Origin of the sequence: Kitasatospora phosalacinea, assembly GCF_030268885.1 — a bacterium.
GTDB classification, from domain to species: domain Bacteria; phylum Actinomycetota; class Actinomycetes; order Streptomycetales; family Streptomycetaceae; genus Kitasatospora; species Kitasatospora phosalacinea_C.
The window spans coordinates 620,582-733,810 of the sequence record NZ_BSSA01000001.1 but is presented as its reverse complement, the minus strand read 5'-3'; the positions used below and the strand labels follow the sequence as shown (position 1 = coordinate 733,810).

At 75.6% G+C, this 113,229-nt stretch carries 101 protein-coding genes and 5 tRNA genes (2 of these 106 only partly in view); 57 read left to right on the top strand and 49 right to left on the bottom strand.

Translation table 11 applies throughout. The features are described 5' to 3' along the window. Positions 1–289: the 3' end of an aldo/keto reductase gene (locus tag QSK52_RS03220; protein WP_285733215.1), read on the top strand. 689 nt of this gene lie to the left of the window's left edge; the window shows 289 of its 978 coding nt (coding positions 690–978); its start codon lies off the left edge, out of view; the stop codon is at positions 287–289. A gap of 29 nt (positions 290–318) precedes the next feature. After that, the gene (locus QSK52_RS03215; RefSeq protein WP_285733213.1) at positions 319–2,466 is read left to right on the top strand and encodes a helix-hairpin-helix domain-containing protein; all 2,148 of its coding nucleotides are present in this window, start codon (positions 319–321) and stop codon (positions 2,464–2,466) included. 568 nt (positions 2,467–3,034) lie between these two features. On the opposite strand, the gene QSK52_RS03210 is transcribed toward QSK52_RS03215, so the two are convergent. Then, positions 3,035–5,944: an AfsR/SARP family transcriptional regulator gene (locus tag QSK52_RS03210; protein ID WP_285733211.1), complete on the bottom strand. Its 2,910-nt coding sequence runs from the start codon at positions 5,942–5,944 to the stop codon at positions 3,035–3,037. Positions 5,945–6,125: 181 nt separating this feature from the next. Further along, the gene (locus QSK52_RS03205) at positions 6,126–6,731 is read right to left on the bottom strand and encodes a hypothetical protein (protein WP_285733209.1); all 606 of its coding nucleotides are present in this window, start codon (positions 6,729–6,731) and stop codon (positions 6,126–6,128) included. A gap of 339 nt (positions 6,732–7,070) precedes the next feature. On the opposite strand from QSK52_RS03205, the gene QSK52_RS03200 reads away from it, so the two are divergent. Next, positions 7,071–7,280 carry a DUF5703 family protein gene (locus QSK52_RS03200; protein ID WP_033251932.1) on the top strand — a complete coding sequence of 70 codons (210 nt, stop codon included), beginning with the start codon at positions 7,071–7,073 and terminating at the stop codon, positions 7,278–7,280. A gap of 108 nt (positions 7,281–7,388) precedes the next feature. Here the strand turns inward: QSK52_RS03200 and QSK52_RS03195 are convergent, their stop codons facing one another. The 3 genes from QSK52_RS03195 to QSK52_RS03185 form a co-directional block, all read right to left on the bottom strand. After that, positions 7,389–8,171, bottom strand: coding sequence for a chaplin (locus QSK52_RS03195; RefSeq protein ID WP_352230257.1), 783 nt, complete (start codon positions 8,169–8,171; stop codon positions 7,389–7,391). 374 nt (positions 8,172–8,545) lie between these two features. After that, a complete protein-coding gene (locus tag QSK52_RS03190; RefSeq protein WP_033251881.1) occupies positions 8,546–8,788 on the bottom strand; it encodes a chaplin in 243 nt (80 codons plus the stop codon). 214 nt (positions 8,789–9,002) lie between these two features. Further along, a complete protein-coding gene (locus tag QSK52_RS03185; RefSeq protein WP_285733205.1) occupies positions 9,003–10,325 on the bottom strand; it encodes a M20/M25/M40 family metallo-hydrolase in 1,323 nt (440 codons plus the stop codon). Positions 10,326–10,592: 267 nt separating this feature from the next. Here QSK52_RS03185 and QSK52_RS03180 point away from each other — a divergent pair. The 6 genes from QSK52_RS03180 (at position 10,593) to QSK52_RS03155 (ending at position 19,296) form a co-directional block, all read left to right on the top strand. Continuing rightward, positions 10,593–10,680: transfer RNA gene (locus QSK52_RS03180), tRNA-Leu, on the top strand. A 67-nt stretch (positions 10,681–10,747) separates the two neighbouring features. Beyond that, a complete protein-coding gene (locus tag QSK52_RS03175) occupies positions 10,748–11,221 on the top strand; it encodes a DIP1984 family protein (protein WP_285733203.1) in 474 nt (157 codons plus the stop codon). Positions 11,222–11,620: 399 nt separating this feature from the next. Then, positions 11,621–15,253, top strand: coding sequence for a DUF4132 domain-containing protein (locus QSK52_RS03170; RefSeq protein WP_285733201.1), 3,633 nt, complete (start codon positions 11,621–11,623; stop codon positions 15,251–15,253). A gap of 98 nt (positions 15,254–15,351) precedes the next feature. Beyond that, entirely contained in the window at positions 15,352–16,893 is a 1,542-nt protein-coding gene (locus tag QSK52_RS03165) for a hypothetical protein (protein WP_285733199.1), read from the top strand. A 49-nt stretch (positions 16,894–16,942) separates the two neighbouring features. Next, positions 16,943–17,308: a hypothetical protein gene (locus QSK52_RS03160; protein WP_285733197.1), complete on the top strand. Its 366-nt coding sequence runs from the start codon at positions 16,943–16,945 to the stop codon at positions 17,306–17,308. A 116-nt stretch (positions 17,309–17,424) separates the two neighbouring features. Continuing rightward, complete coding sequence (locus QSK52_RS03155; protein WP_285733195.1) at positions 17,425–19,296, top strand: flavin monoamine oxidase family protein; 1,872 nt, start codon at positions 17,425–17,427, stop codon at positions 19,294–19,296. A 53-nt stretch (positions 19,297–19,349) separates the two neighbouring features. On the opposite strand, the gene QSK52_RS03150 is transcribed toward QSK52_RS03155, so the two are convergent. The 4 genes from QSK52_RS03150 to QSK52_RS03135 form a co-directional block, all read right to left on the bottom strand. Further along, positions 19,350–20,324, bottom strand: a complete 975-nt coding sequence (locus QSK52_RS03150) for a hypothetical protein (RefSeq protein WP_285733193.1) — start codon at positions 20,322–20,324, stop codon at positions 19,350–19,352. Positions 20,325–20,380: 56 nt separating this feature from the next. Further along, positions 20,381–20,899: a SigE family RNA polymerase sigma factor gene (locus tag QSK52_RS03145; protein WP_285733191.1), complete on the bottom strand. Its 519-nt coding sequence runs from the start codon at positions 20,897–20,899 to the stop codon at positions 20,381–20,383. A 181-nt stretch (positions 20,900–21,080) separates the two neighbouring features. Continuing rightward, positions 21,081–21,716, bottom strand: a complete 636-nt coding sequence (locus tag QSK52_RS03140) for an SMI1/KNR4 family protein (RefSeq protein ID WP_285733189.1) — start codon at positions 21,714–21,716, stop codon at positions 21,081–21,083. A gap of 154 nt (positions 21,717–21,870) precedes the next feature. Further along, positions 21,871–23,304 (bottom strand): MFS transporter, encoded by a 1,434-nt coding sequence (locus tag QSK52_RS03135; RefSeq protein ID WP_285733188.1) that lies wholly within the window; start codon positions 23,302–23,304, stop codon positions 21,871–21,873. 148 nt (positions 23,305–23,452) lie between these two features. On the opposite strand from QSK52_RS03135, the gene QSK52_RS03130 reads away from it, so the two are divergent. Beyond that, the gene (locus QSK52_RS03130) at positions 23,453–24,292 is read left to right on the top strand and encodes a TetR/AcrR family transcriptional regulator (RefSeq protein ID WP_285733186.1); all 840 of its coding nucleotides are present in this window, start codon (positions 23,453–23,455) and stop codon (positions 24,290–24,292) included. A 125-nt stretch (positions 24,293–24,417) separates the two neighbouring features. Here QSK52_RS03130 and QSK52_RS03125 read toward each other — a convergent pair whose 3' ends face one another. Then, entirely contained in the window at positions 24,418–25,833 is a 1,416-nt protein-coding gene (locus QSK52_RS03125; RefSeq protein ID WP_285733184.1) for a glycoside hydrolase family 16 protein, read from the bottom strand. A gap of 129 nt (positions 25,834–25,962) precedes the next feature. Next, on the bottom strand, positions 25,963–26,496 hold the full coding sequence (locus QSK52_RS03120; RefSeq protein WP_285733182.1) for a hypothetical protein: 534 nt from the start codon (positions 26,494–26,496) through the stop codon (positions 25,963–25,965). A 186-nt stretch (positions 26,497–26,682) separates the two neighbouring features. Here QSK52_RS03120 and QSK52_RS03115 point away from each other — a divergent pair, with 186 nt between their 5' ends. After that, entirely contained in the window at positions 26,683–26,835 is a 153-nt protein-coding gene (locus tag QSK52_RS03115; protein ID WP_285733179.1) for a hypothetical protein, read from the top strand. 13 nt (positions 26,836–26,848) lie between these two features. Here the strand turns inward: QSK52_RS03115 and QSK52_RS03110 are convergent, their stop codons facing one another. Continuing rightward, complete coding sequence (locus QSK52_RS03110; protein ID WP_285733177.1) at positions 26,849–27,445, bottom strand: TetR/AcrR family transcriptional regulator; 597 nt, start codon at positions 27,443–27,445, stop codon at positions 26,849–26,851. A 161-nt stretch (positions 27,446–27,606) separates the two neighbouring features. Here QSK52_RS03110 and QSK52_RS03105 point away from each other — a divergent pair, with 161 nt between their 5' ends. Together QSK52_RS03105 and QSK52_RS03100 are read left to right on the top strand one after the other, a co-directional pair. Next, a complete protein-coding gene (locus tag QSK52_RS03105; protein ID WP_285733175.1) occupies positions 27,607–28,749 on the top strand; it encodes an acyl-CoA dehydrogenase family protein in 1,143 nt (380 codons plus the stop codon). A gap of 32 nt (positions 28,750–28,781) precedes the next feature. Beyond that, complete coding sequence (locus QSK52_RS03100; RefSeq protein WP_285733173.1) at positions 28,782–29,543, top strand: SDR family NAD(P)-dependent oxidoreductase; 762 nt, start codon at positions 28,782–28,784, stop codon at positions 29,541–29,543. Positions 29,544–29,552: 9 nt separating this feature from the next. On the opposite strand, the gene QSK52_RS03095 is transcribed toward QSK52_RS03100, so the two are convergent. The 6 genes from QSK52_RS03095 to QSK52_RS03070 all read right to left on the bottom strand — a co-directional run bounded on the left by QSK52_RS03095 (position 29,553) and on the right by QSK52_RS03070 (position 32,642). After that, positions 29,553–30,743 carry a ribonuclease inhibitor gene (locus QSK52_RS03095; protein WP_285733170.1) on the bottom strand — a complete coding sequence of 397 codons (1,191 nt, stop codon included), beginning with the start codon at positions 30,741–30,743 and terminating at the stop codon, positions 29,553–29,555. A gap of 111 nt (positions 30,744–30,854) precedes the next feature. Then, positions 30,855–30,927 (bottom strand) — tRNA-Gly (locus QSK52_RS03090). A gap of 12 nt (positions 30,928–30,939) precedes the next feature. After that, positions 30,940–31,012: transfer RNA gene (locus QSK52_RS03085), tRNA-Trp, on the bottom strand. Positions 31,013–31,037: 25 nt separating this feature from the next. Next, positions 31,038–32,453: an SDR family NAD(P)-dependent oxidoreductase gene (locus tag QSK52_RS03080; RefSeq protein WP_285733168.1), complete on the bottom strand. Its 1,416-nt coding sequence runs from the start codon at positions 32,451–32,453 to the stop codon at positions 31,038–31,040. Positions 32,454–32,483: 30 nt separating this feature from the next. Then, positions 32,484–32,557: transfer RNA gene (locus QSK52_RS03075), tRNA-Ser, on the bottom strand. An 11-nt stretch (positions 32,558–32,568) separates the two neighbouring features. Further along, positions 32,569–32,642: transfer RNA gene (locus QSK52_RS03070), tRNA-Ala, on the bottom strand. A 309-nt stretch (positions 32,643–32,951) separates the two neighbouring features. On the opposite strand from QSK52_RS03070, the gene QSK52_RS03065 reads away from it, so the two are divergent. Continuing rightward, a complete protein-coding gene (locus QSK52_RS03065) occupies positions 32,952–34,733 on the top strand; it encodes an AMP-binding protein (RefSeq protein ID WP_285733166.1) in 1,782 nt (593 codons plus the stop codon). A 75-nt stretch (positions 34,734–34,808) separates the two neighbouring features. On the opposite strand, the gene QSK52_RS03060 is transcribed toward QSK52_RS03065, so the two are convergent. Next, positions 34,809–35,000 (bottom strand): hypothetical protein, encoded by a 192-nt coding sequence (locus QSK52_RS03060; protein ID WP_285733163.1) that lies wholly within the window; start codon positions 34,998–35,000, stop codon positions 34,809–34,811. 164 nt (positions 35,001–35,164) lie between these two features. Here QSK52_RS03060 and QSK52_RS03055 point away from each other — a divergent pair, with 164 nt between their 5' ends. From QSK52_RS03055 to QSK52_RS03025, 7 genes are all read left to right on the top strand, one after another. After that, positions 35,165–35,752, top strand: a complete 588-nt coding sequence (locus tag QSK52_RS03055; RefSeq protein ID WP_285733161.1) for a MauE/DoxX family redox-associated membrane protein — start codon at positions 35,165–35,167, stop codon at positions 35,750–35,752. After that, positions 35,752–36,282 (top strand): TlpA disulfide reductase family protein, encoded by a 531-nt coding sequence (locus QSK52_RS03050; protein ID WP_285733159.1) that lies wholly within the window; start codon positions 35,752–35,754, stop codon positions 36,280–36,282. Before QSK52_RS03055 ends, QSK52_RS03050 begins: the two co-directional genes overlap by 1 nt. Beyond that, positions 36,279–38,138 (top strand): ABC transporter ATP-binding protein, encoded by a 1,860-nt coding sequence (locus QSK52_RS03045; RefSeq protein ID WP_285733157.1) that lies wholly within the window; start codon positions 36,279–36,281, stop codon positions 38,136–38,138. The genes QSK52_RS03050 and QSK52_RS03045 overlap by 4 nt, the downstream gene beginning before the upstream one ends. Next, positions 38,135–38,629: a S26 family signal peptidase gene (locus tag QSK52_RS03040; protein WP_285733155.1), complete on the top strand. Its 495-nt coding sequence runs from the start codon at positions 38,135–38,137 to the stop codon at positions 38,627–38,629. Before QSK52_RS03045 ends, QSK52_RS03040 begins: the two co-directional genes overlap by 4 nt. Positions 38,630–38,769: 140 nt before the next feature. Next, positions 38,770–39,492: an AfsR/SARP family transcriptional regulator gene (locus tag QSK52_RS03035; RefSeq protein WP_285733152.1), complete on the top strand. Its 723-nt coding sequence runs from the start codon at positions 38,770–38,772 to the stop codon at positions 39,490–39,492. Between the two features lie 42 nt (positions 39,493–39,534). Further along, positions 39,535–42,918: an FtsX-like permease family protein gene (locus QSK52_RS03030; protein ID WP_285733150.1), complete on the top strand. Its 3,384-nt coding sequence runs from the start codon at positions 39,535–39,537 to the stop codon at positions 42,916–42,918. Between the two features lie 64 nt (positions 42,919–42,982). Then, positions 42,983–45,796 (top strand): hypothetical protein, encoded by a 2,814-nt coding sequence (locus QSK52_RS03025; RefSeq protein WP_285733148.1) that lies wholly within the window; start codon positions 42,983–42,985, stop codon positions 45,794–45,796. A gap of 21 nt (positions 45,797–45,817) precedes the next feature. On the opposite strand, the gene QSK52_RS03020 is transcribed toward QSK52_RS03025, so the two are convergent. After that, positions 45,818–46,249: a VOC family protein gene (locus tag QSK52_RS03020; RefSeq protein ID WP_285733146.1), complete on the bottom strand. Its 432-nt coding sequence runs from the start codon at positions 46,247–46,249 to the stop codon at positions 45,818–45,820. A 270-nt stretch (positions 46,250–46,519) separates the two neighbouring features. Here QSK52_RS03020 and QSK52_RS03015 point away from each other — a divergent pair, with 270 nt between their 5' ends. Further along, positions 46,520–48,616, top strand: coding sequence for a SpoIIE family protein phosphatase (locus QSK52_RS03015; protein WP_285733145.1), 2,097 nt, complete (start codon positions 46,520–46,522; stop codon positions 48,614–48,616). Between the two features lie 7 nt (positions 48,617–48,623). Here the strand turns inward: QSK52_RS03015 and murQ are convergent, their stop codons facing one another. Together murQ and QSK52_RS03005 are read right to left on the bottom strand one after the other, a co-directional pair. After that, positions 48,624–49,586 (bottom strand): N-acetylmuramic acid 6-phosphate etherase, encoded by a 963-nt coding sequence (murQ, locus tag QSK52_RS03010; RefSeq protein WP_435053148.1) that lies wholly within the window; start codon positions 49,584–49,586, stop codon positions 48,624–48,626. 80 nt (positions 49,587–49,666) lie between these two features. Then, positions 49,667–50,410, bottom strand: a complete 744-nt coding sequence (locus QSK52_RS03005) for a hypothetical protein (protein ID WP_285733143.1) — start codon at positions 50,408–50,410, stop codon at positions 49,667–49,669. A 214-nt stretch (positions 50,411–50,624) separates the two neighbouring features. On the opposite strand from QSK52_RS03005, the gene QSK52_RS03000 reads away from it, so the two are divergent. The 5 genes from QSK52_RS03000 (at position 50,625) to QSK52_RS02980 (ending at position 55,408) form a co-directional block, all read left to right on the top strand. Beyond that, positions 50,625–51,044, top strand: coding sequence for a phage holin family protein (locus QSK52_RS03000; RefSeq protein WP_285733141.1), 420 nt, complete (start codon positions 50,625–50,627; stop codon positions 51,042–51,044). Then, positions 51,041–51,520, top strand: a complete 480-nt coding sequence (locus tag QSK52_RS02995; RefSeq protein WP_285733139.1) for a DUF3618 domain-containing protein — start codon at positions 51,041–51,043, stop codon at positions 51,518–51,520. The genes QSK52_RS03000 and QSK52_RS02995 overlap by 4 nt, the downstream gene beginning before the upstream one ends. Further along, the gene (locus QSK52_RS02990; protein ID WP_285733137.1) at positions 51,517–51,783 is read left to right on the top strand and encodes a DUF4235 domain-containing protein; all 267 of its coding nucleotides are present in this window, start codon (positions 51,517–51,519) and stop codon (positions 51,781–51,783) included. The genes QSK52_RS02995 and QSK52_RS02990 overlap by 4 nt, the downstream gene beginning before the upstream one ends. A 953-nt stretch (positions 51,784–52,736) precedes the next feature. Next, the gene (locus QSK52_RS02985) at positions 52,737–53,714 is read left to right on the top strand and encodes an aldo/keto reductase (protein ID WP_285733135.1); all 978 of its coding nucleotides are present in this window, start codon (positions 52,737–52,739) and stop codon (positions 53,712–53,714) included. A gap of 128 nt (positions 53,715–53,842) precedes the next feature. Further along, positions 53,843–55,408: an ArnT family glycosyltransferase gene (locus tag QSK52_RS02980; protein WP_285733132.1), complete on the top strand. Its 1,566-nt coding sequence runs from the start codon at positions 53,843–53,845 to the stop codon at positions 55,406–55,408. Here QSK52_RS02980 and QSK52_RS02975 read toward each other — a convergent pair. From QSK52_RS02975 to QSK52_RS02945, 7 genes are all read right to left on the bottom strand, one after another. Then, positions 55,402–56,349 carry a DUF5996 family protein gene (locus QSK52_RS02975; RefSeq protein WP_285733130.1) on the bottom strand — a complete coding sequence of 316 codons (948 nt, stop codon included), beginning with the start codon at positions 56,347–56,349 and terminating at the stop codon, positions 55,402–55,404. The genes QSK52_RS02980 and QSK52_RS02975 overlap by 7 nt on opposite strands. Positions 56,350–56,477: 128 nt before the next feature. After that, a complete protein-coding gene (locus tag QSK52_RS02970; protein ID WP_285733128.1) occupies positions 56,478–57,239 on the bottom strand; it encodes a DUF6193 family natural product biosynthesis protein in 762 nt (253 codons plus the stop codon). A gap of 47 nt (positions 57,240–57,286) precedes the next feature. Then, positions 57,287–58,951, bottom strand: coding sequence for a condensation domain-containing protein (locus QSK52_RS02965; protein WP_285733126.1), 1,665 nt, complete (start codon positions 58,949–58,951; stop codon positions 57,287–57,289). 4 nt (positions 58,952–58,955) lie between these two features. Further along, on the bottom strand, positions 58,956–59,834 hold the full coding sequence (locus QSK52_RS02960; protein WP_285733124.1) for a hypothetical protein: 879 nt from the start codon (positions 59,832–59,834) through the stop codon (positions 58,956–58,958). A gap of 70 nt (positions 59,835–59,904) precedes the next feature. Then, a complete protein-coding gene (locus tag QSK52_RS02955; protein ID WP_285733122.1) occupies positions 59,905–60,777 on the bottom strand; it encodes a hypothetical protein in 873 nt (290 codons plus the stop codon). Positions 60,778–60,782: 5 nt separating this feature from the next. Beyond that, positions 60,783–61,103 carry an acyl carrier protein gene (locus QSK52_RS02950; protein WP_285733121.1) on the bottom strand — a complete coding sequence of 107 codons (321 nt, stop codon included), beginning with the start codon at positions 61,101–61,103 and terminating at the stop codon, positions 60,783–60,785. Between the two features lie 151 nt (positions 61,104–61,254). Continuing rightward, positions 61,255–62,187 carry a 3-oxoacyl-[acyl-carrier-protein] synthase III C-terminal domain-containing protein gene (locus QSK52_RS02945; RefSeq protein WP_285733119.1) on the bottom strand — a complete coding sequence of 311 codons (933 nt, stop codon included), beginning with the start codon at positions 62,185–62,187 and terminating at the stop codon, positions 61,255–61,257. 210 nt (positions 62,188–62,397) lie between these two features. On the opposite strand from QSK52_RS02945, the gene QSK52_RS02940 reads away from it, so the two are divergent. The 3 genes from QSK52_RS02940 (at position 62,398) to QSK52_RS02930 (ending at position 65,516) form a co-directional block, all read left to right on the top strand. Next, positions 62,398–63,579, top strand: coding sequence for a glycosyltransferase (locus tag QSK52_RS02940; protein ID WP_285733117.1), 1,182 nt, complete (start codon positions 62,398–62,400; stop codon positions 63,577–63,579). A gap of 168 nt (positions 63,580–63,747) precedes the next feature. Next, positions 63,748–64,704 carry an ATP-binding cassette domain-containing protein gene (locus QSK52_RS02935; RefSeq protein ID WP_285733445.1) on the top strand — a complete coding sequence of 319 codons (957 nt, stop codon included), beginning with the start codon at positions 63,748–63,750 and terminating at the stop codon, positions 64,702–64,704. Positions 64,705–64,751: 47 nt separating this feature from the next. Continuing rightward, positions 64,752–65,516: an ABC transporter permease gene (locus tag QSK52_RS02930; protein ID WP_285733115.1), complete on the top strand. Its 765-nt coding sequence runs from the start codon at positions 64,752–64,754 to the stop codon at positions 65,514–65,516. A gap of 75 nt (positions 65,517–65,591) precedes the next feature. Here the strand turns inward: QSK52_RS02930 and QSK52_RS02925 are convergent, their stop codons facing one another. From QSK52_RS02925 to QSK52_RS02910, 4 genes are read right to left on the bottom strand one after another with little or no spacing between them, the layout of a single operon-like run. Next, positions 65,592–66,911 (bottom strand): PLP-dependent aminotransferase family protein, encoded by a 1,320-nt coding sequence (locus tag QSK52_RS02925; protein WP_285733113.1) that lies wholly within the window; start codon positions 66,909–66,911, stop codon positions 65,592–65,594. Further along, entirely contained in the window at positions 66,908–67,882 is a 975-nt protein-coding gene (locus tag QSK52_RS02920; protein ID WP_285733111.1) for an alpha/beta hydrolase, read from the bottom strand. The genes QSK52_RS02925 and QSK52_RS02920 overlap by 4 nt, the downstream gene beginning before the upstream one ends. Then, positions 67,882–68,769, bottom strand: coding sequence for a class I SAM-dependent methyltransferase (locus tag QSK52_RS02915; RefSeq protein ID WP_285733109.1), 888 nt, complete (start codon positions 68,767–68,769; stop codon positions 67,882–67,884). The genes QSK52_RS02920 and QSK52_RS02915 overlap by 1 nt, the downstream gene beginning before the upstream one ends. 52 nt (positions 68,770–68,821) lie before the next feature. Then, positions 68,822–69,940, bottom strand: a complete 1,119-nt coding sequence (locus tag QSK52_RS02910) for an alpha-hydroxy acid oxidase (protein ID WP_285733107.1) — start codon at positions 69,938–69,940, stop codon at positions 68,822–68,824. A 188-nt stretch (positions 69,941–70,128) separates the two neighbouring features. On the opposite strand from QSK52_RS02910, the gene QSK52_RS02905 reads away from it, so the two are divergent. The 12 genes from QSK52_RS02905 (at position 70,129) to QSK52_RS02850 (ending at position 81,905) form a co-directional block, all read left to right on the top strand. After that, complete coding sequence (locus QSK52_RS02905) at positions 70,129–71,535, top strand: class I adenylate-forming enzyme family protein (protein WP_285733105.1); 1,407 nt, start codon at positions 70,129–70,131, stop codon at positions 71,533–71,535. 158 nt (positions 71,536–71,693) lie between these two features. Beyond that, complete coding sequence (locus QSK52_RS02900; protein ID WP_285733103.1) at positions 71,694–71,963, top strand: acyl carrier protein; 270 nt, start codon at positions 71,694–71,696, stop codon at positions 71,961–71,963. Further along, positions 71,960–72,274, top strand: a complete 315-nt coding sequence (locus QSK52_RS02895; RefSeq protein WP_285733101.1) for an acyl carrier protein — start codon at positions 71,960–71,962, stop codon at positions 72,272–72,274. Before QSK52_RS02900 ends, QSK52_RS02895 begins: the two co-directional genes overlap by 4 nt. Further along, entirely contained in the window at positions 72,271–73,383 is a 1,113-nt protein-coding gene (locus QSK52_RS02890; RefSeq protein WP_285733099.1) for a beta-ketoacyl synthase N-terminal-like domain-containing protein, read from the top strand. Before QSK52_RS02895 ends, QSK52_RS02890 begins: the two co-directional genes overlap by 4 nt. Positions 73,384–73,499: 116 nt before the next feature. Beyond that, entirely contained in the window at positions 73,500–74,084 is a 585-nt protein-coding gene (locus QSK52_RS02885) for a hypothetical protein (protein ID WP_285733097.1), read from the top strand. A gap of 112 nt (positions 74,085–74,196) precedes the next feature. Next, positions 74,197–75,837: a class I adenylate-forming enzyme family protein gene (locus QSK52_RS02880; protein WP_285733095.1), complete on the top strand. Its 1,641-nt coding sequence runs from the start codon at positions 74,197–74,199 to the stop codon at positions 75,835–75,837. Beyond that, complete coding sequence (locus QSK52_RS02875) at positions 75,834–77,102, top strand: beta-ketoacyl-[acyl-carrier-protein] synthase family protein (RefSeq protein ID WP_285733093.1); 1,269 nt, start codon at positions 75,834–75,836, stop codon at positions 77,100–77,102. The genes QSK52_RS02880 and QSK52_RS02875 overlap by 4 nt, the downstream gene beginning before the upstream one ends. Then, a complete protein-coding gene (locus QSK52_RS02870; protein ID WP_285733091.1) occupies positions 77,099–78,100 on the top strand; it encodes a VOC family protein in 1,002 nt (333 codons plus the stop codon). Before QSK52_RS02875 ends, QSK52_RS02870 begins: the two co-directional genes overlap by 4 nt. A gap of 17 nt (positions 78,101–78,117) precedes the next feature. Continuing rightward, positions 78,118–79,080, top strand: coding sequence for a phytanoyl-CoA dioxygenase family protein (locus QSK52_RS02865; protein WP_285733089.1), 963 nt, complete (start codon positions 78,118–78,120; stop codon positions 79,078–79,080). Beyond that, positions 79,077–80,057, top strand: a complete 981-nt coding sequence (locus tag QSK52_RS02860) for a thiamine pyrophosphate-dependent dehydrogenase E1 component subunit alpha (protein ID WP_285733088.1) — start codon at positions 79,077–79,079, stop codon at positions 80,055–80,057. The genes QSK52_RS02865 and QSK52_RS02860 overlap by 4 nt, the downstream gene beginning before the upstream one ends. Next, positions 80,054–81,016, top strand: a complete 963-nt coding sequence (locus QSK52_RS02855) for an alpha-ketoacid dehydrogenase subunit beta (RefSeq protein ID WP_285733085.1) — start codon at positions 80,054–80,056, stop codon at positions 81,014–81,016. The genes QSK52_RS02860 and QSK52_RS02855 overlap by 4 nt, the downstream gene beginning before the upstream one ends. Before the next feature lie 106 nt (positions 81,017–81,122). After that, the gene (locus tag QSK52_RS02850) at positions 81,123–81,905 is read left to right on the top strand and encodes a DUF3050 domain-containing protein (protein ID WP_285733083.1); all 783 of its coding nucleotides are present in this window, start codon (positions 81,123–81,125) and stop codon (positions 81,903–81,905) included. Positions 81,906–82,014: 109 nt separating this feature from the next. On the opposite strand, the gene QSK52_RS02845 is transcribed toward QSK52_RS02850, so the two are convergent. Then, positions 82,015–83,196, bottom strand: coding sequence for a globin domain-containing protein (locus QSK52_RS02845; RefSeq protein ID WP_285733081.1), 1,182 nt, complete (start codon positions 83,194–83,196; stop codon positions 82,015–82,017). A gap of 156 nt (positions 83,197–83,352) precedes the next feature. Continuing rightward, positions 83,353–83,865 carry an RrF2 family transcriptional regulator gene (locus QSK52_RS02840; RefSeq protein ID WP_285733079.1) on the bottom strand — a complete coding sequence of 171 codons (513 nt, stop codon included), beginning with the start codon at positions 83,863–83,865 and terminating at the stop codon, positions 83,353–83,355. Positions 83,866–84,072: 207 nt separating this feature from the next. Between QSK52_RS02840 and QSK52_RS02835 the strand changes: the two genes are divergently transcribed. Then, entirely contained in the window at positions 84,073–85,665 is a 1,593-nt protein-coding gene (locus QSK52_RS02835) for a carboxyl transferase domain-containing protein (RefSeq protein WP_285733077.1), read from the top strand. A 182-nt stretch (positions 85,666–85,847) separates the two neighbouring features. Here QSK52_RS02835 and QSK52_RS02830 read toward each other — a convergent pair whose 3' ends face one another. After that, positions 85,848–86,834, bottom strand: coding sequence for an aldo/keto reductase (locus QSK52_RS02830; protein ID WP_285733075.1), 987 nt, complete (start codon positions 86,832–86,834; stop codon positions 85,848–85,850). A gap of 235 nt (positions 86,835–87,069) precedes the next feature. On the opposite strand from QSK52_RS02830, the gene QSK52_RS02825 reads away from it, so the two are divergent. From QSK52_RS02825 to QSK52_RS02810, 3 genes are all read left to right on the top strand, one after another. Beyond that, positions 87,070–87,648, top strand: a complete 579-nt coding sequence (locus QSK52_RS02825) for a TetR/AcrR family transcriptional regulator (RefSeq protein WP_285733072.1) — start codon at positions 87,070–87,072, stop codon at positions 87,646–87,648. 320 nt (positions 87,649–87,968) lie between these two features. Then, positions 87,969–88,733: an SAM-dependent methyltransferase gene (locus tag QSK52_RS02820; protein WP_435053150.1), complete on the top strand. Its 765-nt coding sequence runs from the start codon at positions 87,969–87,971 to the stop codon at positions 88,731–88,733. A 595-nt stretch (positions 88,734–89,328) separates the two neighbouring features. Next, complete coding sequence (locus tag QSK52_RS02810; protein WP_285733068.1) at positions 89,329–90,132, top strand: alpha/beta fold hydrolase; 804 nt, start codon at positions 89,329–89,331, stop codon at positions 90,130–90,132. 683 nt (positions 90,133–90,815) lie between these two features. On the opposite strand, the gene QSK52_RS02805 is transcribed toward QSK52_RS02810, so the two are convergent. The 4 genes from QSK52_RS02805 to QSK52_RS02790 form a co-directional block, all read right to left on the bottom strand. Further along, positions 90,816–91,427 (bottom strand): SMI1/KNR4 family protein, encoded by a 612-nt coding sequence (locus QSK52_RS02805; RefSeq protein WP_285733066.1) that lies wholly within the window; start codon positions 91,425–91,427, stop codon positions 90,816–90,818. 225 nt (positions 91,428–91,652) lie between these two features. After that, on the bottom strand, positions 91,653–92,177 hold the full coding sequence (locus QSK52_RS02800) for an HAD domain-containing protein (RefSeq protein WP_285733063.1): 525 nt from the start codon (positions 92,175–92,177) through the stop codon (positions 91,653–91,655). Positions 92,178–92,254: 77 nt separating this feature from the next. Next, positions 92,255–92,965, bottom strand: coding sequence for a hypothetical protein (locus QSK52_RS02795; protein WP_285733061.1), 711 nt, complete (start codon positions 92,963–92,965; stop codon positions 92,255–92,257). A gap of 170 nt (positions 92,966–93,135) precedes the next feature. Next, the gene (locus QSK52_RS02790) at positions 93,136–94,251 is read right to left on the bottom strand and encodes an alpha/beta hydrolase family protein (protein ID WP_285733059.1); all 1,116 of its coding nucleotides are present in this window, start codon (positions 94,249–94,251) and stop codon (positions 93,136–93,138) included. 213 nt (positions 94,252–94,464) lie between these two features. Between QSK52_RS02790 and QSK52_RS02785 the strand changes: the two genes are divergently transcribed. From QSK52_RS02785 to QSK52_RS02770, 4 genes are all read left to right on the top strand, one after another. Then, positions 94,465–94,911 carry a MarR family winged helix-turn-helix transcriptional regulator gene (locus QSK52_RS02785; RefSeq protein WP_285733057.1) on the top strand — a complete coding sequence of 149 codons (447 nt, stop codon included), beginning with the start codon at positions 94,465–94,467 and terminating at the stop codon, positions 94,909–94,911. A gap of 219 nt (positions 94,912–95,130) precedes the next feature. Beyond that, complete coding sequence (gene cbiE, locus QSK52_RS02780; RefSeq protein ID WP_435053149.1) at positions 95,131–96,531, top strand: precorrin-6y C5,15-methyltransferase (decarboxylating) subunit CbiE; 1,401 nt, start codon at positions 95,131–95,133, stop codon at positions 96,529–96,531. Beyond that, entirely contained in the window at positions 96,528–97,268 is a 741-nt protein-coding gene (cobM, locus tag QSK52_RS02775) for a precorrin-4 C(11)-methyltransferase (RefSeq protein WP_285733053.1), read from the top strand. The genes cbiE and cobM overlap by 4 nt, the downstream gene beginning before the upstream one ends. Positions 97,269–97,342: 74 nt before the next feature. Next, positions 97,343–97,861, top strand: coding sequence for a DUF5959 family protein (locus tag QSK52_RS02770; protein WP_285733051.1), 519 nt, complete (start codon positions 97,343–97,345; stop codon positions 97,859–97,861). A 115-nt stretch (positions 97,862–97,976) separates the two neighbouring features. On the opposite strand, the gene QSK52_RS02765 is transcribed toward QSK52_RS02770, so the two are convergent. Further along, the gene (locus tag QSK52_RS02765) at positions 97,977–99,122 is read right to left on the bottom strand and encodes an FAD-dependent oxidoreductase (protein ID WP_285733049.1); all 1,146 of its coding nucleotides are present in this window, start codon (positions 99,120–99,122) and stop codon (positions 97,977–97,979) included. A gap of 257 nt (positions 99,123–99,379) precedes the next feature. On the opposite strand from QSK52_RS02765, the gene QSK52_RS02760 reads away from it, so the two are divergent. Next, a complete protein-coding gene (locus QSK52_RS02760) occupies positions 99,380–99,916 on the top strand; it encodes a TetR/AcrR family transcriptional regulator (RefSeq protein WP_285733443.1) in 537 nt (178 codons plus the stop codon). Positions 99,917–99,945: 29 nt separating this feature from the next. On the opposite strand, the gene QSK52_RS02755 is transcribed toward QSK52_RS02760, so the two are convergent. Continuing rightward, complete coding sequence (locus QSK52_RS02755) at positions 99,946–100,224, bottom strand: hypothetical protein (RefSeq protein WP_285733047.1); 279 nt, start codon at positions 100,222–100,224, stop codon at positions 99,946–99,948. Between the two features lie 350 nt (positions 100,225–100,574). Continuing rightward, positions 100,575–101,024, bottom strand: a complete 450-nt coding sequence (locus QSK52_RS02750; protein ID WP_285733045.1) for a carboxymuconolactone decarboxylase family protein — start codon at positions 101,022–101,024, stop codon at positions 100,575–100,577. Positions 101,025–101,107: 83 nt separating this feature from the next. Between QSK52_RS02750 and QSK52_RS02745 the strand changes: the two genes are divergently transcribed. Further along, positions 101,108–101,986, top strand: coding sequence for a sigma-70 family RNA polymerase sigma factor (locus QSK52_RS02745; RefSeq protein ID WP_285733043.1), 879 nt, complete (start codon positions 101,108–101,110; stop codon positions 101,984–101,986). 96 nt (positions 101,987–102,082) lie between these two features. Here the strand turns inward: QSK52_RS02745 and QSK52_RS02740 are convergent, their stop codons facing one another. Next, positions 102,083–102,739 carry a TetR/AcrR family transcriptional regulator gene (locus QSK52_RS02740; protein WP_285733041.1) on the bottom strand — a complete coding sequence of 219 codons (657 nt, stop codon included), beginning with the start codon at positions 102,737–102,739 and terminating at the stop codon, positions 102,083–102,085. 76 nt (positions 102,740–102,815) lie between these two features. Between QSK52_RS02740 and QSK52_RS02735 the strand changes: the two genes are divergently transcribed. Then, positions 102,816–103,400 (top strand): peroxiredoxin-like family protein, encoded by a 585-nt coding sequence (locus QSK52_RS02735; protein ID WP_352230256.1) that lies wholly within the window; start codon positions 102,816–102,818, stop codon positions 103,398–103,400. Between the two features lie 79 nt (positions 103,401–103,479). Here the strand turns inward: QSK52_RS02735 and QSK52_RS02730 are convergent, their stop codons facing one another. From QSK52_RS02730 to QSK52_RS02720, 3 genes are all read right to left on the bottom strand, one after another. Then, a complete protein-coding gene (locus QSK52_RS02730; protein ID WP_285733438.1) occupies positions 103,480–104,085 on the bottom strand; it encodes a bifunctional 4-hydroxy-2-oxoglutarate aldolase/2-dehydro-3-deoxy-phosphogluconate aldolase in 606 nt (201 codons plus the stop codon). A 189-nt stretch (positions 104,086–104,274) separates the two neighbouring features. Next, positions 104,275–105,945: an N-acyl-D-amino-acid deacylase family protein gene (locus QSK52_RS02725; protein WP_285733039.1), complete on the bottom strand. Its 1,671-nt coding sequence runs from the start codon at positions 105,943–105,945 to the stop codon at positions 104,275–104,277. After that, entirely contained in the window at positions 105,945–107,318 is a 1,374-nt protein-coding gene (locus tag QSK52_RS02720) for an alanine racemase (RefSeq protein ID WP_285733038.1), read from the bottom strand. The genes QSK52_RS02725 and QSK52_RS02720 overlap by 1 nt, the downstream gene beginning before the upstream one ends. 248 nt (positions 107,319–107,566) lie before the next feature. Between QSK52_RS02720 and QSK52_RS02715 the strand changes: the two genes are divergently transcribed. The 3 genes from QSK52_RS02715 (at position 107,567) to QSK52_RS02705 (ending at position 109,934) form a co-directional block, all read left to right on the top strand. Continuing rightward, complete coding sequence (locus QSK52_RS02715; protein WP_285733036.1) at positions 107,567–108,637, top strand: sugar kinase; 1,071 nt, start codon at positions 107,567–107,569, stop codon at positions 108,635–108,637. Between the two features lie 95 nt (positions 108,638–108,732). Next, positions 108,733–109,491: an IclR family transcriptional regulator gene (locus QSK52_RS02710; RefSeq protein WP_285733033.1), complete on the top strand. Its 759-nt coding sequence runs from the start codon at positions 108,733–108,735 to the stop codon at positions 109,489–109,491. A gap of 32 nt (positions 109,492–109,523) precedes the next feature. Continuing rightward, the gene (locus QSK52_RS02705; RefSeq protein WP_285733029.1) at positions 109,524–109,934 is read left to right on the top strand and encodes a RidA family protein; all 411 of its coding nucleotides are present in this window, start codon (positions 109,524–109,526) and stop codon (positions 109,932–109,934) included. Between the two features lie 71 nt (positions 109,935–110,005). On the opposite strand, the gene QSK52_RS02700 is transcribed toward QSK52_RS02705, so the two are convergent. Beyond that, positions 110,006–111,145 carry a cobalt-precorrin-5B (C(1))-methyltransferase gene (locus QSK52_RS02700; RefSeq protein ID WP_285733027.1) on the bottom strand — a complete coding sequence of 380 codons (1,140 nt, stop codon included), beginning with the start codon at positions 111,143–111,145 and terminating at the stop codon, positions 110,006–110,008. 123 nt (positions 111,146–111,268) lie between these two features. Here QSK52_RS02700 and QSK52_RS02695 point away from each other — a divergent pair, with 123 nt between their 5' ends. After that, positions 111,269–112,009: a cobalt-precorrin-6A reductase gene (locus tag QSK52_RS02695; protein WP_285733025.1), complete on the top strand. Its 741-nt coding sequence runs from the start codon at positions 111,269–111,271 to the stop codon at positions 112,007–112,009. 19 nt (positions 112,010–112,028) lie between these two features. Here QSK52_RS02695 and QSK52_RS02690 read toward each other — a convergent pair whose 3' ends face one another. Continuing rightward, positions 112,029–113,229 carry the 3' portion of a precorrin-2 C(20)-methyltransferase gene (locus tag QSK52_RS02690; protein WP_285733023.1) on the bottom strand. 359 nt of this gene lie beyond the right edge of the window, so only the last 1,201 of its 1,560 coding nucleotides appear in the window; the start codon falls outside the window, past its right edge — the gene reads right to left on this strand; it ends in the stop codon at positions 112,029–112,031.

The following is a 113,229-nucleotide window of genomic DNA, read 5'->3' as shown; positions in this document are numbered from 1 at the left end:
CCCCGCCGGCCCGGTGCAGCCGTACCTGGGCGAGGGCTCCCGGCGGATCGTGGACGCGCTGGCCACCGCCGCCGACGGGCTCGCCTCCACCCCGCTGAAGGTCGCCCTCGCCTGGGTCCGCGACCGCCCCGGCGTGTCGGCGACCCTGCTGGGCGCCCGCACCGCCGCCCAGCTGCAGTCCTCGCTGTCGGTCGAGGCCCTTACGCTTCCGGGTGAGATCCGCGCTGCACTGGACGACGTGTCGGCCCCGGTGCACCGCTACCCGGACCAGGGCTGGACGGAGCTGTAGCGCCCGCCCGTCGAAGGAGCCTTCCCGCGATGACCACCCCCGAGGAGAGCCCGGCCGAGAACCGGACCGAGAACCGGACCGAGGACCGGGCCGAGAGCCCGGCGGAGCCGACGGTCGCGCCGGAGCCGGCGGCGGGCCCCGGCGCGCCGCTCACCGGTGCGGAGCGCGCCGCCGCGGTGGCCGCGCTGGCCAAGGCGATCGGCGCGATCAACGCGAACGACATCGTCGCCCCACCCCGTCCGCGTGACGTCGACCTCCCGGCTGCTGACGAGGAGGTGACCGACGGGGCCGCGACCGACGGGGCCGTGGCGGACGGGGCCGTGACCGACGCGCCCGCCGCCGAGCCGTCCGCAGCCGAGCCCCCCGCCGCCCGTCCGGTCCGCCGCCCGTCCGCCCCGGCGGACCGGCCCGTCCCGCTCGACGACGCGCAGCGCCGGGCCGCGCTGGCGGCCGTCGGCGAGGTGCTGGCGGCCGGCGGGGCGCCCGCCGAGCTGGCGCCCACCGCGCTGGCCGAGCTCGGCGAGGGCGCGGCCGAGCTGCTGCGGGAGGACCCGTGGGCGGTGCTGTCGCTGCCCGGGGTGCGCCCCGAGCACGCGGACGGCTTCGCCAAGGGCCTGCTCGGCCCCGCCGCCCAGCCGGGCGACCCGCGGCGGGCCCAGGCCCTGGTCGCCTGGCTGCTGGAGCAGGCCGCGCTGCGCGGGCACTCGGCGCAGGAGCTCGGCGAGGTCGCGCAGGGGCTGCGCGCCCAGCGGGTGCCGGACCCGGAGGGCGCGCTGCAGGCGGTGCTGGAGGACGGGCGGGTGATGCCGTTCCAGGAGGAGCTGCCGGTGCCGCCGGGCAGCCACGACGAGGACGAGGAGCCGCCGGTCCGCACCGTGCTCGCCCTGGAGCGGCTGGCGCTGGCGGAGGAGAGCCTCGGCGAGGGCCTGGTCCGGCTGCTGTCCACCTTCGTGCCCGGCACCGACGGGGAGCCGGAGGAGGGCGGCGCGCCCGCGCAGCCCGGTCCGGCGGCCTGGGCGGAGGCCGCGGCGGCGGCGCCGCGCTCCGCGCAGGAGCTGGTGCGGGCCGCGGCCGACTCCGGCCTGGTGCTGCACACCGGCGGCGAGGCGGCCCGGGCCGAGCCCGCCGCGCTGCTGCACGCCGCGGCCGGGCTGGGCCTGCGGGCCTGGGCGGCCACCTGGACCGGCCAGGGGCGGGACGCACTGGCGGCGCTGCTGCCCGAGGACTCCCCCGCCGCCGGGCGGATCGGCACGCTGGACGGCCTGCTGTCCGGCGCCGACGTCCCGCGCGCGGTGGACGGCACCCTCGAACTGGACGTGCTGGTGGTGCTGGACGCCCCGCTGCTGGACGTGGAGACCGCGGCCACGCTGCTGGAGGCGGTGCCGGACGGCGCCCGGCTGGTGCTGTCCGGAGACCCGGAGGGCCTGTGGTCGGCCGGTCCGGGCCGCTTCTTCGCCGACCTGCGGGCCGCGCGGGCCTGCCCCGCGGTGGCGTCCCGGACGCCGGACTTCGGGCCGATCGGCGAGCTGGTGTCCGGCGTCGGCGTCGGCGAGCTGCTGCCGGTGGACGCTCCGGACAAGGAGGTGGTGATCCTCACCGCGCAGGACGGCGGGGAGGCCGTGCACCGGGCCGTCCAGCTGCTCACCGACTCGATCCCGCGGGCGCTGTCCGTGCCGCCGGAGCAGACGGTGCTGCTGACCCCGGGCCACGGCGGCCCGGCCGGGACGCGGGCGCTGAACGCGGCGGCCAAGGCCCGGCTCAACCCCGGCCCGGGCCGGTTCGGCGGCTTCGACCCGGGCGACCGGGTGGTGCACTCCCCCGCACTGGGCGTCAACCTGCCCGGGCGGGTGCTGGACGGCGACGCGAGCGGCCTGCACGTGGAGCTGGCCGACGGCGGCCGGATCACGCTGACCCCGGCCCAGGCCGGGAAGCTGCGCCACGGCTGGGCGGTGACGGCCCACCAGGCGGTCGGGCGGCGCTGGCCCGCGGTGGTCGTGGTGCTGCCGCCGGAGGCGGCCGGGCAGTTGACCAGGCAGTGGGTGTACGCGGCGTTCGGCCGCGCGGAGCGGCACCTGTCGGTGGTGCACGCGGTGGGCCCGGCGCTGGCCCAGGCGGTCGCGGAGCGGCCCGCGCCGGACCGCACGACCCGGCTGCGCTCCGTCCTCACCGCGCAGTAGCCCGGCCACCGCGGTGGCCCGCGGCCGCGCGGTGGCCGGGCCGCGGGCGCGCCGGTCGCAGGGGCCCGGAAACACCGCGGGTGCGGAGGTGGACGACGCCCACCTCCGCACCCGCGGAACACGTACACGCTGCTGCCGGGCCAGCCGTTCGACGGGCTCGGGTGGGGGAGAGCCGCCGCAATCCCCCGGGCGCCTCGACATCGAGCCGCCGTTCTCCTTCGCCCGCCGTGGATCGACAGCAGTCCCCCGTGCGACGTACGACCGCATCGGCGACCGCGTTCCGGTGTTCCGCTCCCCCGAGTCGGAGCACCGGAATGCAGGTCCGTTGCGGTTCGAACATTAGCCGAAATCCTTCCGGAGCGGGCTTGGATTGCGCGAAGTGATCCAGCTCACCCGCCCTTCGCCGAGCGAGTAGCGGGCGGAGAGAAAACGAGTAGCGAACTCTCGTAGAGTCCGTTCACGGCTGGTCGGGACGGTCCGGCCGGAGCGCTAATCAGGAGGGAATTCCGCCGGGTCCCCGGGGGGGGATCCGGCGGATCCGGCGGGGCGCCCAGGAAATCCGGCCGGGTCAGGAGAAGTGCTCGGCCATCCGCCGGCGCACCGTTTCCGCTTCCACGCTGCCGATCCCGGAGAAGACCCGGATCGCCTCCTCCCAGTGCTCCCGGGCCTCGGCCGAACGCCCCTGGGAGATCCGGGCCGTGCCCATCTGGTCGATCGCCCGGCCGACCATCAGCAGGTCGCCGAAGCGCCGGGCGACGGCGAGCGAGGCCTCGCAGAGCTCGAAGGCCCGCTGGTGCTCGCCGAGGCGCTGCAGCACCCAGGCGAGCTTCACCCGGGAGTCCGCGACGGCGTGCTCGGTGCCGATCCGCTCGCTGACGGCAACCGCCTCGACCAGCAGGTCGCGGGCGTCCGCGTGGCGGCCCTGCTCGTTGCGGACCAGGGCGAGGTTCTGCAGGGACGGGTACAGCAGCGCGTCGTCCCCGGTCGCCCGGGCGGTGGCGACGGCGCCCTCCTGGTAGTGCGCGGCCCGCTCCAGCTCGCGGAACTCGTAGTGCATGTTGCCCAGGTTGAGCCGGGCCCGGGCGGCGCCGCCGTGCTCGCCGATCTCCTCGTACCCGGCGATCGCCCGCTCCAGGTGCCCGGCGGCGGCCCGGTCGCGGCGGATCGCGTAGGCGATGCCCCGGTTGTTGGCCAGGGTCGCGGCCGCCAGTCGGTGCCCGAGCGCCAGCGCCGCCTCCTCGCCGAGCCGCTGCACCTCGGCCAGCAGGCCGAGCCGGTGGCTGCGCATCAGGTGGGTGAAGTGCAGCAGCGCCAGCTGCCACACCGCCCGGTGCCGCCCGTGCGCGACGCCCAGCCTGGTCAGCGCCAACAGGTTGTCCGACTCCTGGACGAACCACTGCTGCGCCCCGTCGCTGTCCGCGAACGGCTCGGGGCCGCTCCAGCCGAGCTGCAGCTCGGTGGGCGGGCGCAGCCGCTTCGGGTCGAGGATCCGGTACGCGGCGTCGGCGTGCGCGATGTACCACTCGGCGAGCCGGTCGAGGGCGACGGCGGCCTCCGCGCCCGCCTCGGTGCCGCAGTCCGTCCCGGCCGCCGCGGCGAGCTGGCGCCCGTACAGCCGGACCAGGTCGTGCATGGCGTAGTGGCCCGGCTCGGCGGCGGAGCGCTCCAGCAGGTGGACGTCCTCCAGGGTGCGCAGCAGGCGGCGGGCGGGGGCGGGGGCCCCGGCGCTCAGCGGGGTGCCCGCGGGCTCGAGCAACGCGGCGGCGGCCCCGGCCGGGACGCTGGCCCCCGGGTGCAGGCTGACCAGGCGGAACAGCCGGGCCTGCTCGGGGGCGAGGCGGCGGTAGCTGTGCGAGAGCGCCCCGGAGACGGTCAGGTCGTCGCCGAACAGGCCGAGTCCGGCCAGCCGGTCCTGCTCGGGGGCGAGTTCGCCCGCCAGCTCGCCGATCGGCAGCTCGGGCTCCTCGACCAGCCGGACCGCCGAGATCCGCAGCGCCAGCGGCAGTCCCCCGCACAGGTCGGCGAGTTCGGCGGCGGCCCCGGGCGCGGCCCGGACGAGTTCGGGCCCGGCGAGCTCGGCCAGCACCGCGACGGCCTCGGCCGGGGGCAGCACGCCCAGCCGCAGCGGCACCGCGCCGGTCTGCGCCACCAGCCGGCCGAGCCGGCCCCGGCTGGTGACCAGCGTGAAGCTCTCCGCCGTCCCCGGCAGCAGCGGGCGGACCTGCTCGTAGTCCTGGGCGTTGTCGAGCACCACCAGCAGGCGGCGCCCGGCGACGGTCGAACGGTACAGGTCCTCGCGCAGCACCGGGTCCTCGGGGATCCGGTGCCCGGGCACGCCGAGGGCCAGCAGGAAGCGCTCCAGCACCCGGGGCGCCGTCTCGCACTCGTTCGCGTCGTAGCCGTGCAGGTCGACGAAGAGCTGTCCGTCGGGGAAGGCCCCGGTCGCGGTGGCGCAGTGCGCCCAGCGGACGGCGAACGCGGTCTTCCCGATCCCGGCCGGGCCGACCACCAACGCCGTCCGCGGGCCGTTGTCCCCGGGGGTCCCGGCCGGGCCGGTCCCGGCCGCCAGCCCGCTCAGCCGGTCGAGCTCCGCCCGGCGGCCCACGAACCCGTGCGACGCCTGCGGGAGCTGGGCCGGGCGCGGGTACGAGGGAGGTCCGGGGTCGGACGGGGGTCCGGCGGGCGCGGGCGGCTGCGGGGCGGCCGCGACGGTCCCGGCGCTCCCGGTGGCACCGCCCGCGGCGTCCTCGCCGCGCAGGACGGCGGCCTCCGCGTCCAGCAGGGCCCGGCCGGGGTCGAGCCCGTACTCGTCGGCCAGCAGCGTCCGGGTGTCGCGCAGGACGGCCAGTGCGTCGGCGGGGCGGCCGCTGCGGTGCAGGGCGGTGGCGAGGCGGGCCGCGATGCCCTCGCGGTCGGGGAACTCACGCAGCAGGGCGGTCAGTTCGGGCACCAGCGGGTGGTGGCGTCCGGCCGCGAGTTCGGCGTCGGCGAGCAGTTCGAGGGCGGCGAACCGCTCCTCGGCCAGCCGGGTGCGGACCGGGCCGGCGAACGGGGCGTCGATCCCGGCCAGGGCCTCGCCGCGCCACAGGTCGAGGGCGGTGCGCAGGGCGCGGGCGGCCTCGACGGGGGCGCCGTCGGCGGCCAGCGCGCGGGCGGCGGCGACCCCCCGGGCGAACTGCCGGACGTCGACGCTGTCCGGGTCGACCGCGAGCCGGTAGCCGGCCGGGTCGGAGCGGAGCAGTTCGGCGGCCTCGGGGGGCAGCGCCTGTCTGAGCGTGGAGACCACGGTGTGCACCTGGTTGCGGGCGGTGCGCGGCGGGTGCTCGCCCCACAGCGCGTCGACCAGGCGCTCCGTGCCGACCGGCCGGTCGGCGTTCAGCAGCAGGAAGGCCAGCGCGGCCCGCAGCCGCGGGCGGGGCACGTCGAAGGACGTGCCGTCCCGGTTGACCTCCAGTGCTCCGAGAAGCCGGAACCGCACCCCGCCCACCCATCTTCTGCGGCCGTCCCCCGGCCTCCCTGGGACGCGCGGGCGCCGGGGCGCCGACCGCACGGGTGCGGCCGGCGCCCCGGTCCCGGGTCGCGTCACCGATCACCGGTCGGACGGGCTCCGTCCGACCGCCGGTCCCCCTGCCCCGTTGCCTCGGCGGCCCGGGGCCGGGTCAGAGCTCGTCGAGCTCGTCGTCGTAGACCTCGCTGACGTCGAAGCGGCAGATCAGCAGCTCCGGGTCGGCGCCCTCGAAGGGCTCGGGCAGCCACTCGCCGGGGTCGGCCGGTTCGGTGGCCGAAACCCACAGGGTGGAGTCCCCCTCCTCCAGGCCGAACTCCTCGGCGCGGGCGGCGATCTCGTCCGGCTCGTACTCGCCGAACAGGACGCCGATCGCCGCCGTCACCTCGCCCTCGGCGCCCGCGCCGGGCGCGAGCGACTCGTCGACCCGTTCGGCCTGGGCGCGCAGCCGCTTCGGGTCGGCGATCAGGTAGTCGCGGCGGATCAGCACGCTGATCGCCTCGGGGTGGTCGGGCCCCTGGTAGCCGGTCCCGGCGTCGTCGCCGGGGATCTCGAAGGGGGTGACCTCGTCGTAGACCTCGTACAGGATCTGGTCGTAGGCGATGGCAGCCGCCGCGAGCTCCTCGTACGCGTGGACGACGACCGGATCGCCGGGTTCGGTGGAGCTGGAGACGGCCTGCAGGTGGCGGTCGATGGCGGCCTTGACCGCCTCTGCGGCGGCCCGTACCTCGGTGATGGTCAGCTGCGCGGCATCAGACATGGTGCAGACGCTATCCCCACCCGGCGACGACACGCACAGCGGTTGTCACCTACAGCCGCTAAAACCGGGCAAGTTCACCCCGGATGTCCGTTCCGGGTGCTTCTGCGACCGCCGTTTCCCGCCCCGTCCGCGCTCCCGTCCGCGCTCCTGTCCGCCTCCGGCCGCGCATCGGCGCGGCCCGGCGCGGGTATCCCTTCCGGTACCGGAAAACTGATTGACGATCAGCTCGGACCGGGCGAGGCTCGAACCGTCCGCCCGGACGGGCCGCACCCGAACCGGCCGCCCGTCGGCGAAGCGCCGTAGGCTTGCAGGCAGCCCAGCAGCGGAGGAGAGGTCTTGATCCCTACCAAAACGGTCCGGCTCCCGGAGTACGAGTACCAGTCGCTCCGCCTGCCGCGCGGCACCACCCGGAACGCCGCGCGCCAGCTCCTGACCGAGCACGCCGAGTACGGGAACTGGGAGCTCGACCGGCTCCGGCTGTTCCCCGACGGCAGCCGCACGGTCCGGCTGAAGCGGAAGATCATCCGGCAGGTCCGTTCCACCTGGTAGCGGTCACCCGGCATCCGTACGCCCGCGCCCGGGCACCCCGCCGCTCCGTGCGGCGGGGTGCCCGGGCGCGGGCGCGGTTCCGGTCGGCTGCTGCGCCGCCCGGGGCGGTCAGCGGCGGGCGAGGGCCCGCGAGCGGCGGTAGAGCACGCCGCCGCCGAGCAGCAGCGCGGCACCGGCGGGGGCGATGACCTCCAGGCCGGACGCGCCGGTCGAGGCCAGCTGCGCCCGGTCCGCGGGGGCGGCGGCCCGGGCCTGGGTCACCGGGCCGGGCGCGGCCGGGTGGTCGACCGTGGTGGTCGTGGGGGTGGACGGGGCGGACGGCTGGTCGCCGTTGGGGCCGCCGGTGCGGTCGGTGCCCGGGGTGGTCGGCGGGGGCGGAGTGGTGCCGTGGTCGCCGCCGGTCTGCTCGGGCGGGCAGTCGTCGCCGGGCGGCTGGGTGTGCGGGGGCGGGGTGGTCGGGTGGTGGTGCGGGGTGGTGGCGTTGCCGCACTCGTTGCCGAACGCCGGGTTGCCGAGGCCGACCACGTCGACCGAGTTGCCGCAGGCGTTCACCGGCGCGGCCACCGGCACCTGGACGTTGTTGCCCGAGGCGACGCCGGGCGAGTTGCTCGTCGTCCCGCTCGCGGCGGAGCCCGGCCCGGCGGTGCTGCCGCCCTGGCCCCCGGTGCCCCGGTGGCTCCCGGCGCCGACGTTGGAGCAGTCGTTGCCGTACGCCGGGTTGAGCAGGCCGATCACGTTGATCGTGTTGCCGCAGGCGTTCACCGGTAGCTCCACGGGCACCTGCACCGAGTTCCCGGAGCCCACGCCCGGCGAGTTGGCCGCCACGCCGTGCGCATCGGCGGTCGCGTGGGCGTAGCCCGCGGTCGAGGCCAGCACGCTGCCGGTGGCCATGGCCGTGAGGATGCCTTTCCTGGCGACCTGTCGCATTGACTCCCCTAGGTTTCTCGTTCTGGTCCGGCCCGGCCCGGAGATGCCGGGTTCCCGCATTTTCCGGGCCCGGAACCGGCCAGTGATCAGATAGTCGGAATTGCCTGCCGAAACGGCAGCGGCACTACTCCAACGACCCTTAACGGTGAAGGTTGAGCCATCTGCAGTCAGTTCATCCGATCGGGTGAGCTGCGCCCTTTCCGGGGAACCGCACCGTTCACCCGCCCGGGGCGCCCGCCCCCCGGGCCCGGGAACGCGACCGCCCCCGCGCGACACAGGGGTCGCGCGGGGGCGGGAACTCGGGGTCGAACGGCCCGCCGGTCAGCGGCGGGACCGGCTCAGACGTTCTGGCAGGCGTTGCCGAACGCCGGGTTGAGCAGGCCGATCACGCTGATGGTGTTGCCGCAGACGTTCACCGGGACGTGCACCGGGATCTGGATCAGGTTGCCGGAGAGCACACCCGGGGAGGCGACCGCGGAGCCGTCCGCGTGCGCGCCGCCGTGCGCCGAGGCGACGCCGGCGCCCGCGAGCACCAGGCCACCGGTGGCGGCGACAACGGCAGCGATCTTCTTGGCCTTCATCTGAACTGTTCCTCCTGGTCGTTTCCAGCCCGTTCCCCCGGGCTGCACACGGAAGAACGAAGCCGTCACGACCGGGACACGGGGCCGGAACCGCATTCACCCGTTGAAGTGATCAAGCGAACAGGTGATCGCCATTTCGGATGCTCGACAGCTCTGATGCTGGACGGACTAGTCCGACTTCCGACCCCGCTTTCCGCCCGCTTTCCGCTCTCCTTCAGGCCAGGTCGATGAACCGGTCCAGCACCCGCACGCCGAACTTCAGGCCGTCCACCGGCACCCGCTCGTCCACGCCGTGGAACATCCCCGCGAAGTCCAGTTCCGGCGGGAGCTGCAGCGGCGCGAAGCCGAAGCAGCGAATGCCCAGGTCCTGGAAGGACTTGGCGTCGGTGCCGCCGGACAGGCAGTAGGGGACGGCCCGGGCGATCGGGTCCTCGGCGCGCAGCGCGGTCTGCATGGCCTCGACCAGGGCGCCGTCGAAGCTGGTCTCGATCGCCTTGTCGTGGTGCAGGCTCTCGCGCTTCACCCGCGGCCCGAGGACGCTGTCCAGCTCGGCCAGGAACTCCTCCTCGTAGCCGGGCAGGAAGCGGCCGTCCACGTGCGCGGTGGCCTGGCCGGGGATCACGTTCACCTTGTAGCCCGCGCCGAGCATGGTCGGCTGGGCGGTGTTGCGCAGGGTGGTGCCGATCATCTTGGCGATGCCGCCGAGCACCCGCATCGTCTCGTCCATGTCCTCCGGGTCGAGCCGCACGCCGAGCGCGTCCGAGAGCTCGTCCAGGAAGGCCCGGACGGTCTTGGTGATCCGCAGCGGGAACTGGTGCCGGCCGAGCCGGGCCACCGCCTCGCACAGCTCGGTGATCGCGTTGTCGTCGTTCTCCATCGAGCCGTGCCCGGCCCGGCCCTCGACGGTCAGGCGCATCCAGTGCATGCCCTTCTCCGCCGTCTCCACCAGGTACAGCCGGGCCTGGTCGTTGACGGTGAAGGAGAAGCCGCCGACCTCGCCGATCGCCTCGGTGACGCCCTCGAACAGCTCGGGGTGCCGGTCCACCAGGAACCGGGCGCCGTACGTGCCGCCCGCCTCCTCGTCGGCCAGGAAGGCGAGCACCAGGTCGCGCGGGGGCTTGCGGCCGGTGCGCAGCCGGTCGCGGACCACCGCGAGGGTCATCGCGTCCATGTCCTTCATGTCGACGGCGCCGCGGCCCCACACGCAGCCCTCGGCGATCTCGCCCGAGAACGGGTGCACCCTCCAGTCGTCGGCGTTGGCCGGGACCACGTCGGTGTGCCCGTGGATCAGCAGGCCCGGCCGCGACCGGTCCTCGCCCTCGATCCGGACCACCGTGGACGCCCGGCCCTTGGCCGACTCGAAGATCTGCGGCTCCAGCCCGAACTCGGCGAGCTGCTCGGCCACGTACTCGGCGGCCTTCCGCTCCCCCGGGCCGGAACCGTCGCCGTAGTTGCTGGTGTCGATCCGGATCAGGTCGCGGCAGATCTCCGCGACCTCCGACTCGGCCGTCACCGCGCGCTCGCTGCCCACGCTCATCGCTCCCACCTCGTGTCTGCCCGCCCCGGCGCGGCTGCGGCCCGCGCCGCCCCGACCCCGGTCGGGGGCCGCGGGCGCCGTCCCGCCATCCTCCCCCAGCACCCGTCCGGCCCCAAGGTCGTTTCCCCTCCGACACTCCTCACGACCCCCTCCACCGCCCGCTTCCGGGGCCCCGGCCTCCCCCGCGCCCCCGGTTTTGGGTCTGGCAGTCGATCTTTGCTACTGTTGTCGGTGTCAGCGCGGGACGCCCCGCGAGGACGACACCCGGTCCGGGTGGCGGAATGGCAGACGCGCTAGCTTGAGGTGCTAGTGCCCTTTATCGGGCGTGGGGGTTCAAGTCCCCCCTCGGACACCAGTGTGGGACCCCTGCTGCGGCAGGGGTCTCTTGCGTTCCGGGACGGACGGGGACGGGTGAGGGTGCGGTGAAGCTGGCGGAGGCGCTCGCGCAGCGGGCGGCGGCGGTGCGGCAGGTGGAGCAGTTGCGGGCGCGGGTCGTCGGCAGTGCGCGCTACCAGGAGGGCGAGGAGCCGGCCGAGGACGCGGGCGAGGTACTGGCGCAGGCCGGGGAGGTGCTGGACGAGCTGGAGCGGTTGATCCGGCAGATCAACCGGACGAACTCGGCCGCCGTGGTGGAGGGCGGGGGCACGCTCACCGACGCCCTGGCCCGGCGGGACGTGCTGCGGCTGCGGCACTCGGTGGTCACCTCGGCGGCGGACGCCGCGTCCGGGCGCGACCAGCGCGGGGCGGTGCGGCAGTTGCGGTCGGAGCTGCGGATCCTGTCGGCGCTGCCGGTGGCCGAGCTGCGGGCCGAGGCGGACGCGCTGGCGAAGGAGATCCGGGAGGTGGACACGCTGATCCAGCGCACCAACTGGGAGATCGACCTGATCGAGGACTGATCTCCCCCGAGGACCGGGTGTGGGGAGCGGGTAGTCGCGGCGGAGGCGTGCACAGACCGCGGTCGGCGGTTCATCCGACCCTTGGTGCGTGGAGGGCAGCGCTGGGGTTCGATTCCCCGTCAACGATGCAGCTCAGCACCGGGCACAAGTGACGGAGCAGACCGTACGGCTCATCACCGTGTGCAGATCCGACGACGACGAGGGCGGGAACGGGGTGCCCCACACCCCGGCGCGGGGGCCGTGCGCACGGCGCGGCCCCCGCGTCCGTTTTCTCCCTCCCGACTTTCTCCCTCCCGACGGGCCGCCGGAGCCGACGGGGCCGCCGGAAGGGGTTGTCGGGGGCCGTGGCTAGGGTGCCGGGTGTCGATCATCGGATGGTCAGGGCGCGGAGGAGTGGCTGTGCGGCGCTGGGAGCTCGTCGGGGACGGTTCTGCGAAGTTCTGGGAGGCGGCCGTCGAGGGCCCGGTGGTGCGGGTGCGCTACGGGCGGATCGGCACCGAAGGGCGGGAGCAGTCGAAGGAGCTGGCGTCCGCCGACGCGGCGTCGGCGCACTTCGCCAGGCAGGTCGCGGAGAAGGAGCGCAAGGGGTACGCGGAGGTCGCGGCCGGGGAGGCCCGGCAGGTCCGGGCGGAGGTCGCGGCCGGGGCGGCCGGAGGGGTTGCGGAGGCGGAGGCCGCCGGGGTGCGCGAACTGCCGGACGAGGAGGCGTTCGTGCTGCCCGACGCCTGGCGGCGGCTGGTGCTGCCGCGGCGCGGGGGCCGGGTGCCGAAGGTGTCCCCGCCCGGGCCGGAGGCGCTGGAGCGGGAGCAGCGGCGGATCGCCGCCCGCGGGGACTGGGTGGAGCAGGTGCTGGACGCACCGGCCTCCGACCCGGAGCTGGTGCGGGCCGCCCGCGCCTACCTGGCGGGCGCGCCGGACCCGGTGGGCGCGGCGGCGGTGGCCGACATGCTGCCGACCCCGTGGCGGGCCGACGCCGCGGAGCAGTCGCTGTTCGCCGACGTCTGGACGGCCCGGCACGGGCTGTCCTTCGCGGTGCGCGCGGTGCTGGAGACGCACGCGGTGGAGACCCACTACCTGCAGTCCGGGCGCGACGTCTCGGACATCGCGCTGCGGCCGCGGACCGCCCACCAGTCCCACCACGCCCGGCAGCTCCTCCCGGTCGGGGAACGGCTGCGCACCCTGCTCGCCGCCGCGCCGGAGGCGGAGTACCGGGAGGTGCTCGCGGTCCTCACCGGGCACCGGGGCACGCCCCGGCAGCGGGCGCTGGCCTCCTTCCTGGCCCCGGGCGTGCCCGGCTGGATGGACGAGTGCCTCGCGGACATGCCCCACTACGCCGACGGCGACCAGGCCGAGCTGCAGCAGCAGCTGCTGTGCTCCCTGGACGACCCGGCGCAGGCGGAGGCGTTCGTCCGGAACCCCTGGGTGGCCTGGCGCGGCTGGACGGCGCAGATGATCGCGACCGTCGCCGACAGCGTCGGCGTGGCCGCCGCCCCGCTGGTGGGCGAGGGGTTCGGCCGGACGTACGGGACGGACGAGGAGCAGCGGATCGCCGGTGCGCTGGCCCGGTTCCCGTCCGACGGGGCCTTCCGGCTGCTGCTGACCAAGCTGGACAGCAAGCACGTCCGTCCGGCGCTGCAGGAGGCCGCGCAGCGGTACCCGGTGCGGGCGGTGCGGCTGCTGGCCGAGGCGGCGGCGCGGGGCGGGCGGGACGGGGTGACGGCCCGGTCCCTGCTCGACAGCCACGTCCGGCTGCACCGGGAGCTGCTGCCGCAGATCCTGCCGCGGTTGGACGGGGCGACGGCCGCGCTGGTCGCGGAGCTGGACGGTGCCCGCCCGCAGGCCGCCGAGGCCGCGCCGGAGGCGCTGCCGCCGCTGCTGGTCTCGCCGCCGTGGACGCGTCCGCGCACCCGGCGCAAGGCCCGGGTGCTGGAGGGCCTGCGGCCGGACGAGGGCGTGGAGCTGGTCTGGCGGCCCGGGGAGCAGGAGCGCTGGGGCCGGTCCGAGTTCCTCACCGGGTGGCAGTTCCCGGCGGACACCGACTGGGCCGCCCAGGCGAGGACCGTGCTGGGCGAGTCCCACAGCCTCTGGTACCCGTCCCGGCTGCTGGTGCAGGGCCCGGTGGAGGCGCTGGCCCCGGCCCTCGCCGCGTGGCGGCCCGCCGACCTGTGGGGCGGGTCGGAGTACCTGCCGCCGGTGGTCGCCAGGTACGGGGCGGCGGCGCTGCCGATGGTGCTGCACGCCGCCCGGGCCAAGCCCGCGGCGCTCTCCTCGCTGCTGCTGCCGTTCCGCGCGGTGGGGGCGGCCCGGCTGCTGGCGGACGGGCTGGTGCGGCTCAAGTCGGTGCACGCGACGGCCCGTTCGTGGTTCGCCCGGCACGGGGTGGCGGGCGCCCTGCTGCTCGTCCCGGACGCGGTCGGCCCGGCCGGGCGGGAGCGCGGCGCCGCCGAGCAGGCGCTGCGGCTGGTCGCCGCGGACGCCGGGGAGGGGGCGCTGCTCGCCGCGGTCGAGGACCGCTACGGCGCCGCGGCCGCGGAGGTGGTCGCGGAGGCGCTGGCCACGGACCCGATGGAGAACGCCCTCCCGGCCCGGGTGCCGGTGCTGCCGGCCTGGGCGCAGCCGGCCGTCCTGCCGCAGCTGCTGCTGCGCGCTCCCGGCGAGGAGCCGTCGGCGCTGCCCGCGGAGGCGGTGCGGCACGTGCTGACGATGCTGGCGATGTCCAAGCCCGGTGTCCCGTACCCGGGGCTGGCCGTGGTGGCGGAGACCTGCCGGGCCGAGGGGCTGGCCGAGTTCGGCTGGGCGCTGTTCGAGCAGTGGCAGCAGGTCGGGATGCCGTCGAAGGAGAGCTGGGTGCTGTCCGCGCTGGGGGTGCTGGGCGACGACACGACGGTGCGCCGGCTGACCCCGGTGGTGCGCGAGTGGCCGGGGCAGGGTGCGCACCAGCGGGCCGTCGAGGGCCTGGACGTGCTGGCCGCGATCGGCACCGACCTGGCGCTGCTGCACCTGCACGGCGTCGCGCAGCGGGTGAAGTTCAAGGCGCTGAAGGCCCGCGCCCAGGAGAAGATCGCCGAGGTCGCGGAGGGCCTGGGCCTGACCCCCGAGCAGCTCGCCGACCGCCTGGTGCCGGACCTGGGCCTGGGTCCGGACGGCACCACGGTGATCGACTACGGCAGCCGGACGTTCACCGTCGGCTTCGACGAGCAGCTGCGCCCGTACGTGCTGGACGCCGACGGCAAGCGGCGCAAGGACCTGCCCGCGCCGGGCGTCAAGGACGACCCGGAGCTGGCCCCGGCCGAGCGCAAGCGCTTCATGGCGCTGAAGAAGGACGTGCGCACCGTCGCGGGCGACCAGCTGCGCCGCCTGGAGGGTGCGATGGTCGCCCAACGCTCGTGGAGCGCCGAGGAGTTCACCTCGCTGTTCGTCGAGCACCCGCTGGTGTGGCACCTGGCGCGGCGACTGGTCTGGCTGGCCGACGACGCCGCCTTCCGGGTCGCCGAGGACCGCACCTTCACCGACGTCCACGACGAGGTCTTCGCCCTCCCCGCGGACGCGACCGTCCGGATCGCCCATCCGCTGCACCTGGGCGAGGAGCGGGTGGAGCAGTGGTCGGAGCTGTTCGCCGACTACGAGATCCTCCAGCCGTTCCCGCAACTCGGCCGCCCCGTGCGCCGGTTCACCCCCGAGGAGGCCGCCGCGAACCGGCTGCACCGCTTCGAGGGCTGCACCGTTCCGGTCGGCCGGCTGCTGGGCCTGACCAAGCGCGGCTGGGAGCGCGGCGAGCCGCAGGACGCCGGGGTGGAGCGCTGGTTCTCCAAGCGGCTCGGCGAGGGCTGCCACCTGGTCATCCAGTTGGACGAGGGCATCGCGGTCGGCCTGGTCGACATGTTCCCCGACCAGACCTTCGAGGCGGTCTGGCTGGACTCCGCACCCGGCGACCACTGGAGCAGCCGCGACTACCCGCTGCGCTACGGCGACCTGGACCCGGTCGCCGCCTCCGAGCTGCTCGCCGACCTGGAGGAGGTCACCGCGGGGTGACGGCCGGCCCGCGTCCCGCTCCCGCCGCCGCGGACCGGCTGCGGGAGCGAGACGCGGCCGTGGCCGGGACGTGACGCGGCGTCGGGAGACTCGTTCCCATGCGCAACGACGGGGGGCGGGTGCTGCGCTGGGCGGGGCACCCGGGAACACTGCTGGCCATCGCCGTGCTGGCGTTCAACGACCGGGTGGGCAAACGGGCGTGGCCGGGGGCGGTGACCGGCAAGGTCAGTGACGCGGCGTGGATGCTGGTCGTCCCGCCGCTGCTGGCCCTGCTGGTCTCGGCCGTGCCGCGGCTGCGCGGCGAACGGGCGGCCCGGCTCGGGGTGGCGCTGACGGCGCTGACCTTCGGGTGCGCCAAGTCCTCCGCCGCCGGGGCCGAACTGGCCTCCCACGGCTGGTCGTTGCTGACGGGCGTGCCGAGCCGCACGGTCGCCGACCGGACCGACCTGCTGGCGCTGCCCGTCCTCGCGGTGGCCTGGTGGCTGTGGCGCCGCAGCGCCCGGCCGCGGCCGCTGCGGCGGGCACTGGCGCTGGTCGCGGTGCCGCTGGCGGTCCTGGCGACGGCCGCGACCTCGGCGGCGACGGTGCCGGAGGCCGCCCTGTGGAGCGAGGACGGGAGGCCGGTGCTGTACGAGGCCCGTCGGTGGACCAGCGAGGACGGCGGCCTGACCTGGCGGCTCGACCCCGGCAGCGGGAAGGCCACCGCGCCGCCCGCCGCGGCCGAGGCCGCGACCGCGGCGGACGGGCTGTGCCTGCCCGAGGATCCGCACCTCTGCTTCCGGGCCCCGGGGTACGGGCTGCCGGTGGAGGTCAGCCGGGACGGGCGGGCCAGCTGGCAGGCGGAGTACCTCCCGCCGGAGGTGGCGCCGTTGGAGGGGACCGGCACGCCGGTGCCGTCCGCGGGTGCCGCGTGGTCCCCGGCGCCGTCCGCGGCCACCGCGTCGCCCCTGCCGCCGACGCCGTGCCAGCTGGTGCTGGCCGCCGTCCCCGGCGGCGGGCACACGGTGGTCGTCCGCTACCCGCACCACGGCCTGCAGGTGCGGACCGCGGACGGCCGCTGGACCGCCGTCCCGCTGCCGCCGCGGCCCGACCCGGCCGGGGGCGACGGGGTGCTGCGGATGATGGCGGCCGTGCCGCTGTCCTTCGTCGCGGGCACGGCGGCGGTCCTCACCGGCCTGGGGGCGCGCCGCCTGCGCGCGGGCGGCCCGTCCGTTCCGGCACCCCTGCTGTGGCGGCTGGCGCTCCGCACCGTCCTGCCGTTCTGCTGGCTGGCGGTCCTGCCGGTCCTGCACGGGGACCGGCTGCCGTGGCTGCTGTGGCTGGTGGGGGCGATGGCGCTCCCGTGGACGGCCCTGCTGTGGCGGCGCCCGCCGTTCGCCCACCCGGGCCACCGGAACACGGTGGCGCTGCTGGGGGCGGGGGCGCTGGTGGGGGCCGTGACCTTCCTGCACGTCGTCGCCGACTCCGGCGCCCGGCTGCCCTGGTCGACCTCCTGCCTGCGGGCGCTGGGCTACGCCCTGGCCGGCAGCGTGGTCACCACCCTGGTCGGCGGCCTGCCGCGCGCCCCGCGCTCCGGGTACCCGCCGTGGCAGCCGCCGTCCGCGCCCGGAGGGGCGCCGTCCCGCGGGGCCACCGGGTAACGTGCGCAGCGCGGTCCGCCACGGGGCGGCCGCAGGGGAGGTGACGCAGGTGGAGCAGCAGGACGGTGGCCCTGCCGGGGAGGTGACGCTACCCGCGTACGGGCTGGTGGCGCGGGCGGACGCCGGGATGTCCGGGTTCCTGCTGGAGATGACCGCCGTGCTGGAGTCGTTCGGGATCTCCCGGGCCGAGGCGGTGGCCCGGATGAACCGTTCGTGGGGGCGGTCCGAGTTCGAGCCGTACCCCGACCTGATGTGCCACGAGACGCCCGAGCACTGGGCGTACGGCATGTACTACGACGACGGCAGCTCCGCCACCGTGCCGTACTGGGACCCGGACGCCGACCGGAGCGCCTGGACCGTCGTTCCGCCGCCGCCCGACGGCGACCCCGCGTGGACGCTGCCCCGCGAGGAGTGAGCGGGTGGGGGGTGTGCGCCGGAGCGTGCTTCGAGCGCCCCCGGCCGGGTGACGGCGGGGCCGTTCGTGGGCGGAGGTGGCGTGTCGGGCGGGTCGGCGCTGCCAGGGTGTGGCGGGTGATCTCTCGACGCGGACTGTTCCTTGCCTCCGGCGGTGCGATGACCGCCGCCGCCCTGGCCGGCCCCGGGGCCGGCCTCTCCCGGGCCGCCGGTACGACCCCGCCGCCGCCCGACCCGGCCCGGCAGCAGGCGGCGCTGACCATGGCGCGCCGGATCCTGCTGACCGACGCCGACCACCGCGACCTGACGCTGGACTACCTGAAGCTGCTGACCGGGCGTCAGCGGCTGCGTCCCGCCGCGCCGCGCGAGGTGCTGGTGGTGGGCGCGGGCGTGGCGGGCATGGTGTGCGCGCGGCTGCTGCTGGCGGCCGGGCACCGGGTGCGGGTGCTGGAGGCGAACCGGAGCCGGGTCGGCGGCCGGGTGAAGACCTTCCGCGGCGGGGTGTGGCAGGACCCGCGGCTGCACGCCGAGGCGGGCGCGATGCGCATCCCCTCCAGCCACGTGCTGACCCTCGCGCTGGCGGACCACCTGGGGGTGCAGCGCCGCCCCTTCCACCTGGTGGACGTCCCGCCCTCCCCCGACCTGGTCTCCGGTGACGCCCGGGTGGTCTACCGGTCGTGGACGGGCGAGGAGTTCGCCACCGGCAGCGCACCCGCGTACACCGCGCCGAAGGGCCTGGGCGGGCGGCTGGTGCACGTCAACGGGCAGACCGTCAGCAAGGCGGCGTACGCGGCCGACCCGCGGCCCGTGAACAAGAGCTTCGGCTGGGACAGCGACCTGACCGCGGCCGCCGCCTTCGACCGCGCGCTGGACACTGCCCGGGCGTACACCATGGTGCGCGGCGGCGACGGCTCCTGGAGCGACAAGCCGATCGAGCAGCGGGTCACCGGCATGGCGCAGCTGCTGTACGACCTGGACGGCTACTCGCTGCTGCGCTACCTGCAGGAGGGCGAGGGCTGGAGCGACGCACAGGTGCAGGCGGTGGGCACGCTGGAGAACCTGACCAGCCGGCTGTCGTACGGCTTCCTGCACTCGGCGTTCGACGCGTCCGACATCAACCCGGCGGTGACGTACTTCGAGTTCAGCGCGGGCACCGACGCGCTGACCGAGGCGCTCGCGAAGGGCCTGCCGATCGAGCGCGGCCGGGTCGTCACGCACGTCCGGCTGGGCGACGGCGGGGTGACGGTGGTCGCCGAGCCGGAGAGCGGCCCCGAGGACGAGGCGTGCGCGGGCGCGATCGGCGGCGACCGGTACGAGTACCGGGCGGACGCGGTGGTGCTGGCGGTGCCGTACGCGGCGCTGCGGCACGTCGACTTCGACCCGATCCTGCCGTACGGCAAGCGCCGGGCGATCGCCGAGCTCAAGCACGACACCGCGCACAAGGTGCTGGTCGAGTTCACCGAGCGCTGGTGGGAGTGGGACGAGGACACCTGGCGGGCGAAGCTCGGCGCCGCCTACCGGCCCGCCCCGCACGGGAACGCGGTCGCGGCGGTCGGCGGCGGCTGCGTCTCGGACGAGGCCAGCCGGTTCGTCTACTTCCCCTCCCACCCGAGCGACGACGGCGCCCCCGGCGGCGTCGTGCTGGCCGCCTACAACTGGGCCGAGGACGCGCTGCGCTTCGACGCGCTCACCCCCGCCGACCGGCACACCGAGGCGCTCGACCACCTGGCGGGCCTGTTCGGCGAGCGGATCCGCCGCTACGCCACCGGCCGGCACGTCTCGCAGTCCTGGCTGCGCAACCGCTGGGCGCTCGGCGAGGCCGTCATCGAGACCCCCGGCCAACTGCTCAGCCTCGGCCCGCAGGTCGCCGCCCCGGTCGCGGACCGGCTGTTCTTCGCGGGCGACCACTGCCAGCCGCGCTACCACGCGTGGATCGCCGGGGCGGTCGCCTCCGGCGTGGAGGCGGCCGTCCAGTTGACCTCCGGCTGAGCTGCCCGGCGCCGCCCGGAACCAGCGGTCCCCGGTGCTGCCGGCGATCCGGCTCAGCCGGTGCCGGTGCCGCCGCCCTCGACCGGGACGTAGTACGTCCACACCGGGCTCTCGGTGACGGAGCGCCACAGGAGGAAGTCGATCGGGGGCTTCTCGCGGACGTACGAGGGCGGTTCGCCGTTGTCGTGGACGAAACCGGCGTACTCGGTGAAGTCCACGACGGTGCCGTTCGGGTACCAGACCGCGACGCGGTAGCTGTAGAGGCCGGTGACCCGGGCGTCGTTCGTCTCGACCAGTTCCCAGCTGCCGTTGGGGAGGTAGCCCCCCAGGCAGGCCGTGCTGTGGTTGCCCGCGGTGCCGCTGTCCTTGCCGCAGCGGAACGGGAGCTGCGCGGGGTTGCTGCCGTCGGCGGGGAGGGGCAGCTCGGTGCGGCCGAGCCGCAGTTCCACGGTGACCGGGTTGTCGCCGTCGGCGTACGCCAGGTACACCGCGGAGGCGCCGTCCCCGCGGTCGACGTTGACGGGGTAGGCCTGGCTGACTTGCCCGTTCTGCTTCGCCAGCAGCCACCTCAGGTCGCTGGACACGGACCCCTCGGTGAACTGCCGGGGGGAGGCGCCCGAGGAGGTCGTGTTCGGCCACGTCGTGCCGAGCACCGGGACGGGCTCGAGCGGGAACTTCGTGCTCTGGTGACGCCCGGCCGTCCCGGTGGCGGTGGGGCTGCTGCGCGGGGTCGGGTCCACGGAGGGGGTGGGCGTCGGGGTCGGCGAGAGCGGTGCGGCCGGGGCGGCGGGGCCGACCTCGGTGCCGGTGCGCGGGCCGGCCTCGATCAGCGGCAGTCCGGCGTTCGCGCCCGCGATGGCGACGGCGGCGACGGCGAGGGTCGTCCCGGCGATCCTCAGCTGCCGGACCAGCTTGCGGCGGCGGCCGCGCCGACCGCTCTCCGCGACGATCACCGCGACGGGCACGCACAGGTCCTTGACGCTCGTCTCCATCATGGCGGAGAGCTCCAGGTCGAGGTCCGGGTCCAAGGTTCCGATGCCTTCCGTACTGGCAGGTGGGTGTCGCGGGGGCGGGCGGGGTGCGGTCAGTCCTGGAGCAGCAGGGCCCGGTCGGGGCCGAGGATGGTGCGCAGGCGGGCCATCGAGCGGGAGTTGAGGCTCTTGACCGCGCTGACGGTGATGCCCATCGCCTCCGCGGTCTCCTCCAGGCTGTAGTCCTCCAGGTAGCGGAGCGCCACGGCGGCCCGGTTGCGGGGCGGGAGTTGGCGCAGCGCGGCGGTCAGGGTGATCCGCAGGGCGGCGGAGCTGCCCTCGTGCGCGCCGATCGACGGCTCCTCGGGGAACTCGTCGACCGCGAGTTCGCTGGAGCGGCGCAGCCGCCGGTGCGAGAGGTAGCAGCGCAGCAGCACCTTGCGGGCGTACGCGTCGATGCCCGCCTCGCCGTCGCCGCGCCGCAGCCGCCCCCAGACCGGGTAGAGCTTGGACAGCGCCGTCTGCACCAGGTCCTGGGCCTGGTGCCAGTCCCCGCACATCAGGTACGCCAGGTGGAACAGGCGGCGTGCTCTGCTGGCCGCGAACTCGTCGAAGCCGAGTTCCTCGGTCATGTGGTCCCCCGGGTGGAAAGGTGTGTCGTCGACGTCCTGGAGACACGCCGCGGGCGGGCGGGTCCGTCGCGCGTCGGAGGTAAAGACTCCGTAACGATGAGTGGGCGTCAGGTCGGCGGGGTGCCGGGGCCGTTGCCGCCCGGGGACGGGCCGGGGACTCGGGGGCGGGCCGGGGGGCGGTTCAGTCGACGGTGACCTGCAGCCGGATGCCGTCGGGCAGGTCGCGGGTGGCGTGGGCGAAGGGGCCGCGGACGCGCATCGCGGCGGCGGCCTCCTCGGGGACGAGGTTGTCGTGGGTCCACTCGCCGCCGAGGGCGAAGAACCGGCGCGGGAGCAGTCGCTGATCGACCGGGAGCGGGCCGTTGGCCCGCATGTAGGCGTGGGCGAAGGAGTGGGCGCCGTTGACGTCGGGGTCGGCGAGCAGCCAGGCCGCCCAGTCCTCCAGGCTGTCGCCGAGGTCGGTGGTCCGGGCGGTCTCCGGGTCGAAGCGCACCACCCGGGCGGCGTCGACGATGCCGAACTGGACGCCGAACAGGTCCTGGCCGAAGCAGAACACCTCGTCGGCGAGGCCCTGGTAGCTGGACTTCCAGGCGTCCGCGCCGTTCCACTCCAGCAGTTCGGGGCCGAGGCCCTCCGCGCCGACCCGGTAGACCTGGACGCCGCCGTTGAAGGCGAAGAAGCCGTTCATCCGGGCGAGCAGCGCGGCGAGTTCGGCGAGCGGGCCCCGTTCGACGCCGAAGTCGAGGTCGACGGCCGGGCCCATCGGGCCGCGGGCGAGGTCGAGCAGGCGGTCGAGGGCGCTGGTGGTGGTGCTCATGGTGCGGTCTCCGTGTCCGTTCCCCGTGGGCGCCGCCGTCCGGGCCCGGGCGACGGCGGTGGCAGCAGTGGTGCGCGGCCGGTCCGACCCTACCGGTGGCCGGTCAAGTCGGTTGGCGGACGGGGCCGTTCGGTCCCGGCGGGCAGCGGCCGGGTCAGGGCCGCCGGACGGGGCGGGTGAGGGTGAGCAGGGCGATCAGCACGGCCAGCGCGCCGAACGCGGCGGCGGCCGTCACGGCGGTGGCCAGGCCGTGCGCGAGTGCGGCCCGGTCGGGGTGCGCGCTGCCGTGCACGGCGCGGCCGTGGACGGTGGCCAGGACGGCGACGCCCAGCGAGAGCCCGACCTGCTGGACGGTCTGCAGCAGGCCGGAGGCGGCGCCGGTCTCGGCGGGCGCGAGGCCGGACAGGACGGTCGCGTTGAGCGGGACGAAGCCGAGGCCGAGGCCCGCGCCCAGCAGCAGCAGCGGTCCGAACAGGCCGCCCCAGTAGCCGCTGCCGGGGCCGGTCGTGGCCAGCCACAGGCCGGCGGCCGACAGCAGGGCGGCGCCGGTGACGGCCAGCGGCTTCGTCCCGTACCGGGGGATCAGCCCCGGCGCGCTGCGGGCGGCGGCGAACTGGGCGAGCGCCAGCGGCAGGAAGGCCGGTCCGGCGGCGAGCGGGGACAGGCCCAGCCCGTCCTGGACGTACAGCGACAGCAGGAAGTACGTGCCGCCCGTGGCGGCGAACAGCAGCAGGAAGACCGCGTACGCGCCGGAGCGGTCGCGCCGGGCCAGCAGCCGCAGCGGGACCAGCGGGTGGGCGGACCGGGCCTGGACGAGGACGAAGGCGGCGAGCAGGGCGGCGCCCAGCAGCAGGGCGGTGAGGGTGGCGGGTGCGCTCCAGCCCGCGGTGGAGGCGTGGATCAGGCCGTACACCAGGGCGGTGGTGCCCGCGGTGGAGGTCAGCGCGCCCGGCAGGTCGGGGCGGCCGGGGTGCCGTTCGGTCTCCGGGAGGTGACGGCGCGCCAGCAGCACGGCGGCCAGGCCGATCGGCACGTTGACGAAGAACACCAGCCGCCAGGAGAGCGCGGTGAGCAGGCCGCCGAGGACCAGGCCGAGCGTGATGCCCAGGCCGGCGACGGTGGAGAAGACGCCGAGGGCGCGGGTGCGGGCGGGGCCCTCGGCGAAGGTCACGGCGAGCAGCGAGAGTGCGGCGGGCGCGGCGAACGCGAAGCCGGCGCCCTGCAGGGCGCGGGCGGCGATCAGCACCCCCGCGTTCGGGGCCAGGCCGCCGAGCAGCGAGGCCGCGACCACCAGCAGCAGCCCCAGGCCCAGCACCCGGCGGCGGCCGAGCAGGTCGCCGGCCCGGCCGCCGAGCAGCAGCAGGCCGCCGAACGCCAGCGCGTAGGCGCTGAACACCCAGGCCAGGCCGTCCGGGGAGAAGCCCAGGCCGGACCGGATCCGGGGCAGGGCGATGTTCACGACGTTGCCGTCGACGGCGACCATCAGCTGGCAGGTGACGATCACCGCGAGGGCGAGCGCGTCGGCCCCCGGCGGGCCGGACGGCAAGGGTCGTTCGACTGCGTACGGTTGCTGGGCACGGGTCGGCACGGTGGACTCCCGGAGCGCAGGACGGGGGGAGCGCCGAGGGTGGGTCCCGGTCGACGCTTGTAGACTCCCCCAGGGTAGGGACGCCCGGAGAATTGGTCAACGAGCGTTGAAGTGCGGCCGCGACCACGGCCCACCGGCAGGAGGCGACGTGACAGCACCCGAGCAGGCCGGCCCCCGACGCACCCGCACCCGGCAGGCGATCCTGGCGGCGGCCCGCACGCTCTTCTCCGAGCTCGGCTACGAGCAGACCACGGTGCGCGCGGTGGCCCACCGGGCCGGGGTCGACCCGGCGCTGGTGATGAAGTACTTCGGCTCCAAGGAGGGCCTGTTCGACGCGGTCTCCGAGGTCGCGCTCCCCTTCGGCGGCGCGCTCTCCGGCCCGCCCGAGCGGTTCGGCGAGCGCCTGCTCGGGCACGTGCTGGCCGAGATCGACGGCCGCCCCGACCGCAGCATGCCGGTGCTGCGCTCGATGCTGACGCACCCGCAGGCCGCCGAGGCGGTCCGCTGCGCGGTCGCCGACCCCGGCAACAGCCCGGTCGCCGACGCCCTCACCGGCGCGGACGCCGAGCTCCGCGCGTCCCTGGTCGGCAGCGTCGTGCTGGGCCTGCTGGTCTCCCGCTACCTGCTGCGCGTCCCCGAAGTCGACGCGGCCCCCGCCGAGCGCCTGACCGCCCTGCTCGGCCCCTGCCTGCGCCCGCTGCTGGCCCCGGACGCCGACGCCCCGGACGCCGATGCCCCGGGCCCCCCGGCCGACGCCCCCGCCCCCGGTGCCGGCGCCCCCTCCGACGCCTCCGACCCGCTCCGGGCGCTGGCCGCCGCCGAGGCCGAGCGGACGGCCGCCGCCGAGCGGGTCGACCGGCTGGCCCGCGAGGCCCTCGCGGCGGGCGCCTCCTTCGCCGAGGTCGGCCAGCTCCTGGGCATCACCCGCCAGGCCGCCCGCAAGCGCTGGCCCCGCGAGGAGACCGTCCCCGCCCCGGCGACAACCTGAGTTGTCACTCTTGCCCGCCCCTCCCTTCGACAACCTGGGTTGTCGCAGGAACACCCGTGCGGGGTGGCCCGCGGAGGTCTCCTCCGCGGGCCACCCCGCCCGAACGCTCGGGTGCCGGTCGGCCGTCAGGCTTGCGGGCGCCACACCCGCAGGTAGTCCGCGGCCGCGGTGATCGCGTTGTCGTTCACCGGCGAGGGGTGCCAGTAGCCCGCGCAGATCGACAGGTTGAGGATCAGGTAGGCGCTCCAGTTCGGGCCGGTGCCGGTGTGGTCGGAGAACACCAGCTTGTGGTTGACGTACCAGTCGTTGTTGTAGGCCCCGTAGTGGACGCCGATGCTGACCCAGGCGCCGGGGTGGATGGCGTCGGCGTCGGTGTAGTACGTCCCGGCGCTGTTGATGCGGTTGGAGAGCTCCAGCAGGTTCGGGTTGTCCGGGTGGTACTCGAAGGAGTCGATCTCGTTGCCGCCGTCCTTCCACGTCCACAGCGCGGGCCAGGCGCCGTACCCGCTGGGCAGTTGCAGCCGGACCTCCGCGTAGTCACCGGGCCGGACCTGGAAGCCCTGCTGGGTGTACTCGGTGGTGAGCAGGCCGGTGTCCCAGGACTGCTTGCCGTTCTCCAGCCGGTTGGCCCCGGGGGTGGCGGTGAAGGTGTTGGCGCCGTTCGCGGTGCTCAGCGCGCGGGGCTGCAGCCAGTCGAGCTTGTCGTCGTCCGGGTTGTGGTTGCCGTACTTGTACGCGCTGGTCCGGTCGTCCTCCCAGGTGGTGCCCAGCGCGGGCGGGTTGGTGAAGTTCTCGTCGAACACCAGCTTCCCGGCGGGGATCGGCGGCTCCGGCGGGGTGACGGACTTGCTGACGGTCAGGGTCCTGCTCGGCAGGTTGTGGTACTCGCTGCCGATCCGGTACCAGCCGAACTCGGTGTAGGTGCCCTCGGCGAAGCTCCGGGAGCCGGTGGTCAGCACGTAGCCCTGCGGGCAGAGCTGCACGTCGGAGGCGGTGCCGGGGAAGTCCAGCACCTGCTGGTTCGCGTCCCGGACGCCGATGCCGACCTCGTCGACGTGCAGGCAGGCGGTGGAGCTCACCGCGAGCGTGCCGGTGACCTGGGTGTCGGCGACCGCCTTGGTCGGGACGAGGGCGAGCTGGCGGACGGTGGGCGCGGCGACGGTCAGGGTCTGGCTGGGCAGGTTGTAGTACGTCGAGCCGATCCGGTAGAAGCCGAACTCGGTGTACGTCCCGGCGGGGAAGCTGCGGGTCGCGGTGGTCAGGGTATGGCCGCCGGGGCAGATCCTGGTGCGCCCGGCCGAGCCGGGGAAGTCCAGGTTCTGCTGGTTGGCATCCCGGACGCCGACGCCGAGTTCGTCGACGGTGATGCAGGTGGTGAGCGAGCCGACCGAGAGCGTCGCCGCGACCGGGGTGTCCGGCAGGGCGCTGGTCGGGGTGAGGCTGCGCTGCTGGATCCGCGGCGCGGCGGAGGCCGGGGCGGCGGGCAGCAGCGGGACGACGAGCAGCAGCGACAGCAGCGCTACGCGGCGGGGCAGGGACACGGAGCTCCGATCGGCCGTCGAGACGGGGAGGACGGGGGCGGGGACGAGGGGGACGCCGGGGGCGTCGGGGGCGTCGGCCGGGTGGCGCAACTGCCGTTGTGCGCAGGTGGGTCGGCGGTCACCGGTCGGCTACTCGACGTCGATGGTGAACGCCCGGCTCGGGACGGTCCGGGTGGGCCGGTCCGGGTCCTGCACCGAGACCGCGCCGCCGGAGAGCCGCTCCCCGGCGCGGACGTCGTCCGCGATCCGCAGCGGGAGGAGCACCGTCGCGGTCCGGCGCAGCGACAGGCCCTTGCGGAAGTCGCAGGTCAACTCCCGTCGCGCGTCGTCGTACTGGCAGCTGTCCGGGAAGACCTTGCCCTCCACCGTGACGCGCTTGGGCAGCTTGACCGTGGCGTGGAAGTGGTCGCTGACCTCGTTCGGACCGAGGTTGGCCACCAGGGCCCGCACCACGGTCAGGCCGCGCACCCCGGTGCGGTCCACCGACACGTTGACCACCTGAAGGCCGTCCTCGCCGTTCGGGGCCCGCTGCTCGTCCGCGCTCACCGCCGCGCGCCCGCCGAGCGGCACCGTCCCGGAGGCCACCGCCGCCGTTCCGGTCCCGGCCACGCACAACGCTGCCGCGATGCCGATGCGCCACCAACCGCGCCGACCGTTGCTCACCGTCCAGCCACCTCCCGTCGTCGTCAACTCCCGGCAGGATCGACCGCCCTCGCGGGTGAGGACGCGCCGACGCACCGCGGCCCGGGGACGAGAACCCGCGCGGCGGACATAGGTCGGACTATCCGAAAGGACGATTCCCGGACGGCTCTTGGACGGTCCCCGGAGCCGCGCGGCACACTGGACGGCATGGAACCCACCGAGCCCGAGGGCGGCGAGCCCGCCTGCTTCCTGAACCTGGTGTGCGAGGAGTGCGGCAAGGTCCGCGAGAACGGCCGCTGCCCGCAGTGCGCGCCCGTCGCGGAGCCGGCGGCCGACCCGGCCCCCGCGCAGGAGGGCTGACCGCCGCTGCGGCTCAGCGCAGCAGACCGTGCAGGAGCAGCTCCGCCAGGTGCCCGTACGCCTCGGCGTCGGCCAGGCCGGTGGCCTCGGCGACCTGGCGCTGCTGGATGCGCACCATGACGGAGCTGATCACGTCGGCCGCGAAGGCCACGTGGGTCTCGCGGAAGGCGCCCGCCGCGACGCCGTCCTCGATCAGCTGCTGGACCTGGCGGGCGGCGGCCCGGGTGTTGCGGCCGTAGACCTCGGCGGCGGGTTCGAAGGCGGCCAGGTCGTCGAAGAACCGGGCCGAGCCGGGGGCGAGTTCGGCGGAGACGGCGCGCAGGTAGGCGGCCAGCCGGGCGGCCGGGTCGGTCTCGGCGGCGAGGGCGGCGCCGACCCGGGCGGTGGCCTCGCGGAAGAAGTGCACCACGGCCGCGCGCACCAGCTGCTCCTTGGAGCCGGCCAGCCCGTACAGCGTCCGCTTGGAGCAGTGCAACCGGGCGGCCAGGTCGTCCAGGGTGAACCGGGCGAACCCTTCGGCCACGAACAGCGCCACCAGCTCCTCGAAGAGTGCGCTGCGGCGGGCGGCGCCCCGTCCGGTGGGTTGGAGAGCGGCTGCGTGGTCGATCACCCCGCCAGTATGACAGTCGGCCCCGCCCGGCCCGCCTCCCGCTCCGCGTCGCGGACGCCCCGCTCCCCCACCGCCCGTCCCCGGGGGCTGCCCGGCCGCCTCCTCTGCGCTACGCTGACCGGTACTGACGTACCGCTTTGCGTACCGCTTGGAGCCGCACCATGGCCGTGGATCGCTTGCTGCCCACCGAGGAAGCCGCGGACCTGATCGCGTTGACCCGTGATCTCGCCGACCGGGAGCTCGCGACCAAGGTCGCCTCCCACGAGAAGGAGGAGCGCTACCCGGAAGGGCTGTTCGCGCTGCTCGGGCAGGCCGGGCTGCTGGGGCTGCCCTACCCGGAGGAGTTCGGCGGCGGCGGCCAGCCGTACGAGGTGTACCTACAGGTCCTGGAGGAGCTGGCGGCGCGCTGGGCGGCCGTCGCGGTGGCCACCAGCGTGCACACGCTGGCCTGCCACCCGCTGACCGCGTACGGCACGCCCGAGCAGCGGGAGCGCTGGCTGCCCCGGATGCTGGCGGGCGAGCTGGTGGGCGGCTACAGCCTCTCCGAGCCGAACGCGGGCTCGGACGCGGCGGCCCTGACCTGCCGGGCCGAACCGGTGGAGCAGGGGTACCGGATCACCGGCACCAAGTCCTGGATCACCCACGGCGGCAAGGCCGACTTCTACGCGCTGTTCGCCCGCACCGCGCCCGGCCCGCACGGCGTGTCCTGCTTCCTGGCGCCCGGGCGGGTCGACGGCCTGACCTTCGGCCCGCCGGAGGAGAAGATGGGCCTGAACGCGGTGCCCACCACCGCCGCCTACTGGGACGGCGCGCTGCTGGAGCGCGACCGGCTGATCGGCGCCGAGGGCCAGGGCCTGCCGATCGCGTTCTCCGCCCTCGACTCGGGCCGGCTCGGCATCGCGGCCTGCGCCACCGGCCTGGCCCAGGCCGCCCTGGACCACGCCGTCGCGTACGCCAACGAGCGCACCACCTTCGGCCGCCGGATCGTCGACCACCAGGGCCTGGGCTTCCTGCTCGCCGACATGGCCGCCGCCGTCGACTCGGCCCGCGCCACCTACCTGGACGCGGCCCGCCGCCGCGACCTGGGCCGCCCGTTCAGCCGACAGGCCAGCGTGGCGAAGCTGGTCGCCACCGACGCCGCGATGAAGGTCACCACGGACGCGGTGCAGGTGCTCGGCGGCTACGGCTACACCCGGGACTTCCCGGTGGAGCGGTACATGCGCGAGGCCAAGATCATGCAGATCTTCGAGGGCACCAACCAGATCCAACGACTGGTGATCAGCCGCCAGTTCGCCACCCGCTGACCCGACCTCCTGTTCCGGAAGGACGTTCCACCATGCAGCTCTCCGGCACCGCCGCCCTGGTCACCGGCGCCGCCTCCGGCCTGGGCGCGGCCACCGCCGCCCACCTGGCCTCGCTCGGCGCCGCCGTGTACGGCCTCGACCTGCCCAAGGCCGTGGAGTCCGCGCCCGCGCAGCCCGACGGCGTCACCCTGCTCGGGGCGGACGTCACCGAGGAGCAGCCGGTCCGCGCCGCGCTGGAGCGGATCGCCGCCGACGGCCGCCCGCTGCGGCTGGCGGTCAGCTGCGCGGGCATCGCCCCGTCCGCGCGGGTGGTGGGGCGGCGCGGCGCGCACGACCTGGACCTGTTCCGCAGCGTGCTGAACGTCAACCTGGTCGGCACCTTCAACGTGCTGCGGCTGGCCGCGGAGGCGATGTCCGGGCAGGAGCCGGACGCCGCCGGGCAGCGCGGGCTGGTGGTCAACACCGCCTCCATCGCGGCCTTCGAGGGCCAGGTCGGGCAGATCGCGTACGCCGCGTCCAAGGCGGGCGTGGCGGGCATGACCATCACCGCGGCCCGCGACCTGGCCCAGTACGGCGTCCGGGTGGTCACCATCGCCCCCGGCATCGTCGACACCCCGATGATGGCGGGCTTCTCCGAGGAGGTCCGCTCCGGCCTGGCCGCGACCGTCACCTTCCCGCAGCGCCTGGCCCGCCCCGAGGAGTACGCCCGGCTGGTCGCGATGGTCGCCGAGCACGACTACCTGAACGGCGAGACCATCCGGATGGACGGCGCGCTGCGGATGGCCGCCCGCTGAACCGCCGGACTACCGCTGCGCGGCGGTGCGGTGGACGCTCTGCACCGCCGCCACGTCCGGGGCGGTGGCGGGCGGCGGGACGGCGGCGCTGAGCGCGCTCAGGCGGTGGCGGACGGTGGCGGCGACGCCCTTGCCGAGCAGGTAGCGGGTGGGGGTGGCGGCGGACCCGGCGTGGTCGAGCAGGCGGTGCGCCTCGCGGCTGCGGACGCCGGTGTGGGTGAGCACCAGGTGGTCGAGGCGGTGCGGGGCGGCGGCCAGGGCGGCGCCGATCCGGTCGGCGGCGGCCAGGTCGATCCGGTTGTCGGCGGCGCCCAGCACGTGGGCGGCCGGGACGCGTCCGAGGTCGAGCAGTTCCACCCCGGCCGCGGCCGCCGCGGCCGTCAACTCGGCCGCGGTCTCCGGCCCGAGGCCGGAGCTGGCCAGCGAGAGGCGGCGCAGCCGACCGTACGGGGCGGTGCGCAGCGCGGCGGCGAGAGCACGCCCGCCGGGGTCGCCGAGGGCGGCGGCGGAGGCGTACAGCTCGTCGGTGGCTCCGGCGGCGATCAGGCGGGCGAGCGGTTCGGCCCCGGCGGGGCCGAGCGGGTTGCCGCCGAGGTAGAGGCGCTCGAAGTGGCGGCCGCCGGCCAGCAGGGCGTCGACGAGTGCGGTCAGACCGGCCGGGTCGAGGCCGGTCTGCACCAGGTCGAGGGTGCGCAACCGCTCGGCGGCGGCGACGAGTTCGGCGGCGGCCCGACCGGCCCGGACGCCGAGCGGGTTGCGCTTGAGCCAGAGCGCCCGGACGGTCTGCGGCGAGGCGCGCAGCCGGTCGGCGATCCGGCAGGCACCGGCGGCGGTGATGCCGTTGCAGCCCAGGTAGAGGGTGCGGACCGGGGTTTCGGCAGCGCGGGCGGCGAACGCGTCCGCACCGTCGTCGCCGAGGCCGTCGGTGCCGAGCAGCAGGTGCCGGACGGGGGCCTCGCCGTCGCTGTCCGGTGCCGCTCCGGCGAGTGCGTCGGCAAGTGCGTCGGCGACCAACCGGGCTCCCTGCGGGCCGAGTTGCTGCTTGCACAGGTCGAGCCGGCCGTCGGGGAGGGCGGTGCCGGCCGGGAAGTCGATCCGCCGGTCGGTGCCGGTGCCGGTGCGCAACCAGGCCAGCAGCGGGGCGAGTTCGGCGGCCGGGCGGGGCACCACCGACGGGACCCCGGCGAACTCCTGGACCATTCCCGCTCCTTGCGGCTCGTCGCGGACCGTCGAAGCCCTTCGCGGTTCCCCGGCGGACTCCGTCGGGCTTCGGCGGGCTTCGGCGGGTTCCGTCAGGCTTCCCCCCGGGGGCGGGACCGACCGGATTCGAACCGGCGTCCTCCGGCTAGGCAGGCCGACGCATCTGCCGCTGTGCTACGGCCCCACCCCGGGGCGACGGGACCGGCCGGATTCGAACCGGCGTCCTCCGATTCTGGAGACCGGTGCGCCTGCCTCTGCGCTACGGCCCCGTCGCGGCGATGCTAGAGCCTGCGATCACCACTCCGCCACTTGATAGTCCTTCAGGAAGACGCCCACGAAGGGCTCCCCGGCCTCGCCGCGGACCACCGGATCGTAGACCCGGGCGGCGCCGTCCACGACGTCCAGCGGGGTGCGGAAGCCGTGCTCGGCCAGCCGGGACTTCTTCGGTGCCGGGTTCTCGTCGGTGATCCAGCCGGTGTCGACGGCGCACATGTAGACGCCGCGGGTGGCGAGTTCGGCGGCGCTGGTGCGGGTGAGCATGTTGAGCGCGGCCTTGGCCATGTTGGTGTGCGGGTGGCGGGGCGTCTTGTTGCGGACGGCGAAGCGGCCCTCCACCGCGGTGACGTTGACGATGTAGCGGCGCGGGTGCGGGGAGGCCTCCAGCAGCGGCAGCAGCCGGTCGCAGAGCAGCGCGGGGGCGAGCGCGTTGACCAGCTGGGTCTCCAGCACCTCGGCCGGGTCGAGGCCGCCGAGCGTCGCCGACCAGGAGTTGCGGGGTGCGGTGTCGGGCAGCAGCCCGGCCTCGTCCACCACCGCGGTGTCGACCCCGGCCGGTGTCGACGCGCCCGCCTCGGTGGCGAGTTCGGCGGCGGGCCAGGCGGCGGTGAGCGCGGGCATCGGGCGGAACCCGGGCGCGTGCCCGACCTGGGCCGGGATGCTGCCGTGCTCCCCGGCGGCCAGCCGGGCGTACGACTCGGGCGGGCGGCGCAGGGTCTGCGCGGCGTTGTTCACCAGGATGTCCAACGGCCTTCCGTCGGTGCGCAGTTGCTCGCACAGGCCGAGGACCTGGCGCGGGTCGCGCAGGTCGATGCCGACGATCCGCAGCCGGTGCAGCCAGCCCGCGCTGCCCTCGGCGGCGCGGAAGCGGCGCAGGGTGTCGTGCGGGAAGCGGCTGGTGACGATCAGCTCGGCGCCGTCGCGGAGCATCATCAGGGCCAGCTGGAAGCCGATCTTGACGCGTCCGCCGGTGAGCAGCACCCGGCGTCCGGCCAGGTCGGTGCTGAGCGCGCGGCGGGCGGTGTTGTCCCGTGCGCAGTCGGGGCACAGCCGGTGGTAGAAGGCGTCGAGCCGCCGGTAGGGCTGCTTGCAGACGTAGCAGCGCTGCGGGCGGCTGAGTTCGCCGATCGGGGCGGATCCGGCGGCGGCGGGCAGCGGGGCGTCCTCGCGGCGGCCGGTGCCGCCGGTGGCGGTGGCGCCGACCAGGGCGGCGTCGGCCCGGGCGGACTCGGTGCGGCGGCTTCGGCGGCGGTCGTGCCGGCGGTCGCGGACGAAGGACTCGGCGCCGCGCTCGGCGCGCCGCCGTACCGGGTGGTCGGCGGGCAGCAGCCACAGGCGGCCCAACGTCCGCTCGAAGGCGGCGAGTTCGGACTCGTCCGGCACCTCCGGCGTCTCCGGCGGGCTCGGCGGCGGGCTCGACGGGGGCGTGCTCATCGGGGGTCCTCCGGGGCGGCGGTGCGGGAGCGGGCCCGGCCGGATTCGAACCGGCGTGCTCCGCACGAGCAGTGCGGCGCGTCTGCCTCTGCGCTACGGGGCCCGTCATCGGGCCTCCCGGGGGCCGGATTCGAACCGGCGTGCTCCGCCATGCCATGGCGGCGCGTCTGCCTCTGCGCCACGCCCGGGAGGTGCGGTGATCCTAACTGCGCGCCGGGGGCGGCCGGAAACGCTTTTCCGGGCGCCGGGGCCGGGCGCCGGGGCCGGGCGCCGGGGCCGGGCGCGGGTGCGGGCGGGCGCCGGCCGGTGCCGGGCTCCGCGGGCTCGACGGCCCGGGGCGGAAGACCGGGGCGGGAGGCCGGGGCGGAAGAACCGGGCCCCTGCGGTGACGTGCGGTGTCGCCATTGACCGATGATCACAGGAGCTGGCAGCGTGCCGGTATACCCGCGGCCGGGCAACGAGGCGGCGGCCGGGGTGCGGACGCAGGGATGGACACAGATGGCACCGGACACGGCCGATCGACGGGACTCCGCCGCGCACCGCGGCTTCCGCGCTGCGCGGGACCACCTGCTGGAGGCGCGCGGCGACCTCGACGCCGCCCGCGCCTTCCCGCGTCCCGCGGGCGAGCACTTCAACTGGGCGCTGGACTGGTTCGACGTCGAGGCCGCGGGCAACCCGGCGACCGCCCTGCGGGTGGTCGACCTGGACGCGGACGGCACGCTGCTGCGGGAGACCGCGCTGTCCTTCGACGAGCTGCGGGAGCGCTCGGACCGCACGGCGGGCTGGCTGCGCGAGCGGGGCGTCGCCCGCGGGGACCGGGTCCTGCTGCTGCTGGGCAACCAGGTGGCGCTGTGGGAGGTGATGCTCGCGGCGATCAAGCTGGGCGCGGTGGTCATCCCGGCGAGCACCCTGCTGACGGCGGACGACCTGGCCGACCGGCTGTCCCGGGGCCGGGTGCGGCACGTGGTCGCCGAATCCTCGCTCACCGCCAACTTCGCCGGGCAGGAGGGCGACTGGAGCGGGATCGCGGTCGGCGAGCCCGTCCCCGGCTGGGCGGACTACGCGGAGGCGGCCGACTTCACCGGCGGCTTCACCCCGGACGGGCCGACCCGGGCCGAGGACCCGCTGCTGCTGTACTTCACCTCCGGCACCACCAGCCGGCCCAAGCTGGTGCAGCACACCCACCGCTCCTACCCGGTCGGCCACCTGTCGACGATGTACTGGATCGGCCTGCGGCCGGGCGACGTGCACCTCAACGTGTCCTCCCCGGGCTGGGCCAAGCACGCCTGGAGCAACTTCTTCGCCCCGTGGAACGCCGGCGCGGAGATCCTGGTCGTCAACCAGCCGCGCTTCTCCGCCCGGCCGCTGCTGGACGCGCTGGTCCGCCACCGGGTGACCTCGTTCTGCGCACCGCCCACCGTGTGGCGGATGCTGCTGCTGGAGGACCTGGGCCAGTGGCGGCCCTCGCTGCGCGAACTCGTCGGCGCGGGCGAGCCGCTCAACCCCGAGGTGGTCGAGCAGATCGAACGGGCCTGGGGCGTCGCCCTGCGCGACGGCTACGGCCAGACCGAGACCACCGCGCAGATCGGCAACACCCCCGGCCTGCCGGTCAAGCCCGGCTCGATGGGCCGCCCGCTGCCCGGCTACGACGTCGTCCTGGTCGACCCCGTCACCGGCGAGGAGGTCACCGGCGAGGGCGTCGACGGCGAGCTCTGCCTGCCCCTGGAGTCCGCGCCGCTCGGGCTGATGGCCGGCTACCAGGACGACCCGGAGCGGCACGCCGAATCCACGGCCGGCGGCCGCTACCACACCGGGGACGTCGCGCAGCGCGACGCCGACGGCTACTACACCTTCGTGGGCCGCGCCGACGACGTGTTCAAGAGCAGCGACTACCGGCTGTCCCCGTTCGAGCTGGAGAGCGTCCTGATCGAGCACCCCGCGGTGGCCGAGGCCGCGGTCGTCCCCTCCCCCGACCCGCTGCGGCTCTCCGTGCCCAAGGCGTACGTCGTCCTCGTCCCCGGCCACCGGCCCGACGCCGCGACCGCCGAGTCCATCCTGGCCTTCGCCCGCCGGCGGCTGGCCCCGTACAAGCGCATCCGCCGCCTGGAGTTCGCCGAGCTGCCCAAGACCATCTCCGGCAAGATCCGCCGCATCGAGCTGCGCGGCCGCGAGCAGGAGCGGTACCGGAGCGCGGAGCACCCCGCCGGCGCCCCCGAGGCGCCGCCGCGCGGCGGGCACGAGTTCCGGGAGGAGGACTTCCCCGGCCTCAAGGACGCCTGACCCGCCCTCCCCGGTCGGGCCGGACGGCGGCGGGCCGGTGGGCCCGCCGCCGTCCGACGGGTGGGTGACGGGGCGTCAGCAGCACTGCCCGGTGTTCTTCCAGCCCTGGCAGAAGGAGCTGTCCCAGCACTGGTTGGTGTAGAGCTGGCCGCGCGAGCAGAACGGGACGTAGACGCACTTGGTGTCGGTCCACCAGGTGGCCTGGGCGGTCAGCTTCGGGGCCACCCGGGCGACCATCCGGTCGGCGAGGCGCTGCAGCTTGGTCATCGCGGTCTCCTTCCGTCGCGGCCGCCTGGTGCGGCCGTTCCGCTGCGGAACCTACGACGTGCGGGTACACGGTCGATCTCGGTCGGGCAGGACGGATGCAGGACAGGACCTGTATGTCGCCCGCCTACCGTGCGTCCCACGAAACGCGGGTGGAAGGAGGCGCCGTGGGAGCGGTGGGTTCCGCAGTGGGTTCCCTGGAGTGGCCGGGGACGTTCGGCCGGGTGCTCCTCGGGTGCGTGTTCCTGGCGTCGGCGGGGGGCAAGCTGCGCGGACGCGCGGTGCTCGCCGCGTACCTGGACGGCGTCGCCGCGCTGCGGCTGGTGCCGCCGTCGTGGGCGCACGCCGCCGGGGCGGGGGCGCTGGTCGCGGAGTGCGCGGTCGTCCTGCTGCTGCCGTGGAACGGCACGGCACGGGCCGGGCTCTGGCTCGCCACCGGGCTGCTCGCGGTGCTGACCTGGGCGGTCGCGCGGACGGTGCGCCGCGGGATCGTCGCCTCCTGCCGGTGCTTCGGCGGCGCGGCGAAGCCCTTCGGGCGCCGGCACGTGGTCCGCAACGCCGTGCTGCTGGCGGCGGCGCTGGCCGCCCTGCCGCGGCCGGACGCGCTGCCGTCCGGCGGACCGGCGCTGCTGGCGGTCGGCGCGGGGGTCGCCGGGGCGGCCGTCGTCGTCACGCTCGACGACCTGGTCGAGCTGTTCGCGCCCGCCGGGACGCCGACCACCGGCACCGCAAACGCCGAACACTGGGAGATCTGATGGACGTCTCGGACGCCTTCACGGGCCTGCTGGCCGTACTGTGCCTGTTCAACCTGGTCCTCACCTACGGGGTGGTCCGGCGGCTGCGCGCCATGACCCGGGCCGGTGCGGACGGCCCCGCGACGGTCTCCGGCCGGATCGACGGGTTCGCCGTCACCGCCGTCGACGGGACCGCGGTCGGCCGCGCCGACCTGGTGCCCGGCACCGTGCTCGGCTTCTTCTCCCCGGGCTGCCCGCCGTGCGCCGCGCTGCTGCCGCGCTTCGTCGGGGCGGTGCGCGCCGCCGGGCTGCCGACCGGGTCCGTGCTCGCCGTGGTGATGCCCGGGGAGGACCCGGCGGAGGCCCGCGCGTACGCGCGGGAGCTGGCGGAGGTCGCCACCGTCGTGGTCGGCGAGCAGGCGCGCACGGTGTCGGCCGCCTGCGGGGTGCAGGGCTTCCCGGCGGTGTGCGCGGTCGACGCGGACGGCCGGATCCGCGAGGCGGGCGGCGACCTGTCGGGGTTCGGCCGCCGCCCGGCGGGCGTCGCGTGAGCCCTTCGGACCGCTCGGACGGCGCTGCCGGGCGCGGTCCGGGCCAGGTCGCCGCGGTGCGGGCCGTGGTCCGTCTGGCGGTGCGGGCGGCGCCCGGGCCGCTGGTCGGGGTGGTGCTGGCGGCCGTGGTGGAGGCGGCGCTGCCGGTGCTGGCCGCCTGGTTGACCAAGGCGGTGCTGGACGCCCTCGCGGCCCCCGGCGCGGGCTCCACGGGGGTGCCGGTCCGGGCCGTCGCGCTGGCCGGGGTCGGGGTGGCGGCCTCGCTGCTGCCGCAGGTCTCGCAGCTGTGGCGGGCCGAACTCGGCCGCCACGTCGGCCTGTCGGCGCAGGACGGGCTGTACGCGGCGGTGAACGGCCTGGTCGGGCTGGGGCGCTTCGAGGACCCGGCGGCGCTGGACCGGCTCCGGCTCGCCCAGCAGTGCGGGCAGGACACCCCGCCGCAGATCGTCGCCGGCGCGGTCGGTCTGGCCCGGTCGGCCGCCACCATGGCGGCGTTCTCGGTGTCGCTGGTGCTGCTGAACCCGTGGCTGGCGCTGGCCGTCCTGCTCTCCGCCGTGCCCGCGCTGCTCACCGAGGTCCGGCTCGCCCGGGCCCGGGTGGGCACCGCGCTGACGGTCAGTCCGCTGGAGCGGCGCGAGTCGTTCTACGGGTTCCTGCTGGGCAGCGTGCAGACCGCGAAGGAGATCCGGCTGTTCGGGACCGGCGACCACCTGCGGGCCTCGATGCGCCGCGACCGCGCCGCCATCAACGCCACCCACCGCCGGCTGGACCGGCGGGCAGCGCTCGCCCAGACCGGCCCCGCGCTGGCGGCGGCCGCGACCGGGGCGGGCGGGCTGGTCTGGGCCGTGCACGCCGTGTCCGCCGGGCAACTCACCGTCGGGGACGTGGCGTTGCTGCTCTCCGGGGTCGCCGCGGTGCAGAGCGGCCTGGCCGGTGTCGCGGTCATGGTGGCCGTCACCCACCAGCACCTGGAGCTGTTCGGCCACTACCTGGAGGTGACCACCCGGGGGCCCGACCTGCCGGTCCGCCGACAGCCCCTGCCGACCGGCGGGTTGAGGCGGGGGATCGAGCTGCGCGACGTCTGGTTCCGCTACTCCGACCAGCACGACTGGGTGCTGCGCGGAGTGAGCCTGACCATCCCGGCGGGCAGCGCGGTGGCGCTGGTCGGCGACAACGGCGCGGGCAAGAGCACCCTGGTCAAGCTGCTCTGCCGGTTCTACGACCCGGTGCGCGGCTCGATCCACTGGGACGGCACCGATCTCCGCGACCTCGCCCCGGAGGAGCTGCGCCGCCGGATGGGCGGGATCTTCCAGGACTTCATGCGCTACGACCTGTCGGCGGCCGAGAACATCGGCCTCGGCGACGTGGCGCACCTGGACGACCGGGACCGGATCCGTGCCGCGGCGGCCCGGGCCGGCATCGACGGCACCCTCGCCGCACTGCCCCGCGGCTACGACACCCTGCTGTCGCGCACCTTCGCCGACGAGGGGGCGGACGGCCCGGACGGCGTCGAACTGTCCGGCGGCCAGTGGCAGCGGGTCGGCCTGGCCCGCGGGCTGCTGCGCCGGGACGCCGATCTGCTGATCCTCGACGAGCCGAGCTCCGGTCTCGATCCCGAGGCCGAGTACGAGGTCCACCGGCTGCTGCTCGCCCACCGCGAACGGCGCACCAGCCTGCTCGTCTCGCACCGCCTGAACGCGGTGCGCGGCGCCGACCGGATCGTGGTGCTGCGCGGCGGCCGGGTGGTGGAGGAGGGCGGCCACGAGGAGCTGATGGGCCGGGGCGGCCGGTACGCCGCGCTGTTCCGCCGCCAGGCGGAGGGGTACGCGGACGCCCCGGCGGCGGTGGGGCCGTGAGTCCGGCGCCGCTGTGGGCACTGCTGCCGGTCGGCGGCGTCGCGGTGCTGCTGCTCCTGCGCCGGGTGCGGCGGCGCTCCGTGGTGGTCTCCGTGGAGGGGTCCAGCATGGTGCCGACCCTGCACGACGGCGACGTGGTGCTGGTGCGCCGCTGCGGGCCGGCCGGGCTGGCGTCCGGTCGACTCGTCGTGGTGGAGTGCCCCGTGCCGCCGGTGGCCCGTGCGGACTGGTCCTGGCCGGCCGCCGACGAGCCGCCCGAGCGGCGGCGCTGGATGGTCAAACGCCTGGCGGCGCTGCCCGGGCAGCCCTGGCCGCCGTCCTGCACCGGCCGCGACGGCGTCGTCCCGGACGGTGCCGTCGTGGTGCTCGGCGACAACCCGGCGGCCAGTTCCGACTCCCGGCAGATGGGCGCGGTCCCGGTGGAGCGGGTGCTCGGCGTGGTCGTGCGACGCCTCGTGGCGGGCCGACGGTCCGTCAGTTCGGGTCCGTAGCACGGCGTTGTTGCAAGAAGTTTCCGCAAGATGACGAAAGAGTATTGCGGATTCGCCGCCGTCCATGCAGGGTTCAACCTGACCGGACCGCAGGTGTGCGTCCGACGGGGGCTGGAGGTGGCGTGGAGGCTGCGTTTCGCGTGCTGGGACGGGTGGGCCTGGGCGGGGCGACCCGGGGAACGACGACGGAGATCGGCGGCAAGGCCCGCACCCTGCTGGCCACCCTCCTGCTCCAGGCGAACCGCACGGTCACCGTCGACCGGCTGGTCGAAGCCCTCTGGGACAGCGAGCCGCCCGCCTCCGCCGTCGCCAACGTCCGCACCCACGCCAGCGCGCTGCGCCGCCGCCTGCCCGACCGCACCGCCCTGCTGGGCGGAGGCGGCGGCTACCTGCTGGAGGTCGGCGCCGAACGCTGCGACCACCTGGTGTTCCTGCACCGGGCCGCCGACGGACGGGCCGCCCTGGCCGCCGGCGACAGCGCCCGCGCCGCCGAGCAGCTCACCTCCGCACTCGCCCTCTGGGACGGCGACCGGGCCGCCGTCGGCGTGCCCCGGCACGGCCCGCTGGCCGGCTGGCTCGGCCACCTGGAGGAGGAGCGGATGCGCGCCGTGGAGGACCTGGCCGGCGCCTACCTGCGCCTCGGCGAACCCCGGGCCGCCCTGCGGGACCTCAACGCCCTGCTCGCCGTCTCCCCGCTGCGCGACCGGAGTTGGGCCCTGCGCATGCGCGCCCACCACGCCCTCGGTGAACGCGGCAGCCTCGCCGAGGACTACCGGGCGGTCGTCCTGGTGCACCGCAGCGAACTGGGCGTGCACCCCGACCGGCAGCTCAGGCGGCTCTTCGAGGAACTCGTCGCGAGCTGACCCCTCCGGCCGCTCCCGCCCACCACCGGAAGGACCTCACACGTGCCGCGCCGCCCGTCCCGCGCCCCGCGCCCCAGCACCCCGGCGGCCCTGCGCGGCACCGCGCACCACCTGCTGCCGCTCACCGCCGCCGCCCTCGCCGTCCTGCTCTCCGCCCTCGCGGTCGCCACCCTGTGCACCGTCTCCGCCCGCGCCGTGGTCGAGGGCATGCGCGGCCAACTCGCCGACGACCCGCGCACCGCCGTCGCCGTCCGCGCCGAGTACCGCCCCGACGGCTACCGGGCCGCCGACCGGGCCGTGCGCACCGCCCTCGCCCGCACCCTGGCCGGCACCGCCCCGCGCACCGACACCGCGTTCCGCGCCGCCGCCCCCATGACCACCACCCGTCCCACCGGAACCGCCCTGCCCTCCGGAACCGCCCTGCTCCCGCTCGCCGTCACCGACACCCGGCGGTACGCGGTCCTCACGGACGGCGCCTGGCCGGAGGCGGACGGGGACGCGGCGGACGGTGCCGCACCGGCCGCCCTCCCGCAGGAACTGGTCCGCAGGCTGGGCCTGCGCTCCGGGGACACGCTGCTGCTCACCACGCCGGCCAACCGCACGCTCGCGCTGCGGGTCACCGGCGCGTACCGGCCCGCCCCCGGCACCGACGCGTACTGGCGCAGCCTCGGCGAGGGCGGCGCCCCCGTCGCGGCGCAGGCGGCGCTGCTCCCCCCGGCCGTGTTCGTCCGGACGCCCGCGCTCACCGAGCGGGCGGTGGCGGTGTGGACGGCGCTGCCCGAGCTGACGGCCCTGCGGCCCGCCGACGTCGCCGCGCTGCACGGGCGGGTGGCGGCGCTGGCCGGGGGTGACCCGGTCCGCTCGGTGTACCGGCAGGCGACCCCGGCACTGGCGGGCACGAGCGTGCGGACCGACCTGCCGCAGGCGCTGGCGGACACCGCGCTGCCGATGCTCGCCGCCCGTTCCTCGCTGTACGTGCCGGTCACGCTGCTGACCGCCCTCGCCGCCCTCACCCTGCTGCTGACCACCCGCCACCTCACCGAGCACCGCCGCAGGGAGCAGGGCCTCCAGCTGGCCCGCGGGGCCGGCGCGCGGCGGCTGCTCGCCGAGGGGGCCGCCGAGTGGGCGGTCGTGGTGCTCCCGGCCGCCGCGGTCGGACTGCTGCTCGCCCGGTTCGCCGCCCGGGCGCTGACCGGCCGGACGGACCTCGGCGTGCTGCCGCCCGCCGGGGCGTTCGCCGCCGTCGGGCTGATCCTGCTGGTGCACGCCGTCGGCACGCTCGCTCCGGCGGTGCGGCTGGCCGCGGCCGGCGGCCGCGACGGCGTCGTCCGCCGGCGCTCGCCGCGACGGGCGGCCGTCCAGCGCACCGGCGCCGACCTCGCGCTGCTGGCCCTCGCCCTCCTCGGGCTGCTCCAACTGCTGCGCTACCGCAGCGCCGTGGCCGCCCCGTCCGCCGTCGGGTTCGGCAGCTGGGCCGACCCGGTGCTGGTGCTCACCCCCGCCGCGCTGCTGGCCGCCGGGGCGCTGCTGACCCTGCGGCTGCTTCCCCCGCTGGCCCGGCTCCTCGAACGGCGGGCGGCCCGCAGCACCGGGCTGACCCTCGCGCTCGGCGGCTGGCAGCTCGGCCGCCGCGCCTCCGCCCACGCGGCCTCCGCGCTGCTGCCCGTCCTCGCGCTCGCGGTCTGCGCGTTCTCCGCCACCGCGCTCGCCGACTTCGGCCCGAGCTACCGGGACCGCGCAGCCGCCGTGGTCGGCGCGGACCTCACCGTCACCGGCGGCGACCTGCCCGCCGCCGCCCGGCACGCGGCGCTCTCCGCCGTCGAGGGCGTCCGCGCCGTCACCCCCGTCGCCGAACTGCGCGGCGACGACGGCGAGCGCCCCGTCACCGTCGTCGCCCTCGACACCGCCACCGCCGCGAGCACCCTCTCCCCCCGGACCCTGGCCCCCGGCGCCACCGGGCACGCCCTCCCCGCCCTGCGCGCGGACCTCACCGACCGGCCCGCCGCCGACCTGGTGCCGCTGCTGCGGCAGGGCCTGCCCGACTACGGCCTGCCGCTGCCCGGCGACCCGGACGCGCTCGACGTCACCGCCGCGCTCACCGCCGACGGCCCGCTGCCGGACGGCTCCGTCCGGCTCGCCCTGACCGTGCAGGACGCCGACGGCCTCACCGTCCGGGTCGCCGCCGACTGGCCCGCCGACGGGCAGGAGCACACCGTCCGCCTCGCGCTCCGCCCCGGGGGCGCCCGGCAGGCCGCGGCGCTCCCGCTGCGGGTCGTCCGGGTCGCGGTCCTGCCCGGGAGCGACCTGCCCGGCCGGCGCAGCCTCACCCTCGACCTGCGGCGGATCAGCGCGACCGGGCCCGCCGGAGCTCAGGACGCCGCCCTGCCCGCCGGCAGCGGCTGGCAGCCCACCGCGCCCGGCGCCGGCCGCCCCGAGGACATCGGCTGCCCCGGTTACGACGCCCGCAACCCCGCCAAACCGGTCCCCGACACCAGCGACGACCTGGCCGGTCCGTGCAGCCTCGCCGAGGTGCCGGGCACCCTGCTGCACGCCGTCCTGCGCACCCAGATGCCCAACGGCCTCGGCGGCTCCCGCCCCCCGCAGGTCGCCTACACGCCGCTGCCCGGTGCGGCCCGGCCCACCGCCGTCCCCGTCCTCGCCGACGACGCCCTGCTCGCCGCCGGCCACGGCATCGGCTCCGAACTCACCCTCGTCTCCGGCGACGAGACGCTGGTCCGGGCCCGGATCGTCGGCCGCCTCGCCGCCGTCCCCGGCCAGCCCCGCGAACGCCCGGCCGTCCTCGCCGACCTCACCGCCCTCACCGCCCAGCGCCTGCTCGACGGCGCCGACCCCGTCGCCGAGACCCGCTGGTGGGCCGCCACCGCACCCGGAGCCGGCCCCGCCGCGGAACGGGCCCTGCGCGCCCGCCCCGAACTCGGCGACGTCCGGTCACTGACCGCCGCCGCCGACCGGATCGCCCGCACCCCCTACCAACGCGGCCTGCGCACCTCCCTGTGGCTGTGCCTGCTGCTCGCCCCCCTGTTCGTCGCCACCGGCGCCACCGTCCAGGCCGCCGTCGCCGCCCGGGGCCGCGCCCGCGAGTTCGCCCTCCTGCGTGCGCTCGGCTGCCCGCCCCGCCTGCCCGCCGCCGTCCTGCGCACCGAGCACCTCGCCCTGACCGGCTTCTCCGTCCTCACCGGCACCGCCCTCGGACTGGCCCTCGCCGCCGCCCTGCTGCCGCTCATCGTCATGGACGACAACGCCGTGGCGGTCTTCCCGGCCCTGCGCACCGCCGCGGGCTGGCCGTCGGCCGTCCCGGCCGCGCTCGGCACGGGGGCGCTGGTCGCCCTCGTCACGGCGGTGCTGGCCCGCCGGTTGGCCCGCACGGACCTGGCGCGGGTGCTGCGGGCCGGGGAGGACGGGTGACCGCTCCCGCCGCGGCCCGACCGCTCCGCGCACCCTTCCCGCCCGTCCGACCAGGAGCCCGACCGTGACCGTCCCGCGCAGCCGACTCCCCTTCCACCTGCTGCTGTTCCTGCTGGTCGGCACGGTGACGGCGTTCGCCGCGGCCTGGCAGCCGAGCTACGAACGGGCGGCCACCCTGGCGCTCGCGCAGGACGTCGCGCACGAGGGGGAGGCGGGGGCGCTGGTCACCGCCACCTCGGACGTGCAGCCGCTGGCCGGCGAGGCGGGCCCCCCGGGCGGCGGGCCGGTGCCGCACCTCGGGACCTTCCAGCAGGACCTCGACCGGCTGACCTCCCGCCTGGGCGCCGGGGCCGGCCCCCGGCTGGGTGCGGTCCTCGGCAGGCCGGTGACCCGGGTCGCGGCCGTCCCCGCCGCCGTCACGGACGGCGGCGCGGCCCGGCCGTACGGTCTCGACCCCGAACTGCAGCTGCTGTACGCGCAGGACGCGCCGCAGTCGGTCCGGTACGTGGAGGGGCGGGCCCCGGCCCGGCCCGCGGGCGACGGGGCGGGGGCGCCGGTGGAGGTGGCGCTGTCCGAGCAGAACCGGCAGGCCCTGGGCCTCGGACTCGGCCGGACGTTCCGCCTGGACGGCGGGCCCCGGCTGCGGACGGACGCCGTGCTGGTCGGCGTCTTCCGGCCGGTCACCGCGGGGGCCGACCTGTGGCGGCAGCACCCGCTGCTGGAGCGGGCCCGGCCGCGCGACACCGACCGGGGACGGCTGGTGACCGCGGCCGCACTGGTGGACCTATCGGGCATCGAGCTGCTGGAGGCCCGCTCGACGCTCCCGCTCACCGTCACCGCCGACTACCCGGTGACCGTCGATCCGGCGGGCCGGTCCGCCGCCGCGGGCCGACTGGCCGAACTGGTGCGGGCGTCCGGGTCGTTCGAACGGGACGCCGTGCTCGCGGTCTGCGGGGAACGCACCCTGGGCACCCTGCCGTGCGCGCTCGACCGGCGGTCCGCCACCCCGCCGCGGGTGACCGAACGGCTGTCCGCGACCGCGCTCGCCTTCCGGCACCGCGCGGAGCGGACCGAGGCGCTGCGCTCCTTCGCGCTGGCCGGTCTGCTCGCCGTCGCCGTCGCCGCGGCGGTGGCGGCCGCCCGCCTCGCGGCGCGCCGGGAGGACGGCGCGCTCGCCCTGCAGCGGGCCCGCGGCGCGTCCCCCGCGCGGACCGGCGCGGCGCGCCTGGCCGAGACGGCGCCCGCCGTGCTGCTGGGGCTGCTGGTGGGCGGGCTCGCCGCCGCGCCGGTCACCGCGCCCCGTCCGCCCGCCCCGCCCGGTTGGCCGGCGGTGGCCGCCACCGTGCTGGCCTGGATCGCGCTGCCGGTCGCCACCTGGCTCCGGCTGCGCGAACCCCGGCGGTCCCGCCCCGACGGGGACCGGCACCGCCCGCGGCGGGCCGGCGGCCCGCGCCGGGCCGCCGAGGTGGCGGCCGTGCTGCTGGCGCTCGCGGTCTGGGCGTCCGTCCGGGTGCGCGGTGCGGGCGCCCTGAGCGATCCCCAACTCCCGCTGCTGCCGGTGCTGCTGGCGGTCGTGGTGGCCGTCGTGCTGCTGCGGGTGCAGCCCGCACCGGTGCGGCTGCTGGCGGCCCGGGCCCGCGCGGGCACCGGAGCGGTCGCGCTGGTCGCGCTCGCCCGGGCGGGCCGGGCGGCCGCCGGGGCCCTGACCCTGCTGGTCCTGGTGCTGGCCCTGTCGCAGGCGGTGTTCGGCGGACTGGTCGTCCACACCCTGCAGCAGGGCCGGGAGCAGAGCGCGGCCTGGCGCAGCGGCGCGGACGCCGTGCTGCTCGGACCGGCCCGGATCGCCGACGCCGGAGCGGAGTTGGCCGCCCTGCCCGGCGTCGCCGGCACCGCCGCCGTGCACGTCCAGGTGCAGGACCTGATCGGCAGCGACGGCACGGTGAGCGCCGGGGCCGTGCTCGCCGACGTCGACCCGGACGCCCTGCTGGCCGTCGCCCCCGCCTCGCCGCTCGGCCGGGAACTGCGCGGGGCCCGCCTGCCGTCCACCGTCCGCGCCGCGCCCGAGGACGCCCCCGAACTGGACGTGCTCGCCGACCCCGGGCTGCTCGCCCGCCACCCCGACGGCCTGCTCGACACCGGCAGCGGACCCGACGCGCTGCGGCTGCGGATCGTCGGCACCCTGCCCGCCGACGCCCGCCGCGACCCGGTGCTCGGCCCGCTGCTCGGCGAACGGCCGCCCGGCGCCGCCCTGGTGGTGTCGGCCCGGACGGTGCTGCCCGCCGACGCGCCGGGCCGCTCCGCCGTCCTGCTGCGCCTGGTGGGCGGCCCGCTCGGCCCGCTCGACCGGGAACAGGTGCGCCGGGCCGCCGCCGCGACCGGCGCCACCGGCTCCCCGGTGGAGCTGCGCACCCGCGCCGGTGAACGGGACCAACTCGACCGGGACGGCCTGGGCGCCGTGCTGAACCGCACCTTCCTGGCCGCCGGGGCCGGCAGCCTGACGATCGCACTGCTGGTGGTCGTCCTGGAACTCGTGCTCGGCGCCCGGGACCGGGCCCGCACGGTCTCCTACCTGCGCACCCTCGGCCTGGGCGGCCGGGCCGCCGCCGCCCTGCCGGTGCTCGAACTGCTCCCGCTGCTCGCCGCCGCCGCGCTCGGCGGCACGGCGCTCGGCCTGCTGCTGCCCGCCGCCCTGGGCCCGGTGCTCGACCTGACCGCGTTCGGCGGCGGACCGGCCCCCGGCCCGTCCGTCGACTGGACGCTCACCGCCGCCCTCGCCCTCGGGCTGGTCGTGCTGGTCGCCGCGGTCGCCGCCCTGGAGACCCTGTTCGGGCGCCGTCGGAGCCCGAGCGCCGTGCTCAGGCTCGGAGAGGCCCTGTGACCGCGGTCCGCGGCGGCGCGCTCAGCGGTTCGGCGCGGACGCGTCGGGCTGCAGGAACTCCAGCCGGTTGCCGCAGTTGTCGTGGGCGTAGAAGCGGCGGTGGCCGGGGAAGGCGCCGTCCCAGGTCACTTCCACCCCTGCGGCGGTGAGCCGCTCGGCGAGGCCGTCGAGGTCCGTCACCCGGATGCCCGGGTGGGCCTTGCGGGCCGGTCGGAAGTCCTCCTCCACGCCCAGGTGGATCTCCAGGTCGTCCGCCCGCACCCACAGTCCGCCGCGGGCGGCCAGCACCGGGGGCTTGGCCAGTTCCGTCATGCCGAGGACGCCGACGTAGAACGCCCGGCACGCGTCCTCGCTGCCGGGCGGGATCGCGAGCTGCACGTGGTGCAGCCCGAAGCCGCTGCCGGTCGGGCAGCGGCGGTCGTAGTCCTGCTCCGGGGTGCTGTGCTCGCTCATGGAACCTCCGACGACGTCCGCAGACGGCCGGACCGCGCCCCGGACGGGGCGGGATCCGGCACTCCGGCCCCCGATTCTGGTCACGGCACCGGCGTTGATCAAGGGGCGCGGGCCCGGCACCTGCGGCGGCCCGTACCGCGGGGCGCCGGGCCGCCGGGCCGCCGGGCCGCGGCGGTCGCACGGCGTGGCGGTTTGAGGCGGTCACGTCCGGGGGCGATGCTGGGGGGTGACGGCCTGGCGGGTGCTGCCTCCGAGAGGGGATGGACGGACATGGCGACTCGGGTTCCGGGCCGGGCGGCGACCGCGACGGTCGACGGCGGCGGGGCGGTCACCGGCTGGTCGGCGGCGGCGGAGCGGCTGACGGGGTTCGGGGCGGGGCGGGTGCTCGGGCGGCCGGCCGTCGAGTTGCTGGCCGGGCGGGCGCCGATCCCCTTGCTGCGGGCGGCGGTTCGGCACGAGCCGTTCAGCGGGATGGTCCGGCTGTGCCGCGCCGAGGAGGAGCCGGTCTCGGTCGAGCTGGGCGTCGTCCCGGTGCGGACGGCGCGCGGCGAACCGGCCTGGGTGCTGTCCGCGTTCCCGCTGCAGCCGCTGTCGCAGCCCGCGCCCGACGGGTCGGCCGCGCCCGCGGCAGCGGTGACGGGGACGGGGACGGGGGCAGGGACGGGCTCCTCGGAGGAGCGGGCCCGGCGGCGGCTGGCACTGCTGAGCGAGGCCGGGCTGCGGATCGGTTCGACCCTCGAAGTGGAGCGCACCGCACAGGAGTTGGCGGACGTCGCGGTCGAGGGCTTCGCGGACTTCGTGGGCGTCGACCTGCTCGACTCGGTCTTCGGCGGCGGCCCGCCGTCGGGCGCGGGCCTGGTGTTCTACCGGGTCGCGCAGCGCTCGGTGCTGCCGGGCAGCCCGGAGTCCGTGATCGCGCTCGGCGCCGGGGACGTGATCGCGCCGGACTCGCCGATGGCCCGGGTGCTGGCCTCGGGCCGCCCGCTGCGCACCGACTACCGCGACCCGGAGATCCGCTCCTGGCTCGCCCAGGAACCCGAACGGGAGCGCCTGGCCAAGGAGTTCGGCATCCACTCCTCCCTCCTGGTGCCGCTGACCGCCCGCGGGACGACGCTCGGCGTGGCGATCTTCCTGCGGCACCGTTCGCCGGAGCCCTTCGACGAGGACGACCTGCTGCTGGCGACGGAACTGACGGCACGCGCCGCGCTGTCCGTCGACAACGCCCGCCAGTACACCCAACAGCGCGACACCGCACTGGCGTTGCAGCGCTCCCTGCTGCCCAGCCGGACGCCCCGGCAGGCCGCCGTCGAGGTCGCCTTCCGCTACCTCCCGGCGGGCGGCCGGGAGGGCGTCGGCGGCGACTGGTTCGACGTGGTCCCGCTGTCCGGCGCCCGGGTGGCCCTGGTGGTGGGCGACGTGGTCGGCCACGGCGTGCCCGCCTCCGCCGCGATGGGGCGGCTGCGCACGGCGGTCCGCACCCTCGCCGACATCGACATGCCGCCGGACGAACTCCTCACCCACCTCGACGACCTGGTGCTCCGGGTCGACCTGGACGAGCTCCCCGAGGGCGGCACCGCCTGGGCCGGCAGCAGCGTCGGCGCGACCTGCCTGTACGCGGTGTACGACCCGGTCGCCCGCTCCTGCGCACTGGCCCGGGCCGGGCACCCCGGCCCGGCCCTGGTCGGCCCGGACGGCACCGTGACCTTCCCCGACCTGCCCGCCGGTCCGCCGCTCGGCCTCGGCGGACTCCCCTTCGAGGCGGCCGAGTTGGAGGTGCCGGAGGGCAGCGTGCTGGCCCTGTACACCGACGGCCTGCTGCGGGCCTCGGAGTTGCGCGGCGACCCCGGGCTCGGCCTCGACCGGCTCGGATGCGCGCTCACCGCCCCTGCCGACTCGCTGGAGGACCTCTGCGACCAGGTCCTGTCCGCGACCCTCGGGCCGGACGCCCCGACCGACGACGTCGCGCTGCTGCTGGCCCGCACCCTGGCCCTGCCCGCCCGGGACGTCGCCGACTGGTCGCTGCGCCACGACCCGTCCGAGGTGGCCCGGGGCCGCAAGCTCGCGACCGCGAAGCTCGCCGACTGGGGGCTCGAAGAGGCGTCCTTCGTCACCGAGTTGGTGGTCAGCGAACTGATCACCAACGCCGTCCGCTACGGCCGCCCGCCGATCGGCTTCCGGCTGATCCGGGACGGCGGCGTGCTGATCTGCGAGGTCTCCGACGGCAGCAGCACCGCCCCGCACCTGCGCCGCGCCCGCACCGAGGACGAGGGCGGGCGGGGCCTGCTGCTGGTGGCCCAGCTGTGCCGCAACTGGGGTACCCGGCACACCCCGCGCGGCAAGACCATCTGGGCCGAGCAGGAGCTCTGACCCGGCGTCAGTCGACGGCCTCGCGCAGGGCGTCGCGCAGCCGACCCCCGTGGCGGGCCAGCAGGGCGGCGGCGGCGGGCGCGTCCACGCCGGTGAGCAGCAGCAGGATCGCGTCCTTGACCCGGCCGCCGGTGGCCGCCAACGCGGCGTCGGCGTCGGCCGGTTCGGCCTCGGCGGCGAGGGCGACGATCCGGCGGGCCCGCAGTCGCAGCTTCTCGTTGGTCGCCCGGACGTCGACCATCAGGTCGCCGTAGGTCCTGCCGAGCCGGACCATCACCAGCGTCGAGACCATGTTGAGCACCAGCTTCTGTGCCGTTCCCGCCTTCAACCGGGTGGAACCGGCCAGCAGTTCGGGCCCGGTCACCACCTCGATCCGGTGCTCGGCGGCGTCCCCGAGCGCGGAGCCGCGGTTGCCCGCCAGCGCGACGGTGAGCGCCCCGAGCCGCCGGGCGTGCTCGACCGCGGCCAGCGCGTACGGGGTCCGGCCGGAGGCGGAGACGCCGACCACGGTGTCGGCGGCGGTCAGCCGCAGCGCGTCCAACTCCGCGACGGCCGCCGCCCGGTCGTCCTCGGCGTCCTCGACGGCGGCCGTCAGCGCGGCCGGACCGCCCGCGACCAGTCCGACCACCAGCCCCGGCTCCGTCCCGAACGTCGGCGGGCACTCGCTGGCGTCCAGCACGCCGAGCCGCCCCGCCGTCCCCGCCCCCGCGTACACCAACCGCCCGCCGCGGCCCATCCGTTCGACGATCGCCTCCACCGCCGCCGCGATCTCCGGCACCACCGCCCCGACCGCCTCCGGCACCGTCCGGTCCTCGGCGTTCATCACCCGGGCCAGCTCGACCGTCGGCAGCAGGTCGATCTCCGCGCCGCCGCTGCGCCGTCCCTCGGTCACCGGTTCGGGGAGCGAGCGCAGGTCGTCCGGGCCGTCCGGGTGCCGGGAGGTGTGCGGGGTGCGCGGGGTGTCTGCCACGGGCCCACCCTAGGACGTCGGCGGAGGCCGGTGGCGGCGAGGCGGCGGTGCTGCTGCGGGGTGGCGCTCCGGGGGGTGCGTCAGCGGTGTCCGGCGGCGGCGAGGGCGGCGGCCGCGGTGACCCGGCGGCGGCCCTCCTCGCCCCGGTACCAGATCCACGCGCAGCGTCCGCGGGGGTGCTGCGGGCTGACGGGGGCGAACTCCGTGACGGCGACGGTCTCGGACGTCCGCCAGCTCCGTCCGGGTCCCGACGCCTCGGCCACCTCGCTCAAGCCGTTCCCGTCCCCGTCCAGGTGCCGGGCGGTGGCGAGGGCGGCGGCCCCGCCCGGCCAGCGGTCCCAGGCCGAGAGCTCGTCCACGAGGGCGTGGGACTCGATCCGGTGGACCATGGACGCCTCCAGTTCCTGGAAGACGCCGTCACCTGCCGTGCTCTCGGCCCCCACCCGCCCGTCGGTGTGGACGAGGTAGCGGACCGGGTGGGCGGCCCGCGGCCCCCACCAGTCGAAGAACCAGCCCCGCACGGGATCGGCCCACGCGTACGACCCCGGCTCGTGGTGCCACTCCAGGGTGGACACCCGGCGCTCGCCCCCGGCGCCCGGGTGGCTCTCCCGCACCGTGTACCGCAGTCCGCCGTAGCGCTGGGCGAACCCCTCGCGCCGGATCACCAGCTCCAGCGGGGCGGGGACGGGCCGGCCCCTGCGGTCACGGACCCGGAGCAGTTCGGTGGGGACGTGCGGCCCGGTCCGCTCCTGCCGGTGCGCGGAGCGGTCGAGGAAGGCGAGGGCGCGCGGGGACAGACCCGAAGGGTCTTCCAGGAGGTGCACGTTGCTTCTTTTTCCGACGTGAGGACTGCGTCAGTGGACGCACCGTACCCGGTCGGCCCCGGGTCGGGAAGACCGTTCCGGGCCGTGGTTTCCCGTGGATGGTCGGCGGGATCAGGGGTAGGCGCGTGCGGGCGGGGAGGAGTCCCCGGTCCGACGAGCAGGAAGACGAGCAGGAACCAGCACGGATGAGCACGGCAGGGAGAGGAGGAGGGCCATGAGCAGCAGCATCGGGACCGGCACCCGGCACGGTGACGGGGAGCCGGTGGGCGCGCTCGTCACGCGGGCGTCGCAGCAGCTCTCGGAACTGGTCCGGGAGGAGATGCAACTGGCCCGGGCGGAGCTGACCGAGAAGGGCAGGCGCTACGGCCTGGGCGGCGGACTGGTCGGCGGGGCCGGCCTGGTCGGCGTCCTGTCCGCCCAGGCCGTGGTGGCCGCGGCGGTCGCCGCCCTCGCACTGGTCCTGCCGGTGTGGGCGTCGGCGCTGGTCGTCGCGGCCCTGCTCGCCGTGGTGGCCGCGGTGCTGGCGCTGGCCGGCAAGAAGCAGGTCGCCAGGGCCGGCAGCCCCGCGCCCGAACAGACCATCGACAGCGTGAAGGCCGACGTGGCCGAGATCAAGGAGAGGGCACACCGATGAGCGAGGGCACACCGACGGGCCGGCCGTTCCAGGGCGACGGATCCGCACCGACCGAGCGGCTCCGCGAGCAGGTCGAACGCACCCGCGAGGAACTCGGCCGGACGGTCGAGGCGCTGGCGGCCAAGACCGACGTCAAGGAGCAGGTCAAGGAGAAGGCGGCCGAGTGGAAGGAGCAGGCCACCGGGACGGCCGCGCACCTGACCGACCAGCTCCGGGAGAAGGCCGGGCGGGCCGCCGAGCTGGTGAAGGAGCGGACCCCGGACCCGGTGCTCGACAAGGCGGGCCAGGCCGCGGCCCAGGTCCGCGACACCGCGGTCCAGGCCGGGCACCTGGCGGCGGAGAGGACCCCGGACCAGGTCCGCGAGAAGGCCGCGACCGTCGCCGCGGCGGCCCGGGCCAACCGGACCCCGCTGCTGGCCGGGGCGGCGGTGCTGGTGGTCACGCTGTTCCTGCTGCGCGGCCGGAAGCACAAGTGAAGGCGGTCACGGTCCTCTACAAGCCGGTCGGACTGACCCTCGGCGTCGTCGGCGGCCTGCTCGCGGGCGTCGCCTTCCGACAGGCGTGGAAGGCGATCGGCCACGACGACGACGCCCCGGACGCCACCGACGAGGACCGCACCTGGCGGGAGGTGCTGCTCGCCGCGGCCCTCCAGGGAGCGATCTTCGGCCTGGTCAAGGCCGCCGTCGACCGCGGCGGGGCCACTGCCACCCGGCGCCTCACGGGCACCTGGCCCGGCTGACCCCGCGTCCGGACCTCCGGGCCCGCTCCGTCCCGCGACGGAGCGGGCCCGGACCGCGTCTCAGCGGGCGGGGCGGAGGCGGGCGACCAGGGCGCGGTGGCGGGCCCGGCCGGTGCGGCGGTCCTCCGCTTCGGCGAGGACGGCCGCCACGGCCGGGGCACCGGGATCGAAGGGGCGGGGGCGAAGCGGGCGGGGGCCCGGCGGGCGTGCTGCTGCCAGTCGTCCCGGTGGAAGCGGACCGTCCAGCCCGGCCAGAGCCGCGGCACCTCGTACGCCTGCGGGGTCGCGGGGAGGGACCACCAGTCGAGGCGGCGGCGTTCGAGGTCGAGGTGGAGGCCGGAGCTGACGTGCAGTCGGCAGGTGCCGTGGTCGGGGGCGTCCGCCAGGCGGTCGAGCAGGGCGGGGCCCTCGCGGACGGGGTGGTCGAAGGCGGCGGAGGCGACGTGGCAGCGGCCGGTGTCGAGGGTGACCAGGGTGCCGCCCGGGTCCGGCCCGGCGAGTTCCTCGTCGTCGGGGGCGAGGAACGGGGCCCGGTCGAGGGGGGTTCCGCGGCGGCGGACGTGCTCCGGGTCGAGCCCGAGGTGGGTGCGCAGTTCGGCCGGGCCGTCGTACAGCGGGCGGACCGTCCAGCCCGGCCAGGCGGCCCGGATCAGGGCGAGGGCGGCTGCGCGGTGCCGGAGTTCGGCGCTCGGGCCCTCCCGGGCGGAGAACAGCAGGGCCGTGCGGCCGAGGTCGACCAGCACCCCGCCGTGGGGGATGTCGTCGTCCAACCACCAGTCGTCCCGGCGGAGTTCGGGGAGCGTGCCGAGCAGGGCGTCCGGTCCGTCCAGCAGGTCGAGGGCGATCACGCGGGCCGAACCGTTCGGTTTGGTCGGGGCGGCCGTCCGGCGTACGCTTCGGAGCGAACCAAACCGAACCGTTCGGTTTGGGATTCTGCGCTCAGGAGGCTCCCCATGCAGCAACGGACGCTCGGCACCCAGGGCCTGACCGTCTCCGCGATCGGCTACGGCGCGATGGGGCTGACCATGGCGTACGGGCCGGGTGACGAGCGGGCGGGCGTGGCGGCCGTGCGGCGGGCGTACGAGTTGGGCGTGACCTTCTTCGACACCGCGGAGCTGTACAACTGGGGCACCGGCTCGAACGAGGAACTGCTCGGCCGGGCGGTGAACGGCTTCCGCGACCAGGTCGTGCTGGCCACCAAGTTCGGCTTCGCCCGCACCGAGCGGGGGTTCGGCTTCGACAGCCGGCCGGAGAACATCCGCAGGGTCGCCGAGAACAGCCTGCGCGCCCTGGGCACCGACCGGCTGGACGTGCTCTACCAGCACCGGGTGGACCCGGACGTCCCGATCGAGGAGGTGGCGGGGGCGGTCAAGGAGCTGATCGAGGCGGGCAAGGTCGCGCACTTCGGCCTGAGCGAGGCGGGACCGGAGACGATCCGGCGTGCGCACGCCGTGCAGCCGGTGTCGGTGCTGCAGACCGAGTACTCGCTGTTCGAACGGGACGTCGAGCGGGTCTTCCCGACCCTGGACGAGCTGGGCATCGGCTTCGTCGCGTACTCGCCGCTCGGCCGCGGCTTCCTGACCGGCAGCACCAGGCCCGCCGGGCAGTACCACCCGAGCGACCTGCGCAACCACGACCCGCGCTGGCAGCCCGGCGCCTACGAGCGGAACCTCGCCGCGGTGGCCCGGCTGGGCGAGCTCGCCGCCGAGAAGGGCACCACCGTCGCGCAGTTCGCCCTCGCCTGGCTGCTCGCCCGCGGCCCGCACGTCGTCCCGATCCCCGGCACCCGCAGCGCCGCCCGGATGGCGGAGAACGCCCGCGCCGCCTGGATCACCCTGGACGCCGAGGACCTGGCCGCCGTCGACGCGGTCCTCCCCGACGGCGGCTTCGGCGCCCGCTACCAGGAGGACAGCCTCCCGGTCTGGTCCTGAGCCCCCGGACCCCCGGGCCCCGGGCCCCCGGGTCTCTCGGGGTTCTCGGGGTTCTCGGGGTTCTCCTCGGGGTGGTTTCCGGGTTGCGCCGGGTGGGCGCGGGGGACCGGCTCTGCCACACTCACCGCATGGGCATGCGGGGGAACGCGTCCGCCGCGGTCGACGGCTCCGTGCCGCCTGCTGGTTGCGCAACGGGCCTGTCCCGCTTCGCAGTCGGTCCGGTGCTCGGGGTGGCGGCCGCGGTCGTGGCGGTGCAGGCGGGACTGGTGGGGCGGTACGGGTTCCACCGGGACGAGTTGTACTTCATGGCCGCGGGGCGGCACTTGGCGTGGGGGTACGTCGACCAGCCGCCGCTGACACCGCTGTTGGCGCGGCTGTCCACGGCGGTGTTCGGCGACGGCCCCGCCGGGTTGCGGGCGGTCGCGGTGCTGCTGGGCGCGGCGACGGTGGTGCTGGTGGCCCTCGCCGCACGGGAGTTGGGGGCGCGGCGGGCCGGGCAGGTGCTGGCCGCGGCCGGGGCGGCGGTGTCGGCGCTGGTGCTGGCGCTCGGGCACATGCTGAGCACGGCGAGCTTCGACCTGTTCGCCTGGACGGGGCTGGGCGTGCTGGTGCTGCGCCTGCTGCGCACCGGTGACCGCCGCTGGTGGCCGGCGATCGGCGCGGTGGCCGGGGTCGCGCTGCTGAACAAGGACCTGGTGCTGCTGCTGGCCGTCTCGCTGCTGCCGTCGATGGCCTTCTGCGGCCCGGACTCCCGTTCCCTGCTGCGTGGTTGGTGGCTCCCGGCGGGTGCGCTGGCGGCGCTGCTGGTGGCGGCGCCGAACCTGTACTGGGAGGCGGTGCACGGCTGGCCGCAGCTGACCGTCGCCTCGGGCATCAGCGACCGGGACGGCCTGGTCAACCGGCTGACCTTCGTACCGATGCAGCTGGTGTACCTCTCCCCCGTGCTCGTCCCGGTCTGGCTGGCCGGGTTCCGCCGCCTGCGCGAGGACGAACGGGTGCGCTGGGCGAGGCCGTTGGGGTGTGCGTACCTGGTGCTGTGCGCGCTGGTGCTGGTGCTGGGCGGCAAGCCGTACTACGCGCTGCCGCCGCTGCTGCTGGTGATGGCGGCCGGGTGCCGGCCCGTCGCGGAGCGGCTGTGGGAGCGGGGGGAGCACGGGGGCGGGACGCGGCGCGGCCGGGTGCGGCTGGTGGGGGTGCTGCTGGTCGCCGCGCTGGTGAACTCGCTGATCACGCTGCCGGTGCTGGCGCCCGGACGGCTGTCGGTGGTCTCGGCGATCTACCCGGAGTCCGCGGAGCAGGTCGGCTGGCCGGAGCTGACGGCGGCGGTGGCGGCGGGCTGGCAGGCCGTGCCGCCGGAGCAGCGCGGGCGGGCGGTGGTGTTCGCCACCGACTACGGCGAGGCGGGAGCGCTGGTGCACTACGGCGACCGGTACGGCCTGCCGACCGCGTACTCGGGCCACATGTCCTTCTACGACTGGGGCCCGCCGCCGGATTCGGCGACCGGCCCCGTCGTGCTGGTGCACCCGGCGCCGTACCCGGAGGTCGAGCGGGCCTTCACGGGGTGCCGGCGGGTCGCCGAGGTCGACAACGGGCACGGGGTGGCGAACGAGGAGCAGCACGCACCGGTGCTGGTGTGCGCGGGCACGGTCGCGCCGTGGTCCCGACTGTGGCCCCGGCTGCGGCACTTCTACTGAGCGGCTCCCGGGAGGGTGCGCAGTTCGCTGTCGGTGATGCCGCCGGGGCACTCGCGTTCGCGGCCCCAGCCGGCCAGGTCGGCTCCGGCGCGGTAGGCGGACTCCAGGAACTCCAGGGCGGTGCGCCACGGGTCGGCGGTGGCGCGGACCTCCTCGTAGGTGAGCAGGGCGAGGTGGCTGCCGCGGTTCGGGGTCCAGCGGGCGGCGTCGGGGCGCAGCGGGCGGGTGTCGAGTCCGGCGGGTTCGGGGGCGGTGTAGGAGTAGAACGCGGGGGCGGGGACGTTGTCGTCGCCGAACCAGAAGCCCGCGCTGATGACTTCGCGGGAGTACGCCTCGCGGGTGACGCTGTCGGCGGCGGGCTGGTCGGTCTCGCGGTCGGAGAAGCGGGTGACGGCGAGGTCGAAGGTGTGCCAGAAGTGGTGGACGGGGCTGGTCTTGCCGGAGTACCCGGCGGCGTACTCCTCCAGCAGCAGGGCGACCTGGCTGAGGACGTGCCAGTAGGTGGTGACGGCGGCGGGGTCGTAGCTGCGGTGTTCGTGGTCGTCGGCGAAGGGGCGGTGGGAGTCGGGCAGGTCGTAGGGGTAGGGGTGGTCGGGGAGGACGTCGATGTCGAGGTGGACGAGGGCGCGCAGGGTGTCGCGGTAGAAGTCGGCGACGGAGCGTCCGGTGAGCGGGAAGGAGTCCTCGGCGCCGTCGAGGGTGCGGACGTACAGGCGGTGGTCGGTGAAGTCGAAGTCGATGGTGAAGGAGTCGCCGCCGCGGGTCGGGCCGGTGGGGCGGGTGGTGATGCCGCGGCCGGTGAGGTGGAAGGGGACGTTCCACCAGTGGTTGCGGCGGGCGCTGCCCGCGAGGCGGATCTTGCCGATGACCTGGGCGAAGCGGTGCAGCGTCTCCTTGGTGTCCCGCCAGGACTCCAGGGGCAGGGGCGGGAACAGCTCCATGGTGCAACTCCGGCGCGGGGAGGGGTCGGGGGGCGCTGCCCATCCTCACCGTCCCCGGCCCGGGCCCGGGGGTGCGACGCGCCCGGGTGGGGTGCGACTGCTCCGTCCGGGCGGTGCGGGGTCGTGCGTCAGCGCGGTTCGGGGGGCAGCACGGCGGCGGCGAGGGCGGCCGCCTCGGCGGCGGTGGCGACGGTGACCGGTTCGGGGAGGGCCGCGGCGACGGCCCGGTGCCCCCGGTGGCTGCGGACCCGGTACGTCCCGTCGGTGTGCGGCTCGACGGCCACGCCCGCGTTCTCGTACGGGAAGAGGAGCTTGGTGGAGAACCACAGGACGTAGTGGCTGCTGACCGGCCGCAGGCGGCGCAGCCGGGGCTGGGCGAACGCCGCCCGCCACAGGTCCCGCACGCGGTCGGGCTCGCGGTGCCAGGCGTGGTCGAAGCTCTGCAGGCGGATCCGCCACTCGAGTTCCACCCGGTCCAGCGGGGCGCGCTCGTGGGCGAGCGCCCAGTCCTGGACGTGCAGGAAGGGGGCGGTGCGCCGGATCTCCGTCAGGTCGGCGCCCGCGAACCAGCCCGAGACCGCCCGGACGGCTTCGGTGAGGTCCGGCGCGTCGCCCATGGCCAGCGGCACCACGCCGCGGCTCAGGGACAGGTGCGGTGCGGAGCCGTCGTGCTTCCACCAGATGCGGGCCGCGTCGGGCGCCGGTAGCTCCGAGCCGCCGCGCGCGGCCGGTCGGGGCAGCCCGCCCCGGAAGTCCGCACCGCACCAGTACAACTGGTCGGGCGCGGGCAGCGGGAGGCCCGCCGCGGCGGCGAGTTCGGCCAGTTCGGTGCCGAACGCGGCCGCGGCGGCGTCCCGTTCGGCCTGGGTCTCGTACGTGGGGGACGGCATGGCGCGGAGTGTAGTGCGGACGCGCCCGGCTCGGCCGGGCGGGCCGGTCAGGGGCGTCCGGTGCCGGTGCCGTTCGGCAGGACGTAGCGCTGCGGGGCCATCAGGGTGTCGCGCCAGGAGAGGGCGTCGACCACGGCGGTGTGCGCCTCGGTCGGGGTGAGCGCGCAGCCTTCCCGCACCGTGGCGGTCAACTCGTCGTTCTCCCAGGTGACTTCGACGTCCTTGACGGCCAGGACGGTGCGCAGCCGGTCGGCGACGGCGTCCAGGTCGACCCAGTTGCTGCCGACCTGCTGCCAGCGGCCCTTCTCGCGGCGGCCGACGGGCAGGCGGCTGAGGGCGGCGAGTTCGCCGTCGGGGCCGAGGGTGACGTTGCGCTGTCCGGCGAGGTCGATCAGGCGGAGCAGGGCGCGGGCGAAGTGCTCGGTCTCCTCGCGGTCGAGGACGTCGGGGTGGGCGTGCAGGCTGATCTCCAGGCAGCCGCCGGTGCGCCAGATGTTGATCATCAGCCGGGTGGGGAGCGGTTCGGTCGGGTACCAGGTCAGGTCGGGGTCGGCGGCGGGGTCGGGGCGCAGGGCGGCGATCTCCTCGGGGACGGTGCCGCTGACGTCGTTGAGCACGACGTCCCGGACGAACCGGGCGCCGCGCCGGAGGGAGGAGTCGTCGAGGATCTTCCAGAGCTGCTCGGTCTCGAAGGTGGCGTGCCAGTAGCCGGAGAGGGCCTGGGCCTGGGTGCGGCCGATCAGGGTGTCGAGGTCGGGGCAGTCGGTGTCCAGGACGAGCAGGGCGTCCTGGGCGAGGGTGCCGACGTGTTCGGCGAGGACGGCGCGGTGGCGGTTGGCGGACAGGGCGGCCATCACTACGGTGGAGCGGGCCGCGCGGTGGGCCGCCAGGGCGGCGTAACAAGCGGTCAGGACGGCGGACTTGGAGCTGTTGGTACGCCGGACGGCCCGTTCCAGGGCGGCGGCTCCGGACGGGGTGCGGACGGCGAGGGTGTGCAGCAGATTGTCGGCGGAGTGGACCCGGTCGTCGGCGAAGACGGCGGAGGGCTCCTCGGTCAGGATGCGCTCCCAGTGCCGGAGGGCGGCGCGGCCGCGGCGGCGGCCGCTCGCGGAGCGTTCCTGGGCGGCGACCTCGATCGGGGTGGGCCCGGCGGGCGGCGGCAGTTCGCCGCCGGAGGCGAGGGCCGTCCACTCCTTGAACAGCAGGCCGGTGGCGACGCCGTCGAGCTGGGCGTGGCTGACGACCACGCCGAGCAGGACGGGGCGGTCGTCGCGGGTGAGCAGGGCGAGCCGGAGCGGGAAGTCGGCGGTGAGGTCGAACGGGTGGCAGCGCTCGTCCCAGCAGAACGCTTCGGCCCGGGCGGCGGCGTCCTCGCCTGGGCCCAGTTCGATCAGCGCGACGGTGAACTCGCCTTCCTGGAGCTGGCGTTGGGTTTCGGGGAGGCGGTCGCCGCCTGCTCCGGGGAAGACGGTGCGCAGGGCGGCGTGCCGCTCGGCGAGGATGCGCAGGGCAGCGAGGCAGGTGGCCGTGTCGGCGTGCTCGGGGACGGTCCAGGTCGCCTGCTTGTTCAGCGAGGAGGGTTCGTTCCGCTCCCGCGAGGGCTGTTCGTTGCGCAGGCAGCGCAGCACGTTGTCCTGGCCGAGGGTGACCGGCCCTTCGGCCGGGGGCGTCTCGGACCGGAACCGCAGCACGGTGGATCGCAGGTCTGACACCGGGTCAGTCTCCCTTCAGGGCGGTGCCGACGTGCTCGGGCCAGTCGGCGGGCCGGGTGCCGTGGGCGTGCAGCAGGGCGAGGGCGATCCGGTCGAGGCCGAAGGCGGTGCAGGCGGTGTGGCCGGTGGCGCCGTCGGCGGTGAAGTCGAAGACCTCGCCGAAGTGGTCCTTGTGGATGTTGGCGGAGGCGATGGCCTGCGGCAGCCCGTCGGCCACCGGGACGCGCAGCTCGAACTTCAACTCCTGGGCGCGCTGGGCGGCTTGGTAGAGCTTGCGGCCGCCGCCGAAGAACGGGTCGTCGGCGAGTTCGACCGACGGCTTCAGGCCGAGGCCCCCCAGCCAGTCGGCGACCCGCTGCAGCCAGTGCTCGCGCCAGTCCTGGCAGTGCCGGGCGGTGCCCGCGGTGACGAGTTCGGCCATCCGGAAGCTGCGCAGCCGCCCGGGTTCGGCGGTGGCCTCCTGCCGGAAGCACTGCGCCTCCACGCTGTAGCGGACGGGCTGTCGGAGGTCCCGTCCGACCAGGGTGGCGTAGACGGGGTAGCAGGCGGCGGGCAGCAGCACCAGGTCGGAGATCTCCTGCCGGGCGTGCCAGGGGCCGGACTCGGCGATCAGCGGGGAGAGCCTGCGCCAGTCGGCGGCGCTGCCGGTGTAGCTGTGCACGGTGCCGAGCAACTGCGGGAAGGAGGCGGCGAATCCGGCGCGTTCGATGGTGGCGCGGGAGATCACGGGCGGGACGGCGAGCCGCTCGAAGGGCTCGTCGGCGGCCAGCCGGGCGATCGAGTCGCGCAGCGCGCCGAGCAGCTTCTCGTAGGCGGCGGGCTGGAGCTGGACGCCGGGCGCGGCGGTGGGCAGCGGGGTGGCGTCGTCGGGGTGGCGGGTCATGGTCGGTCTGCCTCGGGGTCGGGGGCGGCGGTCGGCGGCGGTGGCGGTGGCGGGACAGCGGCGGCGGTGGTCACGGGGGAGGTTCCGCGGCCGCCCAGTGGGCGAGGTCGAGCCGGCCGGTCTCCGGTTCGAAGTCGACGAGCACCAGCGGCCGGTCGGCGCACCGGGGGTCGGCGAGGGCGGCGGCGAGCGCGGCCCAACCGCCGGTGTACGGACTGCCGGTGCGGGCCGCGCGGGTCTCCCGTCCGTCGGGCGGCCGAACGCCGAGCAGGCCGGGGCCGAGCAGCAGCAGTGCGTCCTCGGGCAGGTCGGCGCACCACTGCCCCAGCACGCGGTCGACCCGGCCGTCCGGGACGCCGCTGCGACTGTCGGTGCCGTGCAGCGCCCGGCCGCCGCCGTCGGCCTCCCAGAGCAGGGCGGCGACCGAGTGCCGGTCGGGGAGCCGGGCGGGGCGGTGCGGGCGGTGGTGCAGGTCGGCCTGTTCGACGGCGATCAGCAGGGCGCGCCGGGCGCCCGCGGTGCGGGCGTACGCGTCGGCGACCAGCAGGGCGCTGAACGCGGCGCCCGCGCCCTCGTCGCAGATCGCGAAGGACAGCGGTCCGCCCGGGCAGGACCCGGCGAGGCGCAGCGCGACGGCCTGTCCGGGGCGGACGTCGGGCGTGGCGTACACCAGGAGCAGCAGGTCGACCGGGCGGGCCGGGTCGGTCAGGGCGCGGACGGCGTGTGCGGCCAGCACGTCGTAGGACTGTCCGCGGGCCCCGGCGAGCGCGTCCTCGTCGAGGGCGACCCCGTACGGGCGGGTCAGGTCGGCGGTGAAGGCGCGCAGGTCGGGGTCGGCGGCGAGCGGGGAGTGGCCGGGCAGGTCGTGGGCGTGGGCGGCGGTCAGGCGCAGCGGGGAGGCGGCGCGCGGCAGGGTGGCGGGGAGCGGCCCGCGGGCGAGCACGGTGGTCAGTCCTCGGCGATGACGTGTCCGGCGACGAAGCCCGCGAGGGTGCCGACCGAGCGCAGGTCCTCCGGGTCGATGCCCTCGACGTCGATCTGCACGTCGAGGTGGTCCTCGAGTTCGAGGATGAGTTCCAGGGTGGCGGCGGAGGTCAGGCCGACCTCGTCGAACAGGCAGGCGTTCTCACCGATCTCGGGGAGTTCGCGCTTGAGCACCTGGGGCAGCAGCAGCAGGATCCCGTCGAGGGCGCGGTCGCGCAGCTCGGGGTCGACCACCGCGGTGTCGGCGGCGGTGGCGGTGTTCTCGGGCAGGGCGGAGTCGGTCATGGCGATCCCCTGGTCTGGCCAGTGGCCCGGCGGCGGGCCGGGCACGGGCGGGTGGACTGGGTGGCGCGGGCGCGCGGCGGCACGCCCGGCCGGCCCGCGGACGCACGGGCGTGCGGGCACGCGCGGGCGGACGTACCCGCGGGCGGGCGGGTCAGTGCTGGAGCACCATCGCGGCGAAGGTCGCGCCGATCCCGGACGCGGCGGCCAGGTAGCGGTCGCCGCGGCGGAGCAGGCCGCGGGTGGTGGCGGTGTGGTGGTTGAGCAGGATGTCGGCGGCGAAGCTGTGCCCCACCGCCGGGACGTTGTCCAGCACCACGCGGTCGGGCGGGTACCCGATCCGGCGGCAGATCCGTTGCCAGGAGATCTGGTTGACGTTGTGCGGGAGCACCAGCCGGATCGAGTCCCAGCTCTCGCCGGCCTCGTCCAGTGCGGCTTCCATCACGGCCACCATCAGCTCCGGGTAGCTGCGCTGGTAGCGCTGCATCAGCTCCGGATCGTCGGCGAGTCGCCCGTCGAACTCGCCGCGCTGGTCGACCGCGTAGGACAGCACGCGGTCGTGTTCGCCTCCGGCCCGCACCAGGCAGGCGGCCGCCCCTTCGCCGAACAGGGCGGTCTCCGGGACGATGCGGGCGTCCCGGGTGAAGGTCTTCTCGCCCGCCAGGATCAGCGCCGTCGCCTCGGGGTCGGGGTCTGCCGCCAGCAGCCGACCGGCCACGTCCAGGGCCAGCAGGGAGCCGGCACAGGCGTGGTGGGTGACGGTGAAGGCACGGGCGTGCGTCAGCCCCAGACGGCCGAGCGCGTCGTGCAGCGGGTTGTGCGGGTAGGGCGCCGCGATCGGCAGGCTGCGCGCGTGCAGCACGTACGTCACGCGGTGTTCGTTGCCGCGCAGCGGGGCCAGGGCCTTCGCTGCGGCGGTGAGCAGATCGGTCAGGTCCCCGTCGGGGTCCGTCCCGATCCGGTCCAGGCCATGGAAACGGCGGAACAGTTTGATCTGACGGTCCGTCAACTCCAGGCGTTCCCCGACCTGTTCGATCGGTTCGGCGAGGGGTGGCAGGTGGACGGCGACTGCCTCCAGAGCGGTCACGCGGGCTAGTATTCCGTCGCCTCACCGGCCCGCACAAGGGATCTCCGGCGCTTCCTTCGCGATATCCCCTTGTGGTCTGTACCACTTCTCCCTCGTCCGTCCACGACCCGTCCGCGGGTCCGCGGCCGGTGCCGCCCGGACGCCGTGCGTTCCCGGCTCCCCGCCGCCCTGCCGCCGCGCCACTTCGCCGCCTTCCCGAGGAGGACCCCCATGCCCGCGACCGTCCCCGGTGCCGCTCCCCCGCTGCGGCTGCTGATCGTGGTGCCGCCGCTGGCCGGGCACCTGCTGCCGGCCCGGGCGCTGGCCGCGGCCTGGTCCGCGCGCGGGCACGAGGTGGCCTGGGTGGGGCCGGAGGCGGCGCTGCGGCCGCTGCTGGGGCCGCGGGCGGTGGTGCACCCGACCGGTGCCCGGCTGTTCCGCGAGCAGGCGGTGGGCGGGGCGGCGGCGGTGCGTTCGCTCTGGGAGGGGTTCGTGGTGCCGCAGACCCGGTTCACGCTGGGCGCGGTGCGGCGGGCCGTCGCGCAGTGGCGGCCGGACGTGCTGCTGGCGGACCAGCACAGCCCGGCGGGCGCGCTGGCCGCGCACGGCGCGGGCGTGCCGTGGGCGAGCTTCGCCCCGTCCTCGCTGGAGATCGGCGACCCGCTGGGCGGGGACGGGGCGCTGACGGCCTGGCGGGAGGAGGTGCTGCACGGTCTGTGGGAGCGGGCCGGGCTGCCCGCCGCCGAGTACACCGACCCGCGGTTCTCCCCCGGCCTGGTGCTGGCCCCGAGCTGCGCCGCGCTGCTGGGCCTGGACCGGCGGCGCGTCCCGGACTCGTACGCGCTGGTGGGGCCGCTGCTGGACGCCCGGCCCGAGCCGTTCCCCTGGGAGCGGCTGCGGGCGGGGCGGCGCCGGGTGCTGGTCACCATGGGCACGCTCGCCGCCGAGGTGGCGGACGGTTTCCTGGCGCGGACGGCCGCCGCCCTGGCCGGGCTCCCGGACGTGCAGGCCGTGGTGGCGGCCCCCGGGGAGGTGGCGCTGCCGCCGGACGCGATCGGCTGCGGGCGCGTTCCGGTGCTGGAACTGCTTGAGCGCGGGGCGGTGGACGCCGTACTGTGCCACGGCGGGATGAACACCGTCGGTGAGTCCCTCGTCCACGGGCGGCCGTTGGTGGTCGCCCCGATCCGCCACGACCAGCCGGTGACCGCCGGTCGGCTGGCCGCGCTGGGCGCGGCCGTCCGGGTCGACTTCGCCACCGCCACGCCGGAGCAGCTGCGTTCGGCGCTGCGCACCGTCCTCGACGATCCCGGCCACCGCCGCTCCGCCGAACTGGTGGGGCGTCAGCTCCGGGACGGGGGAGGCGCGGTGGCGGCCGTCGAACGGCTGGAGCGGTTCGCGCGCCCACCGCGCTGAGCCCGCCCCGCCTTCTGGTCCAGACCATTGTCGGGAGGCCGGGTCGGGCCCTAGGGTCTGCTCCGGCGCCCCGCCCCTCCCCCGTTGCCCGCCCGGACGGCGAACCGCTCGTCCGGGCACCCGTCCGCACCCATCCGCACCCACCGACCACAGGAGTCCGGGTTGATCGTGACCAAGGGGCTGCGCAAGTCCTTCCGGCCCCGCCGCGGCGCGGCCGCCGTCGACGCGGTGCGCGGCATCGACCTGAGCGTCGCGGAGGGCGAGATCTACGGCCTCCTCGGCCCGAACGGCGCAGGCAAGACCACCACGCTGCGCATGCTCGCCACCCTGCTCGTCCCCGACGGCGGCGCCGCCACCGTGGCCGGCGCCGACCTGCGCGCCGCGCCCGGCGAGGTCCGCCGCCGGATCGGCTACGTCGCCCAGGGCGGCGGCACCACCGACCAGGCCACCGCCCGCGAGGAGCTGGTCCTGCAGGCCCGGATGTACGGCGTCCGCAAGGCCGAGGCCGTCCGGCGCGCCGAGCAGGGCCTGGCCGCCTTCGACCTGGCCGAGTTCGGCGACCGGGTCTGCAAGACGTACTCGGGCGGCCAGCGCCGCCGCCTCGACCTGGCGCTCGGCGTCGTGCACCGGCCCAGGGTGCTGTTCCTGGACGAGCCGACCGTGGGCCTCGACCCGCGCAGCCGCTCCCAGGTGTGGGCCGAGGTCCGCCGCCTGCGCGAGCAGGGCATGACGGTGCTGCTGACCACCCACTACCTGGACGAGGCCGACGCCCTGTGCGACCGGATCGGCATCGTCGACAACGGCGGCATCGTCACCGAGGGCACCCCCGAGGAGCTCAAGCAGAAGATCTCCGGCGACTCCGTCACCATCGGCCTGCCCGACCCGGCGGCCACTACCGGCGCCGAGCGCGCCCTCGCCGAACTCCCGTGCGTCCAGCGCCTGGAGGCCCTGCCCGGCGAGGACGGGCTGCGCCTGCACGTGGACTCCGCGGCCACCGCGATCCCGCAGCTGCTGCGCACCCTGGCCGCGGTCGGCATCGAGCCGGAGCACGTCCAGTTGCAGCGCCCCAGCCTGGACGACGTGTTCCTGGCCCTGACCGGCCGCGCACTGGCCCACAGCAGCTGACCCCTCCCCCTTCCGGCACCGACGCCCCGAAGCCCCCCGAGGTCCCCGTGAAGCTCGTCCGCGACACCTGGCTGGTCTACCAGCGCCAACTGCTCCTGATGGCCCGCTCCCCCGTGTGGATCGCCGTCGGGCTGCTCCAACCCCTGTGCTACCTGCTGCTGTTCGCCCCGCTGCTGACCTCCGCGCTGGCCGCGTCCGGCGCGCACAGCACCTCCGACGCCTACCGGATCTACGTGCCCGGACTGCTGTCCGCGCTGGCCCTGATGGGCGGCCTGTTCACCGGCTTCACGCTGCTGGGCGAGCTGCACGCGGGCGTCATCGAGCGTTCCCGGGTGACGCCGGTCAGCCGGGTCGCCCTGCTGCTGGGGCGGGCGCTGCGGGAGACCACGGCGCTGCTGATCCAGTCGGTGCTGATCGCCGTGCTGGCGATCCCGTTCGGCCTGACGGTGGGCCTGGCCGACCTGCTGCTGGCGATGGCGCTGCTGGCCCTGATGGCGCTGATGGCGTCCTCGGTCTCCTACGGCCTGGCCCTGCTGGTGCCCACCGACGCGGCGCTCGGCCCGGTGGTCAACACCATCGCGCAGCCGCTGGCGCTCCTCTCCGGCACCCTGCTGCCGATCGCGCTGGCCCCGGTCTGGCTGCGCACCGCCGCGTCCTGGAACCCGTGCTACTGGGCGGTGGAGGGCATGCGCGCGCTGTTCGCCGGGCACCTGGACGCGCCCGAGGTGTGGCGCGGCCTGCTGCTGACCGCCCTGCTGACGGCCGTCGCGGTGGCCTGGTCGGCCCGGCTGTTCGCCCAGCGGATCCGCTGACGGGGAGCACGGCTGAGCGGGGCCCGGCGGTGGGAGTGCCGGGCCCCGCTCGGTGCTGCGTCGGCGCCGTCCGGATCAGCCCTCCGGGAGGCGCTCCGTGACGGACTGCTCCGCGACGAAAGCGGCCAACCTCCGTACTCCCTCGGTGATCTGCTCGGGCGTCAGGTAGGAGCAGGAGAGCCGCAGTTGGTGCTCCCCGCCGCCTCCGGGGTGGAAGCCGTCCATCGGCGTCCACAGCACGCCGTGCTTGCGGGCGCAGGCGTCCAGGGCCTGCGCGTCGGCCCGGAACGGCACCGTGACGACGGCGAAGAAGCCGCCGTCGGGGTGGTTCCAGGAGACGCCGGGGACGCCCCGGAAGGCGGCCTGCAGCTCGGCCAGCAGGGTGTCCATGTTGCGGGCGTAGAAGCGCCGGGCCGGCTCGTTGGCGTCGCGCAGGCGCAGGCCGCCGTCGAGCAGCATGCCGCCGATGACGGCCTGGCTGAGCGCCGAGGTGTTGACGGTGGTCATGCTCTTGAGCTTGGCGAGTTCGTCGGCGAGCAGCCCTTCGCGGCCGTCCGGCGCGGTCACCCGCTGGTCGGCGAGGACGTAGCCGACCCGGGCGCCGGGGAAGCAGGTCTTGGCGAAGGAGCCGAGGTAGACCACGTTGCCGCGGTCCCCGTCCAGGGCCTTCAGGGTGGGGCGGGCGTCGGGGGTGCGGCCGAAGAAGCCGTAGGGGTTGTCCTCGATCAGCAGGACGCCGCTCTCCCCGGCGACCTCCAGCAGGCGGCGGCGGGCCGGTTCGTCCATGCTGGCGCCGCTGGGGTTGGCGAAGTCGGGGACGACGTAGCAGGCCCGGGGGCGCTTCCCGGCGGCGCGCAGGGCGTGGACGGCGGCGGCCAGCGCCTCGGGGTCGAGTCCGCCGTCGCGTCCGGCCTCCGGTACGGGGTGGACGGTCAGGTCGAGCAGCCGGGCCGCGCCGGTGACGCCGACGTAGCAGGGCGCGGAGACCAGCAGCACGTCGTCCGGTCCGGCGCACAGGGCGCGCAGCACCAGCAGCATGCCCTCCTGGGCGCCGACGGTGACCACCAGCGCCTCGGGGTCGGCGTCGACGCCCTCGTCGGCGGCCAGGGCGCGGGCGATCAGCGGGGCGATCAGGCCCTTGGTGCGCCCGTACTGGAACACCTCCTGGCGGACCTGGCTCTCCGTCAGGTTCCTTTCCTCGCGCAGGTGGCGCAGGTAGGTCTCCAGGTGGCGGGGGATGTCGGCGGGGTCGAAGAACTCCTCGTACGGGCGGCCGGGGGCGAAGGAGATCGCGTCGGGGTAGCGGCCGGTGACCTCGTTGAGGAAGGTCATCGCGTCCAGCAGCGGGTCGGACAGCGAGCCGTGCAGGTCGGCGAGGTGCAGGACGCGGCTCACCGCGGCGCCCCGCCCTCGGCAGCCGGGCGGGCGGCCCGGTAGGCGGCCACCAGCCGTTCGGCGGCGAAGAGTTGGGCGGCGCGGCCGTCGTCGAGGACGCCGGGCATCGCGAAGAAGCCGTGCGGCATGCCGTCGTAGCGGCGCAGTTCGACGGGCACGCCCGCGGCGCGCAGGGCTTCGGCGTACTCCTCGCCCTCCTCGCGCAGCGGGTCGTACTCGGCGGTGATCACGGTCGCGGGCGGCAGTCCGGCCAGCGAGGGGGCGCGCAGCGGGGAGGCCAGCGGGTTCGCGGCGTCGGTGGGGTCGGCGAGGTAGTGGTCCCAGTACCAGGCCACCGAGTGCCGGTTGAACAGGGCCGGGTCCTCGTCCGTTCCGGGCGGCGGGACGCGGTGGTCGGTGTTGGGGTAGACCAGCAGTTGGTGCAGGATCGCGGGGCCGCCGCGTTCGCGGGCGAGCAGGGTGAGGGCGGCGGCCAGGTTGCCGCCGGCGCTGTCGCCGCCGACCGCGATCCGGGCCGGGTCGAGGCCCCACTCGGGTGCGCGGCGGGCGATCTGGTCGAGGGCGGCCCAGCAGTCGTGGACGGCGGCGGGGAAGCGGTGTTCGGGGGCGTGCCGGTAGCCGACGGCGAGGACGTCGGCGCCGGTGGCGTTGGCCAGGGCGCGGCAGACCGGGTCGCCGGTCTCCAGCGAGCCGAGGGCCCAGCCGCCGCCGTACAGGTAGAGCAGGGCGGGGCCGGGCGGGTCGGTCTCGGTGCGGGGCCGGGGCCGGTAGTGGCGCAGGGTGAGCGGGCCGCCGGGGCCGTCGACGGTGAACTCGCCGACGTGGTGGACTTCTTCGCCGCTGCCGGCGGCGGCCCGCAGGTCGGCGAGGTCGGCGGCGCGGGCCTCGGCGAGGGTGCGGGTGTACAGCGGCGGGGTGCCGGCGGCGGCGCGGCGGGCGCGCATCGCCTCGGCTTGGGGGTGCAGTGGCATCAGTGCGGTCCTCCGGGGGCGGTGGGCCCCGTGTCCGGGGCGACGGCCTCCAGGTAGATCGACTCGTCCTTGCGGAAGGCGGTGTCGAGGGCGGCGACGTCCGGTCGGGCGCCGGTCTGGAACTCCCGTCGGGTGACGGCGAATCCACCGTACCCGGCGCGGTCCAGGACGTGTCGCAGCTCGTCCTCGTCGTAGATCCACCGGTGGCCGAAGTGGTAGAAGATCTGGTTCAGCATGAAGGCCCGGCGCTCGGGCATCGGCGGCCCGACCCGCATGGTGCGCAGGCGGCGGCGGTGGCGGCGGAAGAACTGCTCGCGGTCGTCGAGGTAGCCCGCGACGTAGGCGGCCAGGTCGGGGGTGGTGAGGCGGAGCAGCCCTCCGGGGCGCAGCACCCGGCGGACCTCGGCGAGCCAGTGCACGGCGGTGGCGAGCGGGACGTGCTCGATCAGGTGCTCGGCGTACACCCAGTCGACGCTGTGGTCGGCGAACGGGAGCGGTGCGCCGATGTCCAGGCTGGTGTACAGGCTGCTGCCGTCGATCCGGTAGACCGGTCCGGGGCGGGTGGCGTCGGTGTCGGTGTGCAGGCCGACCAGGTCGGTGCCGAGGCCCTGGGGGTGGCGGGTGCGGAACGCGGCGAACTCGATGCCGGTGACGCCGAGCTGCTGGAACTCCTGGTGCGTGTACGGCACTTCGGGGCGGACGAGTTCGATGGTGGTGCACCGGGCGAGGTCGTCGGTGAACGCGTCGGTGCGGGCCGTCAGCCCTTCGGGGTCCTCCCAGTCCCAGTCCGCGAAGAGCTCCGCGGGGGCGGGGGGCTGCTCGGGAGCCGGGGAAAGTTTCACGTCGGGGCCTTCGGGTGCGGGTGCGGTGCCTGCGGTGTGCGTCACGGGGGTTCTTCCGTTCTCTTCCACTGTCTTTGTCGGTACTCCGTCACGTCCCCTATATAGAGGGAGAGCGACGCGCGGCCGCCGGTGCCGGCCGGGGCGCGAGCGCGCCGCGGTCGAGGTCGGCCAGGGTGGGCCGACCGGACAGCACCAGGGTGTCGAGCAGTTCCTCGCGCAGCAGGTCGAGCACCGCCCGGGCGCCGTCCGCGCCGCCGTGCGCCAGCCCCCACAGCACGGGCCGGCCGACCAGCGCGGCGCGGGCGCCGAGGGCGACGGCCCGGGCGAGGTCGGAGCCGTGCCGCAGGCCGCCGTCGACCAGCACCGGGTGGTCGGCCGGGACGGCGTCCACCACCTCGGCCAGCACGTCCGGCGCGGGCGGGGTGCCGTCGAGCTGGCGGCCGCCGTGGTTGGAGACCACCAGGCCGTCCACGCCGTGGTCGACGGCGAGCCTCGCGTCCTCGGCGGTGAGCACGCCCTTGAGCAGCAGCGGCAGCGTGGTGCGGCGGCGCAGCCAGGCCAGGTCGGCCCAGGTGACGGCGGGGTCGAACTGCTGCCGGGAGTGCTCCTCGATGCCGGAGCGGCCCGCCCCGGCGTGCGAGGCGCTGCTGGTGAGCCGGGGCGCCAGGTTGGCGGCGGTCATGCCGGGCGGCAGCGCGAAGCCGTTGCGCAGGTCGCGCAGGCGGCGGCCGACCTTGGGCGCGTCGACGGTGAGCACCAGCGCCCGGTAGTCGGCCGCCTCGGCCCGGGCGACCAGGTCGGCCAGCGCCTCCCGGTCGCGCAGCCAGTACAGCTGGAGCCAGCGCGTCCCGCCGGGGGCGGCCGCGGCGATCTCCTCCAGGGTGCGGCCCGCGAAGATGCTGACGACCAGCAGCGCCCCGGCCGCGGCGGCGGCCCGGGCGGTGGCGCACTCGGCCTCGGGGTGGGCCAGCCCGTGGTAGGCCATCGGGGCGACGCCGTACGGGGCGGCCAGCCGGGCACCGAACAGCTCGGTGCCGCAGTCGGGGGCCGAGACGTCGACCAGGACGCGCGGGCGCAGCACGTGGCGGCGCCAGGCGTCCGCATTGGCGCGGGCGGTCCACTCGGTTCCGGCCGCGCCCTCGAAGAAGTCCCAGATCACGGCGGGCAGTCGGGCCTCGGCCAGTGCGCCGTGTTCCGCCAGGGTGAGCGGAACCATCGCGTCCGAACCTCCTGATGATCCGTCAACTCGTGCGAAAACGAGGGACAGCGTAGGGGGCGACCGGCCACTGGTATAGACCTTGACCCTTGATGCGCTCCCGTGCAAAGGTCGGCACCGACGGGGGATCCACACTGAAGCATCACAACTTCCGACCTTTGCTTCCCACACGAGCGCGTGGAGTTGCGTTGACGCTTACCCCAACCCCGGTGCGCGGCGGCACGGTTGCCGCGGACTGGGTGGACGAGCAGTTACTCGCCGGACCGGACGGCGAACCGTGCCTGCGCTTCGGCGCTCCGGTGGCCAGGGGGACCTTGCGGGCCCTGGTGGCCGAGCGGCAGCGGCAGTTGGCCGCCGCCGGGCTCGGCGAGCACGGGACGGTGGCGCTGCGGATGCCGCCGTCTCCGGAGTTCGTCGCGGTCCTGCTGGCCGCGTGGCGCTCCGGCGCCCAGGCGGTCCTGCTGGACCACCGGCTGACCACCGTCGAGGTGGACCGTGCGGTGGAACGGCTGCACCCCCGGGTGCTGGTCGAACTCGACGACGGAAGGCCGCAGTTCCGGTCACTGCCGGGAGGTGCCGCGGCCGCCACCGGGCACGCCCTGGTGCAGCTCAGCTCGGGGTCGACCGGCCCGTCCAAGGTGATCGCCCGGACGGCCGCCGACCTGCTGCGCGAACTCGACTGCTACGCACGGCTGCCGGAGTTCCCGGCCCGCGGCGAGCGCACCGTCCTGCTGTCCTCGACGGTGCACGTGCTCGGCCTGGTTGGCGGACTGCTGCACGCCCTGCACGCGGGCGTGGAGCTGGTGGTGCCGCAGCGGATGACGCCGGCGGGCATCCTGGCCGCCGTCGCCGAGGGCACCGCCCCGACGACCGTGATCGGGGTGCCGTTCCACGCCGAACTGCTGGCCGCGGCCGCCGCGCCGCCCGAACTGCCGCAGCTGCGGCGGATGATCGTGGCCGGTGAACTCGTCCGCCCGCAGCTGCCCGCGGCGTTCCGCGAACGCTTCGGGGTGCCGCTGGGCACCATGTACGGGATGACCGAGACCGGCGTGATCGCCACCGACCTGTCCGGACGCAACCATCCGGCGGTCGAACCCGTCCACGGGATGGAACTGTCCGTGGACGGCGGCGAGTTGCACATCGTCCGGCCGGAGTCCCCGTACCTGGGCCCGACCGACCCGGCCCGCTGGTCGGACGGTCTGCTGCACACCCGCGACGCCGCCCTGATCGAGGCCCGCACCGGCCTGGTCACCGTCCTCGGGCGGCGCGACTCCCAGATCTCCATCGGCGGCCTCAAGGTCGACCTCAACGAGGTCGAACAGGCCCTCACCGGGCTCCCCGGTGTGGTCGAGGCCGTGGTGCTGTTCGCCGACGGCGCGATCGAGGCGTACGCCGCGACCGCCGAGGGCGTCACCTCCTCGCCGTCCGAACGGGGCGGCCCCGCCGAGCAGTTGCGCGAACTGCTCGGCAAGGAACTGGCGGGCTACAAGCTCCCCCGCCGACTGCACCTGATGCCGCAGCTGCCCCGGACCGCCACCGGGAAGCTGCTGCGGGACGCCGCCGCCCTGCGCCGACAGGCCGACGCCGCCCGCTGATCCCGCCCGGTCCCCCCGGTTCCGATGCGGTGCGCCCGGCCCGGTGGACGGCTCCAGACACCGTCCGCCCGTCCGTCGGTGCGCCCTGCCCCGGAAACACCCCGCCCTTCCCCCCGCTCCTTCCCTTTCCCCCTCCCGATTGCGCTGGAGATCCGTCCATGCAGGAACAGATCCGCTCGTTCATCCTCACCACCCTGGCCGGGATGAACTACGACGTCTCGCAGGTCACTTCGGAGACCGACCTCGGCCCGGCCGGCCTCGACCTGGAGTCGCTCGCCCTGGCCGACCTCGCGGTGCAGGTCGAGGAGGAGTTCGGCATCCGCTTCGAACTGGACGACATGGAGTCCACCGCGCTGATGACCATCGACGAGTTCAGCGCCGAGGTCGCCGCCCGGATCGCCAAGTCCTCGGTGGGCACCGCCGGATGAGCACCGACGCCGGAACCCGCTTCGGCCGGGCCGAGGCACTGGGCATGCTCGCCCGCTACGGCGACCGCTCCCCCGAGCAGGTCGACGAGCACCTGGGCTCGCTGGAACTGACCTGGCTGCTCGCCCAGGCCGAACAGGCCTACGGCGTGCAGCTCGACCTGGACGACGAACGGCTGGACGCCATCCGCACCGTGGACGACGCGGTGGCCGCGATCGGCGCGCAGATCGCCGCCGCAACGGCCGGGGGCGCCGGTCCCGGGACCGGTGCCGGGGCGGGGGCCGCTCCCCACGCGGGGGCCGCCGCGCCATGACACCGACCGCGCTCCGGAACGGTCCGCCGCGGCGCGCCGTCCTGGTCGGCGGCATCGGCGTGCGTTCGGCGTTCGGCGCGGGGCTCGCGGCGCTCACCGACGGCGTGCTCGCCGGGCGGCCCGCGTTCGCCCCGGTGGAGCGCTTCGGCACCGCCGGGCACCGCGCCGACCGGGCCGCCACCGGGCCCGGCTCGCCCCGGCTGGCCGACCAGCTGGTGGCGGTGCTCGCCGAGGCGGGCGCGCCCTCCGACCCGACCGAACAGCAACCCCCTTACCGTACAACGGAGTTCATGCTCGCGCTGCACGGCGACCGGCGGGCCGGACCGGTCGCCGCGGAGGTCGCCGACCGCACCGGCCTGCACCCCCGGGTGTACACCGGCGCGTGCGTCGCGGCGTCCACCGCGGTCGCCGACGCGGCCGCGCTGATCGCCACCGGCCGCCGCGAACGCGTGGTGGTCGCGGCCGGGTACCTGGTCGAGCCGGACACCTTCGCGGTGTTCGACGCCGGACGGGCGCTGGCCCGGGACGGCGCCGTGCGCCCGTTCAGCCTGGGGCGGCAGGGCATGCTGCTCGGCGACGCGGCGGTCGCCGTGGTCCTGGAGTCCGCGCCCGCCCTGCAGCGGCGCGGTGGCCGGGCGCTCGCCCGGATCGCCGGGTGGGCCAGGACCGGGGACGCCTTCCACGTCTGCCGCCCGCACCCCGCCGGGACCGGCCTGGCCCGGGCGGTGCACGGTGCGCTGGCCCGCGCGGGCGCCGCACCGGAGGCGATCGGCTACGTCAACGCCAACGGCGCGGGCTCCAAGCTCGGCGACCTCGCCGAGGCCGCCGCGCTGCGCACCGTCTTCCCCGCCGGCACCCCGCCGGTCAGCTCCACCAAGTCCGTGCACGGCCACGCCCTGGAAGCCTCCGCACTGCTCGAACTCGCCGCGACGGTCGGCGCGTTGCGCGCCGGAGCGCTACCCGTCAACGCGGGCTGGCAGACCCCGGACCCGAACTGCCCGCTCGACCTGGTCCTCGACCGCCCCCGCCCGGCCGCCCCCGGCCTGGCCCTCACCGTCAACGCCGCTTTCGGCGGCGCCAACACCGCACTGCTGGTGGCCCCGGCCTGAGCGGTGCCGCCACGAGCGGACGGCACCACGGCCCGCCCGTCCTCCCCGCTCCTCCCCCGTCCCTCCCCGCCCGTTTCCGTCCGGCCGTCCCGGCCCGTCCTCCTGGTGGCTCCCGCATGACCGCCCCGACCTCCGTCCCCGCCCTCGTCACCGACCCGGCGCCCCTCGCGCCCCCGGTCCCCGACGTGGGGCCCGTCGCGGTGCCCCGGCTGCTGGCCGGGCCGCTGCGGGTGCTGGCCCGCGCCCGGTGGCCGGAGCGGCCGGGGGACGAACTGCCCGCCATCGCGGGCTTCGTGGAGTCCGCGTTCAGTCCGCTGGTGGCCGAGACCGCCGAGCGCTGCCTGCACGCCCGCTACGGTCCGCCCCCGGCCGCCGGGGCGCCGCGCACCGCGCTGCTGCTGGCCAGCCCGAGCGGCGACACCGGCACCGCGGACGCGCTCGCCCGGGCCACCGCGCACGGGCAGCGGGTCGCTCCGCTGCTGTTCTTCCAGTCCAACCCGAACGCCGTCCTCGGGCACGTCGCCGCCCGCTGGCAGCTGGACGGACCGGTCCTCGCGCTCGGCCCGGGCTTCGACGACGAACGCGACCTGCACGAGCGGGCGGCCCTGTTGATCGAGGACGGCGACGCCGAGCAGGTCCTGGTGGTGACCGCCGTCCAGGGCCCGCCCGACCACGCCACCGCCGTCCTGCTCGCCCCCTGAGCCCCCTGAGCCCTGAACTCCCTGAGCCCTGAACCCTTCGAGAGTCACCCCCCTCGCGCACCGCGGCCCGCCGAGGGCCCCCCTTTCCCGCACCACGAGAAGAACGGGACCGATGAGCCTCCCCAGCCTGCGCGCCACGCTGTCCGCCGACAGCTCCGTCGGCGCCGGAAACGTCCTGACCACCCGCGTCGAGCAGGGCCTCGGCCCGGACTCGCCCACCCTGACCTTCGACACCCCGGTCGACGGCCACCCGGCGCACACCACCCTGACGCTGCACCGACTCGACCTGGCCGTACGGGCCAGGGCCGCCGCCCTGCACGCCCGCGGGGTGCGCCGCCGCGACCCGGTCGCCGTGCAGGCGTCCGCCGCGGCCGACCAGGTGCTGTCCTTCCTCGCCCTGAGCCGTCTCGGCGCGATCCCGGCCCTGCTCAACCCGGCGCTGGACGCGGACACCTCGGCCCGCTACCTGCGCCGGTTGAACGCGACCGGGCTGCTCGCCGACGCCGCGCACGCCAAGGCCCTGGCCGACCTCGACCACGGGGTGCCGCTGCTCGCCGACACCGCCGAACTCGCCGACGGCGACCCGGAGTCGGCACCCGCCCCGTACCGGCACTGGCCCAGCGACCCGGTCGCCATCACCCACTCCTCGGGGACCACCGGCCTGCCGAAGGCGGTGCTGCACTCGCACGCCAGCCTGTACGCGGCGATCCGCCACCGCCTGCTGCTGCCCCGTCCGCAGGGCATCGACCGGGTGCTGAGCGCGCTGCCCGCCGCGCACGCCGCGACGCTGATCGCGGTCAACCTGGCGCTCAGCTTCGACGCCGAGCTGCACCTGATCTCGCAGCAGACCGGCCCGGCGGTGCTGGAGGCGATCGAGCGCTGGCAGCCGCAGGGCGTCTACGGCTTCGCCACCACCTGGGCCGACCTGGCCCGGCAGGACCTCTCGGCCCGCGACCTGTCCTCGGTCGGCCTGTGGTGGAACACCGGCGACTGCGCGCACGAGGCGCACATCCGCCGCCTGGTCGCCCAGGGCTCGCGGGTGACCGCCACCCGGCAGGGGCGGGTCCGCACCGCCGGGTCGGTGTTCATCGACGGCCTCGGCTCCTCCGAGATGGGCCACTCGCACTTCCACATCACCCACACCGTCGACTCCGACCGGTACGGGCGCTGCGTGGGCCGCCCGCACGCCTTCGTCGACTGCGCGGTCCTCGACCCGGACGGCAACGAGCTCGGCCCCGGCGAGGTCGGCGAGCTGGGCACCCGCTCCCCCACCCTGTCGCCCGGCTACTGGAACGACTCGGTCACCACCCACCGCACCCGGGTGCGCGACTACTTCCTCACCGGCGACCTGATGTACCGCGACGAGGACGGCTACTACTACCACGTCGACCGGGCCGTGGACACCGTCGACCTGGGCGACGGCCGCCGCCTGCACACCGCCGCCAGCGAGGAGCGCGTCCTGGCGGCCTGCCCGGACGTGCACGACTGCACCGTGGTCGCCTTCCGCGACGGCGAGCGGACCGTCGCGGACGTGCTGCTGCAACTCGACCCGGCCGCCGACCAGGACGCCGACCGCACCGCCGAGGTGCTCGCCGCCCTGGAACCGCACGTCGCCGCCGTGGTGCGCACCGTGCTGGCCGTCCCGGACGGGCGGATCCCGCTGGGCCCGACCGGCAAGGTCCGCAAGGTCCTGCTGCGCCAGCGCCACCTGGCCGAGAACGCCGCGGCCGCAGCCGCAGCCGGGGCCCGATGAGCACGGTCGCCGCGCAGGTCACCGGCATCGGCTGGGTGACGCCGCTGGGCCGCGCCGTCCCGGAGGCGTTCCGCGCCCTGGCGGCCGGCCGCTCCGGCCTGGTCGTGCCGCCCGCGGACCACCCGGCGGCGGGCTGGCTGCGGGTGGCGGGCGTCTCCCCGCACGTCCCGGCGACCGAGGTGCTGCCGCCGACCGAGACCCGGGTCGCCGACCGCTACCTGCTGCTGGCGCTGGCCGCCGCCGAGGACGCGCTCGCCGACGCGAAACTGACGGTCCGTCAGGAGACCGACCCGGAGCGGGTGGCGGTGGTGCTGGGCACCGGTGGCGGCGGACTGGAGAGCTACGAGCAGCAGGCCGTCGGGCGGCGCGAGCGCGGCCGGGCCGCGGTCAGCCCGTACCTGCTGCCGGGCATGCTGTCGAACATGGCGACCGCCCGGGTGGCCATCAAGTACGGCATCCGCGGCTACAGTTCGGCCGTGATCACCGCCTGCGCGGCCGGTGCCCAGGCGATCGCCGAGGGGCTGCGGCTGATCCGCGGCGGCGAGGCGGACGTGGTGGTGTGCGGTGGCGCGGAGGCCCCGCTGCACCCGACGATCGCCGCGGCCTTCGACAACTCCCGTGCACTGTCGGCCGGTTGGGACGATCCGACGCAGGCGTCCCGGCCGTTCGACGCCCGCCGCAACGGGTTCGTGCTGGGCGAGGGCAGTGCCGTCCTGGTGCTGGAGAGCGCCGAGCACGCGGCCGCCCGCGGCGCCTGCGGCTACGCCGCGCTCGCCGGTTGGGGCGCGGCCACCGACGCCCACCACCCGACGATGCCGCGGCCGGACGGTGCGGGCGCGGTCTCCGCGATGCGGGCCGCGCTGCGCTCGGCGGGCCTGGAGCCGTCGGCCGTGGACTACGTCAACGCCCACGGCACGGGCACCAAGTTGGGCGACCGGGCGGAGGCGGCGGCGCTGCGCGAGGTGTTCGGCGCGCACGACCCGTGGGTCAGCTCGACCAAGGGCGCGACCGGCCACCTGCTGGGCGCCTCGGGGGCGGTGGAGGCGGCGGTGTCGGCGCTGGCCGTCGCCGAGGGCCTGCTCCCGCCCACCCTGAACCTCGAACAGCCGGACGAGGCATGCGCGTTGCGGCACGTCCGCGGCGCGGCCGAGCACAGCGTCGTGCGCCACGCCCTGTCCAACTCGATCGCGTTCGGCGGCCACAACCTGAGCCTGCTGTTCGGGCCGCCGAGCATCACGGCCAAGCACCTCGGAGGGGACTCATGACCGGGCCGGGCATCGCGTACACCGAACTGTACGTGGAGGACGCGCACAAGTACGCCGCGCAGTTGCGCGACGACTGGGGTTTCGCGCTGTACGAGCCGGCCGCGGCCGCGCCGGGCACCGTGCAGGTGGTGGCGCACCAGGGGGCGATCCGGGTGCTGGTGACGTCGGCGGTGGAGGCCGACCACCAGGTCGCGGCGTGGGTGCGGCGGCACGGCGACGGGGTGGCGGTGGTCGCGCTGCGGCACGCCGACCGGGTGGCGGCGGCCGCGGCGGCCGAGCGGGCGCTGAACGCGGGCGGCGGCTGCCTGGACGGGGCGGGCACGGTCTCCGGTTTCGGCGACCTGGCGGTGCGCTTCGCCGGGCCGGAGGACCTGCTGCCCGCGGGTGAACTGCCGGGCGGGGGTCCGCTGTCGGCGCTGGACCACGTGGCGGTGGTGGTGCCGGGCGGGCAGTTGGCCGCGTCGGTGGACTGGGCGGTGCGCGGGCTGGGCTTCCGGGAGGTGTTCCGGGAGTACGTGGAGGTCGGCGACCAGGCGATGGACTCCCGGGTGGTGCAGAGCCCGTGCGGGACGGTCACCTTCACCCTGCTGGAACCGGACACCTCGCGGGCGTCCGGGCAGATCGACGGCTTCCTGGAGGCGCACGGCGGCGCGGGCGTCCAGCACCTGGCGTACGCGACGGGCTCGATCACTGCGACGGTGCGGGAGCTGGCGGCGCGCGGGGTGGCGTTCCTGAGCACGCCGGGCGCGTACTACGAGGCGTTGGAGGCGCGGCTCGGTCCGACGGCCATCCCGGTGGCGGAGCTGCGGGAGACCAACGTGCTGGTGGACCGGGACCACGGCGGCGAGCTGTTCCAGATCTTCGCCCGTTCCACCCATCCGCGCCGCACCTTCTTCCTGGAGCTGGTGGAGCGGCGCGGCGCGGGCAGTTTCGGCACCGCGAACATCAAGGCCCTGTACGAGGCGGTGGAGCGCGAGCGCGCCACCGCGGACAGCTGAGCAGAGGGGAGAGGGAAGTGACCACCGCCATCGAGCAGTTCGCGTTGACCGAGGAGGAGTCGGCGCTGCTGCCGACCGTCGAGGAGGTGCTGCAGTACGCGGAGCGCGGCTGGTACCTGTCCCGGCGGCTGTTCTCCGACGCCGAGCTGGATGCGCTGCAGGCCGCCACCGAGCGCTACTACGCGGGTGAGCGGGACCGCGAACTCCCGGCCGTCCCGCCGCACCTGGCGTCCTGGAAGCCCTCGGACGGGCCGGTGCAGCGGCACAACGACTACGTGCACTACGAGCACGCGGAGATCGGCCGGATCCTGCGCAAGCCGCTGCTGGGCGCGGTCGCGGCCCGCCTGGCGCAGGCGGAGGAGATCCGGCTGTTCCAGGCGACGCTGATCTACAAGCCGCCGGTGCCGGGCGAGCCGAGCAACGTGGTGCCGTGGCACTTCGACAAGCACTACTGGCAGACCTCCACCTCGCAGCGGATGCTGACGGCGTTCCTGCCGTTCCACGACTGCACGGAGGAGATGGGCACCATCACCATGGTGGACGGCAGCCACCGCTGGGAGGAGCGGCCGGGCGGTGACGACTCGACCCGGCACTTCGCGGCCCGGGACCGTTCGGAGCTGGAGCAACTGCTGCACGAGAACGCCGAGTTCAACGGCTGCGAGGTGCGTACCGTGCCGGTGGAGATCCCGCGCGGGCACGTGTCCTTCCACCACTGCCGCACCTACCACGGCTCGGGTCCGAACCGGTCGGCGCAGCCGCGCCGAGCGGTGTCGCTGCACCTGCAGGACGGGTCGAACCGGTACCGCTCGTTCCTGCGGCCGGACGGTTCGCCGGTGGTGTACAACCACGACGCGGTGGTGCGGCGCGACGCGAACGGCCTGCCGGACTACGCGGATCCGGAGTTCTGCCCGGTGCTGTGGCGGGCGGAGCCGGGACGGTCGGGGTCGGAGCGGGCGGAGCCGGGGCGGTCGGGCCGGTGAGCCTGCCGCACCTGGCGGACCCGGCGGGCCGCTACCGGACGATGCGGCTGATCCGCTCGTTCGAGGAACTGGCCCTGGAGTGGGTGCGGTCGGGGCTGGTGGTCGGCGGCACCCACCCGTACAGCGGGCAGGAGGCGGTGGCGGTCGGGGTGTGCGCGGCGCTGGATCCGGCCGACCAGTTGACCTCCACCCACCGCGGGCACGGGCACGTGCTGGCCAAGGGTGCCGACCCGGGTCGGCTGCTGGCCGAACTGCTGGGCCGGGTCGGCGGGTTGAACGGCGGTCGGGGCGGTTCGATGCACGCCGCGGACTTCTCGCTGGGCATCCTGGGCGCGAACGGCATCGTCGGCGCGGGCGCGCCGATCGCGGTCGGTGCGGCCTGGGCGGCGCGGCGCCGCGGCGAACCGACCGTGGTGGCCTCGTTCTTCGGCGACGGCGCGCTCAACCAGGGCGTGCTGCTGGAGTCGTTGAACCTGGCGTCGATCTGGCGGGCGCCGGTGGTGTTCGTCTGCGAGAACAACGGCTACGCGACGACGCTGCCGGCCGCTTCGGCGGTGGGCGGTTCGGCGTGCGGGCGGGCGGCGGCGTTCGGCATCCCGGCCGAGACGGTGGACGGGATGGACGTGGAGGCGGTCCGGGCGGCGGCCGAACGGGCGGTCCGGCGGGCCCGTTCGGGCGGCGGGCCGTCGTTCCTGGAGTGCCTGACGTACCGGTTCGAGGCGCACCACACGATGGAGCGGCGCTTCCGGCTGACCTACCGCACCGCCGAGGAGGTGGCGTCCTGGCGGGAGCGCGACCCGCTGGCGAGCAGCCCGGTGGCCGGCCTGCCGGAGGCCGCGGCGATCGACCGGGAGGTTGTCGAACTCCTGTCCACGGCAGCCGAGTTCGCGCTAACCTCGGCGGAGCCGGATCCGGCGACGGCCACTGACCACCTGTACGCGAGCGGGCTGCGGCCCCGGTCGGGAGCGGCACTGTGACGCTGTTGTCGTACGCCAAGGCGATGAACCGGGCGCTGGCGGACGCGCTGGAGGCCGATCCGGCGGTGTGCGTGTTCGGCGAGGACGTCGGCGCGGGCCTGGCCGGGCTGACGCTGGGTCTGCAGCAGCGCTTCGGCGCCGAACGGGTGGTGGACGTGCCGCTGTCGGAGCAGGCGTTCACCTCGGCGGGCATCGGGGCGGCGCTGAACGGGATGCGTCCGGTGGTCGAGTTGCAGATCCCGTCGCTGCTGTTCCTGGTGTTCGAGCAACTCGCCAACCAGGCGCACAAGTTCTCGCTGATGACGGGCGGGCAGGCCCGGGTGCCGCTGACCGTGGTGGTGCCGGGTTCGGGTTCCCGCAGCGGCTGGGCGGGCCAGCACTCGGACCACCCGTACGGCCTGTTCGCACACGTCGGCATCAAGACGCTGGCGCCCGCGACGCCCACCGACGCGTACGGGCTGCTGAGTTCGGCGGTCCGGGACGACGACCCGGTGGTGCTGTTCGCCCCGGCGGGCGCGCTGGGGGTGCGCGAGGACGTGACGGCGCCGCTGGTGCCGGTGCCGATCGGCGAGGCCCGGATCCACCGGCCGGGCAGCGACGTGACGGTGGTCGCGGTCGGCCACCTGGTGCACCAGGCCCTGGCCGTGGCCGAGGAGTTGGCGGACGAGGTCTCGGTGGAGGTGCTCGATCCGCGCACCCTGTACCCGCTGGACCGCTCGGCCCTGGTGGAGTCGCTCGGGCGCACCGGCCGCCTGGTGGTGGTCGACGACTCCAACCGCTTCGCCGGTTTCGCCGCCGAGGTGCTGGCCGTCGCCGCCGAGGAGTGCCGCCTGCTGGCCCCGCCGCGCCGGGTCACCCGCCCGGACGGCGCGGTCCTCCCGTTCGCCCGGGCCCTGGACCGGGCCCTGCAGCCGGGCCCCGAGCAGCTGCGGGACGCCGTCCGGGCCGTCCTGAAGTAACTGCCCCTCGGGGCAGTCGTTGTACGAGCCGCCCTCACTGCTGCGTCCACCCGCGTAGTGTCCACACACCCGTCCCACCGCCCCACACCACACGAGGAGAGCAGTCATGAGCGACCGCTACCACTGGGACCGCAGCCACCCCGGCCTGACCGCCCTGCGCGAGTCGATCGAGGAGGTCCGCCGCGAGGTGGTCTCCCACCCGATGTACCTGTCGCTGGACAGCCTGGAGAAGGTGCGGACCTTCCAGGAGACCCACGTGTTCGCCGTCTGGGACTTCATGTCCCTGCTCAAGTGCCTGCAGCGGCAGTTGACGTGCGTGAGCCTGCCGTGGCTGCCGGACGGCCCGACCGCGAGCCGTCGGCTGATCAACGAGATCGTGCTGGTCGAGGAGAGCGACGAACTCGGCGACGGCTACATCAGCCACTTCGAGCTGTACCTGGACGGCATGGCCAGGGCCGGCGCGGACACCGCCCCGGTCGAGGCGTTCCTGGCGGCGGTCCGCTCCGGCCTGCCGGTGGCGCAGGCCGCGAAGGAGGCCGGGATCCCGGAGGCGGCGGCCGCGTTCACGGCCGTCACCTTCTCGATCATCGAGGACGCGCCGGTGCACTGCCAGGCCGCGGCGTTCGCGTTCGGCCGGGAGGACCTGATCCCGGAGATGTTCGAGCAGGTGGTCCGGATCGACGACGCCGACGGCAGGTTGGGCGTCTTCAAGGACTACCTGGCCCGGCACATCGAGGTGGACGGCGAGCAGCACACCCCGATGGCGATGCAGATGCTGATCGACCTGTGCGGCGACGACGCCGAGCGCTGGGAGGAGTGCGGGGCGACGGTCCGCACCGCGCTGCGGGCCCGGGTCGCGCTGTGGGACGCGATCACGGCCGCGCTGTGACGCGTTGAGGCGCGCGGCTCGGCCCCGGAGCGGTTCCCACTGCTCCGGGGCCGAGTCTCTGGCCCTCAACCACCGGGTGCGGTACGGCAGTCGAGGGTGACACCCGAGGTCAGGACCGGCCGAGCCACAGGTCGGGGCCGAACACCTCGTAGTGGATGTCGGCGGCGGGCACGCCCGCGGCGAGCAGCTGGGTGCGGACGGCGCGCATGAACGGGAGCGGGCCGCACAGGTAGGCGACGGCGTCGGCGGGCACGTCCAGGCCGGTCAGGTCGACCAGGCCGGTGCGCTCGGCGGGCCACTCGCCCTCGGGGCGCTCGTACCAGACGTGCGCCTCGCCGCCGGGGAGCTTGTCGACCAGCTGGGCGTACTCGTCCCGGAAGGCGTGCGCGGACTGCTGCCGGTCGCCGTGCACGGCGATCACCTTGCGGGTGGCACCGGTCCCGGCGAGGTGGGTGAGCATGCCGACGATCGGGGTGCAGCCGATGCCCGCCGAGGCGAGCACCAACGGCCGATCCCCGTCTGCCAGTTGAACGTCACCGAACGGGGCGCCGACCAGCAGCACGGAGCCCTCGTCGACGTGCCGGTGCAGGTGGTTGGAGACCTCGCCCGCCGGGTCGCCGTCGACCTTCTTGACGGTGATCCGCAGGCCGCCCTCGGGCTGCCCGGACAGGCTGTACTGGCGGATCTGCCGGGCGCCGTCGGGGAGTTCGACCTGCACCGAGACGTACTGGCCGGGCTTGTGCGCCGGAACGGGCCCGCCGTCGGCGGGGCGCAGCAGGAAGGTCGCGACGTCGGCGGTCTCGGCGGTGCGGGCGACCACGGTGTACGGGCGGCGCTCGCCGCGGGTTCCGCTCTCCTCGTACAGGCGGGCCTCGACGGCGATCAGCGCGTTCGCCATCAGCCAGTACACCTCGTCCCAGGCCGCGGCGACCTCGGGGGTGACGGCGTCGCCGAGCACCTCGACGATCGCGGCGAACAGGTGGGTGTGGACCACCTGGTACTGCTCGGGGGCGACGCCGAGCGAGGCGTGCTTGTGGGCGATGCGGGCGAGCATGGCGTCCGGCCGCTGGTCCGGGTGCTCGACCAGGGCGGACGCGAAGGCGGCTATCGATCCGGCCAGGGCCTGGCGCTGGCTGCCGTCCGCCTGGTTGCCCCGGTTGAACAGGTCGCGCAGCAGTTCGGGGTGGGCCGCGAAGAGCCGGTCGTAGAACGAACCGGTGATCTCCCCGATGGCCGCGCCCACCACGGGCAGGGTGGCGCGCACGGTCTCCGCGGACTTCTCGGACAACATCCGAAACTCCAAACTCGCATATGAGATGCGTATTCAACGGTGTGGGAAAACCTACTACGGGGACTCGCTGTCACCGAGCCTGCCGTGACCGGGCCGGCTGCCCCCGGGCTCGCCGCTCCCGGCCGGGGCGCGTCTCGATGCTCGCCCGGCGGGCGGTTACGTGGAAGGGCCGAACGGCCCCGGCCCCGGCGGGCCGAACGGCGCCCCACCGGCCTCCGGCACGACCGGCAGACCCAGCAGGACCGGGCCACCCGCCCCAGTGCCGCCGCCCTCCCCGCCGACCAGGTCGTCCACGGTCAGCGGGTCGAGCGAGGCGTAGAACGCCTCCTGCGCCCGCCGCAGCGCACCGCGCAGCCGGCAGGAGTGGCGCAGCGGACAGGGCGGCTCGTCCTCGCAGCCGACCACGTCCCCGACGCCCTCCAGCTCCCGGACGATCCGGCCGAGCGATCCGGTGCGCCCGGCGGCGGTCAGGGCAAGCCCTCCGCCCCGGCCGCGCCGGGCCTCGACGATGCCCAGGTGCTGGAGCCGGCTGACCACCTTCGCCGCGTGGTGGTACGGGACGCCGACCGCCTCGGCCACCTCGCGGGTGGTCGGGGTCTGCTCCTCGTCCAGCACCGCCAGGCGCATCGCGATGCGCAGGGCGATGTCGGTGCTCTTGGTCAGCCTCACGGGCCCGACTCTAGCCAATTACGCATCTTGGATACCAATTAGCCCGGTGTCTGCTGCGTCACGTCCCGCCGTGCCCGCGCCGCCCCCTCCGCACGGCGTGCCGGTGATCCTGCTCACCACCGTGCGGCGCACCCGCCGACGCCCCCGTCCGCCCGCTAGCCTCGGCGACGCGCCCCGCCCCTTCCCCGCCCCGCCTCGGAGGTCCCGGTGACCGCACGTCAACTCCTCGACCTGCTGGTCGACCCCGGCACCTTCCGCAGCTGGGACGAGCCGGTCACCACCGAGTACGCCGACCCCGGCTACCGGGCGGCCCTCGCCCGGGCCCGCGAACGCACCGGCCTGGACGAGGCGGTGCTGACCGGATGCGCCCTGCTGGACGGGCGGCCGGTGGCCCTGGTCGCCTGCGAGTTCGGCTTCCTCGGCGGCTCGATCGGGGTGGCCACCGCGGAACGGATCACCCGGGCCGTGGAGCGCGCCACCGCCGAACGGCTGCCGCTGCTCGCCCTGCCGGTCTCCGGCGGCACCCGGATGCAGGAGGGGTCCGCCGCGTTCCTGTGCATGGTGCGGGTCACCGCCGCCGTCCACGCGCACCGCAGCGCCGGGCTCCCCTACCTGACCTACCTGCGCAACCCCACCATGGGCGGGGTGTTCGCCTCCTGGGGCACCCTCGGCCACCTCGTGCTGGCCGAACCCGGCGCCCGGCTCGGCTTCCTCGGCCCCCGGGTGTACGAGGAGCTGCGCGGCGAACCGCTGCCACCGGCCGTCCAGCGGGCCGAGACGCTCGCCGCCCACGGGCGGCTGGACGCGATCGTCCCGCCGGAGCGGCTGCGCACCTTCCTGGCCCGCGCCCTCGGCATCCTCACCGCCCGCCCCGACCCCGCCGCTCCCCCGGCCTCGCCCGCCGCTCCCCCGTCCGCCCCCGCCGGGGCACCGTCCGCCCCCGCCGGGGCACCGCTGCCCCGCTCGGCCGCGGGCGTCCCGGTCGCGGGCGACCCGGTCGCTGGCGACCCGACTGTGGGCCTCCCGGCTGCGGACGTCCCGGTCGCGGGCCTCCCGGTCGCGGACGCTTGGGAGTCGGTGCTGCTCAGCCGCCGCCCCGACCGGCTCTCCGCGCTCGAACTCCTGCACCACACCGCCGAGTCGTTCCTCCCGCTGGACGGCGACAGCGCCCTCGTCCGGGGCCTGGCCCTGATCGGCGGACGGCCGGTCATGGTCGTCGCCCAGCAGCGCCGGGGTGCCGACGAGCCGCAACTCCCGGTCACCGCGGCCGATCTGCGGGCCGTCCGGCGGCAGGCTCAGATCGCCGAGGAACTCGGGCTGCCACTGCTCACCGTGGTCGACACCACCGGCGCGGAACTCTCCGTCGAGGCCGAACTCGACGGCGTGGCACTGGAGATCGCGCACTGCCTGACCACCCTGGTCGGGCTCCGCACCCCGGTACTGGCCGTCCTGCTCGGCCAGGGCAGCGGCGGCGGCGCGCTCGCCCTGCTGCCCGCCGACCGGGTGCTGGCGGCCCAACACGCCTGGCTGGCCCCGCTGCCACCGGAGGGGGCGTCCGCGATCGTCCACCGCGACGGCGAGCACGCGCCCCAACTCGCCCGCGCCCAGGGCATCACCGCCACCGACCTGACCGCCACCGGCCTGGTCGACCTGGTCGTCCCCGAGACCGCCGACCCGGCCGACCTCCGCGAACGCCTCGCCGCCGCCGTCACCACCGCCCTCGCCGAACTCGCCCACCTCCCGGACGCCGAACGCCTCGCCGCCCGCGCCGCCCGCAACCGCCGCCTCGGCGGCCGGTAGGGCACGGTAGGGCAGCAGACAGCGGCAGGGCGGCAGGCCGTTGGGGCAGCAGACAGCGGCAGGGCGGCAGGGCCGTTGGGGCAGCAGACAGCGGTAGGGCAGGGCAGCAGGGTCGGCAGGGGCAGGTGGCGGTCGGCCCGTTCCGCCCCCGGAGGAGGCCGGCCGCACGCGGGGCCACCCGGTCACTCGGGCCGGGACGCCTCGTCCAGCCGGGCGACCGCCTCGGCTGGCAGCTCCAGGGTGAACCCGGCCAGGTTCTCGGCGAGTTGGCCGACCGTCCGGGGGCCGATCAGCACCGAGGCGACGCCCGGGCGGTTCCGCACCCAGGCGAGCGCGACCGCCGCCGGGGTGGCGCCGAGTTCCGCCGCGAGTTCCACCACCCGCCCGGCGATCTCCAGGTTGCGGTCCGTGAGCATCCTGCCGCCGAACGAACGGGCCAGCGGGGAAGGCGAGTTGAGCAGACGGCCGATCCGGGAGTCCCGTTCCGGCGCGGCGCCGGGCCGGTAGCGTCCGGCGAGCACGCCCCCGCCTAGCGGCGACCAGGCCAGCACGCCGAGCCCGTGCCGGGCCGCGACCTCGCCCAACTCGTCCTCCAACTCCCGGGCCAGCAGCGAGTACTGCACCTGGAGCCCGACGAACCGGGTGCCCCCGGTCCGGTCCGCGGCCCACTGCGCCTCGACCACTTGGGCGGCGCTGAAGTTGGAGCAGCCCAGATAACGGACCTTGCCCGCACGGACGAAGCCGTCCAGTACGGCCACGGTCTCCTCGATCGGGGTGTCCGGGTCCCACTGGTGGCACTGGTACAGGTCGACGTGGTCGGTGCCGAGCCGCCGCAGGCTGTTCTCCAGTGCCCGGGTCAGGTGCGCCCTCGACAGGCCCCGGTCGTTGGGGCCCGGTCCCTGCGGGAGCGCGGCCTTGGTGGCGAGCACCACCTCGTCGCGGCGGCCGCGCAGCACCCGGCCGAGGAGGCGTTCGGACTCGCCTCCGGTGTAGGCGTCGGCCGTGTCGATCAGGCAGTGTCCGGCGTCCAGGAAGGCGTGCACGATCCGCCCCGCCTCGGCCTCCTCGCAACTGCCGACGCCCACCCCGCCCGCCGGTCCGAAGTTCATGGTGCCCAGGCAGGCCCGGGAGACCTTCAACCCCGATGTGCCCAGTCGTACGTGTTCCATCTCCGTGCGTCCCCCTCCGACTCCGCGCCCGACTCCGCGCCCGACTCCGGCGCCTCCACCCTCCGGCGGCCCCGCACTCCCGCGCCTCCCGCACTCCGGGCTCGGCGCCCTGGGTTCCGGCGCGCTCGGCAGCGGCAGGCCCGGTATGATCCCGATCCGGATCAGGCGTTCCGCTTCAGAGCCTACGGAACAGCTGTTCCGTTTGACAAGTCGTCAGTTCACCCCGGGGGGAAGCATGTCCGAGAAGACCCGCCCACTGCGCACGGACGCCCGCCGCAACCGCGAACGCGTCCTCTCCGCCGCCGAAGCCGTCCTGGCCCGCGAGGGTTCCGCCGCCTCGATGCGCGCCGTCGCCGAGGCCGCCGGGGTCGGGCTCGGCACCATCTACCGCCACTTCCCCACCAGGGAGGCCCTGTTCGCCGCCGTCATGTCCACCCGGATGCTCCAACTCGCCGAGCTTTCAGGCGAGTTGTCCGAGGCGGCGGACGCCGGGGCGGCCTTCTTCGAGTTCTTCACCGCCGTCGTGGACAACGCGGGCCGGATGCGCGCCGTCGCCGATGCCCTCGCCGACGCGGGCGTCGACGTCAAGACCGACAGCTCCGACGTCTCCGGGGCCGCCGCCGCCCTGCGCACCGCGCTCGGCACCCTGCTGGAACGGGCCCGGCAGCACGGCCGCCTCCGCCCCGACCTCCACCTCCCCGAAGCGCTCGCCCTGCTCGCCGCCATGTGCCTGGCCGCCGAACGCCACCAGTGGGATCCCGCCCCGCGCGACCGCGCCCTCGCCATCCTCTTCGACGGCTTCCGCCCCCGCTGAAGTCCCCGCAAACGGACCCGTCCCCGCGGACCGAACCGTCCCCGCGGACCGACCCGTTCCCGCGGACGGGCCCGTCCGTGCACCGGGCCCCGCGCACCGGCAGGATGGACCCGTGCCGAAGAACCCGCCGGAATCGACGCAGCGCCACCTGCACCAGCGCCTGAACCGGCACGCCCGGGAACACTGGCCGCAGGTGGCTGCCGTCACGGTCCGCTGCCGCGCAGGATTCGCCTACGTGGCAGCCGAGTTGGCCGGCGGGACAGCACCTCGGGTGAAAACGGGTTGCGTCCCGGGTGGACGGTCGGCTTGGGTCCGTGTTCGTGACTGCCCTGAACGATCTCGTACGTCCGGACCGCTACCCGCGCTCCTCTCGTTATGACCCCGCCTGGCTGCTCGACCTGGACATGGGTCCGAACCCGTTGTGGCTGCTGGAGGACCTCGCCCAGAACCTTGATCTGCGCCCGGGGATGCGGGTTCTCGACCTCGGTTCGGGCAAGGGCGCCACATCGGTGTTCCTGGCCCGCGAGTACGACGTCCAGGTCGTCGCGGCCGACTTGTGGATCGCCCCCGAGGACGCGGCGGCCGTCTTCGCCGAGGCGGGTGTCGGCGACCAGGTGGAGGCCGTACGGGCGGAGGCCCACGCCCTGCCGTTCGAAGCGGAGAGCTTCGACGCCGTCGTGAGCGTGGACGCTTTCGAGTACTTCGGCACGGCGGACAGCTACCTCCCCTACCTGCTGCGGTTCCTCCGTCCTGGCGGACAGCTGGGCGTGGCGACTCCCGCCATGACGCGGGAGGTCCGGGAGCTCGGGGCCGTTCCCCCCCACATCAAGAAGGTGGTCGGCTGGGAGGCGATCGCCTGGCACACGGCGGAGTGGTGGCGCTTCCAGTGGGAGATCACCGAGCTGGTGGAGGTCACGTCCGCGCATCTGCAGCAAGACGCCTGGCGGGACTGGCTGTTGTGGGCCCGGGCAGGCGCCGAACACCAGCCGGACGGGCGGAACGCGAACCAGCCCGTCATCGACATGCTCACCGAAGACGCCGGGGAGTTCGTCTCCTTCGCCCTGGTGACCGCACGTAAGGTCTGAGCGTTTCTGCTGGTCGGGGACACGTTCGGCAGCCTCGCGGCAGCGGTGACGTGTTGTGTCGCCGCTGTGGCGGAGGTCGGGGATGTCGTCGGTGGACTGTCAGCGCATCCTGCAAGCTCTCGCGGACCGGAACCGCCTCGGGCAGGATCCGCCGACGTGCCGGGGAGATGGCCGCCTGCCTCGGCCTGGACCCGGTACCGGGAGAAGTCGCAGCCCCGGTCGGCGTCACAGCGAGCGGGGTGCCACAACGGCCCGCGACCACATGGTGTTTGGCACCGGGACGGGCGTGGTCAACGGGCGAGGGGCCGACGGGGTTCCCCTTCGAGGGCCCGGACGTGCGAACCGTCCACGGCGCAGTCGCCCAAGGTGTCGGTGGCGTCGTTCGGGAGCGTGCGGCGGCAGTGGAGCCACCCGCTCCCACCGGTCATCCGGGACGAGGTCAACACGCACCCCGGACACCCTGCCGACCAGGATCGCCGAACGCGAGGGCGCAGCTCGGCTCATCCTGCACGGATTCAGACCGGCCTCCTCTGGTGGCTGGTTGGTGGCAGCGCAGTGATGTCGCCGGAAGATCGTTTCGCGCTAGGCTCCCGGGGTGACGTATACGGAGCGTGTGATCGAGCGGGACGGTGTGCGGCTGGTCTGCCGGGACTGGGGCGGGGAGGGTCCGGCGTTGGTGATGCTGCACGGCCTGGTCGGCCATGCGGGCGAGTGGGACGCCCTGGCCGGACCGCTGAGCTCGTCGTACCGGGTGGTGGCGGTCGACCAGCGCGGACAGGGTGCGAGCGACCGCTTTCCCTCCGATGTCTCTCGGGAGTCCTACGTCGAGGACGTGGTCGCGGTGGCGGACCAACTGGGCCTGGGACGCATTGTCCTGGTGGGGCAGTCGCTGGGTGGGCACACGGCCATCCTGACCGCTGCGAGGCATCCCGGGCTGGTGCGTGCCCTGGTGGTCATCGAAGCGGATGTGAGCGACCCGGATCCCGAATGGCCGGTCGCCATCCGGCAGTGGTTCGACTCGTGGCCGGCCTCCTTCCCCTCGCGCGATGCGGCGATCGAGTTCTTCGGCGGCGGAGCGGTCGGCAGAGGCTGGGCTGACGGCCTGGAGGAACGCGACGGGCAGTGGTGGCCCCGCTTCGACCAGGACGTGATGGTCCGATCGGTGACCGATGCCGCCGGGCACTCCTTCGGGCACGAGTGGGAGGACGTCACCTGCCCCACGCTGCTCGTCCTGGCGCAGTCGAGTTTCATTCCGCCCGACCGGATCGACGAACTGATGCGCCGCCGGATCCCGACTGTGTCGGCCAGCGTGCGCGGCAGCCGCCACGACGTACACCTGGAGCAACCCGGCGTCGTGTACGACCTGATGTCCCCGTTCCTCGCGGGCCTGCTCGCCTAGCGGACCGATGAGGACATCGGGTGTGGTCCCCACGGCATCAACCAGCGGATCGTCTTCGATCCGCGGACGCCTGGCCAGGCCGAGGTCGATGTCCGGCAGGCTGGGCAGGGCGTCCGCGTCGTGGCACGCCGTGGCGGGTCCGGGATTCGCGGGTGATACTCCTCGACCTCGCCTGCAGCATCATCTGTCTCCGACGCTTTCGAAAACCATTCTGAAACGGTCAACAGGTGGGCGAAGAGCCGCTCGACGATCCACTGCTTCGACAGCACCACGGAGCCGCGCATGTCGTCAGAACAGGAGTACCTGTACTTCCCCTTCACCTCCCGCACCTCTGGCCCGCTCGGCGACCATCTCCCACTGACGACGGGAAGGGCTGGGCCCACGGCCCCTCGACATCTGGTCCGAGGCGGGTTGGGAGCGGCACGAGCTTCTGCCGCTGCCGCTGTTCGCCCACCCCGCTGACGTCGTCGACGTCGCGCGGCAACCACTCGAAGGCAACCACCACATCGCCCCCCGCACCCGGGAACGGGAGGAGGAGACGTATCCGTGACCGGGCCCACCTACGGAGAAGGGCGTTCGCACAACGAACCGCGCCATCACCGCCTACTTGACGGACGGAGCTACCAAGCCGTTCCGCCCATCGCCCACTGTGAGTGAGCGTTTCAGCGGAGCACTCGCGTCAGTCACATGCCGCGCTCTGGGCCGTACACCGGTGCGGGGCGGTCATCGGGTGACATCGGCAGTGGTTCGAGCAGCACCGGGCCCGGATAGAAAGCGGAGCTGTTCGGGCCCACCATGTCCTCGCCGACCAGATAGCGGTAGAGCCACTCGGAGAAACCCATCCGGTACTCGTACCAGGACCCGTCGTGTTCCACGGCGCAGATCCGGTGGCCCGTGCCCTCGGGCAGCGGGGCGAGAAAGACGTATTCACCACGATCGGTGCTGGTGATCGGGATCAGGCCGTCCTTCACCCCGAACCGTACTTCTCGCAGGTCGAGGACGGCGCGGATGTTCTCCTCCGGCTCCAGCCAGTCCTCCTGGTCCCAGTCGAGCGCGGCCCAGGCTTGGGAGGTCTCGCGGATGTTCTTCCCGAGGTTCCAGCGCTCGGTGGCCGGATGCGAGAGATACAGGTGCCCGTTGATCTGCACGGGGGCGTAGGCGTCGACGACCGCCTTGTAGTCCTCGGGGAACTCGACTCCGATCTCGGCTTCCAACTCGGTCCATGCACCGGGGCTGGCGAAGCGCTGTTCGCCAGGGCCCAGCATGGCGAAGACCTCAGCGAGATAGTCGCGCACCGCTCTCCTCATCGGGTTCGGGCGTCAGGACGCCGCGTCATCGCCACCACGAACGCTGTGGCCTGCCGTGAGGGTAACTGGCACCAGCGACATCGACTCGGCCGGGCAAGCTCGAACCGGTTCACAACGCAGCCCACGGCTGAGCGGCCGGCCCGCCCGCTGAAACGTCGGGACCGTCCAACAGCGTTCGACAGAGGCATGGAGAAGTCCGAGGTGCTCCCCCGCTCACGCCGGGCCGCGCAGCCACTCCTCCAGGACGGTGAAGTCCTCCTCCGTCAGGCCCAGTCGGGGATCGACCCGGAGCAGCAGCGCGGGCCCGGCGTGGTGGGCCGCCACCCATGCGCGGTCGGCCGCCCCGATCTCGTCGTCCAGCCAGGCGAACGCCGTCCCCTCCGCGTGCTCCACCAGCAGGGGCGTCTTCCAGTGCACCCCGTACGGGGCGTCCGCGTCGTCGCCCTCCTCCAGCACCGGCAGGGGCGGCAGTCCGAGCAGCGGTGCGACGCAGGTGTTGGCCTCGTGCTGCCAGGTGGTGGCCCAGACCGGGCGGCAGGGCAGGGCCGCGATCCGCGCCCCGTGCCGGGGGTCGATCCTGGTCAGCAGCGGGTGCCCGGCGGCCTCCGCGCCCAGCACTTCGCGGATCCGGCGCTCCGTCAGGTGCTCCGGCTGCCGCCCGGGCGGCCCGCCGAACGGGATCAGCGGGCCGTCGACGTCGAGGTACAGCAGCGGCAGCGGTGGCTCCAGCGACTCCATCCCCGCATTCTCCCCACCCGGCCGCTCCCCCCTCGCCTCACCGCTTCACCGCTTCACCGCTTCACCGCTTCACCGCTTCACCGCTTCAACCGGTAACGTCCCGAGACCACGTAGAAGTCGGCGGCGGGTGCCACGCACTTCTCGGCCACCGGCGGAGCAGCCGGGTCGTTGAAGTTCGGGACGCCCGACCAGCCCACCCGTGCCCCGACCGTTCCGGTCGCGCCGCCGGTGCCGGTGCCGGTGCCGGGATGGGAACCGGTGCCGGGATGGGAACCGGTGCCGGGATGGGAGCCGGAGCCGGACGCCGCGGGCCGGTCGAGCGGGAAGCTGAACCCGGTCTCCGGGTGCCAATCAGCGGACGGCCGGGGCTGTTCGGGCGTGCCCGGCGGCACGTCGTAGGTCAGTGCGCGCACGGTTCCGGTGACCGCCGCGGTGGCGCCGTCCTCTGTCACTGCCAGGCAGTCGACGTCGACGTCGAGCCGTACCGTGCCCTGCCAGCTCCCGTCCGGGTTGAAGAACTCGTGCTGCAGGGTCGCCCGCCCCGAGGCCCCGTGCCGCCCGGCGGCGTGGGCGTCGACGGTCAGGGTCAGGTTGCCGAACTCCGGCACGGTGGTGGCCTCCGGGCTGAGCCCGACCTGACCGCGCAGGCCCGCCCCGGGACCGGCCGGACCGCCGGCGCCGCCCGCACCACCCGCACCGCCCGAACTCGCGGCCGAGGCGACCGGCACCGCGAGCGTCGACACGACCGTCGCGACCACAGCGCCCATCAGCAGTTTACGCATGCTCAACTCACTACTCCCCCAGGCTGGTTGTGCACTCCCTCCGCGTTCCCGAGCGGCACGCGGAGACACCTCGAAGATCGCAGCCGTTGCCGGTCCCGCGCGTCCGCCGGGGGTGGGACACCGGGTCACCCGTGCGGAGGAACCCGTCCGCCCCGGTCTCATCCGGGCGGTGGCGTTCAGGCCGCGGGAGCGGCCAGGGCGTCCGCGAGCCAGTCGGTGGTGTCGGGGAGCCAGTCCGGCAGGGCGTTGCCGAGCAGGTGGTTGCCGTGCGGGACGCGGAGGAGTTCGGCGTGCGGGAGGTCGACGTGCGGGAGGTCCGTGACGAGGGCCTCGGCGTTGGTGACGCCGGGGATGCGGTCCCGGCCGCCCTCGACCAGCAGGAGCGGGAGGCGGCGCAACCGGGGCGCCAGCGCGGCCAGGTCGATCCGCTCGACGAAGTCCCGGGCCGCGGCCGCGTCCTCGCCGCAGCGACGGGTGAGGGTCACGGTGACGAACGGGACCAGCGCGTCCCAGTCCAGCCGGTACGGCCCGCTGACCGATGCCGCCGCCCGGACGCGCGGGTCGTGCGCGGCGAAGTCCGCAGCGAGGTAGCCGCCGAGGCTGAGCCCGACGACCCCGATCCGCCCCGGGTCGACCACCGCCCCGCCCGACTCCTCCTCGCCCAGGACGTGGTCCAGGGCTCGGCCGAGGGCGTGCCGGTGGCCCGGGCCGAGCGCGGACCCTGCAGCCAGCACCCCCTGCCCGGGGCCGTCGACGGCCAGGACCGCGAGGCCGCGGTCGAGCAGCGCATCGGCCGGGCGGTGGAACTCCTCCTTGGAGGAGTCCATGCCGGGCACCAGCACCACCAGCGGAGCTCCCGCCCCGTCCCGCCGCACCGGCTGCTCCGGTAGGCGCAGCCACCCCGCGTAGCCCTCGCCGGAGATCCGCCGGGCCGAGGGTTCGAGCAGGACGAGGGCGTCGCCCATCGAACGGTCCGCCTCCGCGGCGACGGCGGCGGCCCGCTCCCGGTCCGGGTCCGGCAGCAGGGCGGCAAGGTGGAACCAGCGGGCCGCCAGCCGGTGGTGGTGCCCGGCGGTCCGGGTCCGGCCCCGCCCGGCGGCCCGTTCGGCCCGGGCCCGGTGGGCGAGGGCGGCCGCCCGGCAGGCGTCGGGCCAGTCGAGCAGCGAGTCGATCGGCGCGGTGACGCGGTCGTACTCGTACGGGTCGATGCCGGCGCCGTGGGCGCGCGGGCGGGTCTCGGCGACGAATCCGGCTGCCGCGCCGGTGGCGCTGAGGAAGGGGAGTTCGGTCATCGGGGTGCGGTCCTCCGGATGGGGTGTTCCTGTCGGGATTGGAGATCGACAGATCGACAAATCGATCAGCGAAAGGTGGCGTTCGGTAGCAGGGGATTCACGCTCGGCGACCGAGGCTCGACGGCCGCCGACATCAATGGCGTTCATCATCATCAATATGTTGATTACTGTCAACGAGGCTGATTGCAGCCGACCGCCCTGTAGCATCTCCGCATGGGAATGCCCGCCGCTGACCGTCTCGGCCTCGATCTGCACCGCGCCGACCTGGAGTTGATGGCCGCGAAACGCCTCGCAGTGGATCCCGCGGGACTGACCGTGCCGCAGTACGCGGCGCTGTACGTGCTCGCCGACAGCCCGGGCATCAGCGGGGCCGCGCTGGCCCGCTCCTGCCAGGTCACCCCGCAGGCGATGGCCGTCCTGCTCAAGCACCTGACCGAGCGCGGACTGGTGGAGCGGGCGCCGCACCCCTGGCACCGCAACGTGCTGGAGACCCGGCTGACCGACCGCGGCCGGGCGGCCCTGGAGTTGGCCGACGAGCGGGCCACCGAGATCGAGCAGTGCCTCGCCGACGAGTTCACCGAGGCCGAGCAGGAGCAGTTCCGCGCCTTCCTCCAGCGCGCCGAACGCGCCCTGCGCCGCGCCGCCGCCGACCTCGGCTGACGCGCCACCCACCGGAGCCCCGCACCACCCGCGCCCGCCCCGCCCGGCTCGCCCCACCCCGAGCCGCCGCAGCCCCGGCCCAGCCCGTCCCACCCGCCCGCGCCGGTGTGGCCAATGTCGCACGGCGGATCTCCGCAGCTCGTGGGGGGTACGGCGGTCGGCTGCGGGTAGGCTGCGGCTGCCCCGTCCCCGAGCCGTGAGGAGTTGCGCGTGTCTGCGATCACCGTCGTCGGGGTGGGTGCGGACGGCTGGCCGGGGCTCTCGGGCGCGGCGCGGCAGGCGCTGCTCGCGGCGGACGCGGTGCTCGGCGGGGCGCGGCAGTTGGCGTTGCTGCCGGAGGAGGTGACGGCGGATCGGGTGCCGTGGCCGTCCCCGTTGCGGCCGTCGGTGCCGGGGCTGCTGGAGCGGTTCGCGGGGCGGCGGCTGGCGGTGCTGGCCAGTGGTGACCCGATGTTCCACGGGATCGGCCGGACACTGCTGGAGTGCGGCGTCCCGGCGGGGGCGCTGCGGGTGCTGCCGCATCCGTCCTCGGTGTCGCTGGCGTGCGCCCGGTTGGGCTGGCCGGTGGAGGAGACCGAAGTGGTGACGCTGGTCGGTCGGCCGGTCGAGTCGCTGCACGCGGCGCTGTACCCGGGCCGTCGGCTGCTGGTGCTCAGCGCGGACGCGTCGACGCCCGCGCGGGTGGCGGAGCTGCTGGCCGCCCGCGGCTACGGGCCGAGCCGGGTGCGGGTGTTGGAGCAGCTGGGCGGTCCGGCGGAGGCGGTGCGCGAGGGCGTGGCGGAGGGCTGGTCACTGCCGCCGGGGGATCCGCTGAACCTGCTCGCGGTCGACTGCGTCCCGGATCCGTCCGTTGCGCCGGACGCCCCGAGGCAGCAGCTGGTGCCCGGCCTGCATGACGAACTCTTCGAGTCGGACGGCCAGTTGACGAAGCGTCACGTCCGGGCGGCGACGCTGGCGGCGCTCGGTCCGGCGCCGGGCGAGTTGCTGTGGGACGTGGGTGGTGGTTCGGGGTCGATCGGCATCGAGTGGTTGCGGGCGCACCGCAGTTGCCGGGCGGTCAGCGTGGAGCGCGACCCGGTGCGGGCGGAGCGGATCGTCCGCAACGCGGCCGCGCTCGGCGTGCCCCGGCTGCGGGTGGTCCGGGGCGCGGCACCGGCGGCGCTGGTGGAGCTGGTGGCCGAACTGGGCCGTCCGGACGCGGTGTTCGTGGGTGGCGGGCTGACGGTGCCGGGGGTGCTGGAGGCGTGCTGGGCGGCGCTCGGTCCGGGCGGGCGGTTGGTGGCGAACACGGTGACGCTGGAGTCGGAGGCGCTGTTGACCCAGTGGTACCGGCGCCACGGCGGCGAGTTGGTGAAGCTGGCGGTCGCGCACGCGGTGCCGGTGGGCGGGTTCACGGGGTGGCGGCAGGCGATGCCGGTGACCCAGTGGAGCGTCGTCAAGGGCACCGACGCGGACCCGGGCGCCGGCACCAGCACCGACACGAGCGCCAGCACCAGCACCAGCACCAGCACCAGCACCAGCACCAGCGGGAACACGAGCACCAGCGGGAACACGAGCAGGAACGAGAACGGGGACGCCGGGAAGTCCGGTGCGGCCGAGGTTGTCGGAGGAGCGAAGTGACGGTCTATTTCATCGGTGCCGGTCCGGGCGCGGCCGATCTGATCACGGTGCGCGGCCAGCGCACCCTGGCGCGCTGCGGAGTGTGCCTGTACGCGGGCAGCCTGGTGCCGCCGGAGCTGCTGGCGGACTGCCCGCCGGACGCCCGGCTGGTCGACACCGCGAACCTGGACCTGGACCAGATCCTGGCGGAGATCGTCCGCGCGCACGGTGAGGGCCTGGACGTGGCCCGGCTGCACTCCGGCGACCCGTCGGTGTTCTCGGCGATGGCCGAGCAGATGCGTCGGCTGGACGCGGCGGACATCCCGTACGAGGTGGTGCCGGGCGTGCCCGCGTTCGCGGCGGCCGCGGCGGCGCTGAAGCGGGAGTTGACGGTGCCGACGGTCGGCCAGACGGTGATCCTGACCCGGGTGGCCCGGCAGGCGACGCCGATGCCGCCCGGCGAGGAGCTGTCCGTGCTCGGCAAGAGCGGCGCGCTGCTGGTGCTGCACCTGGCGGCCCGCTACGTGGACAGCGTGGTCGAGGAGTTGCTCCCGCACTACGGGCCGGACTGCCCGGCCGCGGTGGTCGCGATGGCCAGCCGCCCGGACGAGTTGGTGCTGCGCGGCACCCTCGGCGACATCGCCGTCCAGGTGAAGGCCGCGGGCGTTCTGCGCACCGCCGTCATCATCGTCGGCCGCACGCTGGCGGCGACGGAGTTCCGGGACAGCCACCTGTACTCGACCACCCGGGCCCGCTGAGGGTGCCGCCCGCCGGTCGCCGCCGGTCCGAGGCCCGCGGTTCCTCCTCCCCGACGGCGGCCGGGCGACCAACGGTGCGGAAAACGGACCCGGGCAGGGCCCCGGGCGCGGACCCGGGCACGGGCGCGGACCCGGGCACGGGCGCGGACCTGATCGACCTCCGGGACGGCGACAGCAGTTTCCGGCTACGGGTGCTGGGCCGCCGGATGCCGGGCGTGCTCCACCTCCACGACCGGCTCGACGCGGAGGTCCTCGTCGTGAGCAGCTTCGTCACCGGGCGCCTCCCCGTCTCGCTGCTCCCCTCCGACCTGGACGAGTGGGGCCGGGCCCTGGACGTGCTCGCGTCCGGCCGGGAGGTCGCCTGGCTGGAGGACGGCAGCCCGGGGATCAGGGTCCGGCCGTTCGACGAGGTGCACGGCACGCCGACCGTCCTCGTCGAGGACCTGGGCAGGTCGTGCGTCTCCGTGCTCCTCCCGCTCGCGCTGGGGGCGGGGTGGATCGACGAACAGCGCAGGCTGCTCGCACAGGTCCGGCGGACCTGGCCGAGCGAGGTCCACCGGCCCGCCCCGGGCGTCCACGAGTGGCGGCGCTGACCCGCCCCGCGGGGCCGTTCGCCTGAGGTCCGCGGCCCGCGGACCTCGTTCACCGGGTTTCCGGGGCTCACCGGGTTCCCCGGGGCTCACCGGGTTCCCCGGGATTCACCGGGCCTCATCGGGTGCCGGACGGCGCGTGCTCCTGCTGGTGGGGCTCGGCGGACAGCAGTCCTTCGGCGGCCCCGTCCAGGAGGCGCTGCATGTCGGTGGAGCGGGGCAGCATGACCGCCTCGTAGGCGCGGACGGCTTCGGCGGCGGTGTCGTGGCGGGCGAGGGCGAGGGCGAGTTCGCAGGCGTCGAGCATGGCGAGGTTGACGCCGACGCCGAGCGGGGGCATCAGGTGGGCGGCGTCCCCGAGGAGGGTGACGGCGGGGTCGTGCCGCCAGGTGTGCGGGACGGGGAGGGCGTGGATGGGGCGGTCGACGTAGCGGCCGTCGTTGTCGGTGAGGAGTCGGCGCAGGGACGGCGACCAGTGGCGGTAGCGGTCCAGGAGGAGGGCGCGGACGCCTTCGGTGTCCTGGACGGTGCGGCCGGCGGCGGCGATCCAGTCGGCGGGGACGCGCTGGATGGCGTAGACGCGGAGGTGGTCGCCGCTGCTGCGCTGGGCGAACAGGGCGCGTTCGCCGTCGGCCGCGGCGGCGCTGCCGGGGCCGACGAGTGCGGCGAGGTCGGGGTGGCGGCGGTCGACGTCGTGGAACCAGGCTTCGAGGAAGCTGATGCCGGTGTAGCGGGGGGTGGCCGGGGAGAGGGCACGGCGGACCCGGGACCGGGCGCCGTCGGCGCCGATGACGAGGTCGGCCTCGGTCACGGTGCCGTCGGCGAAGTGCAGGCGGCGGGGGCCCGCGGCGGGTCCTTCGACCGATCGCAGGGTGCGGCCCCAGCGGACGGTGCCCGGTGCGAGCGAGCCGAGGAGCAGGTCGCGCAGTTGGCCGCGGTCGATCTCGGGCTTGACCCGTTCGCCGTCCTCGGGGACGTGGTGGAAGCCGATCTCCCCTGTGGTGGCGTCGAGTTGGCGCATCTCCTGGGCCTCGGGGCGGGACAGGCGGAAGAACTCGTCGAGCAGTCCGGCCTCGCGCAGGGCGATCTGGCCGTTGTCCTCGTGCAGGTCGAGCGTGCCGCCCTGGTCGCGGGCGTCGGGGCCGTGGTCGCGGTCGTGGACGGTGACGGCGATGCCGTGGCGCTGCAGGATGCGGGCGCAGGTCAGGCCGCCCGGTCCGGCGCCGATGACGGCGATGCGGGGGGTGGGTGCGGTGGTGGTCATGGTGGTTCTCCCTTCGGACGGGCGCGCGGCGGCGCTCCGTGGGGTCGCTCCCCAGAAGATCACAACGACTACAAAAGTGCAACGAGTCAACTTTTGAATCCGGTCAACCGCACGGGTAGACTGACCCCGTGTCCACCACCCCGACGCCCCCTCCCCCTCCCCCTCCCCCTCCCCCGCCCACGTCTCCTCCCCCGCCCCCGCCGCCGCCACCACCGCCCGGGCGGCGCGAGCGCAAGAAGGCCGCCACCCGCCAGGCCATCGCCGACGCCGCGCTGCGCCTGTTCCTGGAGCGCGGCTACGACGACGTCGGCATCCGCGAGATCGCGGACGCCGCCGACGTCTCCACCACCACGCTGTTCAAGCACTTCCCGTCCAAGGAGGCCCTGGTCTTCGACCGGGAGACGGACCAGGAGGCCGAACTGCTGGCGGCCGTCCGCGAACGTCCTCCCGGCCGGTCGATCCCGGCCGCCCTGTGCGACCACGCGCTGCGCCACCGCCGGGCGGCCACCGACGGTGACCCCCGCTTCGCCACCTTCCTCGGCCTGGTGAACTCCACCCCCGCCCTGCGCGACTACCACCAGGCCATGTGGCTGCGCCACACCGCCGCGCTCGCCGCGGTGATCGCCGAGGAGAGCGGCCGCCCCGCCGACGACCCGCTCTGCACCGCACTGGCCCACTTCGCCCTGGAGGCGCCCCGGGCCGCCCAGGCGCACGACGACGTCCGCGGCGCCATGGTCCGCGCCTTCGACCTCCTCGAACACGGCTGGAACTCCCTTGCCGCACCCCCCTCCTAGCCCCACCCCCACCCGGGGGACGCCGCACGTCAGGTGCGCTCGCCCCCGGCGGGGAACGGGACCGGCCGTTGCGGCAGGATCGGGTCGTGCCGATCCGCCGCCCCGCCTTCCTCCAGCGCCTGCGCAACCGCCCGCACCGGCAGGCCGCCCACGTCAGCCCCGTGGACTTCCCCTGCCTGCTGATCGACGACGACGGTCTGATGCTGCCGTGCGCGGACGACGGTGAACTCCAGCAACTGACCGAGCCCGACTTCACCGACGAGATCACGGCCGCCTTCGACGCGTCGGCACGACCCCTCCGGGTCCATCTCGTCGGCGAGCGGCGAACCATCGCCCTGCGCCCGGGGAGCCCGAGCCGGAGGTCCTCGTCACGCACGTCGCGGCGTACTTCCACCACTGGACCGATCGGACGGCACCCCCCGCCGCGGAGCCGGTGCACGCCTACGTCGCGCACGTCGCAGCCGCCGTCCGCGAGACGCCCACCCGCCGCCGTCGGCGCCCCTGACACGAACGCCCGCCCCACCACCGCCCCTCAGGACCGCGCACCGGCCGGGCGGAGCCGCCCGCCCGCGAAGGCCACCGGGCACGCGGACGGCTCGGCCGACGAGCACGGCCTGCCGGAGACCGGGTCCGCGGTCTCCGGCAGGCCGTGCTCGACTCACCAGGTCCTGCCCGCCTGCTCCCGGATCGTGTGGTTGATCCGGTTGAAGAAGTTGGTCATGGCGATCTCCAGGGTGATCGCGCCCAACTGCTCCGCGGTGAAGTGCTCGGCGGCGGCCGCCCAGACCTCGTCGGTCACACCGGGGGCGCCGTCCTGGATGCGGGTGGCGGCCTCGGTCAGCGCGAGCGCGGCCCGCTCCTCCTCGGTGAAGAAGGGCGTCTCGCGCCACGCGACCACGTGGTGCAGCCGCTCGTCCGTCTCGCCGGCCTTCTTCGCCCCCGAGACGCTGGCGAAGACGCACGGCGCGCAGCCGTTGACCTGACTGGCGCGCAGGTGGACCAGCGACAGCAGCCGCCGGTCGACGCCCCCTGCGGCCACCGCCTTGTGGAGGTGCTGGATCGCGGTCATCAGATCGGGGTTCATCGCACCCTTGAGGCGTGCTTCCATCGGTCCTGCTCCTTCGTCGGTTACCCGGACCCGTCCGGGCCCGTCATCACCCATGACGGAGCGGATTCGGGGAAGGTGACAACATGGTCGGGACCGGTTCGACGGACCTGGTGGCCCAGGCGTTCGACGCCCAGCGTGACCGGCTGCGCGCGGTCGCCCACCGCATGCTCGGCTCGCACGCCGACGCCGAGGACGTGGTCCAGGAGGCCTGGCTGCGCCTCTCCCGCCAGGACGCGGGGAGCATCGAGAACCTCGCCGGCTGGCTGACCACCGTGGTCGGCCGGATCAGCCTCGACGTCCTGCGCTCGCGCCGGGCCCGCCCCGAGGCGTCCTGGGACGACCGCCCGGCCGACCTCGTGGTGCTGCTCGACGACGCCCCCGCCCCGGACGACGACGCGGTGCTCGCCGACTCGGTCGGGCTCGCGCTCCTCGTCGTCCTCGAATCGCTCCGGCCCGGCGAGCGACTGGCGTTCGTGCTGCACGACCTGTTCGCGGTGCCGTTCGACGAGATCGGCCGCATCCTCGGCAAGTCCACCGACGCGACCAAGATGCTCGCCAGCCGCGCCCGCCGCAAGGTCCGGGCGACCGAGCGGCCGGCCCGCGCGGACCGGCGACAGCGCGAGGTCGTCGACGCGTTCCTGGCGGCGGCCCGCGGCGGCGACTTCGAGGGGCTGCTGCGCGTGCTCGACCCCGGGGTGAGGCTCACCGTCGACACCCCCGGCGGCGTGTTCGTCACCCTCGGCGCCACCAAGGTCGCCACCGGCGCGCAACTGGCCGCCGGCGCAGCCGCCCGGGGCCGGGCGGTGCTCGTGGGCGGCCGTCCCGGAGTCCTCTCCTGGCACGAGGACGGCACCCCGCTCTCGGTCCTCGCGTTCACCGTCGCCGAAGGCCGGATCACCGCCATCACCGCAGTCGTCGACCCGGCCGAGCTCGCACGGATGAACCTGCCCGGCCCCGCGTGAGCGGCACCGTTCCACGGCCTTCCCACGTCGCCCGACCGGGACGGGGACCTGCCGCGGATCCGTGCGCCGACCGGCGCCGGGCCGCCGACCGACGGCCTAAAGGCCCGGGCCCGGGCCCAGGCCCAGGCCGTCCAGGACGGTGCGTGCGCCGTCGGTGAAGGCGAGGGCCGGGTCGGTGGCGGCGCGGGTGGCCAGGGCGGTGGCGAGCAGCGGGAAGGTCTCCGGGACGGACGCGCCGACGGTGGGAGCGGTGGCGGCCTGGTGCTCGAGTTCGAGCGCCCCGATCACGTACGACACCAGCGCGTGCAGCGCGGACGCCCGGCGCGGCGCGTCGAGTCCGGCCTCGGCCAGCGCCTCCAGCAGTCGTTCGCGCCAGCGCAGCGCGGACGGGCAGCCGCCGTGGTGCCGGACGGCCAGCGGCAGGACGCCGGGGTGCGCGCCGACGGCCTCGCGCATGAGCTCCAGCAGGACGAGCAGCCGGGCGCGCGGCCCGGCCGCCGCAGCGGGCCGGTCGGCGCGGTCCGAAGCGGCGCGGTCCGAAGCGGCGCGGTCCAGGACGGGGCCGAGGGCGAGGTCGACGACCAGGCACTCGAGTTCCTCGCGGTCCTCGACGTAGCGGTACAACGCCATGGTGCGGCGGTCGAGTTCGGCCGCGACGGTGCGCATGGACAGCGCGGGCAGGCCGTCGCGGTCGATGACGGTGAGCGCGGCGGCGGCGATCTGGTGCGTGGTCAGGGAGCGTGGACGGGGCACGGGTTGACAGCGTACGCCATACGCCTACAGTTTAGGCGTACGGTCTACACCTACGAGGACCCTCCGAGGAGCCCACGTGTCCCGACTCCGGACCGGCACCACCGCCCCGCCCCTCCCCGCCGCCGACGCCTCCGGCACGCCCCTGCCGCCGGTGCCTGCGGACGGCCTGACCCACCTGCAGTTCCGCCGCTTCGCGGGCTGTCCGATCTGCAACCTGCACCTGCGCGGTTTCGCCGTCCGCCACCCGCAGCTGCGGGAGGCCGGAGTGCGGGAGGTGGCCGTCTTCCACTCGCCCGCCGACGAACTGCGCCCGTACGCCGACGGGTTGCCCTTCCCGCTGGTCGCCGACCCCGAGCAGCGGCTGTACCGCGCGTACGGGGTCGAACGCGGGGCCCGCGCGCTACTCGACCCCCGGGTCTGGCCCTCGATCGTCCGCGGCCTGGCCCGCAGCGTCCCGCTGGTCCTGCGCGGCCGTGAACGCCCGCCCGCCTCCCGCCCCCTCGGCGGGCGCCTCGGCCTGCCCGCCGACTTCCTGCTCGGCTCCGACGGCCGGATCGCCGCCGCCCACTACGGCACCCACGCGGCCGACCACTGGTCCGTCGACCAGGTCCTCGCCCTCGCCGCCGCACACCGCACGGCGCCGGTGCCCCAGCACGACTGACCCCCGCCCCGGGAGGGGCCCGGGGCGGCGAGGGCCGGCCCGGCCGAGCGGGAAACCGCCCCGCCGAGCGGAACGGCGCTCAGTCGCGCAGGGCGAGCGAGGCGGTGAACTCCTTCGCGCGGCGGGTGATGTCGGCCCAGTCGCCGTCCGCGACGGCCCGTGGCGGGACGACGTCGGTGCCGGCGCAGACGGCGAGCGCGCCGTGGTCGAGGAACGCCTTGGCGTTTCCGGCGTTGACGCCGCCGGAGGCGACCAGCGGGATGCCGGGGTAGGGGCCGTGGAGGTCCTTGAAGTAACCGGGGCCGAACGCCTTGGCGGGGAAGATCTTGACCGCGGCGGCGCCGAGGTCGACGGCGTCGGCGACCTCGCTGGGCGTCAACGCGCCCATCACGACCGGGATTCCGGCCTCGCGGGCGGTGTCGGCAACGGCGGGGCGCAGGCCGGGGGTGACCAGGAACCCGGCTCCGGCGGCGATGCCCTCGCGGGCCTGGTCGGCGGTGAGGACGGTGCCGACGCCGATCCGGCAGCCCGCTTCGGCGGCGCGGGCGAGGTGGCGGGTCACGTCCGGGGTGGTGAAGGTGAGTTCGGTCCAGGCGATGCCGCCCTCGGCGAGGGCTTCGCAGAGCGCGACCGCGTCGGGGATCACGGGGGCCCGCACCACGGCGATCACCGGCTGCCGGGCCAGCGCCGCGCGCAGGCCCCCCGCCCCCGTTCCCGCCCCGGTTCCCGTTCCCGTTTCCGCCCCGGTTTCCGTTCCCGTCCCGGTTTCCGTTCCCGTCCCGGTTTCCGTTCCCGTCCCGGTTTCCGTTCCCATCCTGCCAACTCCTGTTCGGTGTGCACTGGTTCGAGGTGAGCGGGCGCCTCCCGCCGGAGGTCAGCCCCGGGCCGGGGCTCCGGCCCGGACCCTGCGGTCGGCGTGGCGGCGCAGGGCCCGGCCCGCGAGCTCGCCGGTGGGCCTGCCGTCGGCGAGGGCGGCGACGCCGTTGACCAGGACGTGCCGGATGCCTTCGGCGGCCTGCCGGGGGTGGTCGAAGGTGGCGGTGTCGCGGACGGTCTCCGGGTCGAACAGGACCAGGTCGGCGTGGTGGCCGGGGCGGACGAGGCCGCGCCGGTCGAGACCGAGGCGGCGGGCGGGGCGGCCGGTCATCCGGGCGACGGCCTGTTCGAGCGTGAGGACGCCCAACTCGCGCCCGTAGTGGGCCAGGTAGCGGGGGAAGGTGCCCCAGGCGCGGGGGTGCGGGCGGGCGCCGACCAGGAGTCCGTCGCTGCCGACGGTGTGCACGGGGTGCCGCATGATGGCGCGGACGTTCTCCTCGTGGCCGACGTGCTGGAGGATCGTGGTGCCCAACTGGTCGGCGCGCAGCAGGTCGAAGAACACCTCGGTGCCGGATCGGCCCTGTTCGGCGGCGAGTTCGGAGACCTTCCGGCCGACGGCGGCGGACAGGGCGCCGTGCCGGACGCCGGAGACCTGGATGGTGTCCCAGTCGGTGACGACGCCGTGGCAGCCGTCGCTGCCGCGTTCCTCGACGTCGGCGCGGATGCGCTCGCGGGCGGCGGGGTCGGCGAGCCGGGCGAGGGTGGCCTCGGGACCGCCCTCGGTGGACCAACTGGGCAGCAGGGCGGCCAGGGTGGTGGATCCGGGCAGGTAGGGGTAGCTGTCGAGGGTGATGTCGACGCCGTCGGCGAGTGCGGCGTCGACCAGGGCGAGGAACTGTCCGGCGCGGCCTTCGTTGACGCCGAAGTTCATGGTGGCGTGGGTGAGGTGGAGCGGGCAGCCGGAGCGCCGGGAGATCTCGACCATTTCGGCGTAGCCCTCCAACGCACCCGCGCCGTAGGAGCGTTGGTGCGGGGCGTGGAAGCCGCCGCGGGCGGCGACGACGGTGCACAGTTCGACGAGTTCGGCGGTGTCGGCGTACATGCCGGGGGTGTAGCTGAGGCCGGTGGACATGCCGACCGCGCCGTCGGTCAGTGCTTCGTCCAACAGCTGCTTCATCCGGTCGAGTTCGGCGCCGGTGGGGGGACGGTTGGCCCAGCCCATGGCGAGCATCCGGACGGAGCCGTGCGGGACGAGGTAGCAGGCGTTGACGGCGGTGCCGGTGTCGAGGCGGTCGAGGTACTGGGCGACGGTGCGCCAGTTCCAGTCGAACTCCTCGTCGGCGGGATCGCCGTTCCAGCCCGCGAGTTGGCGGCGCAGCGCGGCGAGGGTGGTGTCGTCGGCGGGGGCGTAGGAGAGGCCGTCCTGGCCGAGGACCTCGAGGGTGACGCCCTGGGTGATCCGGGAGGGGTGGTCGGGTTCGAGGAGCAGTCGCAGGTCGGAGTGGGCGTGCATGTCGATGAAGCCGGGGGCGAGGACCAGTCCGTCGGCGTCGATGACCCGGCGTCCGGTCAGGCGTTCGCCGCTGCCCCGGGCCGTGTCGGTGCCACCGCTGCCGCCGAGGCGACTGATCCGCTCGATGCGCCCGTCGGTGACGGTGACGTCGGCCCGGTAGCGGTCGGCGCCGGTGCCGTCGACGACGGTGGCGTCGCGCAGGAGGAGGTCGGCCATCAGAAGTACGTCCGGACCAGGTCGACGACGCGGGGGTGTTCGGCGTCGGCGTGGTCGAGGACGGGGATGAGGCTCCACTTGTCGAAGGCGGTGCAGGGGTGGGAGAGGCCGAGGCGCAGGACGGCGCCGACGGGGGCGGCGGCTCCGGCGTCGCGCAGGAAGGCGTGCTGGTCGTTGAGGGCGGTGACGGTGGCTCCCGTCAGGGGGCCTGCGCCGCGGACGAGTTGGGGTTCGGGGAGTCCTTCGTCGAACGGGAGGTCGCGCTTGCCGGCGTCGAGGAGGGCGAGTCGGGGTTCGGGGTGGGAGACGACGCGGGCCCAGCCGTGCATGGCGGAGCGCAGCGGGGTGGTGTCGGGGCGGCGGGAGAGCGGGGAGATGCCGCGGTAGAAGCCGTCGTCGTGGGCGAGGTAGGCGCCGGCCCGGACGATGACGGTGGTGCCGGGGACCTGCCGGGTGAGGGGGGTCAGCTCCTGGGCGACGGTGTCGAAGTAGGCGCTGCCGCCCGCGGTGACGACGGGGGTGGGGGTGGGGTAGTCGGCGGCGAGGCGGCGGTGCAGGTCGGCGAGGTCGGCGAGGTAGCCGCGGACGGCGGCGAGGGCGGACTCGGAGGCGTCGTGGGCGAGGGCGCCCTCGTAGCCGCCGACTCCGGCGAGGCGCAGGGTGGGGGCGGCGAGGACGGCGGCGGCGACGTCGAGGGCGGCGGGGACGCCGCGGGCGCCGGTGCGGCCGCCGGGGCCGCCGAGTTCGACCAGGACCTCGACGGGGCGGCGGGCTCCGGCGGCGCGCAGGGCGGCGTCCATCCGCTGGACGCTGTCGGTGGAGTCGACCCAGGAGGTGAAGGCGAAGTCGGGGTCGCGGTCGAGTTCGGCGGCGATCCAGGCGAGTCCGGCGGGGTCGAGCAGGGTGTTGGCGAGGAGCAGGCGTTGGACGCCGAAGGCGCGGGCGACCCGGAGCTGGGGGAGGTTGGCGAGGGTGACGGCGTGGGCCCCGGCGGCGAGTTGGGCCTGCCAGAGGGCGGGGGCCATGGTGGTCTTGCCGTGCGGGGCGAGGCGGACTCCGGCGTCGCGGCACCAGGCGGCCATGGTGTGCAGGTTGTGGTCGAGGGCGGCGGCGTCGAGGGTGAGCAGGGGGGTGCCGAGGTCGTCGAGGGTGGGGCGGGTGGCGAGCCAGTCGCGGACGGTGCGGCCCCAGGCGTCGGCGGGGACGGCCTTGAAGCGGAAGTCGAGCGTCTCGTCGGCGAGGGCGGCGACGGCGGCGGTGTCGATGCCGGGGCCGGTGGCGGGGTCGGCGAAGTACTGCGGGCCCGTTCCCGCCCGTCCGGCGGTTCCGTCCACCCGTTCCGCAGCTGCGTTCGTCCCGCTGTTCTCGCCCATCGCCCTGCCTCCGTATCAAACCCAGGCCCACTTGCGAGCTGGGAAGTTGCAACATGTGCAACCTGTATTGCGCATGTTGGTGATACGGTTCTAGCATTCACGCCGGACGGCGGTCAACGGACCGCGACGCGGCCCGTCCACCCCTCCCACCAGGCACGCAGCACGGGGCTCACCGCCGAGCGCCGGGCCGCGCGGACCGTCGGCGGTGGGGGCGGGGGTGCGGGCCCGAGGGTGAGGGAGCGGGTTTGATGGCGGATCGAGGCGGCGCGGACCGGGACGGTGCGGCCGCCGCCCGGGCAGTGTGCCTGGGCGAGTCGATGGCGGTGCTGCTGCCCGACCGGCCGGGGCCGTTCGAGGCCGTCGGCGCGTTCCGGCCCTCGGTGGGGGGCGCCGAGTCGAACGTGGCGGCGGCGCTGGCCGCGCTGGGCGTGCCGACGGCGTGGATCAGCCGGGTCGGCGCGGACGGCTTCGGCCGCCGCCTGACCGGCGACCTGGCCGCGGCGGGGGTGGACGTGTCGGCCGTCGCGGTCGACCCGCACCGTCCGACCGGCGTGTACCTGAAGGAGACCGGCGGCTCCGGCCTGCCGCACGACCTGGGCCCGGGCCGTTCCCGCCTGCACTACTACCGCACCGGTTCGGCGGCCTCCGCGCTCTCCCCCGCACTGCTGGACGACCCGGCGGCCGCGGCCCTGCTGGACGCCGCGCCGCTGCTGCACCTGACCGGCATCACGCCCGCGCTGTCGGACGACTGCCTGGCCCTGGTGCGCGCCCTGCTGGCCCGCCGCCGTCCGGGCCGGCTGGTCTCCTTCGACCTGAACTGGCGCCCGGCGCTGTGGCGGCTGCGCGACCCGGCGGTGCTGCCGGAGCTGCTGGACGCCGCGGACGTGCTGCTGCTGGGCGCGGACGAGGCCGAGGAGGCGTTCGGCACCGGCGACCCGCGGGCGCTGCGGGCGCGCTTCCCGTCCCCGGCCACCGTGGTGGTCAAGGACGCCGGGCACCTGGTCACCGCGCTCGACCAGGGCGGCGGCTCGGTCGCCGAACGGGCGCTGCACGTCGAGGTGGTGGAGCCGACCGGCGCGGGCGACGCGTTCGCGGCGGGCTACCTGGCGGGCACCCTGCGCGGCCTCGACCAGCGCTCCCGGCTGCGCCTGGGCCACCTGGCGGCGGCGGGCGCGCTGACCGCCCCCACCGACCACGGCGCGCTGCCGGACGCGGCGACGGTGGCCGCGCTGCTGGCCGCCGACGAGCGAGCCTGGGCGGCGACCCGGGTCTCCGCGTCCGGCATCGACTCCCCCGCCCTGCCCGCCCCCGTCCGCTGAAACCGCCCCGTCCGCCCCGTCCGCCCCGTCCGACCCGTCCGACCCGTCCACCGACCCACCCCTCCCGGCACCCTCGAAGACCCTCGGGACACCCCATGAGCCAGACCGTCACCCGCGCCCTGCGCCTGCTCGCCGAACTCGGCGAGGGCGAGCGCTCCCTCGACCAGTTGGCCGAGCTGATCGGCGTGCACAAGACCACCGTGCTGCGGCTGCTGCAGAGCCTGGAGGAGGAGCGCTTCGTCCACCGCGACGCCCAGTACCGCTACCACCTCGGCGCGGGCCTGTTCGCGCTGTCCAGCCTCGCGCTGGAGCAGCGCGGCATCCGCCGCACCGCCGCCCCGCACCTCGCCGAGCTGAACGCGGCGACCGGCCAGACCGTGCACCTGGCCGCGTACGAGGGCGGCGAGGTGGTCTACATCGACAAGTACGACTCGCGGCACCCGGTGCGGATGTACTCGCGGATCGGGCTGCGGGCGGCGCTGCACAACACGGCGGTGGCCAAGGTGCTGCTGGCCGACCTGTCGCCGGCCGAGCGCCGCCGGGTGGTGGACGGGATCGAGTTCACCGTGCACACCCCGAACACGATCACCAGTCCGAAGGCGCTGCTGGCCGAGCTCGACCAGGTCGCGGCGCAGGGCTGGGCGCAGGACCACGCCGAGCACGAGGCGTTCATCAACTGCGTGGCCGCGCCGATCCGGGACGCCTCGGGCCGGGTGGTGGCCGCGGCGTCGATATCGGTGCCGGACGTGGTCCTCCCGTACGAGCAGGTGCTCGAACTGCTCCCCCAACTGCTCGCCTGCACCAGGGCGATCTCCGCCGACGCGGGCCTCCCGGCCCGCGGCACCGTTCACTGACCCGTCGTCAACAACCTTATGGAGCAAGACACATGAGCGACAAGATCGAGGTCCGCACCGACGGCGCCCCCGCCCCGGCCTGGATGTTCTCGCAGGGCGTGCGCAAGGGCCCGATCCTGCAGGTGTCCGGGCAGGGCCCGCAGGACCCGGCGACCGGCGAGTACCTGTACCACGGCGACGTGAAGGCGCAGACCCGGCGGACGCTGGAGAACGTCAAGGCGATCGTGGAGGCGGGCGGCGCGAGCATCGAGGACGTGGTGATGTTCCGCGTCTACCTGACCAAGCGGGCCGACTTCCCGCTGATGAACGAGGTGTACGCCCAGTTCATCGAGGAGAACATCGCCCCGGGCGGCGTGAAGCCCTGCCGCACCACCGTCTTCGTCGAACTCCCGCAGGAGCCGATGCTGGTGGAGATCGACGCGCAGGCCGTCGTCACCGGCTGAGCCTCCTCCGGCCGTCCACCGCGCCGCGCCGTCCCGCGCCGCACCGTCCCGCGCCGCCCCGGGCCGTCCCGTCAGGGGCCCTTCGGGGCGGCGCGGCCGACGATCGTGCCCGCGCGGTCGATGCAGATCACGTCGACGGTGACGGGGGCGCCGAGCAGCACGTCGAGGGCGGTGGCGCGGGCCCGTTCGGCGACCAGGTCGCCGAGGGGGACGCCCGCCGCGGTGCACGACTGCACGGCCTCCAGGGCGGTGTTGGCGGCGGCGACCCGGGCGGCCAGCTCCTCGGTGGCGCCGCCTTCCCGTGCCAGGGCGGCGAGTTGGGCCTTGTCGACCTGGGAGCGGCCGGAGTGCAGGTCGAGGTGGCCGGCGGCGAGCTTGGAGAGCTTGGCGAAGCCGCCGCAGACGGTGAGGCGCGGAACGGGGTGCCGGCGCAGGTACTTGAGGACGGCTCCGGCGAAGTCGCCCATGTCGAGCAGGGCGTCCTCGGGCAGGCCGTACTCGGCGACCACGACCTTCTCGGAGGTGGAGCCGGTCGCGCCCGCGACGTGGGTGTGCCCGGCGGCGCGGGCCACGTCGATGCCGCGGCGGATGGAGTCGATCCAGGCCGAGCAGGAGTAGGGCACGACGATGCCGGTCGTGCCGAGGATGGACAGGCCGCCGAGGATGCCCAGCCGCGGGTTCCAGGTGTGCCGGGCGATCTCCTCGCCGTGGTCGACGGAGAGTTCCACCTCCACGTCCCCGGACGCGCCGAACTCCCGGGCGACTTCGGCGACCGCCTCGCGCATCAGCTGCCGCGGCACCGGGTTGACGGCCGGTTCGCCGACCGCCAGCGGCAGGCCGGGCTTGGTGACCGTCCCCACGCCCGGTCCGGCCCGGAACACCACGCCGCTGCCCGGCGGGCCCGGCCGCACCGTGGCGCGGACCAGCGCGCCGTGCGTCACGTCGGGGTCGTCGCCCGCGTCCTTGACCACCCCGGCGCTGGCCCGGCCGGGCGCGAGTTCCTCCACCGCCAGCGCGAACGCGGGCCGCTCGCCCTTGGGCAGGGTGATGACCACCGGGTCGGGGAAGCCGCCGCCGAGCAGCGCGGTGTACGCCGCCTTGGTCGCGGCCGTGGCGCACGCGCCCGTCGTCCAGCCGGGCCGCAGTCCGCTGCTGCGCAGCTGTCCCTTGCGTCCGCCGCCCACCGGGCCGTCCTGTGCCGCGCCGCTCACCGCTCGCCCCTCATTCCGCCGTGTCTCCTCACCGTTCCCGCTGCCACCACCGTCCCACGTCGGCCCCGCCGGGTGCCCGGTTAGGGTGGTGTGTCCTGCTCGCACCGGCCCAGGGAGTCCCGCATGCACGTCCTGATCCTCGGTGGCACCAGTGAGGCCCGCCGGCTGGCGGACGTGCTGGTGGCCGATCCGGCGCTGCGGGTGACCAGTTCGCTGGCCGGGCGGGTGGAGCGGCCGCGGCTGCCCGCGGGGGAGGTCCGGGTCGGCGGGTTCGGCGGCCCGGCCGGTCTGGCGGCCTGGCTGCGGGCCCACGCGGTGGACGCGCTGCTGGACGCCACCCACCCGTTCGCGGAGCGGATCAGCCGCAACGCGGCGCTGGCCGCCGCCGAGACGGGCACGCCGCTGCTGGCGCTGCGCCGCCCGAGCTGGGCGGCCCAGGACGGCGACCGCTGGCACCCGGTGCCGAGCCTGGCCGCGGCCGCGCAGGCGCTGCCCGCGCTCGGCCGCCGGGTGTTCCTGACCACCGGGCGCCAGGGCATCGCCGCCTTCGCGCACCTGGACGGGCTGGTCTTCCTGGCGCGTTCGGTCGAGCCGCCGGTGGCGCCGATGCCCGCCGCGACCGAAGTGCTGCTGGAGCGCGGCCCGTTCACCCTGGACGGGGAGCGGGCGCTGCTGCGGGCGCACCGGATCGAGGTGCTGGTGACCAAGGACAGCGGGAGCGCCGCGACCGCGCCCAAGCTGACGGCGGCCCGCGAACTCGGCCTGCCCGTGGTCGTGGTGCAGCGCCCGGCCGCCCCGGCGGGGGTGCGGACCGCCCCGGACGTCGCCGGGGCGGCCGACTGGGTCAGGCGGCTGGTGGGCTGACGCACCGTCGATCCGCCCGCTACGCCTCGGGGTAGCGGCGCGGCGTCCAGACCACTTCGGCGCCGCCGCCGCGCCGCACCCACCGGGTCTGGGTGGAGCCGACCAGCAGCAGGGTGCGCATGTCGACGTCCGCCGGGTCGAGTTCGGCGAGCGCGACGGTGCGGACGCGTTCGGTGGGGCCGCCGACGTCCCGGGCCAGCACCACGGGGGTCTGCGGGGAGCGGTACTCCAGCAGCAGGTCGCGGGCCGAACCGACCTGGGTGGTGCGGGACCTGGATCCGGGGTTGTAGAGCGCGAGCACCAGGTCGGCCTCGGCGGCGGCGCGCAGCCGCCGGGCGATCACCTCCCAGGGCTTGAGCCGGTCGGAGAGCGAGACGACCGCGTAGTCGTGGCCGAGCGGCGCCCCGATCCGGGAGGCGGCGGCGTGCGCGGCGGTCATGCCGGGCAGGACGCGGACCGGGACGTCCCGGTAGGGGTCGGTGCAGGCGGCCTCGAGGACGGCGGTGGCCATCGCGAAGACGCCCGGGTCGCCGGAGGAGACCACGGCGACCCGGCGGCCGCGGCGGGCCAGTTCGAGGGCGAACTCGGCCCGGACGCCCTCGACCTTGTTGTCGGAGCCGTGCCGGAGCTGCCCGGCGCGGACGGGGACCCGGTCCAGGTAGGTGGTGTAGCCGACCAGGTCGGTGGCGCCCGCGAGGGCGCCGCGCGCCTCGGGGGTGAGCCACAGCGGCCCGGCGGGCCCGGTGCCGACCACGACGACCTCACCGACGGCCGGGGCCGCGTCGGCCGGGGTCTCGTCGGCCGTCGGAACGCCGGTCGCGTAGGGCTGCCCGTGGGAGTCGAGCGCGGCGACCTTGCTGGGCAGCACGGCGACGGAGAAGTACGGGACGCCCTCGGGGTCGACGTCGGCCAGCCGTCCGGTGCGCTCGCCCTCCATGGTGGCGCGCTCCACGTACCGGGCGTCGTCGAGGCGGCCGGCCCGTTCCAGGGCGCGGCGGACCGCGGGGAAGGTGCGGCCGAGCTTCATGACGACGGCGGAGTCGGTGGCAGCGAGCCGGGCGGCCAGCTCCTCCTCGGGGAGGGTGCCGGGGATGACCGTGAGGACTTCCTCGGCTTCGACCAGGGGGGTGCCGAGGCGGGCGGCGGCGGCGCTGATCGAGGTGACGCCGGGGACGACCTCGGTCGGGTAGCGGTGCGCGAGCCGCTTGTGCATGTGCTGG

Excerpts from the sequence above, each read along its gene's own strand:
- QSK52_RS03215 (WP_285733213.1), top strand. The coding sequence starts at position 319 with ATGACCACCCCCGAGGAGAGCCCGGCCGAGAACCGGACCGAGAACCGG.
- QSK52_RS03205 (WP_285733209.1), bottom strand. The coding sequence starts at position 6,731 with ATGTCTGATGCCGCGCAGCTGACCATCACCGAGGTACGGGCCGCCGCA.
- QSK52_RS03195 (WP_352230257.1), bottom strand. The coding sequence starts at position 8,171 with ATGGCCACCGGCAGCGTGCTGGCCTCGACCGCGGGCTACGCCCACGCG.
- QSK52_RS03190 (WP_033251881.1), bottom strand. The coding sequence starts at position 8,788 with ATGAAGGCCAAGAAGATCGCTGCCGTTGTCGCCGCCACCGGTGGCCTG.
- QSK52_RS03185 (WP_285733205.1), bottom strand. The coding sequence starts at position 10,325 with ATGAGCGTGGGCAGCGAGCGCGCGGTGACGGCCGAGTCGGAGGTCGCG.
- QSK52_RS03165 (WP_285733199.1), top strand. The coding sequence starts at position 15,352 with ATGCGCAACGACGGGGGGCGGGTGCTGCGCTGGGCGGGGCACCCGGGA.
- QSK52_RS03145 (WP_285733191.1), bottom strand. The coding sequence starts at position 20,899 with ATGACCGAGGAACTCGGCTTCGACGAGTTCGCGGCCAGCAGAGCACGC.
- QSK52_RS03140 (WP_285733189.1), bottom strand. The coding sequence starts at position 21,716 with ATGAGCACCACCACCAGCGCCCTCGACCGCCTGCTCGACCTCGCCCGC.
- QSK52_RS03115 (WP_285733179.1), top strand. The coding sequence starts at position 26,683 with ATGGAACCCACCGAGCCCGAGGGCGGCGAGCCCGCCTGCTTCCTGAAC.
- QSK52_RS03105 (WP_285733175.1), top strand. The coding sequence starts at position 27,607 with ATGGCCGTGGATCGCTTGCTGCCCACCGAGGAAGCCGCGGACCTGATC.
- QSK52_RS03100 (WP_285733173.1), top strand. The coding sequence starts at position 28,782 with ATGCAGCTCTCCGGCACCGCCGCCCTGGTCACCGGCGCCGCCTCCGGC.
- QSK52_RS03095 (WP_285733170.1), bottom strand. The coding sequence starts at position 30,743 with ATGGTCCAGGAGTTCGCCGGGGTCCCGTCGGTGGTGCCCCGCCCGGCC.
- QSK52_RS03080 (WP_285733168.1), bottom strand. The coding sequence starts at position 32,453 with ATGAGCACGCCCCCGTCGAGCCCGCCGCCGAGCCCGCCGGAGACGCCG.
- QSK52_RS03065 (WP_285733166.1), top strand. The coding sequence starts at position 32,952 with ATGGCACCGGACACGGCCGATCGACGGGACTCCGCCGCGCACCGCGGC.
- QSK52_RS03060 (WP_285733163.1), bottom strand. The coding sequence starts at position 35,000 with ATGACCAAGCTGCAGCGCCTCGCCGACCGGATGGTCGCCCGGGTGGCC.
- QSK52_RS03050 (WP_285733159.1), top strand. The coding sequence starts at position 35,752 with ATGGACGTCTCGGACGCCTTCACGGGCCTGCTGGCCGTACTGTGCCTG.
- QSK52_RS03020 (WP_285733146.1), bottom strand. The coding sequence starts at position 46,249 with ATGAGCGAGCACAGCACCCCGGAGCAGGACTACGACCGCCGCTGCCCG.
- QSK52_RS03015 (WP_285733145.1), top strand. The coding sequence starts at position 46,520 with ATGGCGACTCGGGTTCCGGGCCGGGCGGCGACCGCGACGGTCGACGGC.
- QSK52_RS03000 (WP_285733141.1), top strand. The coding sequence starts at position 50,625 with ATGAGCAGCAGCATCGGGACCGGCACCCGGCACGGTGACGGGGAGCCG.
- QSK52_RS02995 (WP_285733139.1), top strand. The coding sequence starts at position 51,041 with ATGAGCGAGGGCACACCGACGGGCCGGCCGTTCCAGGGCGACGGATCC.
- QSK52_RS02985 (WP_285733135.1), top strand. The coding sequence starts at position 52,737 with ATGCAGCAACGGACGCTCGGCACCCAGGGCCTGACCGTCTCCGCGATC.
- QSK52_RS02980 (WP_285733132.1), top strand. The coding sequence starts at position 53,843 with ATGGGCATGCGGGGGAACGCGTCCGCCGCGGTCGACGGCTCCGTGCCG.
- QSK52_RS02975 (WP_285733130.1), bottom strand. The coding sequence starts at position 56,349 with ATGGAGCTGTTCCCGCCCCTGCCCCTGGAGTCCTGGCGGGACACCAAG.
- QSK52_RS02970 (WP_285733128.1), bottom strand. The coding sequence starts at position 57,239 with ATGCCGTCCCCCACGTACGAGACCCAGGCCGAACGGGACGCCGCCGCG.
- QSK52_RS02960 (WP_285733124.1), bottom strand. The coding sequence starts at position 59,834 with ATGACCCGCCACCCCGACGACGCCACCCCGCTGCCCACCGCCGCGCCC.
- QSK52_RS02950 (WP_285733121.1), bottom strand. The coding sequence starts at position 61,103 with ATGACCGACTCCGCCCTGCCCGAGAACACCGCCACCGCCGCCGACACC.
- QSK52_RS02940 (WP_285733117.1), top strand. The coding sequence starts at position 62,398 with ATGCCCGCGACCGTCCCCGGTGCCGCTCCCCCGCTGCGGCTGCTGATC.
- QSK52_RS02920 (WP_285733111.1), bottom strand. The coding sequence starts at position 67,882 with ATGCCACTGCACCCCCAAGCCGAGGCGATGCGCGCCCGCCGCGCCGCC.
- QSK52_RS02910 (WP_285733107.1), bottom strand. The coding sequence starts at position 69,940 with ATGGTTCCGCTCACCCTGGCGGAACACGGCGCACTGGCCGAGGCCCGA.
- QSK52_RS02900 (WP_285733103.1), top strand. The coding sequence starts at position 71,694 with ATGCAGGAACAGATCCGCTCGTTCATCCTCACCACCCTGGCCGGGATG.
- QSK52_RS02895 (WP_285733101.1), top strand. The coding sequence starts at position 71,960 with ATGAGCACCGACGCCGGAACCCGCTTCGGCCGGGCCGAGGCACTGGGC.
- QSK52_RS02890 (WP_285733099.1), top strand. The coding sequence starts at position 72,271 with ATGACACCGACCGCGCTCCGGAACGGTCCGCCGCGGCGCGCCGTCCTG.
- QSK52_RS02885 (WP_285733097.1), top strand. The coding sequence starts at position 73,500 with ATGACCGCCCCGACCTCCGTCCCCGCCCTCGTCACCGACCCGGCGCCC.
- QSK52_RS02880 (WP_285733095.1), top strand. The coding sequence starts at position 74,197 with ATGAGCCTCCCCAGCCTGCGCGCCACGCTGTCCGCCGACAGCTCCGTC.
- QSK52_RS02875 (WP_285733093.1), top strand. The coding sequence starts at position 75,834 with ATGAGCACGGTCGCCGCGCAGGTCACCGGCATCGGCTGGGTGACGCCG.
- QSK52_RS02870 (WP_285733091.1), top strand. The coding sequence starts at position 77,099 with ATGACCGGGCCGGGCATCGCGTACACCGAACTGTACGTGGAGGACGCG.
- QSK52_RS02850 (WP_285733083.1), top strand. The coding sequence starts at position 81,123 with ATGAGCGACCGCTACCACTGGGACCGCAGCCACCCCGGCCTGACCGCC.
- QSK52_RS02845 (WP_285733081.1), bottom strand. The coding sequence starts at position 83,196 with ATGTTGTCCGAGAAGTCCGCGGAGACCGTGCGCGCCACCCTGCCCGTG.
- QSK52_RS02830 (WP_285733075.1), bottom strand. The coding sequence starts at position 86,834 with ATGGAACACGTACGACTGGGCACATCGGGGTTGAAGGTCTCCCGGGCC.
- QSK52_RS02825 (WP_285733072.1), top strand. The coding sequence starts at position 87,070 with ATGTCCGAGAAGACCCGCCCACTGCGCACGGACGCCCGCCGCAACCGC.
- QSK52_RS02800 (WP_285733063.1), bottom strand. The coding sequence starts at position 92,177 with ATGGAGTCGCTGGAGCCACCGCTGCCGCTGCTGTACCTCGACGTCGAC.
- QSK52_RS02790 (WP_285733059.1), bottom strand. The coding sequence starts at position 94,251 with ATGACCGAACTCCCCTTCCTCAGCGCCACCGGCGCGGCAGCCGGATTC.
- QSK52_RS02785 (WP_285733057.1), top strand. The coding sequence starts at position 94,465 with ATGGGAATGCCCGCCGCTGACCGTCTCGGCCTCGATCTGCACCGCGCC.
- QSK52_RS02765 (WP_285733049.1), bottom strand. The coding sequence starts at position 99,122 with ATGACCACCACCGCACCCACCCCCCGCATCGCCGTCATCGGCGCCGGA.
- QSK52_RS02755 (WP_285733047.1), bottom strand. The coding sequence starts at position 100,224 with ATGGACCCGGAGGGGTCGTGCCGACGCGTCGAAGGCGGCCGTGATCTC.
- QSK52_RS02750 (WP_285733045.1), bottom strand. The coding sequence starts at position 101,024 with ATGGAAGCACGCCTCAAGGGTGCGATGAACCCCGATCTGATGACCGCG.
- QSK52_RS02745 (WP_285733043.1), top strand. The coding sequence starts at position 101,108 with ATGGTCGGGACCGGTTCGACGGACCTGGTGGCCCAGGCGTTCGACGCC.
- QSK52_RS02725 (WP_285733039.1), bottom strand. The coding sequence starts at position 105,945 with ATGGCCGACCTCCTCCTGCGCGACGCCACCGTCGTCGACGGCACCGGC.
- QSK52_RS02720 (WP_285733038.1), bottom strand. The coding sequence starts at position 107,318 with ATGGGCGAGAACAGCGGGACGAACGCAGCTGCGGAACGGGTGGACGGA.
- QSK52_RS02715 (WP_285733036.1), top strand. The coding sequence starts at position 107,567 with ATGGCGGATCGAGGCGGCGCGGACCGGGACGGTGCGGCCGCCGCCCGG.
- QSK52_RS02710 (WP_285733033.1), top strand. The coding sequence starts at position 108,733 with ATGAGCCAGACCGTCACCCGCGCCCTGCGCCTGCTCGCCGAACTCGGC.
- QSK52_RS02705 (WP_285733029.1), top strand. The coding sequence starts at position 109,524 with ATGAGCGACAAGATCGAGGTCCGCACCGACGGCGCCCCCGCCCCGGCC.
- QSK52_RS02695 (WP_285733025.1), top strand. The coding sequence starts at position 111,269 with ATGCACGTCCTGATCCTCGGTGGCACCAGTGAGGCCCGCCGGCTGGCG.